Here is a 107,494-nt window from a genome sequence, read left to right as displayed (position 1 = left end):
ATGGTATCACCTCAATACCATTTTACCAATAAATTGACTTTTCAGCAAGAGTATTTATAGTATTTTATAACTTAACTTCAACTATTAGTTCCCTCCTCCAAGACCAATAAACGGATAATCACACGAGTTCCCCCTTCTGCCTGAGGCTTGATCGTAACACCACAAGTCGCATCTCCATTAAGTTTAGCACGCAGATGTACGTTATAGAGTCCCACATGCTGATCATCATGACCTTCAAGATATTGTTGAGCTTTGGCAAGATCCATTCCTGCACCATTATCTGCAATCTCAAATTCCATGTATTTTCCTTTCAAGCGGCTCGAAACACAGATTCTTCCTTTTTCTGTCACGCTCCCCAGCCCATGCTTCACGGCATTTTCCAACACAGGTTCCAAAATCAGTTTGGGCAGATACTTGTCTGCCAAATCCGGTTCCAATAAAAATTCGACTTGAATCCGGTCACCAAACCGCTTTTCCTGTATCGTCATATACGACTGTAAAATCTCAAACTCTTCCCGAACCGTGATAAACGCCGACTTCCCCAAAATCTTACGCAGCAACCGTCCCAATGATACCGCTAAAAGTGCCACCGTCTTCGTATCGCCAGCTTTGGCACTCCATTTGATCAGATCCAGTGTATTATAGATGAAATGCGGCTTGACCTGTTCCTGCAGTCCTTTAATCTGTGCAATGCGCAAGGTTTCTTCTTTTTGCTTTGCCTCTCGCAGCAGACGACGGATATGGTAAACCATTTTATTAAAAGTTGCCGCCAGAGCACCAATTTCATCCCTTCTTCGAATCGGGATTCGCACGTCTAAATTATTTTGCCGAACACATTCCATCCCCGTAACTAAATCCCCCATAGGTTTCCATAAGTCACGTGTCAACTTATACGAGAGCAGAATAATAATAACCAATACGACCAAATCAAAAATTGCAATAGTACGTCGCAATGCATAAAAGCCACTTCTATCCGTGATTTCTTTTTGCATCACGCCAATATGGTATTTGGGTTCGTGAAAATAATAAAGCTTTTTATCCGGATTGTCGGGGTCCCTGACAATTCCACTAGTCGAAGAAAAAGATCCGCTGCCGGTAATCCCGGATACCACACCCTCTTTACTGCTTCCCAGAGTATCATAAAAAACATAATGATACTGATCCGTCAGAATAATATCCTGCGAAGAATAGTTATTCAAGATATCCCATATGGCCCGGCGTTCAATATCAATAATGACATAACCGATAATCTGTTGATCTTTGCGTACAGCCCTGCACACGGTCAAAACGACATTCCGAAAATCAGGATCCTGCTTTGGTACCGATATCAGTACGGCATCCTTGGACCGTGCAGCTTTTGCAAATACGCCCCAGCCACTATTCTGAGGCAGTTTATAGCTATGCGGTATGTCCGATGTAGAAAGGGCTACCTGTCCATTCCCAGATAAAACGTATAGCGTAGCCTGCTCATGATTGCCCCGCATCAATAAGAACATCTGCGCATATGCTTCGCGTACATTATCAGAGGATTGTTCCAGGACATGTTCAATAACCACAGATTCAGATAACGTATCTACCAGCTTAACATATCCATCGACAGAGCTTGAAACCTGCTCAGCGACACTATGAATATTTTGATATGCCTCCTGTGCCTCCGTTCTATCAATATTTTGATAAACAATCAGCAAAACACCTGCAGATAGTACCAGAACAGGTAAAAAACCGACGAGAAACATATAGGACAGGAGACGCAGCCGATAACTCATTTTCCATTTATGGAGCATCCTGCTTACCTCCTGTCCCCAATTCCCGCTTACCACTATGGTATCATTTTATCACAGGTAAGCCTTGTTGGTAATATTTAGAATATTTTATAAGGAAATCTTACCTCCTGACAAGCGCTTGCAAAGCCAAAGAGAGCAAATCGTGGCAACTGTAAGGACTGTAGCCAGAGCCGCTGCTGTACCAAAATGAGCCTTGCTCGTAACCTCGTTGAAAATGGCTACCGATATTGTCTGCGTTGCGCCAGTATAGAGAATCATCGAAGAACTCAATTCATTCATCGTCGCAATCCAGCTCAAGATGGCTCCCGATATGACTCCCGGCAGCATCAGCCGCGCCGTAATCTTAAAGAATGTCTTAAACGGCGGCACGCCCAGACTAATGGATGCTTCTTCTACGCTTGATTCAATCTGATACAGTATGCCAATGCTGGAACGCAGCGTAAATGGCATCTTGCGAATCACATACGAGAGGATCATGATGCCAGCCGTTCCGGTCAATAACAAAGGCTTGGAGTTGAAAGCTGAAACGAGCATGATACCAAGTACGGCACCTGGTACAACGTAGGGGAACATGACCAGCATATCAATTAAATTAACGACACGAGAGCTTTTCCGCACAATCAAATAAGCCAACAGCATGGCACAAAAGATCATGATGGAAATCGCGATAATGGAGAACATGAACGAGTTAGAAATTGCCAGAGACATTTTAGAAAAGGCTTCGCGGTAGCTGTCCAAGCCAACACCAGGTAAAAAGACAGGACCGCTTGTCTTGACAAAGGAGGTGGCCACTACCGTGATCTGCGGCAAAACCCCCAAGAAGGCAACCAGGTAGACGCCTGCCGTAACGACCATACGAGAAATCGGTGGCAGAGATTTTACTTTAGGCGGCCGCAGGTTGCTCATGGTATAATTGCGCCCTGCAATTGCCTTTTTTTGCAGCAGCAGCACCAGCATCGCAAAAGCAATCACCACGACGCTCAATACGTTGGCAAAAGCCGTATTTCCACCCAGTTCACTCATGTATTCATCGTAAATACATACCGGCAATACGCGAAACCCTTCACCAATCAAAGCAGGAGTACCAAAATCTGCCAAAGAAGTCATGAACACCATCAAAGCAGCGGATAAAATCGTCGGCATAATCAAGGGAAATGTTATCGTACGCAATTTCTTCCAGCCTCCAACGCCGAGGCTTTCCGCTGCTTCCTCCAAAGAAGCATCCATGCTTCTCAGGGCTCCTGACACATAAAGATACACATAGGGAAATAGTTTTAACGTGAAAACCAATAAGATGCCCACAAATCCATAGATGGACGGCATGGAAAAACCAAAGTGCGACTGCATGAATTTCGTTATGAAGCCGGCTCGACCCAGGAGTACGACCCAGGAGTAGGCGCCAATAAAAGGTGGCGACATCATGGCCAGGATACAAAGATTATCAATCAAGGGTTTTCCCGTAATGTGATAGCGCGACGTGAAATACGCCATAGGAATGCCGATTATACAGGCCAGTACCGTTGCACTCAACGATACAATGAAGCTGTTGAACAAAGTCTGAAGATAGTAGTCGCTATGGAAAAATGTTACATAGTTGGCAAAAGAGATCTCGCCTGTTTCTGTAACAACAGAATGAATCACCAGGACCGAAAATGGATAGATGATGAACAGCAGGATCAGGCACAAAGAAGCAACGGTAATAATGGTCCAACAGTTGAAACGATCGTAAAGAGACATCGTATGCCAATTTTTCATGACAACAGCACCTCCCCGCTCGCATCATAGATATTCATATGTTGGGCAGACAAACGTAAGCCCACTTTATCGCCAGCATGATAGACCTCATCCGAATGGATGTTATAGGCATTGACTTTGACGTGTGTTCCATCCGCAATCGCAATCTCATATTCGTACCGTGTGCCGAGGAAAACCGCGCGTACAATCTCCCCTGGAATACCTTCACCATGTCCGCGTAACAGGACAATCTGTTCCGGACGTACAGAAATCTGTACATCGCCTTCGTATGGCGTTTTTGGCGAAAAATCATACATAGCCTGATCCAGGATTGCCAACTGTCCTTCCTTCACCGTACCATGAATAAAATTCGATGTACCGATGAAATTGGCAACAAAAGTATTGGCAGGATGTTTATAAATATCTTCCGGATTGCCAACCTGCATGATCGTGCCACTGTTGATTACCGCAATACGGTCGGAAATAGCCAGTGCTTCTTCCTGGTCATGCGTGACATAAATCGTCGTGATGCCCAGAGTCTGCTGGATATTCCGTATCACAGAACGCATCTCCAAGCGTAATTTTGCGTCCAAGTTAGAAAGAGGCTCATCCATCAGCATGACATCCGGTTCAATCACGATAGCACGTGCCAAAGCCACGCGCTGCTGCTGGCCGCCGGATAACTGCGATGGCATGCGGTCTGCCAGGTTTTCGATCTTCATCATGGCCAAACCTGCCCGCACCTTTTTGTCTAATTCTTCGCCTTTAAAATTGCGCGCCTTCAAACCATACGCAATATTGTCAGCTACACTCATATGAGGAAATACGGCATAATTCTGAAAGACCATGCCAATATTGCGGAGATAGGAGGGAACATCATTGATGACGCGATCATCAAACGATATGGTGCCGCCGTCAATCGGATTAAAGCCGGCAATCATGCGCAAAAGCGTTGTCTTACCACAGCCGGACGGCCCCAGCAGCGTGAAGAATTCTCCATTCTTTATAGAGAGCGTTATATGGTTAACGGCTAAAAAATCGCCGTATTCCTTGACTACATCTTGAATATGTACAGCAAAACTCATTGGATTTTCCCCCTTTTTCATGATTTAAAAAGGAGGGTGGTCATCCACCCTCCTCCACCTGTTTACTTTTACTGTGTTACAGCTTTGCGCCAGAGGCCTAAGAACGTATCTTTGTATTCAACAGCATGCTTCGTATCAAATGGCACATAATTGATTTCCGAAATCGGCTTCAAATCCGATGGGGCTGGAATATCGGTACGCGTCGAACGACGCTGATACTGAGCAAAACGTTCATGAACTTTTTTACTCATAGCAAAATCGATGAATTTCTTTGCATTCTCCATGTGTTTTGCACCTTTGATGATGCCAATGCCGCCCGTGCTGATTGCCGTTCCTTCTGATGGATAGACAATCTTCATATGCGATCCATTGACGATATATTTCATAACCGCTTCTTCAAATGTCGCGGTCAACGCATACTCGCCATCCGAAAGGGATTTAATTTGTGCAGCCGAGCCACTTGCGATCTTGCCATCCAGATTTTTAACCAGTTGATTGACAATAGCCGGATCACCGCCCAGTTTATCCATCATGGTTAAGAGGACCGCATACGTGGAGCTTGATTTTGCCGGATCAGCAATGGCAATTTTGCCTTTCCATTTTGGATCCAGTAAATCCTTCCAGCCCGTCGGTGCTTCTCCCGGATTGACTAAATCTGTATTGTACGCTATGACATAGGGATCCATGGTAATGTTGTAGAACGAATTGTCTGCAACAACAAACTGCGGATTGATATTTGCCTTCTCGGGGGATTCATATGGTTCCAGATACGGCGAAAGCGCCAGATAAGAATCACCAGAGCCGCCCCACATGACATCGCCGAGCGGATTGTCTTTCTCCGCTTTCACACGTGCCATCAATTCACCAGAGCCACCTGAAACAAGCTGTACCTCGATACCGGTTTCTTCCTGGAATTCCTTGACAATCGGTGCTGTCCAATCATCCGTATTGCAGTTGTAGACGACCAGCACGTTTCCATCGTCCTTGGCGTTTGAACTGCTGGAAGAATTGCTTTCGCCACCACACCCTGTCAAAAGCATGCTGCCCGCCAGAGTCGCCGCGGTCAAGAACATGGTTATTTTCCCGAATTTCATATTTTCTCCTCCTTTGTCTTTTGATTTGTTACTTTAATTTTATGATTTTTCTCAATTCAAAACAATGCGTTGATTCTGGACTTTGGTAGGGCAATTCTGCAAAAAAATTGACCATCTGACGAGTTGACGTCAAATGGTCGTTTTGCTGATTCTCACGAAAGAGTTATACCATCATAGATGGAAGTTGAAGGTCTTGGCCCAATAGCTCTTGACGGGTTCGTCGTAGTCGTTGCGGGCCGGTGTGTAGCGGTAAGTCATGATGGCCGACGTGGCGGCGGCATCGAGCTCCGGCGTGCCGGAGGAAACCGTGATTTCGGGGTTGCTGACGCTGCCGTCTTCATTGATGACGTACTTGACCGTCACGCTGCCCGAGACGTTGCGGGCACGCAGGCTTTCCGGATACGACGGCGCCGAGCCGCCGAGCTCCTGCGCACGCATCTTGACGTGCTTGGCTTTGCCCGGGTCATGCGGTGCGGGGCCCTGCTGGCCGCTGCAGCCATGGCCGTCCGGCTTGCCCTGCGCATCCCCATGGGGATTCTTGCCCGCAGCCTTGGCATCGCCGGCGGGTTTATCCGCATGCTTCTCCTTGTCCGGCTTTTTTTCATCCGGCTTTTCCTTCTGATCCTGTTCCACCGCCGGCGCCGGGACATCGGGATTGACGACGATGGGATCCACAGCCGGCGTTTCCGCGGGCTCAGATGCCGCATCGTCAGCCGCTGCTTCCTCGGCGGACGAGTCATCTTCATCCGTCATGTTCTCGTAGATCTCGACATCGACGGGACGGCTCTCGCTCGAAACGGCCTGGAAAAGGCCGGTGGCGGCGACCAACAGCAGAAGGATGACATGAACGCCCACGGAGGAACACCAGCCGATCAGCCGGTCTTTATCTTCTGTGGTCTTCATGATTTTCCTCCCACCGAATCGGCAGCCAGGCCGAAGCGGCTGATACCAGCTGCGCGGAAATGATCCAGAAGCTCGACAACCTTGCCGTAATCGATGCCTTCATCGGCGCGCACGACAATCGCGAAATGCGAGTTCTGGCGGTTCTCTTCCTTGGCACTCTTGATGAGCGCCGCTTCTTCAATGGGCTTATCCTCAAGGTACAACGTTCCATCCTTCTTCATTGTGACGAGGTACGTCACGTTCATCTGGGTCTGGGCGTGCTGTGCCTGCGGCATGTTGACATCAACCGTCTTGAGGTTGACCATGTAGAGCGTGCTGATCATGAAAAATACGAGCAGGAAGAACATGATATCGATCATCGGGATGATCATGACTTCCGGCTTGGCAAAGCTCCGTCTGTCTCTGAGTCGCATCAGGCCGCCTCCTCACTTGCCCCGGCCGTCGCTTCGACCAGCGAGAAGCACTGCTCCATATCCGTGACGATGTTCTCGACGCGCTGCGTGAAGTAAGCGTGAACAGCCAGCGAGAAAATCGCAACACAGAGGCCCATGGCCGTAGCGATCAGGGCCTCGCCGACGCCGCCCGTGATGGCCGTGGCCTGACCGGACTCCAGATTGAAGACCGAGAACGAGGTAATCATGCCGCTGATCGTGCCGAGCAGGCCCAAAAGCGGTGCCATCGTGACGATGACGCTAAGGTAGTACAGGCGGTTGCGGAGCTTTGCGAGAGCGATGCCGGACTGGATTTCCATGTAGGCGGCAGGGTTCACGGCTGCTTCCGGCTTCTTTGTGATGACGGTGAAGAGGATGTCCGCCAGGGCTCCGCGGGAATCATCGGCCAGCTTGCGCGCCTTCTGCCAGTTGCCGTTGGAAAGTGCCAGATAGAAGTCACGGGCAAAGCCGCGGCCGGAATCCATGCGGCGGAAATACAGTGCACGCTCCACGCCGATCGAGACGACGAAAATCGAGCAGAGCAGAAGGATGTACATGACGATGCCGCCCTTCTGGAAAAATTCAAAACCGGTTGCGAGAAGTTCCATAATGTTTTTTCCTCCTGTGTTCACGTATATTCACGAATAGAGATATGCTTGTCATCGGTCTGCTGCGGCCCCATGCCCCAGCCAGTTCACGAGGTCCTCGATGGCCAGTTCCTTGGCGATGAGGCCATGCGCATTCCAGACGACGGAATTGACTTCGAGCAGATGGCCCTTGCGCACGGCGGGCAGTGTCTGCCAGAGCGGGTCCTCACGCAAAGCAGCATAGCGCTTCGCGGCAGCCTCCTGATTGCCCGCCGCACCCGCGCCGTACCCGCTGGAAAGCACGAGATAATCGGCGTCGAGGTCCGGCAGGGACTCCATGGAAAGCACCATGTTGTTCTTGTTTGCATCGAGCGCCACGACCATGTCCGGCGGGCGCAGATTCAACAGCTCGTACATGAAGCGGTTGGTTGCATTGGCCGAGTAGGGATAAAGACGGATTTCCTTCTGCAGGACGCGCAGCAGTGCCACCGTCTGATTGCCGATTTGCTGCTTGATGGCCAGACGGGCCTGCCTGACCGTGGCATAGTACGAGAGCAGGCGGCTCTCGCCGAGCTCCGGCCGGCCCACGGCTTCTGCCATGGCCAGCTCCGTCACTTCCTCATCCTGCAGGTCAAGCGGCGCCACCGGCGCAATTTTCGAGAGTGCCAGATACGTATTCTTGTCATAGCTGTCACGAAGCAGGATGAGGTCCGGATGGACGTCCTGGACCTCTTCAAGGTTGACCGTGCGCGTATCCGGGTTGATATGGATATTCGCAAGGTCCATATCCTTCATGAAGGGATAGAGATACGACGTAGATACGACATGCGCGGCGACGATGGGCAGATGCATGGAAACGGCTGTATCCTCCAGCCCTACCACGGCAATGCGCTGCGGGTGATCCGGCAGCATGGTCTGCCCGTATTTATGCATCAGGATCTTATGGCCGTCCTCCTCCGTGAATTTCTTGCGCGCTTTTTTCTGTATGGATTGGAAACGGGCCGTAAGTTCCGCGTCAATCGCTTCGGGCGTATCCTCGCGCGGCACGGCAGGGTCAAAGAGCGCCGTGCTTTTCTTGGGTGCTGCCTGTTGTGCGCCGCAGCCTGCCAGGCAAACGGCGGACAACAGCACAAAAAGCACGAGAAGAATGGCGTACGGCCGCTTACGCATGCTGTGGCTCCTTTCTCTCCCGCTGCACGTAGGGAATGCAATACGGGCTGCCGGAGCGCGGATCGCGCAGGATTTCCGCATCGATGCCAAAGACCGTGCGCAGCATATCCTGCGTGAAGATTTCCGCCGGCGCTCCTTCGTAAAGCAGCTGCCCCTTCTTCATCGCCAGCAGATGGTCGGCAAAGCGGGCAGCCTCGTTGAGTTCGTGAATGACCATGACGATGGTCTTGCCGTACGCCTGGTTGAGGTGGCGCACGAGCGTCAGCACGTCGAGCTGATGTGCCACATCGAGGAAACTCGTCGGTTCGTCAAGGAACAGGATTTCCGTATCCTGCGCAATGGTCATGGCGATCCAGGCACGCTGACGCTGGCCGCCCGACAGGGCTTCCACGGGACGGTCGGCAAATTCCATCATGTCGGTTTCCGCAAGTGCCCACTCCACCATCTCGCGGTCCTTCTTCGTCGTGCGGGCAAAAAAGCGCGGGCGGTACGGTGCCCGTCCATAATTGACGAGCTCGCGTACCGTTAGCCCGGAAGGGGCCGTCGGGTTCTGCGGCAGGATGGCGAGTTTCCGCGCGAGCGTGCGGCTGTCTTCATCGTGAATGGGCCTGCCATCCAGGAGGACCTCGCCGCCCAGTGCCGGCTGGATGCGGCAGATCGTCTTGAGAAGAGTCGATTTGCCGCAGCCGTTGGCACCGATCAGTGCTGTCACGCGGTGAGCCTGGATCTTGAGATTCATCCGTTCAATGATGACGGCATTCTCATAACCGGCCCTGAGATTATGGGCTTCAAGCTCCATGTATCTGTAACCTTCCTTTCTGAGGCTGTCTGAGCGTTTGCGGCTGCATCAGCCTCTGCTGCGCGCCAAGATATAGAGGAAATACGGCGCGCCGATCAGCGAAACGATGAGGCCCACGAGCATCTCGTCCGGTGCGATCACGACGCGCGCGACGCCATCGGACAGGACGAGCAGGATGCCGCCCAAAAGTGCCGTCACCGGCAGGAAGCGCCGATGCATGACACCCACAAGGCGACGGGCGATATGCGGGCAGATGAGCCCGATGAAGCCGATGCTGCCGGCTACAGCCACACAGGCGGCAGCGAGCACCACGGCCGCCATCAGGTAGAGAAAACGCGCCCGGTTGATGGGAATACCGAGGCCGATGACCGTTTCTTCCTTGAGCGACAGGATGTCGAGCGTCTCATGGCTGGCAAAGAAGAATGCGAGGAAAAGGCAGACAATCACCAGGAGCACCGTGACCTGACTCCAGCTGTTGCCGAAGATGCTGCCGATCAGCCACGTATTGACCTGATGGAATTTCGTCAAATCCAGGCCGACGAGGCAGAGGATCTGCAGGGCGTGGAGCCCGGCGGTCACGGCAATGCCGTTGAGCACCAGCGTGTACGTCGAGGTCATATGCCCGCTGCGGTACGTCAGGCGGTAAATGGTCAGTGCCGCCAGCGCGCCGCCGATTACCGCGGCCAGCGGCTGCTCCCAGATTTCAAGGCCCTTGGCTGCATCCGTCATGTAGATGAGCAGCATGACCATGAGCCCGGCGCCGGCATTGACGCCCAAAAGGCTCGGGCTCGCGAGCTCATTCTTGGAGACGGTCTGGAAGATGGCGCCGGAAATGGCCAGCCCCATGCCGATGAGCACGGCCAGCAGGGAGCGCACCATGCGGAAATCGTAAACCGTCAGCATCTCCTGCGGCGTGCCTCCAAAAATCAGGATGGAAGCCAGCTGTTCCTTTGACAGATAGTGATACCCCAAAGAAAGATGCCAGAAGAACAGTACCGCCAGGAATAGGACCAGCACGGTGAGCAGTGCGGGATAACGCAGGGTGGATTTCATCCGCGGCGCACCTCCTTCCGGTTGGCCAGGTACAGGAAAAACGGCACGCCGACGACAGCTGTCACGGCACCGGGCGGCGTCTCAAACGGAGGCGCCACCATGCGTGCCAGGATATCGGCAATCATGACGAGATTGGCGCCGAGCACAGCTGAAAACGGAATGACCAGACGGTAATCGATGCCCACCAGCCGCCGCACGATATGTGGGACGACGAGGCCGACAAAACCGACGGGACCGGCCACCGCTACGGCGGAACCGGCCAGCAGCAGCACGGAAAGTCCCGCGAGCACGCGGATGCGCGGGATCCTGCCGCCGAGGCCGATGGCCATTTCCTCACCGAAGGACAAAAGCGTGATGGAGCGCGAGATCGAGAGCGCCGTCAAAAGACCAACAGCGGTCCAGGGCAGGACGGAAAGGATTGCCGGCAGCTTGATGCCGGAGATACCGCCTGCTGTCCAATAACTGAGTTCCTGCGCCACATCGAAGTAGACGACGAGCACTTGCGTGACCGCGAGAAAGACGGCGCTGACGGCCGTACCAGACAGGGCGATGAAGACAGGCGATACCTTGCCCTGGCGAGCGGAGGCCAGAAGCAGGATGAGGGCCGTCGCCAGCGCCGCACCGGCAAACGCGCAGAGGATTGTGGCCTGGAACGATGCCAGCGGCCAGGCGATCATCGCCACGGCCAGCCCGAAGCTCGCCCCCGCATTGATGCCCAGGACGGACGGGCTTGCCAGCGGATTGTTGGTGACGCCCTGCATCAGGGCGCCTGCCACCGCAAAGCTCACACCGCAGACGATGGCTGCCAGCAGGCGCGGAAAGCGCAGCGTGCGCACGATGAGCCCCTGCACATCCGAGGGATCGGCCGCCGTAAAAGCATACAGAATATCCCGCAGCGGGATATCCTGTATGCCGATCGTCAGGAAAAAGAGAGAAAGTCCGAGGAAGAGAACAACCGAACAGACCGCAAAGAGTGCACAATATCTCGTTGAAATCAGTCTCGCTTGCAAGATATACCCCTTCCCATTCAGAAATCGGCACTCAGCGACAGCATGAACGTCCTCGACTTGCCGAGGAAGACGCCGTCATTGATGAGTGCACGCCAGTAATTGCGGTTCGTGATGTTGTAGACATCACCGCGCAGCGTCATGGGGATGTGGCCGGCCTTGAATTTGTAGCGGGCACCCATGTCCCAGGTAGCCCATGGCGAAACGCGGAAGCTGTTGCTCTCGTTCGTATAGGCATCGCTGTTGTACGTGAGATTCGTCGTGAGCGTCAGACCCGGCACTGACGGGATGTCCTGCTCGAGACCGAATACGGCATTCCAGCGCGAGGTTGCGGCCACGCGGTTGCCGTCGTACTGGCCGTCCTGCGTATTGCGGTATTTCGCATCGAGGAACATGATGCCACCCATGATGCGCGTGCCCTGATGCGGCTCACCGTAGACATTCCACTCAATGCCGCGATGACGGATCTCGCCGCTCGGGGAGTAATAACCGGCACCGTCACTGATCAGCGTCGGCGACTGGATATCGAAACCGGCGAGTGTCGTTGCCCATTTGCCGAAGTCGTATTTGACGCCGACCTCATACTGCTTCGTCTTGAACGGTGCAAAGGCTTCGCCGTAGTTCTTGGCCGTCGTATCCGAGACGACGGAATCACCGGCATCGAGGCCCTGCATGTAGTTGGCATAGAGCGAGACATTCTTGCGCGGCTTGTAGACGGCGGCAAAGGCCGGCGTAAAGACGGATTCATCGTAATGCGTTTTGACGGCACCGGTCTTCGTATTGTACGTATCGACCTTGACATTCTGCTCGCGGGCACCCATGATGAGCTGCCATTTCTCGTTCGGCGATGAGATGATATCGGAGATGGCCATGCCCGTGAAGGTATTCTCATCATTTTTCGGCTCAGACCAGGAATACGGGTTTTCCGGCGTCTGGAAATCAATGTTCCAGAGGTTCGTCTTGAGTGACGACCCCACCTTGCGGTTATTCATGTAGCGGGTGTAGTGGATGCGGTTGGCCGAGAGCGTCAGCTCATGCTTCCAGTCACCCGTAAAGACTTTGCCGCGCACGCCGACTTCGCCGGAATCCGCTTTGTTGGCCTGATTGTTGTAATTGTACTGCATCGTAGCATTGCCCAGGGCATCCGACAGCTTGAAATTGTTGTAGAAGTACTCCATCTTCGTATTGCGCAGGCCATACGAGAAATACGCCGTCCAATCCTTGTTCAGGTCGTATTCACTGTGGATCATGCCGTAATTTTCATGGATGGAGCGATAGCCGCCATCCGCGCCGAATTTCGTATCGCGCGGCACGCGGAACATGTTGTTCATCGTCTTGAGGGCACCGGCACCGATCGTCAGCTGATACTGCTGATCGGAAACCTTGTTGTAGACCGAGCCGAAATCGAAGCTCGTGCGCCAGCGGTCCGTCTTGTAATCGGTGCCAATCGTGATGGATGAAGTGCGATTGTGCTCGTCGAGGGAAGATTCACCATTGCGGTTGAGGATGTTGATGCGCAGGCCAGCCTTGCCATCGTCCGTGCGGCGGCCGATATCGAGGTGCTGCGTAAAGATCGTGCCGTCGCCGAATGAGAGAGTCAGGCGCGTCAGCGGTTCCTGATCTGCTCGCTTCGTGACGTAGTTGACCGTGCCGCCCAGCGAGCCGTTCGGTGCGATACCGGCCAGAAGGACACTCGGTCCCTTGAGCACATCGACGCGCTCGACGCCTTCGATGCCGCCGTAGAAGCGCGGCGCCACACCGTAAAGACCATTGAGCTGGACATCCTGCTGCTGCGCCTTGAAGCCGCGGATATTCCAGGCGCTCGAAACGCCCGACAGCGTCTGATTGCTGATGGATGGATCATTGGCGATGAGGTCTGCCACCTGCGTGACTTGTTTGTTCTCAATGGTCTGCTCCGTATACCCCGTGATGCTGAACGGCGCATCAAGTGCCGGCTTATCCCCCAGGATGCCAAGGTCAACATTCTTGGCCACCTGACCGCCTGCATAGGCATTCTCAGTCGGCTGCTCCGGTTCTGCTACCGGTTCCACACAAGGTGCTTCGGGAGCTGCCTTCTCTTCCACCGCTGGCGCCGGTTCGGCATCCTTGGCGGCATAGATATCAACCGCACCAGAATCATAGACTGCTTCATCGGCCGCTAAAGCAGAATGCATCGAAAACGGTGCAAACAGACAGCCGCCTACTACGGCCAACGCGATTTGACGTTGGATGAATCTCTTTTTCATAATGTGTCTTTCCCTCTCTTTTTCACAATTGATACTCATTACCATCCATTTTCTTTTCTACCATATTATCAAAACAGAAACTCATTATCAACTGTCAAAGCAAAATATAATGCAAATTTTATGTTATAATCATCTTCTTAATTATAATTAATATTTATGTATTCATATGAAATACCACATCAGTGCCATCATTCTCTCTTATATATTGACGTATGTAAATGTATTATCTATAATGAAAACAAGAGATCGATGAAGGAAAGGAAGATACAACATGATATCATCCGCACAACGCGTAAAGGTATTCAAAGCCCTGGGCGATACCAACCGTCTGCATATCCTGCAGCTGTTGCAGCAGGGGGAGCAATGTGCCTGTGTCCTGCTTGAGAATCTCAATCTCTCCCAGCCCACGCTCTCCCATCACATGAAGATTCTCTGTGATGCCAGTCTGGTCCGGAGCCGCAAGGACGGCAAATGGGTCTATTATACGCTGCAGGCCGATACCATAAAGGAAATTTCCAGCTGGCTCTCAGAGCTGCAGCACGTATCGGCAACTGTCCCCGGAAAAAACTGCCGCTGCCAGGACTGAGCTCCTGGTTTTATCCCTTTTTAATTCATATATTTCAATCTGTCTATTTATAAGGAGTCTTTTGCCATGCGTTCGCAAAACAGCAGTCCCATCAATTTCTTCCAGCGGTACCTGACAGTCTGGGTACTGCTCTGCATGCTTGCCGGTGTCGCCATCGGCCATTTCCTGCCGGCCATTCCCGCCGCCCTCGGGAAGATGGAGATTGACGGCATTTCCATCCCCATCGCCATCCTGATCTGGCTGATGATCTACCCCATGATGATCAAGGTCGATTTTGAGAGCATCCGTGCGGTCGGCCGGGCACCGAAGGGGCTCTTCGTCACCTGGATTGCCAACTGGCTCATCAAGCCATTCACGATGTATGCACTCGCGTATGCGTTCTTCTTCGTCCTGTTCCGTCCGCTCCTGCCCGCAGATCTTGCGACCTCCTATCTGGCAGGAGCCGTCCTTTTGGGAGCCGCGCCCTGCACGGCCATGGTCTTTGTCTGGAGCACGCTGACACGCGGCAATCCGGCCTATACGGTTGTCCAGGTCGCCACGAATGACCTCATCATTCTCGTGGCCTTCGTGCCCATCGTCAAATTCCTGCTGGGCGTCTCACATGTCAGCGTCCCGTACGATGTGCTCTTCCTGAGTATCTTCCTGTTCGTCGTCATTCCGCTCGCCGCAGGCGTTGCCACGCGCCTCTTCGTCGTGCGGAAAAAAGGCCTTGCTTATTTCGAACAGGAATTCGTTCATTCCTTTGACGGCATCACGACGGCAGGCCTCCTGCTCACACTCGTCATCATCTTCAGCTCACAAGCCCAAATCATTCTTGAGAATCCGCTGCACATCCTGCTGATTGCCGTGCCACTGATCCTGCAGACGTTCCTGATTTTCGGCCTGACCTACGGCGCCTGCTGTCTGCTGCGCCTGCCCTTTTCCATCGCGGCACCGGCCGGGTTCATCGGTGCGTCGAATTTCTTTGAGCTGGCCGTGGCCGTAGCGATTGCCCTGTTCGGTGTGACAAGTCCCGCTGCACTCGCGACAACCGTCGGCGTGCTCACGGAAGTTCCCGTCATGCTGACGCTCGTGCGACTGGCCAACCTTACCCGGGACCATTTTCCAAGGCCATGAGTAAGGACACGGCATGTTCCCTGCCTCTCCCGCTCCTCCTCTTATGTACAAAAGAGCGGGGACCGCAAGATCTGCGGTCCCCGCTCTTTTTATCGTTAGAGAGAGTTATGAGGGAAAGCTAAAGTAATGGTATTCAAGCCGGCATCAGCCATTGATGGCAATCGTATGGCCTGCGGCGGATTCTTCCGTCTTTTTCGGCATGTGGACACAGAGGACGCCATCCTTGTAATCGGCCTGGCATTTCGTCTCATCGATGTTGTCGATGTAGAAGGAGCGGCTCATGGAACTCGTGCGGCGTTCACGGCGCACATAATTGCCTTTCTCGTCCTTTTTATCTTCATTCTCATCCTGCTTCGTCGCAATGGTGAGGTAGTTGTCTTTATAACTCAAGGAGATGTTCTCTTTCTTGAGGCCCGGCAGCTCAGCCATGAGATCGTAGCTGTCGCCGTTATCCTTGACATCGACCTTGAAATCCGGTGCCTTGAAGTTCGTCAGGAACGGTTCGTCAAAGACATCAAACAGGCGGTCGAAATCATTTTCTTCTCTTGCCAGATCTTTACCGGATACAAATGGAACTAAACCAAACATAATCAAAATCCCCTTTCTGCAAGCTTGCCTGAGCGGCACACCCGAAGCGGTGCTCGCTGCCCGGGAACTTTTTGGAAACATTTTCATCGTGGAGTTCCGGGTTCCTTGCGGTTCCCTTTCCTCTTTACAATTCTTATTATAGCTCAAATGGTCAAAATGTCAATAGGTCAAAATAACAATTCATCAAAAAAAATAGAGGTGCCGCGGCAGCAGGTATTTTGCCTGTTGCCGCAGCACCTCTATGCAATAGAATGCTGCAAGTGATGTTCAGCTTTGCTGGCAGAATTCCAGCTGGCGGCTGCAGAACGTGACAATCTGCAGCCCCAGCGTGTCCACAAGCTCTTCCGCCGTGTGGAAATGGCAGGCGACGGCATCGGCCGTATGGGCATCGGAACCCACCGTCACATAGCGGCCGCCGAGTTCCCGGTAGCGCTGGTAGACGGGCACGAGTTCCTTGAGTGCGCGGCGGCTGCCGAGGCGGCGCGTGTTGAGCTCGAGCACCGTTCCCGTCTCGATGACAGCGCGCAGCACGTCATCGATGTCCTCGCGGAAATCTCCATACGAGATTTCCGGATTATCGTACGGCGCATAGCGCGCGATGTAGTCGATATGCGCGAGCACGTCGACAAAGTCGTGACGGCGAAGATTTTCTGCCATCTGTTCATAATAGCGATGGTAGACCTCCGCCTTCTGACGGCCCGCATAGAATTCCGGGTAGTAGATATCGTCGCCGTCGACGAGATGGATGGCGCCGATGACGAGATCGAACGGCACCTCTTTGGCAAAGGCTGCGCTGCGCTCTCGCGTCTGCTCCCACATGCCGATCTCCACGCCAAGGCGGACGCCCTCGCCCCGCAGCGGCTCATATGCCTGCCAGTAGGCATGCGGATCAAAGGTAAAGTCAAGCTCCCCCGGATAGTCGAGGTCGAGATGCTCCGTGAAGACGATGCCGACGCCGCGCTCCTGCGCGTTCTTCAGAGCATCCTGCGCCCGCATCTCAGAGTCAGCTGAGAAGGCCGTATGGCTGTGACTGTCGAAGATCATGAGCCACCTCAGCCTTTCTGCTCAGCTTCGTAAGCGGCCTGCAGGGCCTTGGCCAGCTGGTCGGGGCAGGATGTCGGACGCGCGCCACAGGTATTGCCCTTGAAGCGTCCGATGACAAAATCGATATCGAGGCCCTCGACGAGCTTCGAGATGCCCTTGAGGTTGCCGTTGCAGCCGCCCTCAAAGGAGACGTGCCTGATGGTCTTGCCATCGAGCTCGACCTGGATGCGGCGGGAGCACGTGCCCTTTGTCTGATACGTGTAAATCATGTGTATCGCTGCCTTTCTTTCCATCAGAGAATATCAGGGATGCGACGGGAATCAGTGCTGATCCTCATCATTGGCGATTGCTGGGACACGGGCCAGGATATAGGCCATGCAGATGCTCAGGCAGATGAGAGCCGTCACAAGGCCAAGCCAGCCGTTTGCCGTAAAGCCGTCCACGAGGTAGCCGAGGAAACAGCAGGATGCCACCACTGCGACATAAGGAATCTGCGTGCTGACGTGGTCGATATGGTGGCACTGTGCACCCGCAGAAGCCAGGATGGTCGTATCGGAAATCGGCGAAGCATGGTCGCCGCCGACAGCGCCCGAAAGGATGGCGGCAACGCAGACGACGAGCATGTTGGGGTCATTCGTGCCGAGCACGGCGATGGCAATCGGGATGAGGATGCCAAACGTCCCCCACGAGGTTCCCGTCGCGAAGGCCAGGCCGATGGCCACGAGGAAGAAAATCGGCGGCAGGAACAGGATGATCGAGGCATGCGCGCTGACGACGGCGCCGACAAAGCCGCCGAGGTCGAGGTATTCCTTGCTGCAGATGCCCGAAAGCGTCCAGGCCAGGCAGAGGATGAAGATGGCCGGCGTCATGGCCTTGAAGCCCCAGCCGAAGCTGTCACAGAACGCATTGAACGTGACGATGCGGCGCGGCAGATACAAAAAGCCCGTGAAGACGAAGGCGATGAAGGAGCCGAGCACAAGGGATTTCGAGGAATCGCAGTTCGCAAAGGCCTCTGCGACGCTCTTGCCCTCATAGATGCCGCCCGTGTAGAGCATGCCGAAGATGCAGGCGGCAATGAGGACGAGCAATGGCAGCAGCAGATCGATCATCTTGCCATGCCCCTGATCCTCATGCTTGATCTGGGATTCATCGGTATCCTGATATTCCTTCGGAATCTCAAAATGCTTCTTGTTGGCGAGGATACTCTTGCCCATGGCTGCGAAATCGCGCCCCGTCCAGATGATGAAGACCATGAAGAGGATCGTGAGCCAGGCATAGAGATTGAAGGGAATCGTGTGCAGGAAGAGCGCGAAGCCGTCGATGGTCGTATCTTCCGGCAGGGAGGAGCCGACGGCGGCTGCCCAGCTCGAGACGGGAGCGATGATGCAGACCGGTGCGGCCGTCGCATCGATGATGTACGCGAGCTTCGTGCGCGCAATCTTGAACTTGTCGGTGACCGGGCGCATGACGGTGCCAACCGTCAGGCAGTTGAAGTAGTCATCGATGAAGATGACGACGCCGAGCAGCGCCGTCAGGAGCAGCGCGCTGCGCGGGCCGTGGATGGTCCTGACGGCCCAGTCACCATACGCCCTGGTTGCGCCCGAGCGCGTGATGGCGGCCACGAGGATGCCGAGGATGACGAGGAAAACGAGGATGTTGACGTTGCTGCCGACTTTATCGGCCATGACCTCAAACATCGTGAGGATTGCTGTGAGGACGTTGCCGCCCGTGAAGAGCAGTGCTCCCGAGAAAATGCCGATGATCAGAGACATGTAGACCTCTTTGGTCCACAGTGCCAAGACGATCGTGATGATTGGCGGGAGGATTGACCAGGCTGTTGCTGCCATTATCATACCTACTTTCTTTGCTTATTCCTAGTGTTACAAAGGTATTCTATAACAAAAGCGTCATACTAGCAAATGTTTTATGCATTTTTCTGCGCGGCAAAGGCATCGGCCAGCTGGCCAAACTCCGCGAGCGTGAGCGTCTCGCCGCGGCGAATCGGGTCAATGCCGGCAGATTCAAGGGCGTCGCGGACCTGCTCCTTCGGGAAGCCGGCGCCGCGCAGGGCATTGGCCAGCGTCTTGCGGCGCTGTCCGAAGGCGGCCTTGACGACGCGGAAGAAGAGCTTTTCATCCTGGACATCTACGGCCGGCTTCCGGCGGACGCGGCACGAGACAACGACGCTCATGACCTCCGGCGCGGGGATGAACGAGCGCGGCGGCACATCGAGCACGATTTCCGGTTCCGTGTAATACTGGACGGCAACCGAGAGTGCCCCATAGATGCGTGAACCCGGTTTGGCGGTCATGCGCTCCGCCACTTCCTTCTGGACCATCGTGACCATGTGCGTGATGGGCAGGCGGCGTTCGAGCAGCGTCATGAGGATCGGCGTCGTGATGTAATACGGCAGGTTGGCCGCGACCTTGAACGGTCCTTCGCCCATGATCTCGGGGATATTGACCTTGAGGATATCGCCCGGCACGATCGTGACGTTGTCGTAGGCCTTGAGCGTTTCCTTGAGCACGGCGGGCAGCTTCTTGTCAAGCTCGACGGCCGTGACCTCGGCCCCGGCCTCCGCAAGGCCCTGCGTCAGCGTGCCGATGCCCGGTCCGATCTCCAGCACCCGGTCGCCCGGCTTGATTTCGGCAGCATCGACGATACCCTGTACAATGCGGGCATCGATGAGGAAGTTCTGGCCGAGCTTCTTGCTCATGCGCAGACCAAAGGCCTTGAGGATGTGCGTCGTTACCTCACGGCTCGCGATCTTGGGCTGCAATACCTTCTCGTCTTCTGCGTTCATCAGATTCCCTCCTGCTTTCCTGCGTGTTCTTCGTCTTCCTGTGCCATCTCGGCGATGGCGCGGTCAAATTCCTCGCGGCTCACGCCGTAATGATTGAGGCGCGTCAGGAACGTCTTGGCATTGGCAAAGCCGAGGCCGAGTTTCTCGCCAAGGCGCGCCCGGCGCGAAGAAGCCTCTGGTGCACCCGAAAGGCCGTGAATGATGAGATCGGCACCTGAGAAGATCTGCTTCGGCTCCCAGTCGAGCGTGCGAACTTTCGCGAGTGCCTTGCGGATGGCCTCCGGCTTCGCCTGCTCGATGCCGATATCGTCATGAGCCGTCGCTTCCTCGACCGGCACGAACGCGTGCTTGGCCTCGGGGAAACGTTTCGACAGGAATTTGCGGATGCGTTCCCCTGCCGAATCCGGGTCCGTCATGATGATGATGCCCCGTTTCTTGTAAGCCTGTTCGATGTTTTTCAAAGCCTGCGGCTTCAAATTGAAGCCTTCCGTGATGATGCAGTCGGCTTCGACTGCCTTGTCGATGGCCACGACATCCATTTTGCCCTCGACCACCAATACTTCTTTAATCATGTCGTTCCTTTCCTGTTCGATGAAATGCAATTTACGCCAATACCGATTGAACAGCCGCATAGACGTCCCGATGGATTGCTTCGATGGCACGCGGCTCGCCGCCTTCGCTGCAGGCCACGCGCGCCCAGCCGTACTGCCGGGCCAGGCTGACATAGGCCGCATGGCAGCGGTGCAGGTAGTCCGTATCGCGTTCATGGATGTCCTTCTCCGTCTGCATCTTGGCCGCACGGGCAGCGATCAGGTGGTCCGCGACAGCAGGGTCCATGTCGAGGAAGACGACCTTGTCCGGCACGGGCAGGCCGAGCTTCGTGAATTCAAAGTCCCAGAGCCAGTCGAGAAACGCCTTGCGCTCGTCCTCATCCGTGAGCTTGATGGCCTGATGGACCATATTCGAGGTCGTGTAGCGGTCAGCCAGGATGATGTCGCCGGCATCGTAAAACGATTTCCATTTCATGCGGAAAGAGGCGTAGCGGTCCACGGCAAAGAAGGTCGACGCGGCATAGGCATTGACATCTTCCGCATGGCCGCCGAAGTCCCCCCGCAGGTACATGCGCACGGGCATGGAGGCATCTGAGGCATAATCGGGGAATTCCACGCGATGGACGCGGTGGCCGTCACGGCGCAGATGCTCGTAGAGCGCTTTGGTCTGCGTAGCCTTGCCCGAGCCGTCTCCGGCTTCAATGATGATGAGTTTTCCCTTATTCATATCCATATCTCTTTTCTTCATCCTGTACATGCGTGGAGTCATCCACCAGAACCTGCAGATGCTGCAGGGAGGCGTCCTGCGGCCCCACGACCTTGAGTCCGAGTTCCTGCATATACCGGATGTAATGCAGGCTCGCCTCGTCGATGTGGTCACCGGGGCAGAGAATGGGGATGCCCGGCGGGTAAAACATGACCTGTTCAGCCGCCACACGTCCTGCGGCCGCCGCAAAGGGCACCGGCTCCTTGCGGGCAAAGAAGGCCAGACGCGGCGAGCAGCCGACGCCAGGCAAAGGCGGCAGCGGCGGCACATCGAATCTGCCCTCTCCGTCTCCTGAGCGGTGATGTGCGGCCAGCTCCTGCAGCGCATGGAGCAGATAAGACGTCTCGCGCTCCGTGTCGGCATAGGAAATGATGAAGAGCACGTTGCGCGCATCGGAGAGTTCACACTGAATCTTGTACGTATGGCGCAGGATGGCTTCGGCCTCGACACCGGTCAGGCCGAGGCCTGTCACCGTGACCGTAACCTTCGTCTCGTCGAGGGCCGAGGCGCCCGGACGCCTGACGTATTCAGGGCCGAAGGACCAGAGACCATCGATCTCATTGATGCCGGCGCGCAGCTGCCGTGCCAGGCGTACGGCACGGCCCACGAGCCTCTCCCCGTCCTCTGCCATCTGCAGCCGCGCGATGTCAAGGGATGCGAGCAGCAGCTGATTGGGGCTCGTGGACTGCAGCAGGCTTGCCGCCTCGCGCAGGCGTTCAAAATGAACGCGCGGCCCCTTGGCGAGCAATATCGAGGTCTGCGTCATGGAGCCCAGCATCTTGTGCGTGCTCTGCGCGACGATATCCGCACCGCAGTCAAGCGCCTGCGGCGGCAATTCCCCGCTGAAACGCAGATGCGGGCCATGGGCCTCGTCAACGAGCAGCAGCATGCCGTGCGCATGGACGAGCTTCGCCAGCACCGAAAGATCAAACGTCACGCCGTAATACGTCGGGTGGACGAGCACGAGAGCCCGCGCTTCCGGATGCGCGTCAATGGCGGCTTTGACTGCGGCCGCAGTCAGCCCCATGGCGATGCCGAGCCGCTCATCGATTTCCGGCTGGATGAAGACCGGCCTGGCCCCCGAGAGGATCAGGCCGCCGATCACCGAACGATGCGCATTGCGCGGCACGAACACCGTGTCGCCGGGACAAAGGCTGCCCATCAGCATGGCATGGATGGCTCCCGTCGTGCCGTTGATCATGAAGTAGGCCTGATCGGCACCGTAAAGCTCAGCTGCGAGTTCCTGTGCCTCGCGAATGCACATGGTCGGCTCATGCAGGTCATCGAGCTCTTCCATCAGCGAGACTTCCTCGCGCAGCCCCTCCGGCGTCACGAGTTTGCGCAGCAGCGCATGCGCGCCGAGTCCCTGCTTATGCCCCGGCGTGTGGAACGCCAGTGCCCCATCCTCTGCGTAGGCACGCATGGCCTCGGCAATCGGGGCGTGATGCGCCCGTTTCTCCTTCCTTTGATCGTTTCCCGGCAATCTGCCATCCATCCTTTCTCTTTTCCACATGCAGATGCGGGTTATCCACCGCTTCTGTTGAAAATGTGCATAAAAATGTGGATAACTGCGCCGCAAACAGCCGAGTTATCCACAGGTCGTACCATTATTTTTTCTGCTGCCGCTTCGTCAAGCGATGAAGCACGATGAGGACAACCACGGATCCTATCAGGATATAGCCATCCCTGGTGCGCACCAGGGATTCCGTCCCTTCCGTCTCCATCTTCGCATATATGGCAGCCAGTACGAGCAAGGCAACCAGGATATTCATGATTGCCTTGGCGTGTCGTTTCCAGAACAAAGAAACCGCTCCCTCGTCATGCATCGCAAAATGCGGAGATTATTTCTTCCCCTTGCGCTCCTTGGCACGCTCCTTCGATGCCTTCTCCTTGGCCTTGACTTTATCGTCAAGCTTCTTCTGCTGCTGATACTTCGCGTAATCGACGCCCATGCTGGCCAGCTTGTGCTTGAACGTCATGACCGGATGGCGCAGGAACATGCGCTTCTGCGTGCTGTTCATGATCTTGAGGAATTCCTGCGTCTGCTTGGCGCCGAAGCACGGACGGTCACAGCGGTCGCAGATGGGCTTCGTGATGCCATAGGGGCAGCGGTTCATCTTCGTCATGACCGTTGCGAGAAGCGCCGTGCACTTCGGGCAGAGCTTGTCGCCCGAGGTGCCATGATGGCTGTGGCAGTAGATGCCGAACGTCTTCTTTATGTTCGCTTTTTCCTTCGGGATATTATTTTTGATCTCTACCGGTTTCTTTTTCGGCAGGAATCGCGAAAAAATGCTCATAGTCAATCACCTTTCACCATGATTCAGATATAGATTAGTACTTTTCTATTTTACGGTTATTCGCGTATAAAAGCAAGAAAACTTTCCTCAGGGCAGATCCCCTGCCATCGCTCACTTGAAAAGCTCCAGCAACTGCTTGCCGATGAGGACCGTCGTCATGATGATGAAGAGCGGCCGCACGTAGCCGGCACCCTTGGACAGCGCAACGCGCGCACCGCACCAGGCCCCGACGATCATCGAGAGGCCCATCGGGATGGCATGCGCAAAGTCCACGATGCCGAAATAACTAAACAGCACGGCCGCCGCGATGTTGCTGGCAAAATTCAGCGCGCGCGCATTGGCCGCCGCACCGAGGAAATCGAAACCGACCATCAGGAAGGCAAACAGCAGGAAGGAACCCGTGCCCGGGCCAAAGAAGCCATCATAGAAGCCAAAAGTAAAGGCGACCACCCCCGAGAGCGCGAGCAGACGCGTGCTCATGCCGCTGTAAGTGGACTCCTTGCCCCAATCCTTCTTGAGCACGCTGTAGATGAGCACGAGGATCAGCATGACGACGACGAGCGGGCGCAGGAATTCCGAAGGGATCTGACGCACGGCCAGCACGCCGACGGCCGAGCCGATCAAAGAGATAGGGAACAGGCGGCGGATGAGCCAGCCGTCGACCTTGCCCGAGCGCACGAAGGTCACGAAGCTTGTGAACGCGCCCATGACGGCCGCAACCTTATTCGTGCCGAGCACCGTAAGCGGCGGCAGGCCCGTCCACATGAGGGCCGGGATGGAAATCAGCCCGCCACCGCCGACAACGGAATCGATGAACGCTGCCATAAAGCCGAAAAATACGAGGAACCCCAAGGTATTGATATCCAATAACTCCATACATAACGCCCTTTCCATGTACTCACGTGTGTATATCGCAAAAACTTTGTTTATTATATCATAGCCAGGGCTTTGCTGTCCTCCCCGTGCGCATGCACTGCGGCTTTTCCCGTACAAAAAAAAACGCTGCGCAGAGCATTTGCTTCGCGCAGCAGTTTTCAAGTCCTGTATGACCGGATCAGTCTTCAAACTCTGTTTTCGTGGCACGCAGACGCGCGATGGCGCGCTGCAGGGCGAGTTCCGCCCGTTCCACATCGATATCCTTCGATTCCGGCGTATGCTGATGGAACGCCTCGATGCGGGCCTTGGCGCGGGCCATGGCCTCCTTGGCGCGGTTGATATCGATATCAATCGGCTGCTCGGCAGCCGTGGCGAGCACCGTGATCTTTTCCGGCGTGACTTCCATGAAGCCGCCGGCCACTGCGATGAGCTGCTCGTCGCGGTCAACGCCGAGGCGCACGCGCATGGCATGCGGCACCAGGCCCGTCACGAGCGGCGCATGGTGCGGCAGGATGCCGAGCTCACCGCCCGTCGAACGGACGATCAGCATGCTGATGTCGTTCGTGTAGACCACTTTATCCGGAGAGACAATCTCTAGCTTGATAGTCGCCATCGATTACTCCTCCTCTTTGATCTTCCGTGCCTTCTCCACTGCCTCATCGATCGTGCCGACCATGTAGAATGCATTCTCCGGCAGGTCATCGTACTTGCCCTCGAGAATCTCCTTGAAGCCGCGTACCGTCTCCTTGAGCGGCACGTACTTGCCCGGCGAACCCGTGAATACCTCTGCAACGAAGAACGGCTGCGAGAGGAAACGCTGAATCTTGCGGGCACGCGATACCGTCAGTTTATCCTCATCGGAAAGCTCTTCCATACCGAGGATGGCGATGATATCCTGGAGTTCCTTGTACTTCTGGAGTACAGCCTGGACGCCGCGGGCAACCTGGTAATGCTCCTCGCCAAGGACCTCTGCATTGAGGATACGGCTCGTGGAATCGAGCGGATCGACGGCCGGATAAATACCGAGCTCTGCAATCTGACGCGAAAGGACCGTCGTGGCATCGAGATGCGTAAACGTACCAGCCGGTGCCGGGTCCGTGAGGTCATCGGCCGGGACATAGACAGCCTGGACCGACGTGATGGAACCATTCTTCGTCGACGTAATGCGCTCCTGCAGAGCACCGATATCCGTGGACAGCGTTGGCTGATAACCGACGGCCGACGGCATGCGGCCGAGAAGTGCCGAAACCTCGGAACCTGCCTGGATGAAACGGAAGATGTTATCGATGAAGAGGAGCACGTCCTGATGCTGGACATCGCGGAAGTACTCTGCCATCGTGAGGCCCGTCAGAGCAACGCGCATACGTGCTCCAGGGGGCTCGTTCATCTGGCCGTAAACGAGAGCCGTCTTGTCGATGACGCCCGACTCCGTCATTTCACCCCAGAGATCGTTGCCCTCACGCGTACGCTCGCCGACGCCGGCGAATACGGAATAACCGCCGTGCTCCGTCGCGATGTTGTGGATGAGCTCCATGATGAGGACCGTCTTGCCGACGCCTGCGCCGCCGAAGAGGCCCGTCTTGCCACCCTTCGAGTACGGGGCGATGAGGTCAACGACCTTGATGCCCGTCTCAAGGATCTGTGCACTCGTCTCCTGCTCGTCGAACTTCGGAGCCGGGCGATGAATCGGCCAGAACTCCTTGTTGCCAACTGGAGCCGGATTGTGGTCAACCGTCTGACCAAGGACGTTGAATACGCGTCCGAGGCATTCCGTGCCGACCGGGACCATGATTGGATGGCCCGTGTCGACAGCTTCCATGCCACGCATCAGACCATCCGTCGAGCTCATGGCGATGCAGCGCGTCACGCTGTCGCCGAGGTGCTGCATGACTTCGACCACGAGGTCAATCTTGACGCTCGTCTCGCCCTTGATGGTGACTGCGTTGAGAATTGCCGGCAGTTCACCTGCCGGGAATTCGATATCTACGACAGGTCCGATGACCTGTACGACTTTACCTTTTGCCAATGGTAAACCTCCTTATATGCCCTTATTTGAGGGCTTCGGCGCCGCCGACAATCTCCGTGATCTCGCGGGTGATGCCAGCCTGACGTACCTTGTTGTAGTGCAGGTTCAGCTTGTCCATGAGGTCTTCTGCATTGTCCGTCGCGTTGCTCATCGCGTTCATGCGCGACGAGAGCTCGCTGGCTGCCGACTGCAAAAGTGCCGCGTAGATAACCGTGAAGAGGTACTGCGGAAGCATGAAGCCGAGCACCGTAGCTGCGTCCGGCTCATAGATGTACTCCGTATGCAGGGTATCTTCTTCCGCAGCCTCCAGCGGTGCAAACGGGAGGATTGCTCCCGACTTCGGCTCGCAGCTGATTGCGGAAACGAATTTCGTATAGATCATCGTCACTTCACGATACTTACCGCTCTTGTAAAGGTCAATGAGCGACATTGCAATCTCATGTGCCTTCTCTGGTGTAGGACGCTCGCTGATGCCGATGTATTCCTGAATGACCTTATAGCCCCGGCTCTTGAAATGACCGACGCCTTTGCGGCCGACAATGACGAACTCCGTATCGTCTTCCTTCTCGATGAGGGCTTCCGCCTCTTTGCAGGCATTCGAAGAATACGCACCTGCGAGGCCCTTGTCCGACGTGATGAGGAAGATGAGCTTCTTGCCGTCTTTATGCGTTTCAAGCAGGGGATGCGAGAAATCCGTACCCGCATTCTTCGCGATGGCATGAACGACTTCGCTGACCTTTTCTGCATAGGGACGATTCGACGTCGCAGCCTCTTTGGCGTGACGCAGACGGCTCGTGGCGACCATGTTCATGGCACTCGTGATCTGCTTGGTACTCTTTACACTCCTGATGCGATGGCGAATATCCTGTAAACTAGCCAAAAAGAATCACCTCGCCTTATGCCATTTTATACGGTACAGTTTCCTTGAACTCCTCGATGGCCTGCTTGAGCTGCGTCTCAAGAGCATCATCCAGCTTCTTCTGCTCGATGATCTTCTGTGCGACTTCCGGATGCTGCGTGTGCATGAAGGCCAGGAAATCCTTCTGGAAATCGACAACCTTCTCCACGGGAATATCCGCAAGATAGCCCTTGACAGCCGTGTAGATGATCATGACCTGATCCTGGACGAGCAGCGGGCTGTACTGAGCCTGCTTCAGCGTCTCGACCATGCGTGCGCCACGGTCGAGCTGTGCCTTCGTCTCCTTGTCGAGGTCCGAGGCGAACTGCGAGAACGCTGCGAGTTCGCGATACTGAGCGAGATCGAGTCGCATCGTACCAGCGACCTGCTTCATAGCCTTGATCTGAGCCGAACCACCGACACGCGATACGGAAAGACCGACGTTGATAGCCGGACGGATACCGGAATAGAATGCATCCGTCTCGAGCATGATCTGACCATCAGTGATGGAGATGACGTTCGTCGGGATATAAGCAGAAAGGTCACCAGCCTGCGTCTCAATGATTGGCAGTGCCGTGATGGAGCCGCCGCCGAGTTCATCGTTGAGCTTGGCTGCGCGCTCGAGCAGACGGGAATGCAAGTAGAATACATCGCCCGGATATGCCTCACGTCCTGGCGGTCTTCTGAGCAGCAGGGACATGGCGCGGTATGCAGCTGCATGTTTCGTGAGGTCATCGTAGATGCAGAGGCAAGCCTTGCCCTGATACATGAAGTGCTCCGCCATGGCAACACCGGCATACGGTGCCAGGTACTGCAGCGGCGAGGAATCAGCAGCCGTTGCCGCGACGACGATCGTGTACTTCATGGCGCCGCGCTCTTCGAGCGTCTTGACGACACGCGCAACCGTCGAGGCCTTCTGGCCGATGGCAACGTAGACGCAGATACAATTCTGGTCATGCTGATTGAGGATCGTATCGATGGCGATTGCCGTCTTACCAATACCACGGTCACCGATGATGAGCTCACGCTGGCCACGGCCGATCGGTACGAGGGCATCGATGGCCTTAATACCCGTCTGCAGAGGCTCCTTGACCGGTTTGCGATCTGCAATGCCCGGTGCCGGATACTCAACCGGACGCGTAGTCTCGGCGTTAATCTTGCCTTTACCATCGATCGGACGGCCGAGTGCATCAACGACGCGGCCGATCATGGCCTCACCGACAGGAACCTGCATGATCTTGCCCGTACGCTTGACCTGCGTGCCCTCTTTGATTTTCGTCTCACCGCCTAAGATAACGGCACCGACGTTGTCCTGCTCAAGGTTCAGGACCAAACCATAAATATCATTGCCGAAATCGAGCAGCTCGCCCGCCATTGCCTTCTCGAGGCCATGGATATGCGCGATGCCGTCACCGATTTCGATAACCGAACCAACATCATCGACATTGAGATCCACATCGTAGTTCTTGATCTGGTCTTTGATGATGGCCGTTATTTCTTCCGGATTCATTTTCATAACTTCGCTGTCACCCCAGTTTCATCACTCGTTAGCCAGTAATTGTTTCTTCAGCGTGGCAAGACGGCCCGCTACACTGCCGTCGATGCGGCGGTCGCCGATCTGGACGACGACGCCGCCGATGAGGGCCTTGTTCTCATGGAGGCGGAGCTCCACTTTCTTGCCCGTCACCTTCTCGAGCTTCTCGGCAATGGCCTTCTGCTGCTTCTTCGTCGCAGCAGAAGCCGTCGTTACATCTGCGATCAGGATGCCTCTGGCCTCATTTGAAAGTGCGCGGTACTCTTCCGTGATGGCCGGCAGCAGGGCAAAGCGATGCTTGTCAACCAATAACAGCAGAAAATGGTACACATTCTGCGAGAGTTCCTGCTTGAAGCATTTCTTCAAGAGGTCCTTCTTCACCTTCGGCTCGACCTGTGGATTGGAGAGGAATTCAATGGCCTGCGGCACGGACTCCAGTCCCTCGCGTGCGGCATCGAGCTCCTTGCCATACTCCACAAGCTTATCCTCTTCCTGTGCAATCTCGAAGATCGCGCGGGAATACTTCCGTGCAAGCTGTATGTTTAGCATGGCAAATCACCAATCTTGTCTTTGTTGAGCTTGTCGACGAATTCCGCAACGAGTGCCTCGTTCTCGGATTTGTCGATATTCTTGGCAATGATCTTACCGGCTGCCGCCATGGACAGCGTAATCATCTCAGCGCGCATCTGCTCGACGGCATGCTCGCGCTCGCGTGCGATCTCAGCCTGGGCAGCCTTGCGCATCTGCTCGATCTCACGCTTCATCTCCTCACGTTTTGCCTCACGTTCTTCACTGGCGCGCTTTTCTGCGTTCATGACGATCGTCTCGGCTTTCGCGTTGGCCTCAGCAAGCTTTGCCTTGTACTCGGCAAGCAGCTTGTCCGCTTCAGCGACGTCGGAATCCGCTTTGTTCAAGCTTTCCTGGATCCTGTCCTGACGAGCCTTGAGCATGCGGATAACCGGTTTATAGGCAAACGCGCGAAGGATTCCCACTAAGATCAAGAAGTTCAAGATCTGAGCGATCAATGTGGCATTGATATCTATCAATTGCTATGCCTCCCTTTTACGTTTTTCATCAAAAAATGGAATTATTTGATGAGCGGGTTAGCATAGAGCATGATCAGGGCTACGACCGTCGCAATGATGGCCATGGACTCGATCAGACCTACGGAAATCAGCGTGTTCGTGAAGAGCTTGCTCTGTGCTTCCGGCTGACGCGTGATACCTTCGATGAAGCGGCTCGTGACGAGACCATCACCAAGACCTGCACCGACTGCTGCCAAGCCCATGCAAACACCTGCACCGACCAGAGCTGCTGCTACCATGATTGCGTTTTCCATGAAAAGATCCTCCTTAAAGTAAAAAGAAAGTGAAAGATTGAATGAATGTTCCTTGAACCATTTTCGACATTACGACTCTTCTTCATCTTCCTTGACGGCATTGGCGAGATACGCCATTGTCAGCATCGTGAAGATGAAGGCCTGGACTCCGCCGATGAAGATACTGAACGCCAGCCAGATAACTGACGGGATCGGCATCCAGATTGGCATCAGCTTGAGCAGGATGATGATCAGGATCTCACCTGCCAAGATATTGCCGAATAGACGGAAAGACAACGTGATCGGCTTTGCGATTTCTTCGATGGCGTTGATGATGACAAAGACTGGCGTTGGTTTAAAGAAATGAGCGATATAATGCCCGCCTTTCATATGTACGCCCAGTACATGTACCATCACGACGACGAGGAGCGCCAGCCCCAAGGTGGTGTTCAAGTCGTTCGTCGGCGAAGACAACGTAGGAACAAGTCCCAGCCAGTTCGACACCAGCAGGAACATGAACAGCGACACGATGAACGGCGCAAGGAAATGACCTCGCTTGCCCATCATCGAGTCGACCTGTGCTTCCAGCCCCGTGACGATGATCTCGACCACATTCTGCCAGCCCGTCGGAACCATCTTGAGATTCCGCGTGGCCAGCCATGCAATCAGGATAACAATCGCCATCGTGAGCCAGGTCATGCACAGGGTTTCCCAGTTGAACGTCAAGCCGGCGCAATGCACTACTTCACGAACACCGATTTCATGCATAACCTATACCTCCCTCCCAGGTAAAACCCGAGTTATTTTTTACCGAGATTCATGTGGATCATCAGGAACAGGGACAGCCCGTAGCAGGTCAAAAAGCCGATTGCCACGACGTTGAAGACGTCGACGGAGATCGCTGCCGCCGCAAACAGGACCAGGAAGAGCAGGAGCATCCGGAGCACCATGCCCCAGAGCATCTGCTGCTTGCCTCCCTGCCGCAGGAATGTCAGGCGCCAGAGGCGCCATGCCTGATTCCAGACAAACACCAGTGCCGTCAGATACCCGAGGAAAAGCGCTGCGATGAGTGTCCCGTCTCCTCTTGCAAAGAGCCCGGCACCAATCACGAGCGTGGCGATTCCCAGAGCCAGTGACAGCCGCTTCACGAATACCGATAAAAGTTGTTTCATATTCCTCCTCTGACAGCGACCCCGCCGTCTTCGATGAATATCACAGGAAAACCGGAGATATCATGAATCTCCATCTTTTTTATTTCGACAAAATCCATCATACTCCTGCTCGATAAAAGTTCTTTGTCATCTGCATTTTGTATCACGATTTATGCCGTAAATAAACAGTGTTTATTATTTGATAAATCAACGGTATTGTTTTCTATTGATTCATCGCATGGACTATTATATGCGATAAAAGAAGATATAGCAAGCCTTTTTTACCAGAAAAGCAAAATCCTTGAACATCCGGACGTCAAACGACGCCATTCCGCTTGAGCTGGCGGAACAGCGTGTAAAAGGCACCAGGAAAACCGATCAGGATACCGGTCAGTTTGCCACCATAACCATCCCCCAGCAGGAAGCGGTCGGCAAGGTCGCCGAGGAACAGGCAGATGCCGACAAAGACCACGAGGTAGATGCCGACGCCGCTCAAGACGGCAAATGCCTTTACCGCCTGATGCAGTCCCGCCCTGAGTCCCTCATGCGAATCCTCATGCTCTTTCGGTTTCTTCTCCGTCATTCCCTCTCCCCCTATCGTTTTATTATCTCTGTAGTCTTTGCAATTCGATGCAAACCGACAAAACAAATAAAAAAGCAAGACGGGATATGCATTTCCTGTCTTGCTTTGACATGCTGGATATGCGTTTAGCGGATGTGGCTCTCAAAGACATCCGGGCGGCCATCGGCCAGTCCGTAATGATACAGGATGGCGTGGATGATGCGGCGGGCTGCCTGGCCGTCGCCATACGGGTTGACCGCTTCGGCCATGCGGCTGTACTCTTCCTTGTCCGTCAGGAGCTTTTTCGCTTCCGCATAGACGCGCTCACGGTCCGTGCCGATGAGCTTGACTGTCCCAGCAAGCACGGCCTCCGGACGTTCCGTCGTATCGCGCAGCACGAGGACCGGCTTGCCGAGTGCCGGTGCTTCTTCCTGCACGCCGCCCGAATCCGTCAGAATCAGATACGCCTTGTTCATGAGGTTCGCGAACGGCTCATAATCGAGCGGATCGATCAAATGGACCTTCTCGAGGCCGCCGAGTTCCGCATTGACGACCTCGCGCACCTTTGGGTTCTTGTGTACGGGGAAGACGATTTCCACATCGTCGAATTCTTCCGTCAGAGCTTTCAGTGCCTTATAGACGTGGCGCATCGGCTCGCCGAGATTCTCACGGCGGTGCGTCGTCACAAGGATCACGCGCTTATGAGCGAAATCCACGTGCTGCAGCAGCTCATCGTCAAAGGAAAAATCATCACGTACCGTGTGATGCAGAGCATCGATGACCGTATTGCCCGTCACGAAGATGGATTCCGGCGCTGCATTCTCTGCCAAGAGGTTCTGCTCCGACGTCTCCGTCGGGGCGAAATTGAGATCGGCAATGCAGCCCGTGAGACGGCGGTTCATCTCCTCCGGGAACGGCGAATACTTGTTGTGCGTGCGCAGACCGGCCTCCACATGGCCGACCGTCGTCTGATGATAGTAGGCGGCCAGAGCACCGGCAAAGGTCGTCGTCGTATCACCGTGCACGAGGACGATATCCGGATTCTCTTCCGTCAGGACCTTATCGAGGCCGCACATGGCCTTCGTCGTGATGTCAAACAAGGTCTGGCCTGCCGCCATGATGTTGAGATCGTGATCCGGCTTGATATGAAAGAGATTCAGCACTTGGTCAAGCATCTCGCGGTGCTGTGCCGTAACGGCCACCACCGGCTCAATCGTATCCGGATGCTTCTGGAGTTCCAGCACGATGGGCGCCATCTTGATGGCTTCCGGCCGCGTGCCGAACACAGTCATGACCTTGATTTTCTTCTTTTCCACTACAAGCCCCTCCTCTTCAATGCTGATGCGCGGAATCATTCATATGGAATATGCCGAGTTTCTTGGCGCCGAACAGGACGACGACAACGACGACACAAACGATGGCTATAGCAATCTGGCTGCTGACCTCCGTCAGGGCCACGGCGCTGAGACCGAGCATCGCGCTGATGACGTACATCAGCAGGACAGCCTGGCGCTGCGAGAAGCCCAGATCGAGCAGGCGATGGTGCAGATGACCCTTATCCGGCTTGAAAATCGGCACGCCACCGCGGTAGCGGCGCACGATGGCAAAGGTCGTATCGAGGATGGGCAGGCCAAGGGCAAGGATCGGGACGATGAGCGCAATCGTCGCTGCACTCTTGACCGCACCGATGACCGAAATGCCCGCGAGCATGAAACCCAGGAACTGACTGCCGGAATCCCCCATGAAAATCTTGGCCGGATTGAAATTGTAATAAAGGAACCCGAAGGCAGCGCCCGCAAGCGCAGCCGTCAGCACGGCCACGAGCATGATGCCCTGCTGCAGGGCCACGAGGAAAATCGTGATGGATGCGATGGTCGATACGCCTGCTGCCAGGCCGTCAAGACCATCAATGAGGTTTACGGTGTTCGTCAGCCCGACCAGCCAGAAGACCGTCGCCGGAATGGCAAGCCACTCGAGATAGAAATAATCGCCGAACGGGTCCGTGATGAAGTCGATGCGAACGTCGAAGGCAATGACAAGCACACAGGCCGCAATGATCTGGCCCAGCAGCTTGACCTTGGCCGGCAGATTCTTGTAATCGTCGATGACACCGACAATCACGATCAGAGTGCCGCTGACCATGAGCCCGATAAGCTCCGTCATCACCTCATGCGTCACTTCCGTGAAGGACAGGACGCTGAGGACAGCGACCATGAACGCAAAATAAATGCCAATGCCGCCTATGCGCGGAATCGGCTTCTTGTGAACCTTTCTCGGATCCGGAGCATCCATGGCTCCCGTTTTCGCTGCAAAACAAATGACCCCTGGCGTCACCAACAGTGCCACACCGGCAGCGATGACAAACGCCAACATATAGTCTGGCATACAAGCGCACTCCTTTTCAAAATCCATAACTGCCCCATTCATGGGACACCATACAGCATATCTATTTTAACGCACCGCCAGAGTAGTGTCAATCACTTCCAGCCCCTGATGATGGTTCTCGAAAATGCCGTCAGGCCTTGTGAAATCAGCACATCGGTCAGTCATGGATCTCATCCGGGCGGCAGGAAACGACGCTGCCGTCTGTCTCGTAATAAACGACCTTCGCGAGCTTGGCATTGCGCAGCATGCGGCGACAGAGCAGGCACGGCTTGCCTGAAGCCAGGCTGCCATCGGCATTGATGCCGACGATGTAGATGGTCGCGCCCTCCATCGCGGCGGAGTCCGCATTGATGATGGCATTCTGTTCCGCATGCACGGCCACACAGAGCTCATAATTCTGTCCCTTCGGCACGTGGAGGCGTTCGCGCTCGCAGATGCCCGTGTCGATGCAGTTGGCCTCACCGCGCGGTGCGCCGTTGTATCCCGTGCTGATGATAATCTTGTCCTTGACGATGATGGCGCCGTAGCGGCGGCGCAGGCAAGTGGCGCGGCGGCCTACGGCTCTGGCAATGTCCAGGAAGTATTCCGTCCAGTCAGGACGATGCTGTTTCTCATTCATGATGGTGTTCCTCCAAATAACGGTGGCCAAGGATGACGGCCACGAAATCATCGACAGGCACTGGCGGCACCTGCATCGTGACGGGCAGCAGGCGTCGCCAGCCATGCGGCGGATTGGCCTGCCAGTAGGCTTTCTTCGCCATGTCCGTCGTGCGGTATTCATCGACGACCTCGATGCGAAGATCCGGCAGGACCTCGCGGATCCTGCTACGTGCGGCTTTGCTCGTCGTGCCGTTCCCTTCCACCAGCACCTCAAAGGAAAAATCGGCCTGTGCCTGCTGCACCTCCGCTTCCAAGCGCTGCGTCTCGATGACGCGCTGCATGAGCACGCGGCCATCCTGCCGCAACACGGCAAAGCCGCATTTGTCGCGGCCGGGGTCGAGCGCCGCAATCGTTCGTTGCTTTACATCCATGCATCCTGCCTCACTTTCCCATAGAAAACGGGCCCGCGCAGAACTGCCTGCTGCGGGCCCGGAACTTTTCTTCATCTGCATGTGCTCCCGCACCCGGCTCAGCGCCTTCAGGGCTGGTCGGGCAGCTGCTCGGCCTTGATATTGAGGCGCAACGGTCCAAGTGCATCCGTATTGCCGCGGGCGTAGGCGGAGAGCACCACCGTGCCGCGGCGGCCGGCCAGATCATTGACGATGTCGTAGAACTGAGCACCATCCATGACACCCACGGATCCGCGGATTGGATCCTGCAGGATTCCCTTGCCGGAAGCCGCGATATTGACCTCCTTGAGGAAGCTCATGACCGTCTGCTCGGCCTCACCGCTGGATCCCTTGAGCTGATAAGCGCGAGCGATGATGAATTCCTTGTCCTGGTAAATGACACTGTTCTTGTAAAGCTGCAGCGAAGCGCGAACCTCTTCACCGCGCACCAGGTTGCCGGCAGCCACCACGCGCACGACCATATCCTGCGGGCTCTTGGCGATGGTCTGGACGGCCGATTCGAATTCCGGCTTGTAGATCCAGACATCCTTGTCCGAGACATCCTGTCCGAGACGCGCCGATACATTGCGGCTTGCGAGCTGTGCGAGCGCCTGCATGTCCGCCTCGACTTCCGCGACCGGACGGTTGCCACGGATGACACCACTGGCGATGACCTCGCCGGCCCGGAAGATGATATCGCCCTCGCGAATCGTTATGAGGCCATTGCGCAGCGCTTCGGTACGCTGCTCAAGCGTCTTGTTGTCCGCCGTCAGTGTCTCATTGCGGCCGGAAAGCTCAGCGTTGCGGCTCGTCAGTGAGTCATTGGCGGAGAGCAGCATATCGTTCTGCTGCCCCAGCTTATCGTTGTCGGCAGCCAGCACATCGTTGCGCTGCATGAGTTCCTGCTTGGCAAGCTCCAGGAGGCGGTTGCCCTCCTGCAGCTGACGCGATTCTTCCTCCAGCGACTTCTGCTGCTCCTGAAGATCCGCAATCTCCTTATGCGACTGCTCCAGCGCTGCATTGGCCGCTTCCTGCTCCTGCTGAGCAGCGGCGAGATCCGCCGACACCTGGTTGAGATTGTTCTGGGTTGTCTGCATGCGCTGATTGAGCTTTTCCATGCCGAACAGAGCCGTGCGCACGTTCTTCGACGTCGCTGCCATGACACCGAACGTCAGCGTCGTAATGCACACGCCGGTAAAAATCGTGACAATGATTGATGTATGACGCGGACGCAGGCCGAAGATGGAAAGTTTTTTCTTGCCTACCTTCGTGCCGAGCCGGTCACCGATAAAAGCGATGGCTCCGCCAGTGATGATCAAGACTACAATGAGAAGGACACCATACATCCTGTTTCTGCCACCTTTCCTGAATGTTTTTCTGCTCCCGCAGCGACAGGCCCCGGATCAGCGGGATGCCCTGCGTATGAGGATAACGCCTGCTATCAGTCCGACAATATTCGGAATCCAGACGGCGATAAGCGGCGCCAGCATGCCGCTGCGCGCCAGGGCATTGCCCATCGTCATCAGCGCGTAATAGAAGAAAATGATGATGACGCTCATCGCAAAGCCGGCCGATGAACTGTTGCGCGTCGGCTGCAGCCCCAGCGGCACGCCGATGAGCGCGAAGATCAGGCTCGCCATCGGCACCGTGATGCGCTGATAGAGCTCTGCCTCAAGCTTGTTCGTATCGACATACTGCGTCTTCATGATGTTGATCTGAGCACGCAGTTCTTTCATCGTGAGTTCTTCCGGATCCTTCTGTTCCCGCACGATCTGCTTCGGATTGGCCTTGATCGGCAGCACCTGCGTATCAAAGCGCATGCTGTGCTCGCTCTGGCCCTCCGAGATGTCATAGAGCATGCCGTTGTGCATGACCCATTTGTCCATGCTGTACTCGGCGTACTCGGCATTCTCCACGTGACGGACCTTGCCCTCTTCGTTGAAATCCTGCATCGTCACGCCCTGCAGCGTCTGTGTATCGCCATCGTAACGGCGCGCGTAGACGAGGCGCTGGATCTTCCCGTTCTCGATATCCTTGAGGATGATGTGTTCCTGGGACTTCATGCCGTTGTTGCCCTGGATCTCATAGTAGAGCACGTTGCGGTAAGCCGTATTGGCCCACGGCACCACGTACTCGTTGAACGCGATGGCGCCGATGCTGACGATGAGGCCCATGAGCACGGCAGGTGCCGCGATGCGGTAAAAACCGATACCACAGGATTTCATGGCCGTGATCTCACTGGAACTCGACAAACGGCCGAACGTCAGCAGCGTGGCGAGCAGCATGGACATCGGGAAAGTCCACATGATAACGGACGGCAGCCCGAAAATGAAGATCTTGACGACGGCCGGCAGCGAAGCGCCGTAGTCGGTGATGTACTTGGCAATCTTGAAGAGCGTACCGGAGCCGATGAATACGGCCGAGAACGCGCAGATGCCGAAGAGGAAAGCCTTGAACACTTCCCTGAATATATACTTGTCTAGGATTCTGATGTGCATGGCTTGTCTCTCCGTTACAACGTGAAATTATCGCCGAGGTAGAATTTCTTTGCTACCGGGCTGTTGGCAATCGTCTGGCTGTCGCCCTCCAGCAGGATCTTGCCGCTGTTGAGGATGTAAGCGCGGTCGACGATCTGCAGCGTCTCGCGGACGTTGTGGTCCGTGATGAGGATGCCCATGCCACGTTCCCGGAGATACTGGATGATTTCCTGAATGTCGGCCACGGCCAGCGGATCGACGCCGGCAAACGGCTCATCGAGCAGGATGAACTGCGGTTCGAGAGCCAGGCAGCGCGCAATCTCCACACGTCGGCGCTCGCCGCCGGAGAGTTCCGTGCCCTTGCGTTCCCGCACATGCGTGATATGAAATTCCTCGAGGAGTTCCTCGAGCTTGTCTTTCTGTTCAGCCCGCGAGAGCTTTGTCGTCTCCAGGATGGCCTTGATATTCTCGTCGACGGTCAGTTTGCGGAAAATCGAGGCTTCCTGCGTCAGATAACTGATGCCCAGAGCTGCACGGTGATACATCGGCTCGTCCGTGATATTGACATCCGACAGGAATACCTCGCCGGACGTCGGACGTTCCAGGCCGACAATCATGTAAAATGTCGTGGTCTTGCCCGCGCCATTCGGCCCCAAAAGGCCGACAATCGCCCCTTTTTCCACGCGCAGAGACACGCGGTCAACCACCGTGCGCTTCTTGAATGTCTTTACCAGGTTTCTTGCCTCGATATGCAAAATCGTGTCCTCCAACATACGCCTTACGCTATTTCCATCACTTTATTGTACCTTAGCTGACCCGTCATCGGCAAGATAAATCGTCATGCGGTTGCTGCGCATTGTGTTATTTTCCTGTACAGCCCAGGCATTGCCCGTGATGACCGCCTTTTTATCTTCCTTGCCGTAGTAATCCATCTGGTCACCGCCGGCTTCCATGCCGCGGGACGGGCTTACCACGTGGGCATTGCCCTGGCCGATGTAATGCTCATCCTTGAGCCAGCCGTAGATGCGGTTTGCCGTGAAGGTATCGTCGCCCTGCGTCATCGTGCCGCCGCGATCGATGACCACGTAGTCATTCTGCTGCGGGAAATAGTCCACCTGCTCACCGGAGAAGCTCTTGTCGCCCTGCGTCGCATGAACATTGCCCGTCGCCATCATGTGCTCCTGGCCATCGGACATCAGGTGATCGCAGGTCATGCGCAGATCATCGCGCACGGCGATGACGTTACCGTCAACCGTGGCGGCCTGCGTCTTGGAATTATACGTGGCATGCGCACCGGCCACCTTCGACGTTCCACGCTTCAGGAGCACGTTGCCAACGGCCACGGCCTCACCGGTATTCATGTCGTATTCCAGCGTATCGGCATCGAGGGATGCCGGGACATCCCCGCTCTCGGCCGCATAGATTGTCCCCATCTGCAGGGAAGTCAAAGCGGCCAGGGCAATGAGCAGCCCTTTCAGTTTACCATTCTTCATTGTTGCGTCTTCTCCCCTTCCAACAGTTTCTCAATATGGGCCTTGCCAGAAATCTTGATTTTCTTGAATCCGTCCGTACTGTCGATGCGATCGCCCCAGGCCCGGATTGTATCATTCGAAACCTTGGCCTGACCGACAGCCGAGAGCATCTGCTGCTCAGCAGTCCACAGGAGCTGGTCGCTCGTCAGCTCAGCACCGTCACTCGTCGTGATGATGACATTGCCGTCGATTTCGATATCCTTGCTCGTATTGTCGTACGAAGCATGGTCTGCCTTGACCTCGGCCGAACGGCCGTCCTGCTGGTAAAAATGCCCGGTGATCCCGGTCATCTCCGCGTTGCGCGTATCGATATCGACATCGATGTGGTCAGCCGTCAGATCCCAGATCTTCACGCCATCCTTCTCTTCGCTGATGGTGTTGTTATCGTACGACATGACCTTCGGGCCGTCATTCTGGTCCTTGTTGACCTGCGGCGTCTCCGGGACTGTCCGCACGGCCCAGACCACGAGGCAGACAAAGAGAAGCAGACCAAGTGCCACAAGGGCTTTTTGTTTCCCATTCATTTCTTGCTTTCCTGCCCCCTTACCGTATGGTGCTTGCCGGTTTTCTGCTGCTCCGGCTTCGTGTTCCAGCGTTTCTGGAACCAGAGCCACTGCGTCGGATTCTCGCGGATGATGTTCTCCACGACTTTCGTCATGCGCGCCGTGAGTTCCAGGAGATCCTTGTCAGTATCCCCTGTATCATGATACCGCATGACCTCGCCGACGACAACCTTGTGCTTGCCATTCGGCTGTCGCAGGATGAAAGCCGGCAGCACCGGCGAGTTGAACTTGCGGGCAAAGACAGCAGGCCCCATCGGCGTCGCGGCAATGCGGCCGAGGAACGGCAGAAACGCACCGCCGGGGCCCGCATCCTGATCGACGAGGAAGCCCAGGATCTTGCCGCTCTTGAGCGCCCGGGCCGCTGCGATAAGCTCGCTCGTGCCGCGCGAGAAAATCTCGACGTGGATCGTCTTGCGCAAATCGTTGAGCGCATACGTGTACTGCATGTTCGGCTGCGGCTTGGCGATGGCCGTGACCGGCAGGCCATTGAGCGTGAAGGCAGCCGAAAGCCATTCCCACGTGCCGATGTGACCCGTTACGATGGCCACGCCATGCCCTTCGGCCAGCGCCGCCTTGAGCCGCTCCAGATGATCGATCTCGATGTACTGCTCAAAGTTCTTTTCATTGAGATGCGGCATATAGAGGATTTCCAGCACGTTGCGCGCGAGATTCACAAAGGATGCGCGCACCAGGAGGCGCGCTTCCTGCTCCGGAATGCCGAGAGCCGGCATCATCTGCGCCACTGCGCGCTCCCGCTCCTTCTTGACGAGGAGATAGTAGAGATTGCCGAGCACATAGCCGATTGCCATCAGCAGCCGGTAAGGCGTATGGCAGGCTACCTTGCTCAAGAACATCACAAGTTTATACTGCATGGATGAAATGCCTCCAATGTCGTTCGCAAATAATATCCCGTATCATCACGGGGCGTTCACTGTGCGAGGCCGTCCGCCTCGTCGAGTGCCTTGAAATCATCGAGGAGCGCCTGCCACTTGCCCTGTGCCTTGAGGATGAACTCGATGAGCTCGCGCACGGCGCCATGCCCGCCCGGGAACCCCGAGACGGCCACGGCAGCCTCCCGCACCTCCGGCACAGCATCGCCCACGGCTGCCGGGAACCCGACCTGGCGCATGATGGCCAGGTCTACGAGGTCATCGCCAAAGTAAGCGATTTCCTCATCGGCAAGGCCCAGCTTTGCCTTCAATTCCCGATAAGCCGCACGCTTGTCGAGATTGCCCTGGAAGACCTCCGTGATGTGGAGTTCCTGTGCGCGGTACAGGAGATGACGCGACTGGCGGCCCGTGATGATTGCCGTCTTGAGGCCCGAACGGTGTGCCATGGTCACGCCGAGGCCGTCGCGGCAGAAAAACGGCTTGAAGAGTTCGCCCTCCGCACCGATATAGATGCCGCCGTCCGTCAGGACGCCATCGACATCAAAGATGATAAGCCGTACCTTTTCGGCGCGGCGAATCGCTTCTGCTGTAAATTCCATATCAGACCACTCCCTGACGCAGGAGGTCGGTCAGATGCACGATACCGACCGGCACGCCCTTCTCATCGATGACTGGCAGGACCGTAACGGGACGAGGCTTGTGCTTCTCCATGACGGAGAGCGCCGCCGCCGCCATCTGCTGCGGTGCAATGGTCAGCGGTTCCTTGAACATGATGTTCTCGACGGCTTCATCTAGGAACTTGTAATCCTTGGCCAGCGCACGGCGAATGATGCCATCGGTGATGAGTCCGACGAACTTGCCGTCGTCATCAATGACGGAAACGGCGCCGAGGCCCTTGTCCGTCATGACGAAAAGCGCATCCTTGGCCGTCTTGCCGCAGTGGATGAGCGGATTCTCTTCACCCGTATGCATGACATTCTCCACCTTGAGCAGCAATCTGCGGCCCAGGGCTCCGCCCGGATGATAGAGTGCAAAATCCTGCTTCGTGAAATTGCGTTCCGACATGAGTGCCATCGCGATGGCATCACCCATGGCGAGCGTTGCCGTCGTGCTGGCCGTCGGCGCGAGGCCGAGCGGGCAGGCTTCGCGCTCGACACTGATGTCGATGAAGTAATCGCAGAACTTGCCGAGCTGGGAGTCGCGGCGGCCGCTCATCGCGATGATCGTCGCACCGATGCGGCGGATGATGGGCAGGATGTTGACGACTTCCGTCGATTCCCCGCTGTTGGAAATCGCGATGACGATATCCTTCTCCGTGACCATGCCGAGGTCGCCGTGGAACGCCTCGGCCGGATGCATGAAGAACGATGGCGTGCCCGTGCTGGCGAGCGTGGCCGCAATCTTGCGGCCCACATGGCCCGATTTGCCCATGCCCGTCACGACGACGCGTGCCGGACAATCCAGGATGCAGCGCACGGCCGCAACGAATTCATCGCCGATGCGGTCCTTGAGTGCCAGCACCGCCTTGCCTTCGATATCGAGAGTCTCAATTGCCTTTTCCTTGATCACGTTTCCCGCTCCTCTCACGCCTGATGATGTACGTATTTGTGAATAGCCAGGGCATCCTTCAGGAGGCCTTCCAGCTTGTCAAGATAAACCATGTTGGCACCATCGGAAAGTGCCTCCTCCGGATTGTCGTGGACCTCGAGGAACAGGGCGTCGACGCCGACACCGACGGCCGCGCGCACGAGGTATTCCACATATTCGCGGTTGCCCGCCGACGTCGTGCCGTTGCCGCCCGGCAGCTGAACACTGTGCGTGCCGTCGAAGACGACCGGATAACCGAAGCTGCGCATGATGGGCAGGCTGCGCATATCGACGACGAGGTTGTGGTAGCCGAAGGACGCGCCGCGCTCCGTGAGCATCATCTGATCGCAGCCGCTCTCATGGAGCTTGTCGACGACATTGCGCATGTCTTCCGGCGCCAGGAACTGGCCTTTCTTGACATTGACGACGCGGCCCGTCTGGGCAGCTGCGTGCAGGAGATCCGTCTGACGGCACAGGAAGGCCGGGATCTGCAGGATGTCGGCGACCTCCGCCGCCGGAGCGGCCTGATACGTCTCATGAATATCCGTCACGACCGGCACGCCGAGCTCATTCTTGATGCCCTGCAGCATCTCCAGGCCCTTCTCGAGGCCCGGACCGCGGAAGCTGTGGAAGGACGAGCGGTTTGCCTTATCAAACGATGCCTTGAAAACGTAATTGATGCCGAGACGCTCGCAGATTTCCTTGATGGTGCGGCCGATCAGCAGGCAGCGGTCCATGCCCTCAAGAACGCAGGGGCCAGCCAAAAGAGCCAGCGGCTCGCCTTCGCCAATCATGAAATTCCCAACTTTGACCTTATTCATATCATTCACCTTCCACTTTCTTTCGCAAGGAACAGCCGGCACCTGAACGGCCGGCCCATCTGTCGTGTTACGCGTTGGCCATCTGACGGAAAATCTCGTTTACCTTCGCGAGATCCTCCTCCGTATCGACGCCGACAAAACGGTAGGGCGTCTTGATGACCTTGATGCGGTAGCCGTTTTCAAGGGCCCGCAGCTGCTCGAGGCTTTCTGCATGCTCAAGCGGTGTTTCCTCCATTTTCGCATAGCGGAGCAGGAAGTCGCGCTTGTAGGCATAGATGCCGATGTGCTTGTACACGGGCGTGCCCGCGTGGCGCGGATACGGCATCAGGGAACGCGAGAAATAAAGGGCATAGCCATTTTTGTCCATGACGACCTTCACGTTATTCGGGTTCTCCTGTTCTTCCTTATCCTGGATTTCCGTGCAGACGGTTGCCATCTGCAGCGCCGCATCCTCCTCAAAGGCTGCGGCCAGCTCATCGATGAGCGACGGCTCAATGAGCGGTTCATCGCCCTGGACGTTGATGATGAGATCGACATCCGGATACTTCTCCGCCACTTCGGCCAGGCGGTCCGTCCCCGTCGGATGGTCCTTACGCGTCATGACAGCCTTCCCGCCATGCTGGCGTACGGCCTCATAAATGCGTTCGTCATCCGTGGCTACGATGGCGGCCGCGATTTTCTCCGCTTCAGACGCGCGGTCATAGACACGGCAGATCATCGGTTTGCCGGCAATATCCTTGAGCGGCTTGCCGGGCAGGCGCGTCGATGCATAACGCGCCGGAATCACACAGAGAACCTTCATGACTCAATCGATCCTTTCTCTTCTTTCTCTCGGCTACCCAATCGTTCAGCCAGCCGCTTGCGCAGCATATCCTTGAACTTCTCCGCCTCCTGCTGGAAGGTAACCTCCACGCAGATGACGTAGACCGGGATGGACCATTTCTCCCGCGCGACATCCGCGGGAATCTTGACGGCATCCTTCTCGGTGATTACGATGGCCTCGACGCCGACATTTTCAGCCTGCTGGAACACATCGGCCATCTCGGACATCGTGTAATCGTGATGATCCGGATAGCGAAGGCTCTCGACAATCACGGCACCGATATCCGAGAGCGTCTGTTCAAACGAAGCAGGGTTGCCGATGGCCGAGACGGCCATGATGCGCTTGCCCTTCATGAGGCTGACGTCAATGCCCTCACCGGCGATATTCACATACCAGTCCGACAGGGGAATGAAGCAGCGCGGCTGATGGATGCTCTCAAAGATCTGCGCCTTCGGATTGTAATGATGGACGGTCTTGCGGATGTAATCGCAGGAACCCTCCGCCGCCTGATCGATCTTCGTCATGAGGCAGACATCGGCGCGGCTGATATGGGAAACCGGCTCGCGCAGCGTGCCGCGCGGCAGGATGTAGCCGTTGCCAAAGACATTGACCGCATCGACGAGCAGGATATCGAGGTCGCGCTCCAGCTGCCAGTGCTGGTAACCGTCGTCGAGGATTGCGACTTCAGCGCCGAAATGCTCCATCGCGTAGCGTCCCGTCTTGGCGCGTTCTGCGCCGATGAGCACGGGGACCTGCGGCAGGTGCTTCGCGAGCATGTACGCTTCATCGCCGGCTTCCGCCGCATCCATGTGCAGGCGGCGGCCATCGGAGACAATGCCGACATCGCCGTGCCACTTGGCGCGGTAGCCGCGGTTGAGGATGACGACGCGGTAGCCCATATCGCGGATATCCCGTGCGAGACGCTGCGCCGTCGGCGTCTTGCCCGTACCGCCGACCGTCACATTGCCCAGGCTGATGACGAAACAGTCGAGATGGTCACGCTTGAACACCCCGTATTTGTATCCGGCCAGCTTGATATTGACGAGCAGCCCGTAAATCAGCGAGAAGATGTAGAGAATCCCCATGATGACATTGGGAAAGAAGCCCTCTACCTTCTTACTATGGACAAGGTCGATGAAATAGGTCTGGAAGTTCGTGATCTTCTGCGTCGATCGGACCCGGTGGAAATTCTCCGCACAGCTCTCGTATGCATCGAGCATCTGATGGAGGAGGATGGCGGATTTGCGCGAGGCGCCCTTGTTCTCGGAGACGATGGCGCGCGTCTCCTCCTCCATGCGATGACGGTGCTCCGGTTCGTCGAAGAGGCGCGTGACCTCCCGGGCCAGTTCGACGCCGTTGTGGACCGTGATGCAGGCATCGCGGTTCTTGAAGAGCGCATACGTATCCTTGAAGTTGAACATGTGGGAACCGACGATGATGGCCTTGCCATGAGCGGCCGGCTCGAGAATGTTGTGGCCGCCATGCGGCACGAGGCTGCCGCCGACATAGACCACATCGCCGATGCTGTAGACGCGTCCAAGCTCGCCGATGGTATCGAGGATCACGATGTCCTCATCATGCGGCTCCTCATGCTGCAGGCGCGTGCGCGTCGTGACCGTGAAGCCGGCCTTGCGGCAGAGATGAACGACTTCCGTCGTGCGCAGGAGTTCACGCGGCGCAATGACGAGGCGCGCATGCGGGTGCGTCTTGCGCACGGCGCAAAATGCCTGCAGCACGGGTTCTTCTTCCCCGCGATGCGTCGATCCGGCCAGGAAGATGCCATCGTTCTGCTCCAGCCCCATGCTGCGGATGATGGCCTGCTTCTCCTCAGGGCTGACATCCGTATACGTCTGATCAAATTTCGTGTTGCCCGTAATCGTCACGAGCTCCGGCGGAGCCCCGAGGCGCTTGATGTATTCCGCATCGATGGGCGACTGCATCGCAAAGAGCTTGACTGTGCCGATCATATCGCGCAGCAGGCTGTGCAGGTGCTTGTACTGCTTGACGCTCTTGTCGCTGATGCGGCCGTTGACCATCATGACCGGCACGTGAATCTTGCGCGCCGTCTTGAGGAAGTTCGGCCAGAGCTCCGTTTCGACCGGCAGGAAGACGCGCGGACGGATGCGCCGCAGCACGTGCCCAGCCAGCCATGGCAGATCGAGCGGGAAATAGATGATGGCGTCGGCATCCTTGATGATGCGGTTGGCCATCTCATAGCCGCTCGTCGTGACCACGGAGACAAGGATCGGGCTCTTCGGGAACTCCTTGTGGAATTCCTTGATGAGCGGGCTGGTCGCAACGATCTCGCCGACAGAAGCGGCATGCACCCAGATGCAGTCCTTCTTCTCAACCTTGTCGAGTGCATGCTCGGGGAAGAAGCCCAGGCTCTGCCGGATGCGTTCGACAAAGCCTTTCTCACGCACCGAGCGGACCATGAACATCGGGATGACGAGCACCACGATGATGACAGCCGCTATATTATAGAGTAGTTGCATATCCTCTTCCCTTTCTACATGGTTTTCTTGCTGAACTGGATATTGTAGAGATAACTGTAAAGGCCGCCGAGCTTCAGGAGCTCTTCATGCGTGCCGTGTTCCTTGATATGGCCGCCGTCGATGACATAGATCTGGTCTGCATTGAAGATGGTCGACAGGCGGTGCGCAATGACGAACGAGGTGCGGCCAACCATGAGCTTGTCGAGCGCAGCCTGAACGATTTTCTCACTTTCCGTATCGAGAGCCGAAGTCGCCTCATCGAGGATCAGAATCTGCGGATTCTTGAGGATGGCGCGGGCAATGGCCATGCGCTGGCGCTGGCCGCCCGAGAGGTTGAGACCGCGTTCGCCGATCTGCGTATCGTAGCCCTGCGGCAGTTCGCGAATGAATACATCGGCATTGGCCGCCCTGGCAGCTGCCTCCACTTCTTCATCCGTGGCATCAAGACGGCCGTAGCGGATATTCTCACGAATCGTCGTGGAGAAGAGCATCGTCTCCTGCGGCACGATGCCGATCTGCTCGCGCAGGGACGATACGGTCACATCGCGGATGTCGTAACCGTCTATGGAAATGGAGCCTGACGTGACCTCATAGAAGCGCGGAATCAGATTGGCAATCGTCGACTTGCCGGCACCGCTGGGGCCGACAAACGCAATCATCTGGCCGGGCTTCACTTCGAGGCTGACATCCGAGAGAGCCGGCACGCCCTTCTTGTACTCGAACGAGACGTGATCAAAGACAACATGTCCCTTGACCTTCGGCAGCGTCTTGGCATCCGGCTTGTCCGTGATCGTCTCCTCGAGATCGATGACGGCAAAGACGCGGTCGACAGCAGCCATGGCGCGCTGCAGGTTGCCGTAGACACGCGAAAGGCGCTTCACCGGATTCGCGAGGTTGACGGCATACGTGAGGAAGGCGACGAGAGAGCCGGCGGTGAGCACGCCGTTGACGACCTCATAACCGCCGAACCAAATGATGACCGTGACCGAGATGGCCGCGAGGAATTCAACGGACGGCGTCAGGAGACTCGTGAGCTGCACGTTCTTCATGGCCGCCTGGAAATTGAGGTCATTCTGGCGGCAGAACCGCTTGATCTCATAGTTCTCGCGCACGAAGGACTTCACGACGCGAATGGAGGAAATGCTTTCCTGCAGCAGGGACGTGATGTCGGCCATGCGTTCCTGGATGACCGTGCCGTTGCGCTTGATCTTGCGCCCGAAGATCTTCATAGCCTGCCCGACCAGCGGGATGACCACCAGCGTCAGGATGGAGAGCTTCCAGTCCAGGATGACCATGAAGACCAGGGAGCCGATGAGGATCGAACCTTCCGTGACCATCTCAATGAGCTGATCGACGAGTGCCGACTGGATGGCCGCGACATCGTTCGTGATGTAGCTCATGACCTCGCCCGTCTGATGACGGTCAAAATACGACATCGGCATGCGCTGGAACTTGCGGAACATGACCTCGCGCACATCGATGATGACCTTCTGGCCGATGAACGACACGAGATACGACTGTCCGTAGAAGAAGATACCGCGCAGCAGGAAGACCACGACGATACCCACGCAGATGATGTTGAGCATCACCATATCCTTGTCCGCCAGCACCTTATCGATCATGTCCTTGATGATCCACGGCAGGTAGAGGTTGGCTGCAGCAGCCATGATGATGCAGATGATGGCCAGGACCAGCTGCCTGACATAGGGCCGCATGTATTGGAGCAGCCTTTTGTAATTCTTCATGTTATTCTCCTGAATTCCTTGTTCTTCGTGCAGCAGCCAGAATCTTTGCCGCTACCCGGCCGGCCGCTCCCGGCGGGCCGAGGCGCTCACAGGCCTTCCTGAGCTCTTCTGCCGTTTGCTCCCGCCTGGCTGTGCCGCGGTAAAGCTGCGCGAGCTCTGCGGCAATGCGCTGCGGCGTGACCTCATCCTGCAGGAGTTCCGGCTGGATGGTCTTGTCGAGCAGGATGTTCGGCAGCGTGAAGTGCTTCACGTGCACGAGTGCCCTGCCAATGAGGTAGTTGAGCGGTGCCAGCCGGTAAAGCGAAACGCAGGGCAGTCCCATCAGCGCCGCTTCCATGACCACCGTGCCGGAAGCCGCGGCCGCCACATCGCCAAGGCCCATCAGGGCGTAGCGGTTCTCATGGGTCAGCACGACTGACACGCCGCTCTGCTTGACCTGAGTGCGGATCAGGCCTTCATACTCCGCGGCCGCCACGGGCAGGAAGAAGCGTGTCTGCGGCTTTTCCCGCTTCAGGATGGCCGCTGCCTGCAGCATGGGAGGCAGCAGCATCTCGATCTCCTGGCGGCGGCTGCCGGGCATCAGGAGCACGACATGGTCCTCGGGGTGAATCCCGAAAAACGCCCGCGCTTCTTCCTCGGGAAGCTCCGGTTTGACCGTATCGACGAGCGGATTGCCCACGAAGGATATCCTGGCGCCGGCTGCCTCATAAACGGGCAGCTCATGCGGGAAAATGGCCACGAATTCATCGGCGAGAGCCGCGCAAGTCCTGGCGCGTCCCTTGCGCCACGCCCAGGCGGATGGCGGGATGTAGGAAAACACGGGGATGCCGAGCTTCTTGGCCCGCTTGGCGAGGCGCCAGTTGAAATCCGGATAATCGATGAGGACCAAGAGATCCGGCCGCTCCTGCTCCATATAAGCCGTCAGGTCGTCGAGCAGCTTCAGGATACGGCGCAGATTCTTGATGACTTCCCACACGCCCATGACATTGTAATCGGCAAAATTGCAGAACAGATGGACGCCGGCCTCTGCCATGCGGCTGCCGCCAAGCCCCATGAGCACCGCTTCCGGTTCCTGTTCATGGATGGCGCGCGCCAGGCGTGCACCGTGCAGATCGCCGGATACTTCTCCGGCTGACATCATGATTTTCATAGGCTCCTCGTTCACTTCCCCATCCTGGTCTGGCATCCCGCAAATCAAATGACGCGAAAACGCCGAAAGAGACGCGTGGATACCATGGCCTGGTTCCGCCGCGCCTCAAAAAATCCCGCCTCAGAGGGCTGCAATCGTTATGTTGTTTGCCTCAGCCAATGCGACCATCTCTTCGCGCTCGACGAGCAGCGTCTTATCGGCTTCGATTGCCAGGGCCGCAGCTCCGACCTCGGCCATGGCCTTGATGGTCGCAAGGCCCACCGTCGGCACATCGAAGCGGTCATCCTGCTGCGGCTTCGCAACCTTGGCCACGACAGCGCCGCCGCGTGCCAGCTGACCGCCGCGGCGGATGCAGGCGTCCGTTCCCTCGATGGCCTCAAGCGCCATGACAGCCATGTTCTTGACGACTGCCGTCTGGCCGACATCCAGGCGGCCAATCTCCTTGGCCATGCGGAAACCGAACTCCATGTCCTTGCGTTCCTCCGGCGTTGGCTCACGCTTGGTGATGACGCCGCGATGCGGCATGAGCCGGCGAATCAGGGCCGTCTGGTCGAAGGCTTCCATGCCCGCCTTGGCAAGCTCCCGCACGAACATCATCATGATGGTATCGTCCTTGCGGTCCGGCAGCTCCATGATGAGCTTCAGCATGCGGGCATCCGGCTGGACCTTGCCCGAGAACAGCAGCTCCTTCGTGACCTTGCCGATCATCGTGACCTTGCGGACCTGTTTTTCCTTGAGGTAGTTCAGCACGGCATCGAGATGTGCAATGCTGATTTCCTGGCAGTCCGCCGTGCAGGTCTTGAGTTCTGCATCCGTTTCCGGCAGCAGTGCTACCGCGTAGACTTCATAGCCCAGGAGCTTCGCCGCCTTGGCACATTCAACCGGCAATCTGCCGGCTCCGGCCAGCAGTCCAATCTTTTCCATAATGATCCCCCGAATCCCTGTGATTCACGGCCTTGCGGCCCTTTTATTCTGCTTCGCGGCGCTCGCGGCAAATGCCGCGCTCGGCATTGCGCAGGAAACGCAGGAAATGCTCGACCTCCTCGCAGGAATCCACTTCCTGCTCGATGACGGCAATTGCCTGCTGCAGGCTGAGCCCCGACCGGTAAAGCAGCTTATATGCCTTCTTGATGTTGCGACGCGACTCGAGCGGGATGCCCGCACGCGAGATTCCCACCGCATTGAGACCCACGACCTTGGCCGGGCGTCCATCGACAATCGTGTACGGCACGACATCCTGGGTGAGCTTCGACATGCCGCCGACCATGGCATTGCGGCCGATCTTGACGAACTGATGCACGCCGGCCATGCCGCCGATGACCGCACGGTCCTCGACAATGGCGTGGCCTGCAAGGCTGGCCAGATTCGACATGATGACATGGTTGCCGACCACGCAGTTGTGCGCGACATGCGTGAGTGCCATCAGCAGGCAGTCACTGCCGACACGCGTCTCCTCGCCCTCGCCCGTGGCGCGGTGAATCGTTGCCCCCTCACGGATGGTCGTGCGGTCGCCGATGAACGTATAGCTCTTCTCCCCTTTGAACTTGAGGTCCTGCGGCTCCTCGCCGATGGAAGCCCCCTGGAAGATACGGCAGTCCCTGCCGATCTGCGTCCAGCCTTGGATGACGACATGAGGGCCAATCTTCGTACCCTCGCCGATCTCAACATTTTCGCCGATGACCGAGTAGGGCCCGATCTCGACATTCTTCGCAATGCGCGCACCCGGCGCGATTACAGCAGTTTCATGTATATATGCGATGACCTTATTGTCCGTATTCATCTGCTCCAACTCCTTAACCTTCCTCTTATGCCGGCAAAGAGCCGGCCAGCTTTGCTCTGTCCTTTTCTATATACTCCTGAATACACTTCAGATTTTTGTATCTCATATGACAGCAAATCCGGGCGTTTTACGAGTTGAACAAAGACTGTCTGCGTTTATGCGAGTAACACAGGCGAAAATCAAAGCTTTTCTGGTTTTTTCAAGGCGAACTTAAAATCTGCCGAAGCAGCGAGTTCACCGTCCACATAACCGTCGCAGTGAAGCAGACCGAAATCACCGCGCACGCGAACGAGCTTCGCCTTCGTGACCAGCTGGTCGCCGGGAACGACCTGGCGCTTGAATTTCACATGCTCCATACCGCCGAACAGGGCAATCTTGCCGCGATGCTCCTCAGGGTAAAGCATGGCAACGCCGCCGACCTGTGCCATGGCCTCGAGAATCAGCACGCCCGGCATGATCGGATGATCCGGGAAATGGCCGAGGAACTGCGGCTCATTCATCGTGATGTTCTTGATGCCCGTAGCAGACTGGAACGGCTCAATTTCCGTGATGCGGTCGACCAGCAGCATGGGTGGACGATGGGGCAGGATCTTCTTGATTTCGTTAATGTCTAATACCATGACGTTATCCCTCTTCCTCAAATCTATACTGTAGTTGGATTTCTTTATTTTGCCAGATGAGCAGCGGCGATTTTCTTGGCCAGCTGCGTATTCAGAGCATGGCCTGATGCAGCGGCGATGACATGTCCGCGGATGATGCCCGCCAGTCTCAAATCACCGATGACATCCAGGATCTTGTGACGCACGAGCTCATCCTCAAAGTGGAGCGGATTGAGCCAGCCGTCATCATTGTAGACGATGACGCTCTCCAACGTGCCGCCGAGCCCGAGGCCCATTTCGCGCAGCTGCGCGATTTCCTTTTCATACGCAATGGTGCGTGCCGGAGCGATTTCCTTATGATACGTCTCCTCATCGATGTGGAAATCCTCGTACTGGACACCGATTAGCTTGTGCGGATTGAGTGACGTGAAGCTCACGCGGAAACCATCGTATGGGACGACCATGACAAAACGGCCCGTTGCCTCATCATCGATGCGGTATACCTTGTCGATGATGACCTCGCGGCGCTCTGCCTCCAGCTCCCGGACGCCGGCTTTCGCCATGAGTTCAAAGAAGACGAGCGAGGCGCCATCTGCGACCGGAGGTTCCTCAGAATCCAGCTCAACAAAAGCGTTATCGATACGATGCGCATGAAAGGCACTCATCAGATGCTCGATGGTGAACACGCGCAAGCCATTCTCTTCCACCGTCGTAGCCCGCAGCGTCGAGGTGACATTTTCCGCCTTGGCGTGAATCATCGGCTGCCCCGGAAGATCCGTGCGCACAAAGACGATGCCGGTATCGGCCGGCGCAGGCTTAAGAACTGCATGGACCTCACGGCCGGAATGCAGCCCGATGCCCGTATAGGAAACCGCTGTCTCCAATGTTGTCTGCTTCTGCAAAATCATACCCCCTGCCGTAATATGCCTCCCTATATTGTACAAAACAATTGCCCGCGATGCAAGCTGCGATTAATCATCCCGCATGGACTTCCAGCGGTCATGGAGCCAGAACCATTCCTCCGGGTACTTGCGGACGTGTTCCTCGATGTCCTTCGTGAGAATCTGCGTCGTCCGGCGGATGTCTTCGCGCTTATCCTTCGTCTTCTCCACGAAGACAGGGTCGCCAACGATGAGCGTGTGGAATCCGTGCTCGTCGCGATGCATGAAGGCGGGGAAGATTGGCACGCCCTGGAAGCGGGCCATCGAGGCTGCACCCGGCACGCAGTTGGTCGGTCGGCCGAAGAAATCGAGGATGATGCCGTTGTGGCGGCTCGTGTCCTGATCCATGATGAGGCCGATGGCCCAGCCCTTGCGCAGCATGTCGAACATCTCGCGCACGCCGGATTTATACGTGATATGCATGCCGATGAGCGTGCGATACTCATTGATGAAGCGGTCCGCTGCCCCCGACCGCTGCTTCATCGCAACGCCCACGAGCGGGATGCCCGCCTGCGCAAAGGCGCCGCCCATGAGCTCCCAGTTGCCGCTGTGCGCCGCAGCGATGATGCAGCCTTTGCCGAGGGCCAGGCCCTTCTGCAGCTTGTCGAGTCCTTCGATGCGTACATAGTCGTCAATATGGCGGCGAATGACGGGGAAGCGCAGGACCTCCATGAGCATGGGACCGAAGCGCACGGCGCTGGCCTTTGCGAGGCGCGCGGCCTCCTCGTCACTGACTCCGAGACACATCTTGATCTGACTGCGCGCGAGCTCCTTGCGGCGTTTCGGCACGAAGATCCAGGCAAAATTCCCGAGCCCGCGTCCAATCACCTCGCAGACGCCACGCGGCAGGATGCAGCAGATCTTGCTGATCGCTTTCAACAAATAATAAGAAAACATCGTCTACGCCCTCCTGGAGTTTCTCGATAAAAGAAAGCCTTCCCGAAAAGGAAGGCCTGCTTTGCTTCGTTTTTATTTCGTCTCGTATTTTGCCAGCTTCTTCTCGAGCTGCTTGACCTTCTTGTAAATCTCCGGCAGATGCTTCATGGAAGCCTGCATGCGCAGCCACTCCGTATGGCTCTGGACGGGGAAGCCTGCACAGAAAACGCCTTCCGGCATGTCGCCGATAATGCCCGAACGCGCAGCATAGACGGAATTGGCCCCGATCTTGATGTGGCCGACCGTGCCGACCTGCCCGCCAAACGTGACGTTGTGGCCGACTGTTGTCGAACCCGAGATGCCCGTCTGCGCGACGATCAGGCAGTTCGGGCCAATCTTGCAGTTGTGGCCGATGTGAACGAGATTGTCGATTTTCGTGCCGTGGCCGATGACCGTAGAACCCATCGCCGCGCGGTCGATGCCATCGTGTGCGCCGATTTCGACATCATCCTCGAGGACGACATTGCCCACCTGCGGCACCTTCGTGTGAATGCCGTCCTTCGTCGTAAAGCCGAAGCCGTCCGAACCGATGACAGCCGAAGGATGGATGACGCAGCGCTTGCCGACGTGGCAGTGCTCGCGCACCGTGGCGCTGGGGTAAATGACCGTGTCTTCCCCAATCTCAGTATACTGGCCAATGTACGTATGCGGATAGAGTGTCACGCGGTCGCCGATGACGGCATGGTCATCCACGACGGCAAACGGCATGATGACGACATCCTTTCCGATCTTGACGTCTTTGCCGATGTGTGCCTGCTCGCTGACTCCCTGCGGGAACTTCAGCTTCGGCGTGAAGAGCTCAAGGAGCTTCGCAAAGGCAGCCCTGGGTTCCTCCACGTAAAGTGCCGTCTTCGGGAAATTCTCGATGCCTTCCGGCAGCATAACAGCCGCTGCACCGCACTCCTTCGCCGCTTCGATATGCGGCTCGACCGCAAACGTCAGATCATGGGCACCAGCGCCCTCGATATTATCGAGCCCGCTGATGACAATGCTGGCATCTCCGACAATATGGCCGCCGACATACTCCGCGATTTCCTGCAATGTCTTTTTCATATCCGATCCCCATCCTTACTGCAGCTTGGCAATGACATCATCCGTCACGTCCGTGCAGCCATAGATGGCTGTCGGCTGCGACTTCTCACTGTCGATGACGGCATCGAGTTTCTTCTGCTTGGCAATATCCTGCAGAGCTCCGTTGATCTTCTGCTGGAGCTGCATCTGGTACGACTGATTCAGGCTCATCATCTTGCGCTGAGCTTCCTGCTGGGCCTTCTGTGCGTCTTCCTGACTCATGTCCGGATTATCCTGCAGGGACTTCTCCGCTTCCTCACGGGCTTCATTAATCTTCTGATTGCCCTCATCCACCAGGGATTTGACCTGCGGTGCTTCCTGCATGACACGCGAACCGTCGATATAACCGATCTTAGCCTGTCCGCAGCCGCTCATGAGGAGCGTGGCAGCAAATGCTGCCGCCAGCAGTCCCAGGGATTTCTTTCGTAATTTCATTTTATGACTCGCTTCTTTCTCTATATAATGTCAATATCTGATACAAAGGATCGTCATGATTCCTCAGAAGAAATGGTGCCTATCTCTGTGACGAGCTCGTCTGTCACATCCTCGGTATCCGTACCGATGACGGGATAGAACCGCTGCATATCGGGATCTGGCGTGCCGCCCAGGGGCAGCGCATACTCAAGATTCTCCGCCGGCGTTGCCAGGATCAGCGTGAAATGATGCAGGATGGCGATCTTGGCTGCCTTGCCGGCAATATCGTTGCGGATATGCGTGTCGAGCGCCTCGATCTGCTGCTGGAGCTCCGAAAGCTGCTGCTTGATGGCCTCGCGCTGCTGAAGATTCAGCGACACGTCCATCTGCTGCTGCATGGCCTCCGTATTGCGCGCCTGCACTTCAGACTGCTTGGCCATGGCGCCGGACTGCCGCTCAGCCATGGAGTCCTTCGCCTTCTGTTTCCATTCGGCAAGCTTCGGCCCCATCACCGACTGCACATACGCGGCGACCTGCTTGTTCCACTGGCGCTCAAGCTCCGCCTGACGCATGCCGCGCTCCTGCTGCAGGTTCGCGCGTTCCTGTTCCCATTCCGCCTTTTCCTGGTCAAGCGCCTCCTGCTTCGTCCAGGGATGATGCATGGCCTTCTGGTTGTCGATCTTCAGATTGAGGTTGAAGATGGCAAGGCGGTAATCCTCATCAATGGCCTTCCGGCGGCTTTCGTATTCCTCCTGATGTGCTTCCCGATACGCCTTCTCGACGGCTTTTGCCTCGCGCTCCAGCTCCGTCCTGCCGCCGATGACCGCCTGTGCATTCTTCTGCCAGACAGAATCATCAAACGGCTTGGAGTCGGTCTGCGGCGGCTGCACCGTCACCGGCGGCAAAGCAGCCGTATCCTTGAGGGAAAGGGACAGGCGCTGGTACTGAGCGCGCAAATCCTTGAGCTTCTCATAATCCGGATGCGCTTCCATGGCCTTCTGCATGTCGACAAGGCCGACGGTCGCGGCAGCCGTCTGTGTGGCAGCCGGTTTGCCCGGCATCAGGGCCCGCAGGCCCCAGGCGCCGAGGAACACGAGAGCAAGGGCGACTGCCACTCCCAGGATGATTTCCCTGCGCTTTTTCTGCCAAAGGCCAGGCTGTTTTCCCCCGGCGTTCTCCGGCTTGTCCTGCTCTTCCACGGGCCGTGTCCTCCTTCACTGTGATACCGGTGACAACTCGTCCTTACAAGTAGTACCGAGCGCAATAAATGGCTCGGTACTCAACGACTGATATGACCCGCAGGGATTATTTGCTGAGCTTATTGATGACATCCTGAGTGATATCCTGGCCGCCATATACGACCGTGCTCTTCTCCAGGACAACCGAGAGGCCCTTTGCTTCGGCTACGCTCTTGACAGAATCCTCAATGCTCTTCTGGATCGGCTCCATGAGCTCCTGGTTCTTCTGCTGGAGGCGCTGCTGCGTCTGCTGATAGTAGTCGTTCTTTTCCTGATCGCTCATGTTTGCGGATTTCTCCTCAAACTCCTTCTGAGCATCCTGAACGGCTTTCTGCATCTCTGCATTGGCGCTCTGGAGCTGCGGATGCTGCTGGGCAATCTGACGGTAATCCACGACACCGACGTTGGAGCTTGCCGCGCTGGCGATGCCAGAGCCGGACTGCGTCAGGGCCAGGGCCACGACCGAACCGATAAAGACGAGTGCAATGAGTACACTGATGATCTTGACCTGTTTCTTCTGTAACTTAACCATTTTCTCTTCTCCTTTTTGTGATTCCACAGAAACACGTTTATTATAACAAACTTCGCATAGGTCTACAAGCATGCGGTTTGACCCGTCAGAAATTTCCTATGAGACGGAACCAGCCCTGATCGGCATCGCGCACATACTCGAGATTGAGGAAATCATGTACCTTGAATGAGAGGCCGGCCTCACCGAGCTTATCGGCAAACCGGTATTCATAGCGCAGACCCCAGCGCGGCGCGAGCTGCTGGAAGGCACCAAGCACGGGGCGCTTGCGGCGCATATCGTAGCGCAGCTGCGCTTCCGTTCCCACGCCGATGCGATAGCCGTAGCCGGCTTCCCAGCCCCAGTTGACATTCTGCGGCATGAAATCAAACTGCAGAAATACTTCGTCGCGCGGACCGATCACGCGCCCCGCATGCAGGCGGAAGCGCAGATTGTCCTGCTGATCGTGATGATCGTCATCCTTGCGGTCGATATCCAGCCAGCCCGTCAGCCGCAGGCGGTAACGGTCCGTATCGGAACGGCTCATCACCTGCATGCGCTCCGCCGGCTCAATGCTCACGCGGCTCTTCATGTGCAGGGCCTTGAAATCCGGCTGGCTGTCAAGTCCTTTGGCCAGGGAATCCGAGAAAGCCTCCCGATGGCGCGCCACAAAGGCAACAGGCACGCCGACCAGCTGGTCGACATGCTCCTGCATGAGCTGGCGGTGATTGAGCAGCGTGAGGTTCGGGATGGTATCCGAACGCATCGACAGGTCTATCGTTCGCACGACGGGCAACCGCGGATAAACGGTCAGATGCACATGCGCCGTATCCCCCGTGGTATCAACCTCGAAGTCACCGCGGAATTCCGGCAGATGCTCGGCCAGGAAATCATTGAGATGATGCTTGAGCACACCGTTTGTCCAGTCCGTCGCCGCCACGGGCAGCCCGTAAAGCGCATCGGAAAACACGCCATCCACATCGGCAAGATCCTGCCGCACGAGCTCTTCTACGGCTGGCGGCATGCCTTCGACTGCCGTATCCACCTCGATGGTGCGGATGACATCCGACCAGGGCAAAAGATGCGCCGTCACCCGCACGTTCTCGCCGGGCTCGATGTCGACGCCCCGCACGGTGTAGCCGACGAGGACCTTGTCGAACACCTGGCGGATCACTTCCGCCTGGGTCCCGCTGTCTGCCGCCACGTCTGCCACGGGACGTCCCAGGAGCAGCTGCTCCGCGATGACGCGGACGCTTGTCTCCATGCGCTGCTGCACGAGCGGCGGCACGCCGGAATCGGCCTCAACGACCGTCGTCACCGCATCGACGCGTGCAGAAGCCTGCGCCCGGACCGGCAGGAAGCACAGGCATGCCAGCAGCAAGCAAAGCCAACGCACCGGCATGGTTGATCCCCTCTTTCCTTCAAGCCCTGGCGCAGGCAGATGGTACCCGGCAGTCAGCATCAGAACGAGCTGCCAACCGTGAAGTGCACGCGGCCGCCATCCTCGCCCCAGCCGTAATCAAAGCGCAGCGGTCCAATCGGTGTCGTCAGCGAGAGGCCCACGCCGATGCTGCCGTGCAGATCATCCGGCGTCAGGCCGCTGTCCCAGGCATTGCCCCAATCCGTAAACAGTGCGCCCTGTACTTTCTTCATGAGTGGGAAGCGGTATTCCACCGTTCCGAGGAACATGTGGTCACCGCGGAACTGATCTTCGCGGTAACCGCGCAGCGAGCTCTGGCCACCGACGCGGTACTGGTTGAACTCGGAAATCTCGCCGTTGCCGTAGCCGTAGCTGGCGCGCAGGGCGAATACCTGCGCATGACCGGCGCGGATGTAATGCTGTCCTTCAACCGTATACTTCTGGAACGTGAAGTCGCCGCCCAGGCCGGCAAACTCGCCGGAAAGGCTCATGCGGCTGCCGCTCATCGGATTGTAAACGTTGTCGCGCGTATCCGTGACATTCTGGAACGTGACGCTGCGCGTCAGGCCGAAGTTATTGGCACGCCAGTCTGCATATTCCGGCCTGCTGCGGTCAATACCGTCGTCAGAATGACGCTTGTAGGAATCCGTGCGGTTGCGCAGCGTCAGGTAATTCGTCGAATACTCGCTGATTGGGCGGCCGAACGTCAGCTCACCGCCGGAATACTTGCGCATGTACGACTCGGTGAGATCGCCGTCCGTGTTGTAATCATCATATTCATACGTGCGGTTGTAGAGACGCAGCGTGCCGACCGTCTCTTTTTTGTCGAGCCACGGGCGGCGGTAGGAGAACGTGTAGCCCTGGGCATCCGTGTCATCGCCGCTCTTCTCATACGTCAGGCTGACAGCGTCGCCCGTGCCGCGGAAGTTCGTATCACCAATGGAGACCATGCCGAGCACGCCATCCTCACTGGAATAGCCGGCGCCGATACCGAAGGAGCCCGTGCGCTTCTCCGTGACATCGAGCTCCATGACGACGGCATTGGGCTCGACACCCGGATTCATCTTGATGTTGACATCCTCGAAGAAACCGAGGTTGTAGACGCGCTGCATGCTGCGGCGGGCCAGCTTGGAGTTGAACGGTTCACCCGGCTTCTGACGCATCTCGCGCAGGATGACGCGCTCCTTCGTCTTCGTATTGCCCTTGACTTTATAACCCTCGAGGACACCTTCGTTGATCTTCAGTGTCAGGATGCCCTCCTTGTTGATGTTCATATCCGTGATTTTGGCGAGGATATAGCCGTCGCGGCGGTACTGCTCCTGCAGAGCCATGACATTCGCATTGAGCTCACGGCTGTTGAGGATGGCCCCCTGCTTCACCGTGATCAGCGGGTAGAGCGTCTCATTGCTCTCAACCGTATTGCCTTCAATCTTGATGCCCTTGAGCACCGGGTTCTCGAGTACATGGTAGGTGATGACCACGCCTTCCGGCACCTGCTCAAACGTCGGGTAAAGATCGTAGAAATATCCGGTATTGTAAATCTTCTCCCGGTCTGCATCGAGCCCCTTGCTCGTGAACATATCCCCGGCCTTCATGGAAATCGCGGCCTTGGCCGTGCCCTCCGTCAGAGACGACGTGCCGTCAAAGACCACATCGACAACGGTCTGACCTTCGTACTGCTTCATGAGCTTGCTGACGGCATCTTCCTGCGGACGGGATTTCCCCCAGTCCACGATGCGGTCGTCGACGCTGCCTGCATCATTCCCTGCCGCTTTCGCCGCTTCCGCCGATGCTGCCCCGTCAGATGCCGCAGCAGCCGTGGCGGCCGGCGCAGAGGAGCCGGCAGGCGCAGCCGCCGTCTCAGCAGCAGCCGGCTCCGCAGAAGAAGCTGCAGGCGCAGCAGCAGCCGCAGTGCTTTCTGCCGATGCAGCCTGCACAGCTGCGGCAGAACTATCCGCTCCGCTCTCTGCAGCCCACGAAGTACCGGGAACTGCGGAGAAACTCATGGCCAGAGCGACGGCATAGGCAAGAGATCTATAGTTCTGTTTCTTCAAAGGTCAAACCTCCTAAATCTTTCTTTCATCGGTGCAGGCTCATTGGCGCAGGGCCTTGCCTGCTGTCTGCATCAACTTCTGCATATTATCATTGGGAACGGCTGGGGCCTTGCTTGGGGCCTTGCCCGGAGCCTGCTGCTCCTGCGCGGCAGGCAGTGCCGCAGGGCCTGGCACAGGCGCAGCCGGCTGATGCGCAGCTGCCTCAGAAGACGCATAAACGGGGGGCTGTGACACAGGTTCCGAAGAAACCGCATCATCCGCAGCCGCCATTGGCGAATCTTCCGCTGCTTGCGGCAAGGCTGCCGCAGGCGTCTCAGGAGTACTGGGCGCATTCTCCACAGCCAGTGCAGGCGGCCTGCCTGGCTGAACAAGCTGAAGTCCCAGCCAGCCGCCGCCAGCGATCAGGAACGCCGCTGCGGCCGGCAGAAGACGCCGCCCCCATCGTCGCAGGGGACCGGCTCCAGCTCCCTGCCGGGCCTGCGCGAGCTCCGCCTTGGCCAGCATGACTTTCAGCTCGCCCCGGACCTCGTTATCCTCTGCCAGCGAATGCTCCGCCTTGCCCAGCCAGTCCCTGGCAGCACGGATATGATGCCGCTGCCTTTGGTTCTGGTCTTTCATGGCACACCCTCCTGTCCTTTCATCATATCTGCGATAGATATAATATCTGCCGGACGTTCAAAATCCTGACAGCCCGAATCCGGCAATGACAGGGAATACAGCGCTATTACGCATGTTTTTCTTGCAGAATCAATGCTTTCTTACTATTTTGCTTTAATTTACCAGTATTGCATGAAACGCGACAGCATGCCGCGCACGCGGCGAATGCCGCTTTTCTGCAGCCGGTAGATATGAGAAGAGCTGACCTGCAGGCTGTCCGCCATCTGTGCCGCGTCTTCGCTGCGCAGATACATTCCCTCCAAAACGGCCCGTTCCTTGGCCGGCAGGCGTTCCATGGCCTGATGCAGGCGGCCGGAAAGCTCGTGGCTTTCCGCCTGCTCCGAAACGGACGCCGCCGTATCGACGAGATTCTCCTTGAGATTGCCGCTGGCATCCTCCAGGGTCTCCTCCATGCAGGCGATGTCCACGCGACCTTCCCGCCGCAGGAAATCCAGCATCCGCCCGCGTATCCGGTGTACGGCGAACAGGCTGAACGCCACACCGCGCGTATGGTCATAGCGCTCCACAGCTTCGATGAGCCCCACCGTCCCCTCCTGGATGACATCCATGATGCAGGTGAGGTGCGAGAATGGCATGGCCTGCTTGAAGACCAGCGGCTGATAAGATTCAATGAGACGCTGCCTTGCCGCTGTATCGTTTTCTTCCTTGAAGGCCTGCCAAAGCGCCCGTTCTTCTTCCGGTTCCAGCAGCTGAACCCGGTTCAACTCTTTCATGTACTGATCCAGACGCATCGTCTCACCTCCTCTGCCATTATCATTTCATCATCAGAAACGGATGCGTGCCTCCACGCCCACGATGTAATCATCGGACTCCCGGTCGAGCGTGAGCCCGAGTCGGTCGTTCATATCGTATTGGACACCAAAGCGGTGCATGTCGTTGCCGCCAATCTGCTGGACGTATTTGAGCATCACCTTATCGGAAATGTACTTGCCCATCTCGACATGGTAGACATCGAGATCCTTGTTCGATTCCTCATCGTGATGATCAAAATCCGAGCCACTGCCGCGCGCAATCGTGAAGCGGTCAAGCCAAAGCATGTTGCGCATGGCATCCTCAACCTCGGACAAGAAGCTCATCTGCAGGCCCACAATCAGGAGATCGCCGGCATCGAGATTGGCATCACCGTTCTTGTATGCGTCGCGCAGCGTGAGCATGCGGATGATTTCCGTCTGGCTCATCTCCGGCGACGACGTGAGCTTCAGCGTCATATTGTCGAGCGGACCGCTGAGTGCCAAATATACCTTGGCCTGCGTCAGGCGAGTATCGGCCAGGAAAACAATACTCGGCAGGAACGAATCCACCTGATTGAAGTAGGCCGCGCCCTCTCTTACATTGAAAGCCGTCTTGAGATAGCTGACGGTACCGCCGCGCTTGACGGAAATCGTGCCCGACGATTTCGGGTGAGCGGTCGAGCCGCCGAAATGAACTTTGCCCGTCAGATACATATCGTAAAGATACGAGCTGTAGGCATGTACCTTATCCCCGACATTGATGTCAAGGTCCAGCATCACTTCCGGCAGAGAGCTGTCTCCTTCCGGCAGTGACGGCACGGAAATCGTGCAGTTGCCGAGATTGACGGCGCCGGCGATTTTCGGCATCTCCCTGCCAAAGAACTTGTCATTGCTCACCGTCAGCGAAGCGTTGAGCGGTCCGCGGAAGAATTCACATTCGATGTCCAGGTCCTTGGCATCCAGCGTGAAATTGTACTTGGAGGGTTTGAGCCCTGCCATTTCCAGCGTACCCTGGACATCATAGGTACCTTCGCCCATTTTACCAGAAAAGTTTCGCACTGTCATGCTATTCCCGTTAAAATCAAGCTCCATCGCCATATCCGTTATGGGCTTTTCAAGCGGCTTAAGCTTCATGGCGCCGGACGGCACCGCCACGCTGCCGTTGATGAGCGGGTGTGCCACCGTGCCTGTGATCTCAAGGCCGCCCTTGGTGGCGCCGAGCGCCCAATCCACCTGATCTGAGACAAACGGCAGCAGCGAAAGGTCCGCCTGATCGAGCCGCACGTCGAGCTTGATCTGCTCGTAATCATCGCTCGGGTCATCGCCCGTCGACGTCAGAGCCCGCAGCGGCACGATGCCATGCGCACTGGCTTCGTAATCCTTTTGGTTGATGGTCTTCTTGACACTGGCATTCTCGACATTGACCAGGCCATTCTTCAGGTGGAACACGCCGGAGAGCGAATCGAAGACCGAGCCTTCAAAGCCGCCGTTGCGGCCGACAATCGTGACATCGGCCGACGGATTGCCCGTCGTGCCGCCAAAGGAGGCATCGATATCGGCTGTGCCGTGCACATCGCGCTGCAGCCCAGCCGACTTCGTGAACATGCCGAGCGCCAGATTGCGTGCCGTAAAGGTAGCCGCAATGGGCCCGCCGATCGTCACGGAGCCGTCGGCCGAGAAGCTTCCTTCCGTGCCCTGACTGCCCGAGAGCTCGTCGATGTAGATGACCGAGTCCAGCAGATGCAGGTTGAGCGCCACATCGTGGATATCGTAGCCGGCCACCTGTCCCTCCGGCATCGTGCCAACCACGGTAAGGCTGGGATTGTCATACGTGCCGCCAACATCAATATCGCTTGTCAAGCGCCCCGTCACGATATCATTCTTGAGATTCAGCACGGCCGAAATGGCGTTGATATCGCCATTTTCCACCTTGACATGGCCGCTGGCGTCATGCGAAGCCATATCAACGGACATGACCAGCGCATACTGGCCCTCGTTCTGCTGAAAGCCGAACTGATCGACGCTCAGGACGCTGTCGCGGTAACGCATCATGCCATGTACGCTCTTGAGCTCCTGCCCATTGAGCGTGATGGAAGGCGCATCGAGCATGCCGTAGAATTCCGGCGCGGAAAGATTGCCGCGAATCTTGCCCGAGAACGTCCCTTTGCCGCTGACCGGATACGGAAACTTGTGCGCAAAGCGTTCCATGTCGATTTCATGGACACTCGCATCGAGTTCGAGATTCATCTCGCGGTCAACGGTGCCGTTGAGGTCCATATCGACCATCGGGGAGAAAATATGGAAGTCCTGCAGCCGCGTATAGCCGTCCTTCATGAAGTAATCGCCGTCCATACCAGAGAGCAGGACGCCATTGTAGCTGCCGCGGTAAAAATGGATGTAACCGACGGCATTGGGATGATCGAGCGTTCCCGTGAAATGAATGGTGTTGTCGACATTACCCGTGATGGGCTGGTCCGGGAAGGCCAGCGCAGCAATGTCTTCCATGCGAGCGCCGACCGTATCGACGCGCAGATCAATGCGGCGTTCGCCCGCCAGGCCGACGGTACCGTCGACATACCAGGTCTGTTTGCCATCCTTGACCAGCGAGAAATCCTTGATGGCCACGCCATCCAGGCTGCCCGCCGCTTCAAAGCGCAGGTCATCGTAAGGCTGCTTGAAGAGCGTCCCGTGCGTCGCCGTGAACTTGAGATCCACCTGCGGGTCCGTCATGTTGCCATGAACGGTGCCTTCGAAATCGCCGAGACCGGACAAATCAAGCTGTGGTTCCAGTTTGCTCGCGAGCGAGAGATCGACATGCCCGCCGTAGAAGGCCAGATCCAGGCGCTCGCCGCCCATGACCGTGCCCTCGATGCCAAGCGTTGTACGGTTTGGCAGGTTCAGGCTGGCATAATCAATCGTCACATCCTGCCCCTGCACATAGAACGACGCGTTGAGATTTTCAATTGGCAGGGCCTTGTACGCCCCCGCCTGCAGCGAAGCACTGCCATAGACCTGGAGAGACGAGCCATCCGTCCCCACACCGGCCGCGCCGATATCGAAAGAAACGCGCCCCTGCAGGTCTGACAGCTGCGGCACATAAGCGGCGGCCTGCTGCACATCGGCATTGCTGGCCTGCAGATGCGCCGTATACGAAAGATCATCCGCGGACAATTCCATTTCACCCTGGATTGTACCGCCAAACGCGGCGGCAAAGAGATTCCGCACATAGATCCGGCTATCCTCGTAACGGATATGCGCCGCAGCATTCTGGAACGGGATATCCTGAACTTTGCCCTGTGCGACCTTGAAATCGCCGTCGACGACAGGATTCTTGGCCGTACCTGTCACATGTGCCGTAAAAGCAGCCGCGCCCTCATACGGGATGTTGCGGAGCACCTGTGCAGGGTCAAAGCCATCCGAAGAAACCGTGAGGTCAAGATACGGGGAATCCGTATCGAGGCGCACGCTGCCGTGAACGCGCGCACTCTGCCCGTTCGCCCGGGCATCCGCCAGCACCAGCACCTCCGTATCGTTGAAGCTCGTAAAGCCGTGAATATCTTCAACCTCCGTATCCTTCACGCGCACGGCAACGTCCTTGTACTCGGCCTGACCCGTGAAGGAAAGCTGGCTGCCCATCTTCTGCCCCGAGATCTTCGCCTTGACGATGGTGCCTCCCTCGATGGAGAGTTCCGATGGCAGCAGGCCATCCGGCAGCAGCGGCAGGACCTGAGCGATATCCAAGCCTTCCGTCTCCGCCTGCAGAATCTGATTCTCCTTGCGGTATGACCCCGATGCCTTTACAGGCGCACCAAAACTTTCGCCATTCACCTGGAACTGCAGGACCGGATATGCCGAAAAATCCAGTGTACCGGAAAGTTGGCTGACCGTTGCCGTCTTCCCCTGCATCGAAGCCGTTACCTCACTGTCCTCAAGGCGTACCAGGCCATAGAACGAGCCGCTGGTCGAGGATTTCGTCTGGATGTCCTCGACATTCCACGTACCGTCCTCACGCTGCCGCAGATTGCCCTGAACACCGGAAAGCGTGACTTCTTTCACCGCATGTGAAGGGTCCTGAAACGCAGAAAACAGACGGAAGTCCACGCGGGCTTTATCCGCCCGCGCGATGCATTCCGCCTGTTTATCGTAAATAGCCAGGTCCTGTATTTCAATTTCATGGTTGGAGACAACGGTCACGGAACCGATTTCTACAGGGACGCCCAGGGAATCGCTGGCAGCAGACGAGGCCGTCTGCTCCACCTTCTGCATGAAGGCATCCGTCTGCACGTAATAATAAATCCCGCCCAGTACCAGCATCAGTACACCCAGGAGTGCACCGATACCTATCCCGATGGTTTTCCGTTTCATGATAGCTGCTCCTTAATATGGTCAATCGTTCCGCGATGAAACGAAGCGATCACTTGGCCATATCTGCAGCGACCGTTTCGCTGGAAACCGGCTCTGCCGAACTGCCGGCATTGTCAACAGCCTGCTGTACCGTCGTATCCGGTGCTGCTGCCTGTGCCTGTTCTGCCTGCTTCGCTTCTTCTGCTGCCTGTTTCGTCTGCTGCTCAAGCTGAGCCATCTCAAAGACGGCGTTCTCATTCAGCGCAGCATCCTTGCGTGCCTGCAGAGCCGCCTTGCCCGTCTCCTCGGCTGCCGTGTACTTCACGACATCGAGGTCAACCGGGATGCCCATGGCCTTGTCAAGGGATGCCTTGCTCGTGTTGTAGTTATAGAGGGCCGTGTAGTAATTCGTGCGGGCCGTCGTGAGTTTTTCCTCGGCATCCATGACGTCGAGGTTCGTGCCGACACCGGCGCTGTAGCGGACCTGCGCAATCTTGTAATCTTCCTCTGCCTGCGTGACAGCGACGGACGTCGTCTGAATGTTCTTCTCTGCAGCCTGCAGCCCCAGGTAAGCCGTGCGCACATCGAGGCGGATCTGGTCATCCGTCTGGGCCGAGGCCTCCTGTGCCTTCAGCAGGGCCATATTGGCCGAATTGACGCTGGCCTGAGTTATACCATTATCAAAGATATCCCACGAGGCATTGACTCCGGCCGACCAGCTGTCGCTGCTCGTGTGATCATTGTCAAATGGCTTCTCACCACCAATGGCTTTGCTGACAGCTGCGTTGACAGTTGGCTGGTATCCGGCCTTGGCCGTCTGCACAGCAGCCTCTGCCCTCTTTACCGCATAGCGCGCTGCCGCGCCGTCTGCGCGGTTCTGCAGGGCATAGGCCGTGCAGTCATCCTGGCTCAGATCGTACTTCGTGTACTTGAGCTGATCGCGGATATCGAGCACCGTATCCGTTGGCAGGCCGATGACGTTGTTGAGCGTCGAGACGGCAATGTCGTAATTGTTCTGCGCCGTCACGAGCGACTGCTGGGCATTGGCCAGCTGCACCTGCGAGGCCAGCACATCGGATTTCGCCACGGTGCCCACACGGTACTGCGCGTTGACATTGTCGAGGTGTTCCTGGAGCGTCATCACGGCATCCTGCTGGACATCGATGAGATTGCGGCACTGCAGGATCTGATAGTAATCTGACGTTGCCTGCAGGCGGATGGCCTGTTTCGTTTCCTCGAGCGTCAGGTCTGCCGCGTTGAGGCCGTAGCGGGCCTGATTGATCTGTCCTCTGACCGCTGCATTGTAAAGCGGCATTCCCACTTGTGCCGTGTTATTCCATGCATAATCATAGGCAGGGCCCAAGCCAGCTGCATGTGCAGTATGTGCACTATCCAGAGAATCACCACCGATGCGGTTTGCCGATGTCGTCCACGTCAGCGTCGGGCCCATCGTGCGGCGAGCCGACGAAAGGCTCCACTTTGCCGTATCGACATCCGTCAGCGCCTGGCGGATTGTGCGGTTGTTCTCCAGTGCCATCTGCACGCTGTCGTGCAGGTCGAGCTGCACCGTATCAGCGGCCATGACCGTACCCATGGCCATCATGGTCATGAGGCCGGTCGTGATGAGAGTCGTCAGTTTTTTATAGAAGCAGTTTTTTTTGTTCAAGGTCAATTCCTCCTCAAAGAAATGTAACATCTCTTTCTTAAAGCTTCATTTGAAGATGCAATCGAACAATCGTATCCATCAAAACGTCTGGCGAATCCCCAGATAAGCCGCCCGTTTGTCGCTGTCGTTGACATCATTCCACTGGCCCATGAGCCAGGTTCCTGCATCATTGAGCTCGTACTGAGCTCTGAGTCTCAGGGAAGGGTCGTTGAAATCATAGGTGTCCGCCGAGAATTGGAAGCGCTTGCCCATATAGGCGTCGACCCCCACCCCGGGATCACCGTTGATGACGCCGCCGCGCACGCCGAAATGCTCGCTCCTGCGGCCAACCTGCAGGTTCCCGTGATTGCCTTCCCCGATATCATCTACCCCGAGACTCAGGTAATTCCCTGTCTCCGGGCCAATTTCCACATTGAAGTTCGTCTGCCAGTCATCCTTTGCGCCGCTGTAAAGGACATCCGCAGCAGGCTTTACCTTGATGTTTTCGAGTTTGCCCATCATATCTCCTGCCTTATCGGACATCTTTCGCGCATTTTGGACCGTGGCCTTGAGATCCTCCGCCGTCTGCGGGTCACCAGCCACCGAATCGAGATTTTCCGCAATGTGCGCGATGCGGTCACTGGCGTCCTTGATGTTCGTGAGCGTCAGCCGCAGATTCTCAGCTGTCTGCGGATCTGCCCCGACAGAAGCCAGATTGGTCATCATGGCTTCGACCTGACGCATCGTGCGGTCCATGCTGGCCGTCGCCATATTGAGGTTCGTCAGCATCTGGCCGATATTGCCCTGATTATTCACCATGGTCTGCTCCATGGCGGCCACGAGGCCATCGAGATGCGCCGTCATCTCACGGATGTTCACGGCCATCTGCAGGAAATTCTGCTGGAAGTCCGGATTGCCCATGACCTGATTCATCGAATCGAGCAAAGCCTGCACCTGGTCAAGGACGCCGCCGGCCTTCTCCATCAGGGAATCCAGTCCCTCTTCCTCCTGGCCGATCAGGTAATCGCCGTCGCCGAGGTAGATTCCCTGGTCTTTGGCGGGCAGGATGTTGACGAATTTATCGCCCATGACGCCCGAGGAACCGACGGTTACCTGAGAGCCCTTCGGGATCTTGGCATTGCCCTGGATTTCCATCGTGACGGTAACGCCGCCGCCTTCATTGCGGATGCTCTTGACCTTGCCCACGGGCACGCCAGAGAGCCGTACAACGGACTGCGGCTCCACGCCGATGACCTGCTTGAAGCCGGCATAAAGCGTGTAGCCCTTCTCTCCCGAGAAGGAAACACCGCTCAAGAGCGCTGCCACCGCTGCAAAGAGCAGGATGCCAATCACCGTAAATGCACCGACCTTTGCCTCTGTCGTCATGAACTCTTATCCCCCTTTACTCACTTGACGGTGCGCAGCGTATGGAAGAACGCCTGCACCCGTGCATCCTGTATCTTCTTGAACCGCTCAACCGTGTCAACGGCGACCAGCTCTCCTTCATAAATCATGGCAATGCGGTCCGATATGCGGCAGGCACTGGCCATGTCGTGCGTGACCACGACACTCGTGACCGAGAGCGCCTGCTGCGTGTTCACGATAAGTTCATCGATCTTTTCGGTCATGAGCGGGTCAAGGCCGGAGCTCGGCTCATCGTAAAAGATGACGGATGGCTCAACCGCTATGGCGCGGGCCAGTCCCACGCGTTTCTTCATGCCGCCTGAAAGCTCATTCGGCATCATGTCCTCGACACCGTCCAGGCCGACGAGATGGAGCTTGTCCTTCACAATGGCCTGGATGTCCGCGTCGCTGAGCTTCGTGTGCTCGCGCAGGCCGAAGGCGACGTTTTCCCCGACGGTCATCGAATCGAACAGAGCCGAATACTGGAAGACCATGCCCATATGAAGGCGGACCTTGTTGAGTTCCTCCTCATCCATCGGCACGATATCCACGCCATTGACGAGGATCTTGCCGCTCGTCGGCTTGATGAGGCCGATGAGCAGCCGCAGCAGCGTGCTCTTGCCGGAGCCGGAGCCGCCGATGATGGCCAGCGTCTCCCCGTGCTCGATGGTCAGATTGATATGCTTCAGAGCGTCTTTGTCATCAAAACGCTTGCATACGTCAACGAGTTCAATCATAAGCTGCCCCCGATCAATACAGGAAGAATGTCAGCACGGCATTGAGGATGAAGATGACGATGATCGAGGAGACGACCGTCTTCGTCGTCGCCCGGCCCACACCTTCTGCCCCATCCGGGCAGTGCAGGCCATAGTAGCAGCCCAGCACGGCAATGACATTGCCGAAGAACACCGCTTTGATGACGCCGCCTGTCAGATCGAACAATTCCACGAAAACATGGATGGAATTCATGTAGGCATACGAGCTGATGCCCTCATAGTAGACGGCAATGAGCCAGCCGCCGAACACGCCGATGACATCGCCAAAGACGGTCAGGAGCGGCACGACAATCATGCAGGCCAGCATGCGCGGCACGAGCAGATAATCGATGGGGCTCACGGCCATGACACGCAGCGCATCAATCTGTTCCGTGACCTTCATCGTCGAGATTTCCGCCGTGATGGCGGCTCCCACACGGCCGGCGCAGACGACAGCCACGAGGACCGGGCCGAGCTCGCGGCCGATGGCGATGGATATGATGCCGCCCACCGTCCCCTGTGCGCCAAAGCGAATGAGGACATCGGCCGTCTGCAGCGTAAAGACGACACCCGTAAAGAGCAGCGTGAGGCTCACGATCAGCAGGGAATCCACGCCCAGATGCGACATCTGGTTCAGGATATGGCGCATGCGCGGCTTGTGGCGCAGCGCCCGCATCGTCTCGCCGTAAAGCATGACAATCGTGCCGATTTCCCCAAGCCTGCGAAGAACAAATGAGCCGATTGCCTCCAGTATCTTCAGCAGCATCTCCTGCCCCCTTTTCTCTTCTCTCCCATAATCATGATTTTAACAAGCAAAAAACAATTAGTAAAGATAAGTTTACTATTTTTAGACGGAAATTTCAACTTCTTTTCCATGCCGGAAAGCCTTATAATAGTAGAAAACACGGTAAAAGGAGAATCATATGACCAAAAAAGTATACGCCGTGCGCGTGGGCCGCACGACCGGTGTCTTCAACAGCTGGGCCGATTGCAAAAAGCAGGTGGACGGCTTCCCCGCCGCCCGCTACAAGAGCTTTACAGACCTCGCTGAAGCGCTGCGATGGCTGAACGGCAGCGATGCCCCGCGCCGCGCGCCGGCAGCCTCGGCAGGGACGGCCGCCAGAAAGAGGTGGAGCACGGATGTTCCGTCGTCAGCCAGCAAAGCAGGCGGGCGGCCGGACAGCGAGCAGGACTTCGTCATCTATACGGATGGCTCCTGCCTGCGCAACCCGGACGGTCCCGGCGGCTGGGCCGCTGTCATCCGCGACGTGCACACCGGGAAGATAACGGAACTCGCTGGCGGAGATCCACGCACGACCAACAACCGCATGGAACTTTCGGCAGCCATCGCCGCTCTCACCTTCCCTCAGAAGTCCGCAAAAATCGCCCTCTACACGGACAGCCAATACCTCAAGAACGGGTTTACGCGCCATTGGCTCACAGCCTGGAAAAAACGCGGCTGGAAGAAGGCCGATGGGCAGCCCGTCCTCAACCAGGATCTCTGGAAACAGCTCGACGCACTCTACGCCAGCCACGATGTGACCTTCCACTGGGTCAAGGGGCATGTCGGCGTCGAACTCAACGAGCGCTGCGACCAGCTTGCCAAGCGCGAAGCAATGCGCTTCGCGCGCTGAAATCTGCCGTCATCAGCCCTGCCAGCGCGCAAAGAGGTCTGTCTCTACCCCCAGCTGGTCGCATATCTTGCCGACGAGCATGTCGACGAGTTCCCCGATGCTCTGCGGGCGATGGTAGAAGCCCGGACAGGCTGGGATGATGCGCGCGCCGGCCTGCGCAAGCTTCAGGAGATTCTCGAGATGAATGGCATGCATCGGTGTTTCGCGCGGCACGAGCAGGAGCGGACGTCCTTCCTTGAGCGCGACGTCGGCCGCCCGGGTCAGCAGGTTGTCCGTAATGCCATGAGCCACACAGCCTGCCGTGTGCATGGAGCAAGGCAGGACGACCATGGCCTGCATGCGGAACGAGCCGCTGGCAATCGCGGCACCGACATCGTGATTGTCGTAAAGCACGTCAACCCGCCTGCTGAACGCGTCACGGCTCACCTGGCATTCATAGTCCAGGACCTGCCAGCCGCTGTCCGTCACAACAGCATGGATCTCATGCCCCGCTTCCCGGAGCACGTCAATGAGGCGCAGCGCATAGATGCTGCCGCTTGCCCCGGTGATGCCAACTACAATCTTCATGGAAATCCCCCTTAAAAAAAGCCTCCCCGCAAACGCTGGGAGGCTTTTCTATACCATTATTCCGGCTTTCTGATGACTTCTACACCGCCCATGTACGGTACAAGGACCTTCGGTACAACGACGGAGCCGTCCTCCTGCTGATAATTCTCCAGGATGGCAGCCACCGTGCGGCCAACGGCCAGGCCCGAGCCATTGAGCGTATGGACGAATTCCGGCTTGCTCTTGGCATCGCGGCGGAACTTGATGTTGGCGCGGCGTGCCTGATAATCCGTGCAGTTCGAACACGAGGAAATTTCACGGTACTTGTTCTGCGCCGGGAACCAGACCTCAAGGTCATACGTCGTCGCCGACGTGAAGCTCATATCGCCCGTGCAGAGCTTGACCACGTGGTACGGCAGCTCCAGGAGGCGCAGGACATCTTCTGCCGCATCGACCATCGTATCGAGTTCATGCCAGCTCGTTTCCGGCTTGACGAATTTGATAAGCTCGACCTTGTTGAACTGATGCTGGCGTATAAGACCGCGCGTATCACGGCCGGCGCTGCCCGCCTCCGCGCGGAAGCAGGCCGTGTAGCAGCTGTAGTACTCCGGCAGCTTATTGCCGTCGAGGATCTCGTCGCGATGATAATTCGTCGTCGGTACCTCAGCCGTCGGCACGAGGTAATAGTCAAGGCCTTCGAGCTTGAACATGTCATCAGCAAACTTCGGCAGCTGGCCCGTGCCCGTCATGCTGTCCTTGTTGGCGATGTACGGTGCGAGCATCTCCGTATAGCCGTGCTTATTGGCATGGAGATCCATCATGAAGTTGATGCAGGCGCGCTCGAGGCGGGCGCCGAGGCCCTTGTAGAACGTGAAGCGCGCGCCCGTGACCTTGGCGGCGCGGTCAGCGTCGAGGATGTCGAGCTCCGTGCCGAGATCCCAATGTGCCTTCGGCTCGAAATCGAACTTCGTCGGCTCGCCCCATTTGCGCACTTCCGGATTTTCCGTATCATCCTTGCCGATCGGCACATCCTCGCGCGGCATGTTCGGGATGTGAAGCATGATGTCGCGCAGCTGCGCCTCCACGCTCTTGAGCTCCTTGTCGAGCGCCGAAATCTTCTCGCCGACGGCGCGCATTTCGCGGATCTTGTCCTCAGCATCTTCCTTATTCTTCTTCATGACGCTGATTTCTTTCGATACCGCATTGCGCTGCCCCTTCAGAGCTTCCGATTCCTGCAGGAGCTCCCGGCGCTTCTTGTCAAGGCCCTCAAAGTCATCAAGGTTCAGGGGATTGCAACGATTCTTGAGCATCTGGCGAACCTCATCGAGATGTTCGCGGACAAATTTGATATCTAACAATTCACTCACACTCCATATTCCAGCGCAACGCGCAGATCCCCGCAAGGATCTTTGGTTCACAATTCTTCTAAAATATCATTATATCAGCTTTGTCATACCGTGACAACCGAGCTGCACGCCCCAATGCAGCCTCCATGCATAAAAAGAGCAGGGATGCCGAAAGCACTCCTGCCAATATGCGTATGGTAACATATGACCTTAATTCGCTGCGGCCGTGCGGACCGGCAGATGTGAGAGGACCTTGGCGCCTGCAGCTGCGACGGCGCATTCCGCCAGGACCTCCGTGGCGTCGATGAAATTCCCTTCGAGATGATACATCGAGACGGCCACCGGCACCTCCGTGCAGCCGAGCACGAAAGCCTCGCAGCCAGCGGCTGCCATGTCTGACAGAGCCTTGCGTACATCCGTCGTGTCAAAATCCGGATTCCCGGCTTTGACGCCGTCGTAGATCATGCGGTGAACGGCCTCCTCCTGTGCACCGGCCGGCTGGACGACTTCCACGCCGGCGCGTTCAAGTGCGCGCTGATAGATGCCGGAATGACAGGTCCCAGCCGAAGCCAGCAGGCCGACTTTACGATAGCCCTGCTCCGCGCAGAATCTGGCCGTCTCTTCAATCATGTTGATGACCGGCACCTTGAGATACGGCATCATGAGCGGCAGGAAGTAATGCGCCGTGTTGCAACCCATGATCAGGAAGTCTGCCCCCTGCTCCGCCAGACGATTGGCCGATTTCATCAGTTCCGGGACCGGGCTCTCACCTTTGCCCATGATGGCAGCCGTGCGGTCGGGGATGTTCGTGTTGTTGTCGACGAGAATGGGAATATGATCCTGATCCTCGCGCGCATCCGTCGCCAGGATGACCTTCTTCATGAGGTCTACCGTTGCCATGGGGCCCATACCGCCAATAATGCCAATCGTCTTCATGATGAACACTCCTTTATGCCTTCAGCCGGCTCCTGCAGCCGGCATCCCTTGCTCTGTTCTTGTTATCATCTTATCATTCTGATATTATATAAACAAATACATATAATAATATAATATCTATCGATTTATTTTATGGTATAAAGAAAGGAATATTCATATGCAGGGAATGGATTACGTCTACGCCGTCTGGCAGGAAAAGAGTTTTTCAGGTGCCGCGCGCAAGCTCTTCGTGTCGCAGCCGGCACTCTCCGCCTCCGTGCGCAAGGTCGAGAAAGAACTCGGGCTGCCCATCTTTGACCGCAGCACGAGCCCTCTGCAGCTGACCGACGCCGGGCGGGCCTATATCGAAGCAGCGGAGAGCATCTTCCGCATCAAGAAAGATCTCAAAAGCTACTGTGACGACCTCGCAGGACTTGAGAGCGGCACCCTTTCGCTCGGCGGCACGAATTTTTTCGCCTCCTGCTTCCTGCCGCCCATGATTGAGGCCTTCAGCAGCCGCCATCCGCATATCGCACTTGCCGTCACGGAATCCGACTCAGCTGACCTCTTCAACAAGCTCGCCACAGAGGAACTCGACATCATCGTCGACAGCGGCGTTTACGATGAATCGCTCTACGAGACCATTCCCTTTTACCAGGATCACCTGCTGCTGTCCGTGCCGGCCTTCCTGCCCATCAATCGGGAATTTTCCCCGTATCTGCTGACGCAGCAGGACATCATGCTCGGCCGCCACCTTCGTTCCGATGTACCGGCCGTACCGCTCGCAGCTTTCCAGGATACAGACTTCCTGATTCTCGGAAAAGGCAATGACATGTTCCGCCGTTCGCGCAGGCTGTTCCAGAACAACGGCATGACGCCGCACATCCGCCTCTACCTCAACCAGCTCATGACGGCTTATCACATGGCCCGGCAGGGACTCGGCGCCACCTTCCTGACGGATACGCTCGTGCGGCTTTCCGCGCCCAACGAAGCACTCGTCTACTACAAGCTCGATGACCCGAATGCCCAGCGTCAGATCTTCCTCGCCCTGCAGCGCAAGGGCTACCGCACCAAGGCCATGCAGGGCTTCATCCAGAGCAGCCTGAACCTCTATCGAGATGCATCCGCCTGACGCACTGCCGCCCGCGCAGGCTATGCAAAAACGCTGCTGCACCAGACAAGCGTCTGGCACAGCAGCGTTTTTTACAGATGATATCGGAAATGGAATCAAAGCAGATGCGCGAGCAGCTCCTCCCCGCTCTGCTCGCAAAGATAAGCGGGCGCGATGTCAAGCACCGTGCGGCAGCCCGTCTGACCTTCTTCGGCCAGGCGGTAAGCAGCCCGGGCATAGGCGACGAGGACGCTCGTCGTGAACTCCGGATTGGAGTCGAGCTTCAGCGAGAACTCGATGATGTGGTTATGCTCCTTCTCATGGCCCGTGTGTCCCGAACGGATGACGAAGCCGCCGTGTGCAAGGCCGCTGTGATTCTTCTTGAGCTCTTCCTCACTGATGAAATGTACCGTCGTGTCGTACTCATCAAAGTAGTTCGGCATCGTCTTGATGGCGTTTTCCACATAAGCTGCATCGGCACCCTCTTCGAGGACCACAAAGCATTCGCGCGTGTGCTTCTGACGCGTCGTGAGTTCCGGATTCGAGCCGGAGCGCACAGCCGCAAGAGCACTCTCAACGGGGACCGTGTACTGCTTGGCATCCTTGACGCCCTTGATGCGGCGGATGGCATCACTGTGCCCCTGGCTGACGCCTTTGCCCCAGAACGTATAATCCTTGCCATCCGGCAGAATCGCATTGCTGTAGACACGTGCCAGAGAGAACAGGCCCGGATCCCAGCCCACCGAGATGATCCCCAGATGGCCGCTTTCCTTGGCCGCCTTATCCACGTCAGCGAAATGCTCCGGGATGCGCGCATGCGTATCAAAGCTGTCAATGACATTGAAATACTTCACGTATTCCGGCGTCTGCTTCGGCAGATCCGTCGCACTGCCGCCGCAGAGAATCATGACGTCGATCTTGTCCTGCCAGGCTGCAACATCCTTGACGCTGACAACCGGTACATCCTGCGACCAGATCTTGACCGATGCCGGATCGCGGCGCGTAAAGACCGCCACAAGCTCCATATCCTCATGCTCCCGCACGGCGCACTCCACGCCGCGGCCCAGATTGCCATATCCCAGAATACCAATGCGAATACTCATGAAAAAGCCCTCCTATGCCGATTTATTATCACAATACCATTATACTATGCTAAAAACCTATAATCAATAATACAAAACTTATGTTTGTATTATCTGAAAATTTATTATTGACAAAACAGCTAAAAAATGATATCCTTGGCACAGATACAAGGAATGTTACTGCAAAGCAGGCATAACCGCGATCGAGACGGGCTTCGTCCGCCGATCTTGTTATGCCTGCTTTTTATTATGTCTGAAAACTGGAGGTACACATCATGAACTGGCACAATCTATTCAAGAAAAAGACTCCGGCCCTGCGGCCGCAAATCCTCAAGGACAATGTCCTTTACGTCCCCGCTCAAGGGACATACCTGCCACTCGATCAGGTATCCGACCCTGCCTTTGCCAGCAAGAGCATGGGCGATGGTTTTGCCATCATGCCGGAAGGCAAAATTCTCTATGCACCGGTCAGCGGCGAAGTGGCCGGAACATTCCCGACCGGACACGCCCTCACACTCAAGAGCGAGAACGGACTGGAAATCCTGATTCATGTCGGCATTGATACGGTCGAGCTCAACGGACGGGGCTTCGAGCCCATCGCACAGCAAGGCCAGCAAATTACAGCCGGTGATCCGCTCCTGCGCTTTGATCTGGCAGCCATCCGGAAAGCCGGTTACGATCCCACCATCATGGTCATCGTCATGAATCCCCGGGACGTTCACCTGACACCACTGGCAGAAGGCAGCGTCCAGGCGCTTGACGAGGCAATGCAGTTTTGATTATGGAAGGGAAGGATGCCATTGTGAAAATTGAACGAATCTACAACAACAATGTCATCTTGGCTCATGACGACAAGAACGAAGAAATCATCGCGATTGGACGGGGCCTGGCATTCGGTCGTCACGTCGGCGATACCATCGAAAAAGACCGCATTGAAAAGCTCTTCATCTTACGGGACAAATCCATCCAGTCCAAGCTGCAGACAATCCTCAACGATATCCCCTCCGTCTACCTGGAAATCGTGGAAGAACTCATACAAGACATTCATGCAACGTCAAATCTAAAGCTCAATGAAAGCATTTATCTGACGCTGACCGATCACATCAGCGTTTCCCTCGAACGGGAAAAGCAGGGCATCATCTGCCACAATCCTCTGCTGCCGGAAATCAAGCAATTCTACCCGCAGGAATATCGGCTGGCCCGTCTAGCGGTAGGTATCATTCGGCGTTATCTGCAGATGACGATATCCGAGGACGAAGTTGGTTTCATCACGCTCCACATCGTCAACGCCAGCGTCAATCAGCAAATGATGGTAACGGTAAAAGCAACGCGCATGGTCCGGGATATACTCGCCATCATCCGACAGTCCTTTCCGGATAAGGTCACGGCCAATCCGATGCTTTATCAGCGCCTGGTCCGTCATCTGCAAATTTTTACAAGGACCATACTTACAGTTGAAAAGGTGGAAGACAACAGCAACTATTTTTATAAGCTTGGCAAAGCACAATACAACGACGCCTATCGCTGCGTAAAAGCAATTAACCATTACGTAGAGGAAAAGACCGGCAAAACCATTACAGATGGTGAGCAAGGCTATCTCCTGCTCCATATCATCAATTTGATTTATTCCTGAAAGCAAAATCCCTGCATCATGTCACTCAAAAAGGAGGAAATTTCATGGATGCAAAAATGATTGATCAAATCGTCGATGCCGTCGGCGGAACCGACAATATCTGTTCCGTCGTCCACTGCGCTACCCGTCTGCGCTTCTCGCTGCGCGACGAAAAAAAAGCCGATGACGCCAAAGCACAAAGCATTCCTGGTGTCCTGTCCCTGGTAAAGAAAGGCGGTCAGTATCAGCTGGTCATCGGCAATGATGTGGATCTCGTTTACGATGCTCTGATTCAGAAATATCCGCAACTGCAAAAAGACCAGGCAGCAAAGCCAGCCACGCCTGCCAAGAAAAAAGGCATCGTCAATGCCGTCCTCGGCGCCATCACTGGTTCCATCGCCCCGGTCGTCCCCTTGCTGGCCGGCTGCGGCATGGGCAAGGTCCTGCTGCTCGTTCTCGTCATGAGCGGACTGCTCACCAAAACATCCTCTTCCTACATCCTGCTCAATATGATTTTCGATACAGGATTTTACTTCATGCCAGCTTTCATCGGGTTCTCCGCAGCCAAGATGTTTGGCTGCAATGCCTTCATGGGCGGCTTTATCGGCCTGGCCATGGTTCACCCGACCTGGACGGGGCTCGTGGCCAAGGGTAACCCCATTGATTTCTTAGGTGTACCTGTCCTACTGGCCAAATATTCTTCTACTTTAATCCCGGTCCTGTTATCCGTCTGGATCATGTCTTACATCGAAAAAGGCGTCAAGAAAATCGTACCGGGTATGGTTAAGGTCTTCCTCGAGCCCATGCTCATCGCCCTCATCAGCGTACCGCTGGCCCTCGTCTGCATTGGTCCGCTCGGCAATCTCCTCTCCCAGGCCATTGCCGATGGCAGCATGTTCATCTACGGAGCCCTTGGCGCTGTTGCACTGGCCATCCTGGCGGCTCTCTACCCCTGGCTCGTTTCCGTCGGACTGCACAAGGCCCTGAGTCCGATCAGCATTATGCTCGTTGCCCAGCAGGGTTTTGACCCCGTCATCCGCGTGGTCGCACTCTGTTCCAACATGTCTCAGGCGGCAGCCGCCCTGGCCGTTGCCTGGAAGACGAAGAACAAGACCCTGAAATCCCTGGCCTTCTCTTCCAGTATGACCGCTTATCTCGGCGGTATCACAGAGCCTGCCATGTACGGTGTCAACCTCAAGCTCAAACGTCCGATGTACGGCTGCATGATTGGCAGCGGCATCGCCGCACTCTTCGCCGGTTTTGTGAAGCTCAAGGCATTCATCTATGTCACGCCAGGGCTCCTGAGCATGGCTATGTGGATTGGTGAAGATGAAAACTTTATCCTGCAGGCGCTCATCACCCTCGTGATTGCCTCCGTCGCCACGTTCATTGCCACCATCATAATCGGCTTCGAAGATCCTGAAGAGAACGAGGAGGAACAGGCATGAAAGCATTCATATTCGATATGGACGGAGTCCTCATTGACAGCGAACCGCTGCACATTGAAGTAAAACTTGAGACATTCCGTCATTTCGGCATACCGTTCCCTCCGGAAAAACTGCCATCTTTTGCCGGCCGCACGAGCAAGGATCTCTTTACCAAGGCGTTGCTTGCGCATCCCCAGGAAGGACTCACTTGGCAGGAGCTCGCCTCCTTTAAGCACCAGCGCTATATCGACCGGCTTATACACGATCCTTCCATTCAGCCCATTGCCGGGGTAACTGCGCTTTTACGGTGCTTACGCGACAAGAAGTTCCGCATTGGACTGGCCTCCTCATCCGGCCGCAATATCATCGAGATGGTACTGAACCGCTTTGGCATCCGGTCCTACTTCGACACCATCGTCAGCGGTGCGGAACTGCCGCACAGCAAGCCATGTCCCGATATCTACCTGAAGGCTGCTGAAGGGCTGGGCATACCGCCATGTGACTGTACAGTCGTGGAAGATGCCACAGCCGGCATCGCTGCGGCCAAGGCTGCGGGTATGACCTGCATCGCCTTCCACAACCCTCATTCCGGCGAGCAGGACCTCAGTCAGGCTGACCGCATCGTCGAGCATTTCTCAGAGATTCTTGTTTAACTTCGCTCCCTGTCCCCTTCATATAGCAAAAAGCACGCCACACGGCGTGCTTTTTGCATGCATAATTGTGCAGGATATGAATCCATTATAAATCGTCGACGAGTGCCGTGCTCTTGGCGTACGCCGTGCTGCGGCCCTCGATGAAGTCCGTCTTGACGAAATTAGGGTCGGCGTACTGGCTGACCCAGCGCATGGAGGAAGGTTCCTGCTCATATCCCTCGTAAAGCGTGCCGAGGCCGATGCTCTTGGCGCGCAGGTTGCCGAGGTAGCGGACATAGTCCTCGATCATCCGGCAGCTGAGCCCTTCGACCTCGTCACCGATTGCGTACATACCCCAGGCGATTTCCTGGCGCACGCCCTCCCGGATCATCGCGCGCATCATTTCCTCATGTTCCGTCGAAAAGAGTTCGGGCTCCTCCTCACGCAGAGCCAGCAGGATATTGCGGAAAAGCCACAGATGCGTGTTTTCGTCGCGGTTGATGTAGCGGATCTCCTGTACGGACCCCGGCATGCGCCCCATGCGCCCGAGGTTGTAGAAAAACATGAAGCCCGAATAAAAGTAAATGCCCTCGAGGATGTAGTTTGCGACCAGCACGCGCAGGAAATTCCGGCGCGAACGGTCCTGCTGGAACTCATTGTAGAGATTGCCGATGAAGGTATTGCGCGTGAGCAGATGCTCGTCATCCTTCCACTGGAAAATAATGGCCCGGCGCTCATCGGGGCTGGCGATGGAATCGAGCATATAGCTGTAGCTCTGCGAATGGACGCATTCCTGGAAGGACTGGATGGAGAGACAGAGATTGACTTCATTCGCCGTGATATAAGCCGAGACATTCGGCAGGTTGGCACTCTGGACTGAATCGAGGAAGACGAGGAACGAAAGGATCTTGTCGTAAGCCCGGCGTTCTGCCGGCGGCAGCTGGCGGTAATCCTTGACATCCTGCCCGAGATTGATTTCCTCAGGAATCCAGAAATTGTTCATGGCCTGACGGTACCAGTCCGCCGTCCACGTATACCTGAGCTCATTGAAATCGTTCATATTCGTCGTGTTGCCGCCGATCAGCCGGCGGTGCGTCACGTCGATATCGCCGCCCGGATTGAACAACGGGCGTTTCTGCAATTCATCCATACTGCTTTTCCTTTCCTGACAGACACTGACAGATGCAAAATCGTGCTGCTTTTCCTGCAAGGCCCTGCATCGCGTTACGAAGAACAGCTCTCACAGGACTCCACCTCGAGGGCCTTGCTGCGCACATAATAAATGGTCTTGACGCCTTCCTCGAACGCCTCCAGGTAGAGGCGGAGGACCTGGCGGAAGGTATAGTCGTTCGTGATGTAGAGATTGACGCTCTGAGCCTGGTCGATATGGCGCTGGCGCACGCCTGCCGCCCGGATTGACCAATTCTGGTCAATGGTATGCGCGCTCTTGTAATACCAGTACGTCGCCTTGCCGAGATCCGGTGCGATGCGCGGCAGGATCGTGCCCTTCTTCTCCTCCAGGAAAAACCGGTGCATGATGGGGTCGATGCCTGCCGTCGTACCGACGAGAATGGAGGTCGAGCTCGTCGGTGCCACGGCCAGGAGATACGCATTGCGCATGCCCTGCGCGGCGACGCGATGCCTGAGCTCCTGCCAGCGCGGCGACGTGTAGCCCCGCTTCTCGAAATAGCGGCCCGTCTGCCAGTCACTGCCGGGAAACAGCCGGTAACTGCCCTTTTCCCTGGCGAGATCACTGCTGGCCTCAATCGCTGCAAAATTAATCTGCTCAAACACCTTGTCGACAAAATCGAGATGTTCCTGGCTCTCCCAGCGGATCCTGTGACGTGCCAGCATGTGATGATAGCCCGACACGCCCAGGCCGATGCTGCGGTATCTGGCATTCGTCAGAGCCGCGTACGGCAAAGGTGCCTCATTGAGGTCAATGACATTGTCGAGTGCCCGCACAGCCGTGCGCACAACGTTCTTCACGGCCTGCTCATCCGTAACATCGATGCGGCCAAGATTCAGGCTTGCGAGGTTGCAGACCACGAAATCACCGGGGCGCGTCGTGACCTGCACGACCGTATCGCCCTCTTCCGTCTTTATGTCGGTGCGGACCGTCTCCACCGGCGACATGTTCTGCGCGATTTCCGTGCAGAGATTCGAGCAGTAAATGATGCCTGCATGCGGATTTGGGTTCAGGCGGTTGACCGTATCGCGGTTAAACGCGAAGGGCGTTCCTGTCTCCACCGCTGAGCGCAGGATCAGGCGGATGATTTCCTTGATGGAAATCGTGCGCTTTGCAATGCGCGGCTCTTCCACGCAGGCCCGGTAACGCCGTTCCCACTCCTCACCCCAGGAATCCTCGAGCGCATAGCCCATGACCGTCTCGATCTCATGCGGATCCATGAGATGCCACGACGCATCGAGGTTCTCCCTGGCCGTGTGCCAGAACAGATCGGGGTAACAGACAGCCGGGAAGATATCGTGCGCCTTCATGCGGTCATCGCCGTTATTCGTGCGCAGCTGCAGGAATTCCGGCAGATCCTTGTGCCAGGCATCGAGATAGACGGCACAAGCGCCCTGACGCACGCCGAGCTGGTCGACAGCTACAGCCGTATCGTTGACGAGTTTGATCCAGCGGATGACGCCGCCTGCAGCTCCTTCAAAGCCGCGGATGGCCGAGCCTGTCGCCCGGACCTTGCCGAAGTAAAGCCCCATGCCGCCGCCCCACTTGCTGACCTTGGCAAACGAATCCAGACTGCGGTAAATCCCCTCAAGAGAATCCGGCACCGTATCGACAAAGCAGCTCGACAGCTGATGATACGGCTTGCGCGCATTGGCCAGGGTCGGCGTGGCCATCGTGACCTGTTGCAGGCTCAGCATGTCGTAAAAATCCCGGACCCACTCGAGCCGCACGGCCTTGTCCTCCTGCATGGCCAGATGCAGGGCAATGCCAAGATACATCTCCTGCGGTGACTCGAGCGCCGTGCCCTGATGGTCATGGATGACGTAACGCGAAAGCAGGAGATCGAGTCCCGCGTACGTGTAAAGCGCATTGCGCCCGGCATCGAGGAATTCCGCCGCCTGCTGCAGCTCCGCCTGCGTATAATGCTCCAGGATATAGCTGCCGTAAAGCCCCTCCGCTTCCAGATGGCAAAGCTTGCCGTAGAAATCCCGTATTCCCCGGCGCGCCTCTTCCTGCGAGAGCTTCCAGGCAGCCCCGTGTGCCAGCAGGCGCGCGGCAATGAAGTCCCAGCAGGGAGACTCCGGCCGCACCATCTCGACGGCTGCACGCACGAGCGCGCGCAACGCATCGTTCGCCGTCATCCGCGTTTTATGGAAGGATGCGAACTTCTCGAGAAAAGCCGGATACTCGGCAGCTGCCTCCGGAAAGTCCTGCTCAATCCCTGCCAGGCAGCCGACCATATCCGGGATGTGAAGTTCTTCCAGCAATCGCTGGAAAGCGGGTGTTGTGACGATACAATCCATGGTACTCTCCTAAACCAGATGTTGTGTTTATTGTTAAAATAATTATCTTTTAACACTATATATTGATTGCTACCCCAGTATAACAAAGCAAAGCCGCCTCTGTCAACGCACATCAGGAGAGGCCGGTCGTCATGAAAAAACGCTGCAAAAAATCGTTCCGGACGTTCAAGAAAGTCTTGCATTTCGCCGCGATTCTTTTATAATAAAGGAAACGCAAGAAGTGTAAGAAAGGATTATCGCAATGATCACGAAAGAACTCATCGCCCGCATCAACGAGCTTTCCCGCAAGCAGCGGTCCACGGGTCTGAATGACGCGGAACGGTCGGAACAGAAAATGCTGCGTGAGACGTATCTCGCCAGCATCCGCGAACAGGTTCAGAATATGCTGGGTCAGATTGAGATTGTCGATGCTCCGCTCGAAGAGCCGCCGGTCACGCACATCAACGAGATTGCGTTCTCCCTGCGCAGCAGCCATAAGCTTCACTGATTCAAGCCGGAAAAAGGTGCCATCGTTTCAAACCAGGCGAAACGATGGCACCTTTTTATTATTCCGTCAGATACGGTCAAGCTTTTTCATTCTGCATGCGCCTGCTGATGGCAGAAATATTCATACGTGCGGCGCAGGCCTTCCTGCAGTCCGACGCGCGGCTCCCAGCCAAGCGAACGGCGTGCACGGCCGTTTGCCAGCAGCGACTTGTAGATATCGCCGGGGCGTGCCGCCTGATACGTCGGGCAGATCGTTCTGCCTGCCACTTTGCCCAGGATCTCTACGAGCTCATTGAGGCTTGTCTCGCTCTGTGTCGAGAGGTTATACGTGTGGTTGACATGCTCGGTCGTAAGCGCGGCGTGGATTCCCGCCGCCACATCGCCGGCGTAGATGAAGTCGCGCGTCTGCTGACCATCGCCGTAAATCGTGAGGCCCTTGCCTTCTGCAAGGCGCTTGGCAAAGATGCTGATGACACCGCCTTCGCCGCCGTCACCCTGACGCTCCCCGTAGACGTTGGCAAAGCGCAGGACAACGTAGCCGAGCCCGAATGCCTGCTGGTAGAGATGCAGATAATGTTCCACCGTCACCTTGGACAAACCGTAAAAGGACATCGGTGCCAGCGGCTCCGACTCCACGATGGGCAGGCGGTCTTCCGCCACATCGCCGTAACTGGCCGCCGTCGATGCAAAGATCACACGCTGCACGCCATGGCGCCGAGCCTGCTCCAGGACATGGATGGAGCCGATGACATTCTCCTCTCCATCGAGCGAGGGATTCTCCATTGAGATATGGACAGTGGTCTGGCCAGCCAGATGAACGACGGCATCAAAATGACCGGCGTCAAAGACCGTCGCAAGTTCCGGGCTGTTGACATCCATCTCGATGACCTTCGTCGCCGCCGGCAGATTTGCAAGGAGGCCCGTGCTGAAATTATCGAGCACCGTCAACTGCTCACCGACCGCCTGCAGGGTCCTCACGAGATGAGAGCCGATGAAGCCCGCACCGCCTGTCACTAAGATATTCACAATAAAGCCCTCTTTTCTATCAATATATGTCTCTTCTTTTAATCTTTTAATCTTTATGAAAACGATATCCTGCCCCGCGCACCGTTTCGATATAGCAGGGACGAGCAGGATCCTCTTCAATCTTCTCTCGGATCCGGTTGATGTGGACGGCGACCGTGGCACTGTCGCCCAGCGCATCGACGCCCCAGATGCGTTCAAACAAATGCTCCCGCGAAAAAACGATGCCGGGATTTTCCATGAAGAACTGCAGGAGCTCGAATTCCCGATTCGTCAGATGGACCTCCTGCTGCCGGCAGAATACGCGGCGGGAACCGGGCTCCAGGACGAGGTCCCCGCATGTAAGCTGCTTCGTGTCATGCCGGCTGTGCCCCTTGAGCTGCTCGTAACGTGCGAGATGCGCCTTGGCCCTCGCCACGAGCTCGCCGGGGCTGAAGGGCTTCGTCATATAGTCGTCCGCGCCGAGCCCAAAGCCGCGGATCTTGTCGATATCCGTCTGGCGCGCCGAGACGATGATGACAGGGATGTCGAGCTTGGTGCGGATGCGGCGGCAAAGGTTGAAGCCGTCGATATGCGGCAGCATGAGATCCAGGATCACGAGATCAAAACCGCCGTTCAAGGCAGCATCCTGACCCTTGATGCCATCTTCCTCGATGATCACCTCAAAATCAGATGCCTCCAGATAGTCCCGTTCCAATTCCGCAATCTCGCGGTCGTCCTCCACGATCAGAATCTTTTTCATGTTCACTCACACCTTTCCCTCTTGCTGCCGTGCGCTCTTTGCTTTTTTCGGCAGCCAAATACAGATGCAGAGCCCCTGCGGCAGGGACGGGCACGCCCAGATGCGGCCGCCCATCGCTTCAACAATCCGTGCCGTAACGGCAAGCCCGAGCCCGCTGCCCTTGGCGACGCCTGCCCTGGCCTTATCCGTGCGGTAAAATGACTCAAAGATCCGGCCGAGGTCCTCCTTGGCGACGCCGCGTCCGCGATCCTCGCCCTCGAGAAGATAGCCGCCGTCCTTTGCCTGCAGACGCAGGATCAGGCTGCCAGCACTGTCACTTTTATATTTTATCGCATTGCTGAGCAGGTTGTCGAGGACACGTTGGAACTGGATGCGGTCAAGCCGCACGACAGCCGTGTCTGCCCCGAGTTCATTCTCGAACGTCAGTGAGAAATCCTGATCGCGCAGCGTCTCGGCCTGCAGTGAAACATACTGCCGCAAGAGCGGTACCAGCGCCGCATTTTCCCATTGGAACGCAGCCTTGCCGAGTTCCAGCTTTGAGAGCAGGAAGAGCTCATGCACCATATTCTCCATGCTCTGGCTCGTATGGTAAACGAGCTCGAGATAGTGCCTCTGCTTTTCCGGCGTATTGGCAATGCCGTCGAGGATACCGCCCGTATAGCCCTGGATCTTGGTCAGCGGTGTCGCCAGGTCGTGGGCGATGCCCGCAAAGAGCTCCTGCCGATTCTTCTCATACTGCTCGCGCAGCTTGCGGCCGGCCTGCAGCTGACGGCGCATCTCCTCAAAGACGACGGCCGTCTCGCCGAGCTCGTCGGTGCCATGACTCTGTATCGGCGTGTCGTAATCCCCCTGACCGATGCGACGGGCAGACCGCTGCAAATCCTCAAGCGGCTGGACGATATCACGTGACATCCGCCGAACGAGGAACGACCCGACAAAAATAATGATGCCCACGGCCAGCAGCAGGATGCCCCAGCCCAGGACCTGCCATACAAGCCCCATATGCGGCGGAAAATACCCCGCACCAATATGGAAGGGAACGGGTCCCATCGCCACGGCCACGGATTTCTTGTCCCCGGAAATGTAACGGTAGACCAGTCCTGCATCATCCCAGCGCATCACATTGCCATCGCCCGGTGCTGCCTGATACGATGCCGCGATCAGCTCCTGTGCGCTGCCAGGGTCCGTCTCATAGTCCAGTTCGCCATCGCGGATGACAGCGATACGGATGCCCAGGTCTTCCATGGACTGCATGTGGCGGTCAAGAATCTCATGCTCACCACCAGCCACATTGGAAAAAAGATGACTGACCCCCATGAGGACAGGGACCGTATCGCCTGCCTCCGGCCAGAGAATCTCGATTTCGCGCTCCCGGAAATTACCGGTCGCACGCAGCCCATGAAAGATGCAGCTGCCAATACCGACCAGCAGCATGACGGGGATGAGGACCATGATGGCATTATTGAATAGCAGCCGGTGGCGCACGGAGAGATCACGCAATCTCATACGATTCATCCTTTCAAAATACCTGATGCATCAGGAATCCTGCAGCTTGTTTGTCTGGGTTCCCAACAGATACTGTTCTAAGATTCCATAGGATATATCGTTTTTCCTGCCAGGCAGCTCGACATGTCCATCATACGATACATCGGGCTTCAGACGATAGACCACATAATCATAACTGCTGCCGACTTCCTGCCAGGCCCCCGGGACCTTCGTGCCAAGTTCCTTCGCATGTTCCCAGTCGGTCACGAGCAGCGTGTCCTTTTGCAGGTCCATATCCTCGACGGCTGCAAACGGCATGATGTTCGTCGCCGTCCAGCTCATCTTGTGCGGACGCACTTCCTCGATATCGGCCTCCGTCTGCATCAGGCGGGCCGGGCGCAAATCACTGTAGTACGCGATGGAAACCGGGTAGCGGATACCGTAAGTCACGACGACCGTGTCCGGCTGGCTCTGCTGCTGCAAGATTGCTGCGACGCCCTGTCCCGAATTCTTCTGCAGCGCAAACGGCAGGATGGTAAACACGGAAATGAGATAGATCACGCCCATGCCCTTGGCCAGGCGCCAGAACATCGTCTCATGTGCGAGGAAGTAGTGGCCCATGAGGATGGCCAGCGGCATCATATACGGGAACGTATACGTCATGTATTTCGACGCCATGCATTCAAATGCGACGAAGACAGCCAGTGCCCAGACCACGAGGAAGCGCTCGCGCTCGCCCGTCGGCAGATGCAGTTCCCGCTTGAACAGACGCTTGAAGAACGCCGGCAGTACGGCCAGCGACCACGGCAGGAAGCCCGCCAGGAACACCAGCAGATAATAATACCAGACGTTGTTGCGTGGATGCTCCGACACCGTCGCGCGCAGGACATTGTGCACGCCGAGGAAGGTATCGAGAAAATCACTGCCATGCAGCAGGTACATGGGCGCATACCAGAGACTGACGACGCCGAGGAAGAGCACGAAGCCGCCGAGCATGTGGATGTTCAGCAGCATCGGCAGGCAGCGCTGCCAGAGCAGGAACAGCAGGATGACGAGGCCCGGCAGCGCCAGGCCGATCGGGCCTTTGTCAAGAACGGCAATGCCTGCGGCCGCAAAGGCCAGATAATAATATTTTGCCTTGCCGCTTTCATAGCCGGCATAAAAGCTCATGAGCGTTGCGCTGACCGTCACCCAAAGCGTCATATCCGTGATGACCGCATGCCCAAGGTACCAGTATTCAACCGATGTCCCGAGCAGCACCGCCGACATCAGTCCGACGCGGCGGCTGTACAGCTTCGTCGCAAAGGCATACGTCATGATGAGGCCGATCACGGCAAAGACCGCCGGAAAGAAGCGGGCCGCAAAATCCGTCATGCCAAATACCTGGAAAGCTGCAATAAGCTGCAGATAGAACAAGATGGGTTTATCGTACCAGTAATTGCCAAAAATCCGCGGCGACAGATAATCACCGGCCTGGATCATCTCCTTGGCCGTTTCCACATAGTTGGACTCCACCGGGTCCGTTATTGGCAAGGCCCAGTTCCCCAGCATATAGAGCACGAGACCAAAAATCAGCAGCCCTGCAATATCATTTCTCTTCACGCCTGCTTCACCTCTCACTAAGCAATAATGTCTTAACTAAAGCAAAGTATAAAAGCTGCCTTTAAACAGGCGTTAAACAAAACATAATGAAAAAGAAAAACCGCTCTATCCTGCCACACACAGGATAGAGCGGTTTGAACAAGGTATGTGTTTAATAGGCCACGCGGAAGCCGACATTCCACTGCCATGGCGTCGTGACATCGCCGTTCGTGCTCTTCTCGACATCGAGATAGAAATGGCTGTCCTTGCCGAAATTCAAGTTCGTGCCAAGGCCGAACTCCCACCAGCTGCCGCCAAGGTCACGCGTAAACGGCGTGTTGACCGAACCGTACGTCATATTGGAATCGGCATCCCCCTGGAACTCATGGAGATAGGATGCCCGTGCATAAATATTCCCTGCCTTGATATCCTGGCCAGCGGAGAAACCCAGGCGTCCCACGAGACTGTCCAGGCTGTCCTGATGAAGATGAACGCCGCGATTGCTCGTCACATCCGCTGACGTCACATGACCATACGTCAATTCAGCCTGAGGCTCAATCCAGAAATTGCCGCTCTGCTGATAGCGCTTGCCGTATTCTGCACTGAGGCTGAAGCCGTTCGTATCATAGCTGCCGTTGCCGGCACCCGTCACCGTGCTGAATTCGTTCTTCATATGAGCAAAACGGCCGATGAGGTCGATAAAGCTGCCATCATTCTGCAGCTGGCTGCCATAAATGGCAAAGCCCGTGTGCTTATTGGTGCCATTGCCGCCGGAGAACGAACTCTGTCCGTCCGTATACGTCAGGGCGCCGCCTACGGTCCAGGTTGGTGATACCTTCGTGTCCCAGCCAAGCTGATAATAATTGTACTGGTTCTTGACGTTCTGCTCGCCATACTTCATTTCGCCGCGCGCCATGCGGAACCAAGTACCTTCCTTGCCCTTGCTGTCACGCAGTTCCCCCAGGCGCTTGTTCATATCGTTGTTTTCCTGGCGCCAGGTCATCAAAGAAATTGCCGCCATGTTGCTGATGGCACTGTTGCCCGTATTGATGGCCTGATGGCCCGTCACGGTACCGTCGGCATTGATCGTGCCATTGTACGCGCCCGCGATGAGGCCTTCATCCGTCGTTACCTGCGTCGCCAAAGATTTTTGCGTATCTTCACTGGTAACGACGTTGGCCAGCTTCTGCGCCACTGAAGCATCTGCCGCAATCGCATCGGCCAGGTTGCCGCTGCCTTTTACGGTCAGGGATTTCACTGCCTTCTGCGCACCGGAAGCGAGTTTTAACTGGCTGTCCAGGCTGTCCGTCGTCACCACGCCGCCGTTACTCGTCAGGCTGTCCAGGACATCAACCTCATGTGCGTCCCCGGACAGATTGACCTGGCCGCCGTTCGTCAGCGTCAGCTGATTGACAAAGCTGTTCTTGGTCGTGTTCCATACGGCGCCATTACTGGCGGTGAGCTTCATATCCTTCACCGTAATCTTGTTTTCCGGAGGATTGCCTGTTTTGATGATATTGCCGTTCAGGTAAGATTCTGCATTCGTCAAATTGATATCGACAGTGGAGTCAATGCTCGTACCAGAAGTTGGGGCATCATAGTTAAAAGAAATATCGCCATTGAGCTTGACCGTTCCCGTTCCTTCGGGATTGATGGTTACCGTGGAATGGCCGCGCGTGCTGATGGCCGTCGGTGCATTGATCGTAAGGTTGTTGTGAATCGTTACCGTTGAGCCGGAGTAACTGACTAAACCAATAGCCGGATTTTCATCATCTTTCAGCGTGCTGGCATCCACATCAGTAGATGCATTGATGATGGTATTTTTCGTATTGATATCGATAACAGAAGCAGGATTATTCGAATTGCTCTGTGCCTGAGCGCCAATAGCCCATTTTGTCCCGTGAACGTTAATCGTCAAGGTATCGCCATTAACTACTACCTTAGAGGGAGTACCTGGATTCGTTTTTTATAATCACCATCTTCAAATGCCATAATGCCATAAGCATTTTCACCGGTAGAATTTATTGTAACGGATTTGGTATTCGCATCACCCAATTGAATAGTGCCTCCATTATAGGCAAAGACATTGTATACGGTTCCACCATTCCGCGTATCTGCAAGTTTAATGCTCTGATTGTCAGCCCCCGTCGCTATAATCTTGCCCGTAGCGTCTGCCCGTACAGATGACAAGGTATCGCTGACAGAAACATCGCTTAAGTCAGCTGACTTGGTTGCAGCATTCTCATAAACCGTATCCGATGCAAATACAGGCTGACTCATCCCGATGGTAAGCGCCAGTAAAACAGCAGTTGTCAGATTTCCCCGATTGAACGTTTTCATGTCCATATCCTCCCACTACTTTTAAAAATTTATTAACATACCATTAAGATGAATTATAGCACATATGTCCCCCTTACAAGACGTTCAATTTTTCAGCAGGTATAGAAAAAGCCCGCCTTCTCCTGCTGTTCCTGGCAGGACAAGGCGGGCTTCCATCATAAAATTTCGTTTATCAATAGTGCGGATGGAGACGAACATATTCCATAGATATGAAAACAAAGCTGGTCCAAGGTGGCTCAGTTCTTCGTTCGCACACGGCTCATTTTTTCATTGACATTCACAGGTATGACCAACAATACGTTTATAAAGGGCAAAAACGCTTATATGGTCTTCTCATAGAGTAGCCCCTTTCTTAGACGGATGCACAAAGGTGATTACGTTTCATCCTGCAGCGCATCATATCCTCTTTCCCCAGTGCGGATCTTGACGACGTCATCGATTTTGTTGATGAAGATCTTGCCATCGCCGAACTTCCCGGTATGAAGCACCTTTGTCGCAGTCTCCACGACTTTTTCTGGTGGAATCTTCGAAACGACGACTTCGACTTCAAGCTTTGGCAGGAGGTTCGAAGAAATCTCCGGATTGTGGAACTCGTGCGCATGCCCTTTTTCATGTCCATAGCCGAGAACGCGGCGCACCGTCATACCAGTGATGCCGATTCCCTCTAGGGCGACCTTCAATCCTTCAAAGCGATTTTCACTGGTGATGATGCGGACAGACGTTAATATCGTTTCGTTAACCATAATAAATTCTCCTTTTATTTTATCCAAATACGTACTAGCTTTTGAGGACATCTTAACACGTCTTTGTTTTACTTTTTTCAGGAAAGTGCTGACCGCTTGATTGCGGCTTTACCCTCTTCACCCGTGCGAACACGGATCACATTGTCTATGCCTGAAATCAGAATCTTTCCGTCCCCAATATGACCGGTATAAAGCTCGACTTTCACAGCATCAACAATCGCCGTGACCTGCTCTTTTTCACAGATTACCAGCAGAAGTACTTTTGGCAGGAGACGGATCTCCTTATTTTCCTCCGGTTCATACTCAAATGTCCCTTTCTGGATTCCAGAACCGAGTGCTTGAAATATCGTGACGCCGCCGACTCCAAGCTTTTCCAGGCAGTTGACGACAGCGGTACTCTTGTTTTGTGCGGCAATGATTTCAATACGGACTAACTCAGATGACATGATCGATAACTCCTTTGTACTAAAACAGGCAGCTTTCAAACAAAAACCGCATACGATGCCAGATACATGCACGCTCGTGCATGTCCGATATCGTATGCGGCACCATTGTCGCAAAACAGCCTTTACAGATTTTTTGATTGTCACGATAAATAAACTGCATATTTCCTATTATCGACTTTTACATTTTACCATCATGACGTCATAACGTCTATTTCTTTTCTTCTGAAACGGCCTATTTCCAGCATGTATACAGAATATTTCATTCGCCCTTCTCAGCACCGTTTGCTTTCAGGAATTCTCCTGCCAATGCGCGGATAAATTGCTCTTGGTCATGAAGGCTGAAACAGGTGATGCCAAATGGATGATCGTGGTCTTCGCTGTTTTCCGGAATTGCGATTGCTGCGAGGTCAAGAAGATTACAGTGGTTCGTATAAAGACCCATCTGACTGTTCGTCTCGACGGGATTTTCCCGCACCTCATCCCGCGTAAACGAACCACCAGCAGTCGGGAGCACTAGGACGGCGTTCTCAAGCAGCTGATTTGCCTGCTTGCGGTAAATACTCAACTGATGGAAGTCCTTGAAAAGCCTTGCAGCGCTCAACTCTTCGCGCCCACCGCTCTTGAGGATATTCTTTGTAACGGGAAAGATATCCTCCTCGTGAGCCGTGACGAATTCGCCGAGATCTGCCCAACGCTCTGCCACATAGGCACCATCGTAAAGAAGGCTTGCAGCCTTTGAGAAGAAGCTGGTATCGATGCACTCGATTTTGCTTCCAGATTGCTCTAAAAGACGGAGTGCATGCATCCACTTTATCTGGTAGTTCTCGGCCCAAGGTCCGTAGAATGTCGGCATATCCTTTGGGAGCAGAATCTTTGCCGGCAGACGTTTCACCTTGAGCGGAAGGTCTCTTGACCAAACACAGACCGGATCGACGGCACGCGCTACCTGGTCGACGATTTCTACCTCCTCAAGCGAGTGTGCAAAAACCGTCACGCAGTCGAGACTCTGACAGGCTGGCACGACGCCGGCACTGGACCACGCACCGATTGGTGGTTTGTAGCCGATAAGGGTATTCAGCATCGCCGGCACACGCCCTGAACCTGCTGTATCGGTACCAAGAGAGAACGCTGCCTGCCCGAGTGCGACGCTGACAGCACTGCCGGAACTCGAACCGCCGCTGATGCATTCCGGTTGCCAGGCGTTCTGCACCTCGCCATACGGACTGCGTGTCCCAACAAGGCCCGTTGCAAACTGATCGAGATTCGTCTTGCCGAGTGGGATTGCACCGGCTTTGATCAGTCGATCGACAACGAACGCGCTTTTCCCCGGCGTATAGGAATACGAAGGGCAGGCGGCGGTCGTAGGGATTCCCTCAAGGTCGATATTATCCTTGATTGCAAATGGGATTCCCCACAGCGGATATTTCGAAAAATCCATCGGCGGGAGCTTTCTGAGGTATATCGTAATCCATTTTTCTTCTGGCGGCGTAATCCAGATTGGGTTGTCTTTATGCGCCTCTACGCGGGAAAGGATGGCAGAAAGGACATCTTCCGGCGTAAAGGCCTTGTGCTCGTACCCTGCTTTTAACGCAGGGATTGTCAGTATTTCTGGTACATTGTTCTTCATCAGATACCTCCTCCAGTGCGTAGAGATCATCTCATCCTGCCTCATAAGCAGCGAGGAGATCGCCTGCATTGACTGGACTGCCGGAATCAACGAAGATGCGGGACACCACGCCATCTTCTGACGCCGTAATTGGAATCTCCATCTTCATGCTTTCGAGCACAAAGAGCGTATCTCCTTTGGTGATTTTTTGGCCTTCCTTTACCTCTACCTTCCAGACACTGCCTGGGACATTGGCGGGGATGCCGTCTTCGCTGTCCTTGAGCTCGACTTCATTATGCACCGACTCTGGGACATCGGATACGAAGGTATCAAGCCCCTGCTCGTGCCACCTCTGACGCTCTGCTTCAAAAGCTGCCTCTTGATGCGCTTTGAATGCCTTCGCGCTATCCTCGATTGATGTGAGATATTCCTTGTACTTGCCGAGACTGAACGTCGTCTCTTCGACACGGATATCGTACTTGCCGCGCAAAAAGTCTTCGCGATACTGTAAGATTTCATCCGCGGAGCATGGGAAAAAGCGAATCTGATCGAAAAAATCAAGGAGCCATGGCTTGCCCTCTGAGAAGTACTTCGTCGTCTGCAGCGAATTCCACATCTGGATAGTACGGCCGACAAACTGATAGCCGCCAGGCCCCTCCATACCATAGACGCAGAGGTATGCACCACCGATGCCAACGGCATTTTCTGGCGTCCATGGACGTGCCGGGTTGTACTTCGTCGTGACAAGGCGCTGGCGCGGGTCGACTGGTGTCGCGACCGGTGCACCGAGATAGACATCGCCGAGACCAAGTACGAGATAATCTGCCTGGAAGACGATATCCCGGACGTCGTCAATACTCGCAAGGCCATTGATGCGGCGAATGAACTCAGGATTGCTGGGACACCATGGCGCATCAGGACGCGTGGTCTCCTGGTAGCGCTTTGCAGCAAGTTGTGTCTGCGGATCATCCCAGGAAAGCGGGAGATAGACAATGCGCGACGGGACTTCGATATCGTCGATATCACCGAGTCTCAAGAGGAGCTTTTCGACTTTTTCTGCCATCTTGCGTGCCGTGATTCTACTACAGTCAAAATGCACTTGAAGGGAGCGAATGCCTGGCGTCATGTCGATGATTGGAAGATTTTCTGTCTTCAGCGTCTCCATCAAAATATGGACGCGAAAGCGGAGAGCGATATCAAGCTCCATCTTGCCAATCTCGACGAGGATGTTTTCCTCACCATCGAGACGGATGTCATATGGAAGATCATCGGCCATGCCTTGTGCGAGGATTGCATCTATCGCATTGACCTTTACCGGCGCTGGCAGCGTGACGGCAGTATAGTCAAAAGCAATATTTTTCTCCTGCGCCTCGCGAAGCTCTGCTGCCTGCGCCTCATTTAGCAGCTGAAAATGGACCTTGTCACCTGGATGAAGCTGGCCCATCTTCCAGAGTTCGGCCTTAGCAAGTGTCACCGGACAGACGAAGCCACCAAGACTCGGTCCGTCCGGGCCGAGCAGGATGGACTGATCGCCGGTGAGATCGAGTGTGCCAATGGCATAGGCATTATCGTGTATGTTCGACGGATGAAGTCCCGCCTCGCCGCCATCCTCTCGTGACCACTCTGGCACTGGTCCATTCAGACGGACACCGGTGCGGGCGCTGTCGAAATTTACGGTGTATTCAGCACTCGTGAGGGTGGTCAGATAAGAAGCGGCGAGATATTCCTCCGTTGGCTGCGGACCGGGTAGTACACCAAGCGTCCAATGGTTTGTGATCTTTGGTGCATACTCCTCAGGGAAGGAGTCAATCGAGCCTGTCAGACATTTGTCGGTAAGATTCAAGACATCACCTGTGCGAAGCGCGCGGCCATTATGCCCGCCGAACTTTCCATCGACAAATGTCGACGTGCTGTCCATGACCTTCGGTATATCGAGGCCGCCCGCGACGAGGAGATATGTACGCATGCCCTGTTTTGCCGTGCCGAGCTTCAGCACACTGCCTGGCGATGCATTCGTTGCCTGATAAAGCGGCACGCTATCTCCGTCGAGCGTAGCATGCATCTCAGCGCCCGTCAGGCAGAACGTCGTCGTCGTACGGAAGCGATAGCTGCCGCCGCGCATCGTCATCTCGATGCCGGCCGCATTCTCATCATTTCCGAGAAGTCTGTTCCCGAGTCGAAAACTGTAAGCATCCATCGCACCGCATGGCGGCACACCGACTGTCCAGAAGCCGAGCATTCCTTTGGCATCCTGCACCGTGCTCTGAATACCGCCGTCGAGTACCTCGAGTGCATGCTCCTCCGGATGGAAGGTATCAAGCATCTTTGTAAAGAGCTTCCCTTCCTGATATGATTTCTCCTGAAAGAGTGAGGAAAGATATTCAAGATTCGTCGTAACGCCGTAAAGCTTCGTCGCCTTTATGACACGTTGCATCTCTTTCACGGCTGCCTCACGCGTAGGCTCATGAACAATAATCTTCGCAAGCATCGGATCGTAAAGCGATGAAATCGTGATATGCGGCTTCACCCAAGTCTCGACACGCGCCTTCGGGTCGAAGCGGCAGTCGTCGAGGCGTCCGCTGCTCGGACGGAAATCATTGCTGCAGTCCTCGGCATAAACACGGATCTCGATTGCATGGCCATTCGGTTTGCCTATTTTACTCGCTAAATCTCGGAGCTCTCCAGCTGCCTCGCGGACCATCCACTCAACAAGGTCGACGCCCATGACTTCCTCTGTGATGCCATGCTCGACCTGCAGACGCGTATTGACCTCAAGGAAATAAAAACCTTCGCTCTCTTCATCATAGAGGAACTCTACTGTTCCGGCATTCCGATAAGAAGCTGCATGCGCAAGGTTCACTGCTGCCTGATACATCTTCTGGCGCACATTGTCACTGAGATTCGGCGCAGGCGATTCTTCCACGACCTTCTGGTTGCGGCGCTGCACGGAGCAATCACGCTCGCCGATTGCAACGGCCTCGCCTTCTGCATTGCCGAAAATCTGGACTTCGACGTGACGCGCGCGGCGGACATATTTTTCAAGGAATACACCACTGTCCTTGAAGTTCACGGCAGCAAGATGCTTTACCGCATCGTAGTCACGACGCAAGTCTTCTTCGTTTTCACAAATACGGATACCGATACCACCGCCACCTGCCGTGCTTTTCAGCATGACCGGATAGCCAATCCGCTTTGCTTCCTTCACGGCCTCTTCAAGGCCGCTTAAAAGACCTGTGCCCGGCAGGAGTGGGACATTCGCGGACTCTGCCAGGGCACGCGCCGAATGTTTCAGACCAAAGCGCTGGATTTCCTCTGCCGTCGGCCCGATGAAGCGGATGCCGGCATCTTCGCAGGCTTTTGCAAAGTCGGTATTCTCGCTGAGAAATCCATAGCCAGGATGAATAGCTTCAGCATGCGTCTCCTTTGCAATCTTCAAGATTTTCTCCGCATCGAGATACGTCTCCTTGACCGTGCCATCACCAAGCGAAACGGCCTCATCGGCCTCGCTGACATGCAGACTATCACGGTCAGCCGTCGCATAGATGGCGACAGACTTCACGCCCATCTTCCGGAGTGTGCGCTCAATGCGCGTTGCAATAGCACCGCGATTTGCAATCAGAACTTTGGTAAACATTCAGACGCCCTCCTTCTCATTCATCCCAAATCAGCAGTCTTACTGGTGTCGGGTTGTAGGCATTGCACGGATTGTTAAGCTGCGGACAGTTGCTGATCAAGATGACGACATCCTCAAGAGCCTTCATCTCGACATATTTGCCCGGCGATGATACACCATCATCGAACTTCAGCCCGCCGGCCTCGGTGACCGGTACATTCATGAAAAAATTGATATTCGGGGCAAGATCGCGTTTCTTGATCCCGAAGCACTCATTTTCTGCAAGCTGCAACATGAAGTCATCGCGGCAACTCTGCATGTAGCGTTTATCACGTGAGTAGCGTACCGTGTTGCTCTGCGACGAACACGCCCCCCCTAGGGTATCATGACGTCCCGTCAAATCCGCTGTGATCTCGAGTAGCGGCTTTCCCGACTCTGCGCGAAGGATACTGCCCGTTGTCAGGTAGATATTCTTCTGCGCCGTAATCGTCGTGATAGCCCCGTAGTGATCCTCGACATTGTGCGCATCGTAAAACGTAGTATCGACTGCTTGATTGCCCTCGATGTCGACGATGCGGAATGACTGCCCCTTCTTCAGCTCATGAATCCAGCCAAGCCCAGCACCAATGCTCTCATCATAGATGGCATCTTCTACTTTTAAGTCGCTTTCTTTTTCAATGAGTCCGTACATGTTGCTCCTCCTTTATCTTTCCGTTCGTTATTTCAACCCCATCAGATTGAGGTAATCCCAGGTATTTTCAAAGGCACGATAGTTTTCCTGACGATGCTGTACGCAGGGATCCATCAGATCTGCCGGTGGAGCCTCGAACACATCGAGCTCAATTGGTACTGATGGATACGTTTCTGTCGGATCAAGCGGATTCGGCGTATTCGACACAATCAAGAGGACATCCATCTCCGTGCGAAGTGTTACCGTCGCATCCTTGGGACACCATTCGGTATCATAGTGCATACTGCCATCATCCTTGACAAATACTTTTGAAAAGAGGTTAACACACGGAACGAGGTCGCGTGTCGAAAGACCATTGCGCACGAGCTCAACTTTGAAGTTCTCATCACCAGCGCGATAATAGTCGTTACGGTTTTCCTGATAGCTCGTCTTGCCGTATTTCTCATCTGTCATCATGCGTGTCGTCCAACCAGAGATGGAGTCGTGCCAACCGAGACTGTCCTGCGTGATACTTGCAAGCACGCGGCCATTATCGCTCATCAGAACATTTCCCGCCGTAAGATGCGCAGTAAACTGTGCTTTCAGCGTATCCGGCATATTGTAGCGCTCTGTCAGATCATGCAGGTTATATAAAAGGAGCGAGACATTTGCATTCGGGCCAAGTGCCTTGAAATGAAGGTAGCGGTTACGCCCAATTGGACTAGACCATTTTTCACCAGGATGAAAGGTTTTGGAAAAAATCTTCTGCATAATAAAAGGCCTCCCTTTCGGATTATCAGGCTGGATCAGAATCAAAAGCCGTCGGGCTTTTTCCTTCTGTCACATTTCATACCTAGACTATAATCCGTTTAGGAGACCCTTTCTATGGTCCGAAAAGGGGATTTAAATCGCTTCCTTTGCCGCAAAAGTAGCACCTTCTTCTACTTTCGTACACCTGCCCTGCATCAAAAGATGCAAGAGCTGCATGCGGCTGTTGACTTTTGTCTTACTGAAAAGATTGTAGATGTGCTTCTTGATTGTCGAGAGACTGACGACAAGTATCTGGCAGATTTCCTGGTTTGAGAGTCCTTCCGCCATCAAAGCGAGTACCTCTTCCTCTCGGCCCGTCAGATGATAGGCTTTTGCGAAAGAAGCGACACGTTCCCTGAAATCCTGCTCTCTTGATGGTGCCATCGCACGAATCAGCATATTTTCAATATGTTTCCGAAGAACAGAGAGAACCTCGATATTCTGCTGCGTAAAATTGCCGAGCTGTGCTCTCCGGAAAAGGCTGAAAGCTGCAATTTTCTTTCCTCCATGCTGAATCATCAGTCCGCATCCATAGGGGATATCCGCCTGCTTCAAGAAGCTCTGATAAAACTCCGTCTTCTGCCGAATACTGTTGTCGATGATGTCCGTATCCCGATAAACCGTTGTCTCCTGTGCCATATCGCCGACATAACGCATGTAGTCCTTTTCATAATAAGTATGCAGGTATTGTCGGATTTCCTCGTTTGACATTCCGAAGAAGACACTATTTTCCCGGTCAACCTTTTCCTCTTCATCAAGCAGCAGAAGAAATCCTTTTGTATATGGAATCAGTATGCGGATAATGCGCATCAGCTTGTTTGTCAGTTGCGCAAGATTTTCCTGTGCATAAAGTTCCAGCAAAACATTGTTGACTGTCAGCCACTCAGATTCCTTCAGCATTGTAAATCCCTCCTGATAAGAAGTTGCTTCCATACAAAAATAATAAAGCCGCACAGGAGACGTCTGCAGCATATCACTGCACCCATCCCTATGCGGCACCATTGCCAGACGCTTTCGCGCCAGATTTTGTTCTATTCCATTGTGGAAGAAACATATTTCTGTTATATGAAGATATAATAGCACCATCTACTACGAAAGTCTACCTTTTTTGAAACACTTCATCCAATCTTCTTTTCCTATCTTCTTTCGACTGAGAACAAGGTGTACTTTAGTAGCAGAAAAGTATGCTTTGGTAGCAGTATATCGCATCTTTTTCCCCATTGTGAAAAAGGAGACAATGTGGAATAATCACTTCATAACGAAGCAGGAGATTTACTCCTGCCACAATCCATTAGTGGAGGAGGAAACGCGCATGCAAAACAAAATCAGCCTGTTTGGCGCAGTGTCAACCGGTATCGGGATGATTATCGCGACAAGCTGCTTTATCCCGCTCGCTTCAGGGGCGAGCACAGTCGGTATCACGTTCATCATTGCTCTAATCCTTGTGTGCATGGTGAATATGATGGCCGCAGGTTCCATCGCCGAGCTGAATGCCCTGATGCCAAACCTTACCGGCGGTCTCGCCCAGTACACGCTCGTCGGCCTTGGCCCATTCGTGACAATCGTCGTCATGGTCGGTGGCTACATCATCAGCAACGTCTTTGCGGCACCTGCCGAGGGTGCAATGTTTGCAAACGTCATGGCAAACTTTATCGGCGGCGATATTCCGACCTCGGTCTACAGCGTCGCGCTGACAATCGTGCTGATTTTCATCAACCTGCGCGGTATGACGATGTCGGCTCTTGTACAGACTGTCATCGCATCCTTCATGGTTATCTCTCTCTTTCTGCTTGGCCTGATTGGCGCCCTGGGACTTGGTACTGGTATCGAGGTCAATCAGCCGTCTGTCCTATCCTTTTCTCCGGGTGATATCTTCCCGCTGATGACGACCGCATTCTGGCTCTTCATCGGTTCCGAGTTCATCGTACCCTTGGGAAAGGATATGAAGAACCCAAAGCGCAATGTCCCTCGCGCGATGATCATTTCCCTCGCAATCATGGGCATCATCCAATGTGTCATGGTTCTCGGCTTCTCCCACTATACCCCTTGGGCTGCCGTCGGCGCAGACGACTCCCCGCACCTTCTCTACGCGACAGCGCTCCTCGGTGAACCGGGTCGCTGGTGGATGATCGTCGCTGCCCTTTTTGCCGCCGTCAGCACGCAGAACTCAATCATTTGCTCCGTCGCAGAAATCTGCTGTGGCATGGCAAAAATCCGTCTCTTGCCTGCCATCTTTCAGAAAAAGAACAAATACGGCGCACCATACCTCATCATCTGGCTGCTTGGCATCGCGACAATCCTGATTGAGACGACCGATATCAGCAGTGGTGAAGCGATTACATTCCTGATTCTTTGCTCGTCCCTCTTCTGGATGGTCACCTATATCATCTGCCACGTCAATGTCATCATTCTCCGCAAGAAAATGGCACAGGCACCGCGCAGCTTCAAGATGCCACTCTTCCCACTTTTCCAGGCAATCGGCATCATTGCGACGATATATATGATCTACTATATTTCGACTGACCCCGATGAGCGGATGCTGATCTTCAAGCTCACATTTGCCCTCTTCCTCGCTATCGGCATCTGGGCACTTTATTGGGTCCACTATCACCTGCATCTTCCAATCTTTCACCACATACCACTTCCCCAGGTCATGGCAATGGAAAATCCAGCCTATTACCTGACGCGCCATCCGGAAGAACTCCACCCGAATAAATAATCCATGAAAACAAAAAACAGTAGTTTTCCCTATAATACCACGGCTGCCCGTTCAAGGTCAGACTGTTTCCGCATTACCTTGTTCCATTCTTCGGCACGGACGGGGCCTGGAATCGCAGCCTAGGCCATCTGAAAGGAAATCCTGCCCTGCCCCATCCCATGGCCTCACCTATGGGATGTAGATTTTATTGACTTCAATAGGATTGTTGCACCATAATCATAATAGGGGTATACCTACCAGAAGTGCCAGCCGCTCACCCCATGAATGCTATTCCATTTTATCACGCTGAAAGGACGAAACGCGACCATGACCGACTTCGACTACACGTCTCTTGACCGATTCAAGGCCGATATGTCCTGCATCGCCAGCACACTGCCGCCTGACGTGCTCGACAACTACAACCGCGACTTCGACATAACGTATGCCCACGACTCCACCCAGATTGAAGGCAATACGCTTTCCCTTGTGGAAACGAAGGTGCTGCTCGATGACGGCATTTCCATTGGCGGCAAGAAGCTCCGTGAGGTGTACGAGGTCACGAACCACGACCGCGCCTTTACCTACGTTCGCCAGCTTATCCGAGAAGCCCGCCCGCTGGATGAAGAACTCGTGAAGGACATCCACGAAATCCTGATGCAGAACATCATACCAGGCGGCATCTACCGTCCCCATGCCGTGCGCATCATCGGCGCGTCGCATCGTCCGCCCGAACCATACGACATGCTTCAACAAATCAGGTTCTTCTTTGCGGACATGCCAATCAACAGAAAGAACATGCATCCCGTAGAGTTTGCCGCATGGACGCACGCTGAGTTTGTGCGCATCCACCCGTTCGCGGACGGCAACGGCAGGACATCCCGCATAATCATGAACTACCAGCTCATGGCGGGCGGCTTCCTGCCCATCTCCATCAAAGCCGAGAACCAGGTGCCCTACTACATCGCTCTCGACCAATACGCCACAAAACGAAACCTTGTGCCCTTCCTGACACAAGTCTACGGCCACGAGAACGCAACCCTGCGAGACTTTATCGCCAGATATGAGGAAAGTGCTATACACGATTGGCGATCAAATACGCCACGGCATAGAAAATAGCCCGTCCTATCCTGCTGATTACAACAGCAAAAAAAGACGGGCTTCCATCATAAAATTTCGTTTATCAATAGTGCGGATGGAGACGAACATACTCGACAGGACGGCTCCAGTCAACGCTGACATCCGTGGCTTCCCAGAGGCGGGTCAGGGCCGTCTGCAGGCTCTTGACATCAGCCTGCGGGTCAATCGTCTCGTGCGTGAAATCCATCAGTGTCTCATGCGGGATGTTGATCTGATGCGTCTTGCCAAGGTAATCCTCCACGCGCTTCCTGCCTTCCTCATTGGCCAAATGAACCGTCGCTTTTTTTTGATCGGCGTCGTAATCAATCCAGCCGAGATCCTTCTGATAGCTGATTGCCACGCTGTACGTAATTGCCATTTTTATTTCTCCTTTTACGCGTGCCATGAGCACGATTTTTTATCGGTTATCGAACGCTAAAAACCTGTTTCCGTCCTATAATTATAAAGGATTTCGCTGTTTTCTACAACCTGCCTTGCCGTCCGATTTGTCAAGTCTTGCACCTGTATATTTTTTATGATATTATACATACAAAGAAGGATAAGCCTGGGGTGTGCGTGAGCTTTATTAGTGTCTAACCTACATTTTTCCTAGGGAACCTGATTTGATTCCGACGTATGTTCGCCTCGGCGAATGCAGAAACCGGACTTAAGGTACCCACCTGCTATTCGCAGGTTTTAGGCATTTAAAGCGAACGGCACTCTGGACCCCTGCTTTGAAGAGGGATTGCTACAGGATTGCGGCAGTCCCTCTTCGCGTATCAGAAAGCGGGCATAAAAGCAACTCGAGGGAATTGCTTTTGTGCCCGCTTTTTTCAGCCGCGGAACAGTTCGCGAATCTCTTCTTCGGTAAGCTTTGACAAGAAATTCTCGCCAGGCCGTATCATCTGGTCGATCAGGGATTTCTTGCGCTGCTGCAGCTGGTAGATTTTTTCTTCTACCGTGTCTTTCATGATGAGCTTGACCACCTGCACATTGCGTTTCTGTCCGAGGCGGTAGGCGCGGTCCGTTGCCTGGTCCTCGACGGCCGGATTCCACCAGGGGTCGAAATGGACCACCATGTCGGCGCCAGTGAGATTGAGTCCTGTTCCGCCTGCCTTGAGCGAAATGAGGAAGAGCGGCGTGCTGCCATCATTGAATTTCTTGACGAGATTCATGCGCTCCAGAGCCGGCGTCGCTCCGTCCAGATAGAGGAAAGCCAGGCCGAGCTGGCGCAGGCGCGCGGCGATATGGGAAAGCATGGTCGTGAACTGCGAGAAAATCAGCAGGCGATGGCCGCTAGCCACAGCGTCGGCCACGAGCTCCTCGAGAAGATCCAGCTTGCCCGAGCCGCCGTCGTAGTTCTCGATGAAGAGCGACGGGTCACAGGCAATCTGGCGCAGGCGCGTGAGGATGGCGAGGATGCGGATGCGATTGTCACCGCTGTTCATATCACCAAGCTCAGCAGCAAAGGTTTTCTGGCTTTTCATGAAGTAAGCACGATAGACCTTCGCCTGCTTCGGCGTCATCTCGCCGGCAATCTGCCGCTCCACTTTATCGGGCAGCTCGCGCAGGACATCCTTCTTCATGCGGCGCAGGATGAAGGGCATGACGCGGCGCCGAAGTTCCTGCATCGCCGTCTTATCCTCCGAGCGGACAATCGGCACTTCAAAATGCTGCTTGAAGCGCGCGTGACTGAAGAGATAGCCGGGCATCAGGAAGTCGAAAATCGACCAGAGCTCCGTCAGCGTATTCTCAATGGGTGTGCCAGTCAGCGCAAAGCAGCTGCCCATCGAGAGCTTCTTGACGGCGCGTGCGCTCTGCGTGGCAGGGTTCTTGATGTGCTGGGCTTCGTCCAGGAAGACGTAGCGGAATTTCTTCTGTCCGTACAGTGCGATATCGCGCTTGATCATATTGTACGTCGTGACGAGGACGTCGCTCTGCATCGCGCGTTCCAGCTGGACCGTGCGCTCTGCCTTCGTGCCGGTCACGGCGCAGGCCGAAAGAGACGGTGCAAAGTGATGGATTTCCTCAAGCCAGTTGTAGAGCAGTGACGTCGGCACCACAACCAGCGAAGGCGGCTGCGACGCATCCTTGCGCGCCAGCAGGAACGCGATGACCTGCAGTGTCTTGCCGAGGCCCATATCATCCGCAAGGATGCCGCCAAGGCCATAAGATGCCAGCGTGGAAAGCCACTCAAAGCCTGTGACCTGATAATCGCGCAGGACGTCGCGCAGGGATTCCGGTACATCAAAATCGCCGTCCTGCGGGTTGCGGATATTGCGCACGATTTCGCGGAAACGCCGGCTGCGCACGAGCTGCAGACTCTCATCCTCCCTGGCCAGCGTATCGAGGTACATGGCCTCTGATAGCGGCAATTCCACCTTGCTGCCGTCCTGCGGATGTTTTTTGTCAAGTCCCGTATTCTCGACAAAATCCGCCAGCGACTGCAGCTGCTGTTCCCCCAGCATCACGAAGCTCCTGTCCTTCATGCGATGATAGCGCTTCTTCTGACGATAGGACGCCAAGATAGACAGGAGTTCCTCGAAATCGAGTCCCTTCATGTTGAAGGTCACTTCGAGCAGATTCGCATCATTGACACTGACGCCGGCCGAGATCTTGGGCAGAGGACGAACGGGGCGTTTTTGGAAGAGTTCGGCGTAAAAGACTTCCACCCAATCGGGCAGGGCCGGCAGTCCTTCGGTGAGGAAGGCATAGCTTTGCTCCTCCTCTTCCTGCACCAGCCGGTCGCCCTGCTGATGAAAGCCAAAGGCTGCGAGCTGCTGCAAGAGACGCTGTTCCTCCTGCTCATTGCGCACGAGGATACGGCCGCCCGCCTGCGGAGGCATCTGCTCCAGGATTGGATTGAAGCGCACGTCATCGTAGCAGAACAACAGCCGTATGGCCAGCCCTTCGCCTTCGTAATCGATGTAAAGCTCCGCCGTCAGCGGCGTCAGGCAGTAGCGTTCCTGGAAAACCGGATCGACATGGAGTTCGATGACATGGTCGAGCTGCGGCATGACCTCGCCAAAGAACCGCGATACGTCGGCCGCGTCGAGATGAATGAGGCTCCGGGACCAGAAGGCCTGCAGCAGGGGCTTGATGAGACGGGAAAAAGCCGGACTTTCCCGATAAATGCGGCCATCCTGGTAAAGAAAGCGGCAATCGTTGTCAAGGGGCACCATATCACCCGTCTCCAGCCGGATACTGCCGCCATCATCCTGTGCCATGACGTCCAGCGAAATCTCCGGGTCCCCAGCGGACAGGCAGACATCGATGGCGTCGCTGCCGCAGATATGAAGTTCAAATCGTTCCTCTCCCACGAGCTCGAGAAACGACTGCAGTGCACTGGCTGACAGATAAAATTTCTTATGCTCAAAGTACTGGCTGCGATGGAAGGTATTGAGATAAGCCCGCTCCGCTATCCCCTGTGCCAGGCTCTGCTCATCACGCCGGGCCTGCATCATCAGGCGCCAGATTCCCTCTGAAATACGGTCTGCCCATCGCAGGCCGTCAGTCTGGATTGTCGTATGGCGTCCGAGTTCCCATTCCTGGCCGTTTTCCACGGCCTTCACGAAGCCGAATACGTCACGCAGGATGTACAGTCGGTCCGTGCCAAGCCGGAATTCGAGCCAGCACGTCATGTCCCCGGCCCGGCCGTCCGCGAAGAGGCGCGGCACGAGATAGACGGGGTCCTGAGCAGCAGCATAGGTACCATGCCTGCCCGCAAACATCTCGAGGAGCTGACGGCCGGCACCATCCGTGCTGCGCGGGCGTTGTTTCACGTCTGCCTTCGGGCGCATCTCTCCGTTTCCCGAGGGAACCGGCAGGCTGTCACCGGCATGCGCCGCAGCATAATCCCGCTGGAAACATTCGATATCCTTGAGTACCGCCACGACGTGCTTACAGACGCCCATATAGCGCATGGCAGCCGGGCAGGTGCAGTGGTACTGCTCGACTTCGCTCAGATCCTTTGTCAGGACAATATGTACTTCATAGTCATGGCTGCCGGCTACCACAGCAGAAAAGCGGCATCCCTTATGGTCCGTTTGCACGAGTTCACGGACACGCCCCTGCCTGAAGTAACGCATGCCGCGTTCATAGGCCGCATCCGTCGCAATGGAACGGATCTGGATATCACTGAGCAATCGTTCTCCCTCTCTTTCCTGTTTTACCCATCCTGCCGGGTCCCGTAAGAGGAACGGGCCGTCATTGGGGAATACGCTTTTTTCTCAAGGCTCTCTATGCTAAGATTAACAGCAGTTTACAGCTTTTTGAAGCACAATAAAATCGCATA

The 107,494-nt window shown here is 55.8% G+C and carries 100 protein-coding genes and 1 other RNA gene; 12 read left to right on the top strand and 89 right to left on the bottom strand.

Annotated elements, in window-relative coordinates; all coding sequences use genetic code 11:
- Nucleotides 1-77 precede the first annotated feature (77 nt).
- The 12 genes from DWX75_RS03730 to DWX75_RS03675 form a co-directional block, all read right to left on the bottom strand.
- Complete coding sequence (locus DWX75_RS03730) at nt 78-1,784, bottom strand: sensor histidine kinase (RefSeq protein ID WP_118014993.1); 1,707 nt, start codon at nt 1,782-1,784, stop codon at nt 78-80.
- An 87-nt stretch (nt 1,785-1,871) separates the two neighbouring features.
- Entirely contained in the window at nt 1,872-3,539 is a 1,668-nt protein-coding gene (locus DWX75_RS03725) for an iron ABC transporter permease (protein WP_118014992.1), read from the bottom strand.
- Nucleotides 3,536-4,603 carry an ABC transporter ATP-binding protein gene (locus DWX75_RS03720; RefSeq protein WP_118015006.1) on the bottom strand — a complete coding sequence of 356 codons (1,068 nt, stop codon included), beginning with the start codon at nt 4,601-4,603 and terminating at the stop codon, nt 3,536-3,538. The genes DWX75_RS03725 and DWX75_RS03720 overlap by 4 nt, the downstream gene beginning before the upstream one ends.
- A gap of 68 nt (nt 4,604-4,671) precedes the next feature.
- Nucleotides 4,672-5,697, bottom strand: a complete 1,026-nt coding sequence (locus tag DWX75_RS03715; protein WP_233519460.1) for an ABC transporter substrate-binding protein — start codon at nt 5,695-5,697, stop codon at nt 4,672-4,674.
- A gap of 171 nt (nt 5,698-5,868) precedes the next feature.
- The gene (locus DWX75_RS03710; protein WP_118014991.1) at nt 5,869-6,600 is read right to left on the bottom strand and encodes an energy transducer TonB; all 732 of its coding nucleotides are present in this window, start codon (nt 6,598-6,600) and stop codon (nt 5,869-5,871) included.
- Nucleotides 6,597-7,013: a biopolymer transporter ExbD gene (locus tag DWX75_RS03705; protein ID WP_118014990.1), complete on the bottom strand. Its 417-nt coding sequence runs from the start codon at nt 7,011-7,013 to the stop codon at nt 6,597-6,599. The genes DWX75_RS03710 and DWX75_RS03705 overlap by 4 nt, the downstream gene beginning before the upstream one ends.
- Complete coding sequence (locus DWX75_RS03700; RefSeq protein WP_118014989.1) at nt 7,013-7,639, bottom strand: MotA/TolQ/ExbB proton channel family protein; 627 nt, start codon at nt 7,637-7,639, stop codon at nt 7,013-7,015. Before DWX75_RS03700 ends, DWX75_RS03705 begins: the two co-directional genes overlap by 1 nt.
- Nucleotides 7,640-7,690: 51 nt before the next feature.
- Nucleotides 7,691-8,788 carry an ABC transporter substrate-binding protein gene (locus tag DWX75_RS03695; RefSeq protein ID WP_118014988.1) on the bottom strand — a complete coding sequence of 366 codons (1,098 nt, stop codon included), beginning with the start codon at nt 8,786-8,788 and terminating at the stop codon, nt 7,691-7,693.
- Nucleotides 8,781-9,587, bottom strand: a complete 807-nt coding sequence (locus DWX75_RS03690; RefSeq protein ID WP_118014987.1) for an ABC transporter ATP-binding protein — start codon at nt 9,585-9,587, stop codon at nt 8,781-8,783. The genes DWX75_RS03695 and DWX75_RS03690 overlap by 8 nt, the downstream gene beginning before the upstream one ends.
- Before the next feature lie 48 nt (nt 9,588-9,635).
- Nucleotides 9,636-10,640 (bottom strand): iron ABC transporter permease, encoded by a 1,005-nt coding sequence (locus tag DWX75_RS03685; protein WP_118014986.1) that lies wholly within the window; start codon nt 10,638-10,640, stop codon nt 9,636-9,638.
- On the bottom strand, nt 10,637-11,650 hold the full coding sequence (locus DWX75_RS03680; protein WP_233519459.1) for an iron ABC transporter permease: 1,014 nt from the start codon (nt 11,648-11,650) through the stop codon (nt 10,637-10,639). Before DWX75_RS03680 ends, DWX75_RS03685 begins: the two co-directional genes overlap by 4 nt.
- Nucleotides 11,651-11,667: 17 nt before the next feature.
- The gene (locus tag DWX75_RS03675; protein WP_118014985.1) at nt 11,668-13,893 is read right to left on the bottom strand and encodes a TonB-dependent siderophore receptor; all 2,226 of its coding nucleotides are present in this window, start codon (nt 13,891-13,893) and stop codon (nt 11,668-11,670) included.
- A 271-nt stretch (nt 13,894-14,164) separates the two neighbouring features.
- Between DWX75_RS03675 and DWX75_RS03670 the strand changes: the two genes are divergently transcribed.
- Together DWX75_RS03670 and arsB are read left to right on the top strand one after the other, a co-directional pair.
- Complete coding sequence (locus tag DWX75_RS03670; RefSeq protein WP_118014984.1) at nt 14,165-14,479, top strand: helix-turn-helix transcriptional regulator; 315 nt, start codon at nt 14,165-14,167, stop codon at nt 14,477-14,479.
- 66 nt (nt 14,480-14,545) lie between these two features.
- A complete protein-coding gene (gene arsB, locus DWX75_RS03665; protein WP_118014983.1) occupies nt 14,546-15,595 on the top strand; it encodes an ACR3 family arsenite efflux transporter in 1,050 nt (349 codons plus the stop codon).
- Between the two features lie 144 nt (nt 15,596-15,739).
- Here the strand turns inward: arsB and DWX75_RS03660 are convergent, their stop codons facing one another.
- The 56 genes from DWX75_RS03660 to DWX75_RS03385 form a co-directional block, all read right to left on the bottom strand.
- A complete protein-coding gene (locus tag DWX75_RS03660; RefSeq protein WP_118014982.1) occupies nt 15,740-16,183 on the bottom strand; it encodes an Hsp20/alpha crystallin family protein in 444 nt (147 codons plus the stop codon).
- Between the two features lie 267 nt (nt 16,184-16,450).
- Complete coding sequence (locus tag DWX75_RS03655) at nt 16,451-17,227, bottom strand: histidinol-phosphatase HisJ family protein (protein ID WP_118014981.1); 777 nt, start codon at nt 17,225-17,227, stop codon at nt 16,451-16,453.
- A gap of 8 nt (nt 17,228-17,235) precedes the next feature.
- On the bottom strand, nt 17,236-17,496 hold the full coding sequence (locus DWX75_RS03650; protein ID WP_118014980.1) for a TIGR03905 family TSCPD domain-containing protein: 261 nt from the start codon (nt 17,494-17,496) through the stop codon (nt 17,236-17,238).
- A 51-nt stretch (nt 17,497-17,547) separates the two neighbouring features.
- A complete protein-coding gene (locus tag DWX75_RS03645) occupies nt 17,548-19,074 on the bottom strand; it encodes a Na+/H+ antiporter NhaC family protein (protein WP_118014979.1) in 1,527 nt (508 codons plus the stop codon).
- A 77-nt stretch (nt 19,075-19,151) separates the two neighbouring features.
- Nucleotides 19,152-20,030 (bottom strand): 16S rRNA (adenine(1518)-N(6)/adenine(1519)-N(6))-dimethyltransferase RsmA, encoded by an 879-nt coding sequence (gene rsmA, locus DWX75_RS03640; protein ID WP_118014978.1) that lies wholly within the window; start codon nt 20,028-20,030, stop codon nt 19,152-19,154.
- A complete protein-coding gene (rnmV, locus tag DWX75_RS03635; RefSeq protein WP_118014977.1) occupies nt 20,030-20,602 on the bottom strand; it encodes a ribonuclease M5 in 573 nt (190 codons plus the stop codon). Before rnmV ends, rsmA begins: the two co-directional genes overlap by 1 nt.
- A 31-nt stretch (nt 20,603-20,633) precedes the next feature.
- Complete coding sequence (locus tag DWX75_RS03630) at nt 20,634-21,308, bottom strand: thymidylate kinase (RefSeq protein WP_118015003.1); 675 nt, start codon at nt 21,306-21,308, stop codon at nt 20,634-20,636.
- On the bottom strand, nt 21,301-22,842 hold the full coding sequence (locus DWX75_RS03625; protein ID WP_118014976.1) for an aminotransferase class I/II-fold pyridoxal phosphate-dependent enzyme: 1,542 nt from the start codon (nt 22,840-22,842) through the stop codon (nt 21,301-21,303). Before DWX75_RS03625 ends, DWX75_RS03630 begins: the two co-directional genes overlap by 8 nt.
- Before the next feature lie 112 nt (nt 22,843-22,954).
- Nucleotides 22,955-23,149 (bottom strand): hypothetical protein, encoded by a 195-nt coding sequence (locus tag DWX75_RS03620; RefSeq protein WP_147671519.1) that lies wholly within the window; start codon nt 23,147-23,149, stop codon nt 22,955-22,957.
- A 39-nt stretch (nt 23,150-23,188) separates the two neighbouring features.
- The gene (locus DWX75_RS03615; protein ID WP_118014974.1) at nt 23,189-23,644 is read right to left on the bottom strand and encodes a nitrous oxide-stimulated promoter family protein; all 456 of its coding nucleotides are present in this window, start codon (nt 23,642-23,644) and stop codon (nt 23,189-23,191) included.
- A gap of 111 nt (nt 23,645-23,755) precedes the next feature.
- A complete protein-coding gene (locus DWX75_RS03610) occupies nt 23,756-24,520 on the bottom strand; it encodes a TSUP family transporter (protein WP_118014973.1) in 765 nt (254 codons plus the stop codon).
- Between the two features lie 178 nt (nt 24,521-24,698).
- Nucleotides 24,699-25,133, bottom strand: coding sequence for a F0F1 ATP synthase subunit epsilon (locus DWX75_RS03605; protein WP_118014972.1), 435 nt, complete (start codon nt 25,131-25,133; stop codon nt 24,699-24,701).
- Nucleotides 25,134-25,136: 3 nt separating this feature from the next.
- Complete coding sequence (gene atpD / locus DWX75_RS03600; protein WP_118014971.1) at nt 25,137-26,546, bottom strand: F0F1 ATP synthase subunit beta; 1,410 nt, start codon at nt 26,544-26,546, stop codon at nt 25,137-25,139.
- Between the two features lie 22 nt (nt 26,547-26,568).
- Nucleotides 26,569-27,426: an ATP synthase F1 subunit gamma gene (atpG, locus tag DWX75_RS03595; RefSeq protein ID WP_118014970.1), complete on the bottom strand. Its 858-nt coding sequence runs from the start codon at nt 27,424-27,426 to the stop codon at nt 26,569-26,571.
- Between the two features lie 16 nt (nt 27,427-27,442).
- A complete protein-coding gene (atpA, locus tag DWX75_RS03590) occupies nt 27,443-28,960 on the bottom strand; it encodes a F0F1 ATP synthase subunit alpha (RefSeq protein ID WP_118014969.1) in 1,518 nt (505 codons plus the stop codon).
- 24 nt (nt 28,961-28,984) lie between these two features.
- Nucleotides 28,985-29,527 carry an ATP synthase F1 subunit delta gene (gene atpH / locus DWX75_RS03585; protein WP_118014968.1) on the bottom strand — a complete coding sequence of 181 codons (543 nt, stop codon included), beginning with the start codon at nt 29,525-29,527 and terminating at the stop codon, nt 28,985-28,987.
- Entirely contained in the window at nt 29,521-30,024 is a 504-nt protein-coding gene (gene atpF / locus DWX75_RS03580; protein ID WP_118014967.1) for a F0F1 ATP synthase subunit B, read from the bottom strand. Before atpF ends, atpH begins: the two co-directional genes overlap by 7 nt.
- 41 nt (nt 30,025-30,065) lie before the next feature.
- A complete protein-coding gene (gene atpE / locus DWX75_RS03575) occupies nt 30,066-30,317 on the bottom strand; it encodes a F0F1 ATP synthase subunit C (protein ID WP_118014966.1) in 252 nt (83 codons plus the stop codon).
- A 69-nt stretch (nt 30,318-30,386) separates the two neighbouring features.
- Complete coding sequence (atpB, locus tag DWX75_RS03570) at nt 30,387-31,064, bottom strand: F0F1 ATP synthase subunit A (RefSeq protein ID WP_118014965.1); 678 nt, start codon at nt 31,062-31,064, stop codon at nt 30,387-30,389.
- A gap of 32 nt (nt 31,065-31,096) precedes the next feature.
- On the bottom strand, nt 31,097-31,468 hold the full coding sequence (locus DWX75_RS03565) for a hypothetical protein (protein ID WP_118014964.1): 372 nt from the start codon (nt 31,466-31,468) through the stop codon (nt 31,097-31,099).
- A 295-nt stretch (nt 31,469-31,763) separates the two neighbouring features.
- Complete coding sequence (locus DWX75_RS03560; protein ID WP_118014963.1) at nt 31,764-32,030, bottom strand: AtpZ/AtpI family protein; 267 nt, start codon at nt 32,028-32,030, stop codon at nt 31,764-31,766.
- 125 nt (nt 32,031-32,155) lie between these two features.
- A complete protein-coding gene (gene wecB, locus DWX75_RS03555) occupies nt 32,156-33,301 on the bottom strand; it encodes a non-hydrolyzing UDP-N-acetylglucosamine 2-epimerase (RefSeq protein ID WP_233519462.1) in 1,146 nt (381 codons plus the stop codon).
- Between the two features lie 40 nt (nt 33,302-33,341).
- Nucleotides 33,342-34,394, bottom strand: coding sequence for an MraY family glycosyltransferase (locus DWX75_RS03550; RefSeq protein WP_118014961.1), 1,053 nt, complete (start codon nt 34,392-34,394; stop codon nt 33,342-33,344).
- Between the two features lie 157 nt (nt 34,395-34,551).
- Nucleotides 34,552-35,013 (bottom strand): dCMP deaminase family protein, encoded by a 462-nt coding sequence (locus tag DWX75_RS03545; protein ID WP_118014960.1) that lies wholly within the window; start codon nt 35,011-35,013, stop codon nt 34,552-34,554.
- Nucleotides 35,006-35,425, bottom strand: a complete 420-nt coding sequence (locus DWX75_RS03540) for a pre-16S rRNA-processing nuclease YqgF (protein WP_118014959.1) — start codon at nt 35,423-35,425, stop codon at nt 35,006-35,008. Before DWX75_RS03540 ends, DWX75_RS03545 begins: the two co-directional genes overlap by 8 nt.
- 107 nt (nt 35,426-35,532) lie before the next feature.
- Entirely contained in the window at nt 35,533-36,789 is a 1,257-nt protein-coding gene (locus DWX75_RS03535; protein ID WP_118014958.1) for a DUF3084 domain-containing protein, read from the bottom strand.
- Between the two features lie 57 nt (nt 36,790-36,846).
- Nucleotides 36,847-37,941, bottom strand: a complete 1,095-nt coding sequence (locus tag DWX75_RS03530; protein ID WP_118014957.1) for an LptF/LptG family permease — start codon at nt 37,939-37,941, stop codon at nt 36,847-36,849.
- A 14-nt stretch (nt 37,942-37,955) separates the two neighbouring features.
- Entirely contained in the window at nt 37,956-38,675 is a 720-nt protein-coding gene (lptB, locus tag DWX75_RS03525; protein WP_118014956.1) for an LPS export ABC transporter ATP-binding protein, read from the bottom strand.
- A 42-nt stretch (nt 38,676-38,717) separates the two neighbouring features.
- Entirely contained in the window at nt 38,718-39,413 is a 696-nt protein-coding gene (locus DWX75_RS03520; RefSeq protein WP_118014955.1) for an LptA/OstA family protein, read from the bottom strand.
- Entirely contained in the window at nt 39,410-39,976 is a 567-nt protein-coding gene (lptC, locus tag DWX75_RS03515) for an LPS export ABC transporter periplasmic protein LptC (protein WP_118014954.1), read from the bottom strand. Before lptC ends, DWX75_RS03520 begins: the two co-directional genes overlap by 4 nt.
- On the bottom strand, nt 39,973-40,887 hold the full coding sequence (locus DWX75_RS03510; protein ID WP_118014953.1) for a lysophospholipid acyltransferase family protein: 915 nt from the start codon (nt 40,885-40,887) through the stop codon (nt 39,973-39,975). Before DWX75_RS03510 ends, lptC begins: the two co-directional genes overlap by 4 nt.
- Before the next feature lie 56 nt (nt 40,888-40,943).
- Nucleotides 40,944-41,504, bottom strand: coding sequence for an HAD family hydrolase (locus DWX75_RS03505; RefSeq protein WP_118014952.1), 561 nt, complete (start codon nt 41,502-41,504; stop codon nt 40,944-40,946).
- A gap of 1 nt (nt 41,505) precedes the next feature.
- Nucleotides 41,506-42,474 carry an SIS domain-containing protein gene (locus tag DWX75_RS03500; RefSeq protein WP_233519458.1) on the bottom strand — a complete coding sequence of 323 codons (969 nt, stop codon included), beginning with the start codon at nt 42,472-42,474 and terminating at the stop codon, nt 41,506-41,508.
- A gap of 14 nt (nt 42,475-42,488) precedes the next feature.
- A complete protein-coding gene (gene kdsA, locus DWX75_RS03495; RefSeq protein WP_118014950.1) occupies nt 42,489-43,313 on the bottom strand; it encodes a 3-deoxy-8-phosphooctulonate synthase in 825 nt (274 codons plus the stop codon).
- A gap of 67 nt (nt 43,314-43,380) precedes the next feature.
- Nucleotides 43,381-44,115 carry a 3-deoxy-manno-octulosonate cytidylyltransferase gene (gene kdsB / locus DWX75_RS03490; RefSeq protein ID WP_118014949.1) on the bottom strand — a complete coding sequence of 245 codons (735 nt, stop codon included), beginning with the start codon at nt 44,113-44,115 and terminating at the stop codon, nt 43,381-43,383.
- Entirely contained in the window at nt 44,112-46,631 is a 2,520-nt protein-coding gene (lpxK, locus tag DWX75_RS03485; protein ID WP_118014948.1) for a tetraacyldisaccharide 4'-kinase, read from the bottom strand. Before lpxK ends, kdsB begins: the two co-directional genes overlap by 4 nt.
- Nucleotides 46,632-46,645: 14 nt before the next feature.
- A complete protein-coding gene (gene msbA / locus DWX75_RS03480) occupies nt 46,646-48,376 on the bottom strand; it encodes a lipid A export permease/ATP-binding protein MsbA (protein ID WP_118014947.1) in 1,731 nt (576 codons plus the stop codon).
- A gap of 1 nt (nt 48,377) precedes the next feature.
- A complete protein-coding gene (lpxB, locus tag DWX75_RS03475) occupies nt 48,378-49,526 on the bottom strand; it encodes a lipid-A-disaccharide synthase (RefSeq protein ID WP_118014946.1) in 1,149 nt (382 codons plus the stop codon).
- A 120-nt stretch (nt 49,527-49,646) separates the two neighbouring features.
- The gene (locus tag DWX75_RS03470; protein ID WP_118014945.1) at nt 49,647-50,450 is read right to left on the bottom strand and encodes an LpxI family protein; all 804 of its coding nucleotides are present in this window, start codon (nt 50,448-50,450) and stop codon (nt 49,647-49,649) included.
- A gap of 43 nt (nt 50,451-50,493) precedes the next feature.
- Complete coding sequence (lpxA, locus tag DWX75_RS03465) at nt 50,494-51,306, bottom strand: acyl-ACP--UDP-N-acetylglucosamine O-acyltransferase (protein ID WP_118015002.1); 813 nt, start codon at nt 51,304-51,306, stop codon at nt 50,494-50,496.
- Between the two features lie 179 nt (nt 51,307-51,485).
- The gene (fabZ, locus tag DWX75_RS03460; RefSeq protein ID WP_118014944.1) at nt 51,486-51,926 is read right to left on the bottom strand and encodes a 3-hydroxyacyl-ACP dehydratase FabZ; all 441 of its coding nucleotides are present in this window, start codon (nt 51,924-51,926) and stop codon (nt 51,486-51,488) included.
- Nucleotides 51,927-51,970: 44 nt separating this feature from the next.
- On the bottom strand, nt 51,971-52,813 hold the full coding sequence (gene lpxC / locus DWX75_RS03455; RefSeq protein ID WP_369974328.1) for a UDP-3-O-acyl-N-acetylglucosamine deacetylase: 843 nt from the start codon (nt 52,811-52,813) through the stop codon (nt 51,971-51,973).
- 63 nt (nt 52,814-52,876) lie between these two features.
- The gene (locus tag DWX75_RS03450) at nt 52,877-53,743 is read right to left on the bottom strand and encodes a lysophospholipid acyltransferase family protein (protein WP_118014942.1); all 867 of its coding nucleotides are present in this window, start codon (nt 53,741-53,743) and stop codon (nt 52,877-52,879) included.
- Between the two features lie 72 nt (nt 53,744-53,815).
- The gene (gene lpxD, locus DWX75_RS03445; RefSeq protein ID WP_118014941.1) at nt 53,816-54,835 is read right to left on the bottom strand and encodes a UDP-3-O-(3-hydroxymyristoyl)glucosamine N-acyltransferase; all 1,020 of its coding nucleotides are present in this window, start codon (nt 54,833-54,835) and stop codon (nt 53,816-53,818) included.
- A 15-nt stretch (nt 54,836-54,850) separates the two neighbouring features.
- Nucleotides 54,851-55,288 (bottom strand): OmpH family outer membrane protein, encoded by a 438-nt coding sequence (locus DWX75_RS03440; protein ID WP_118014940.1) that lies wholly within the window; start codon nt 55,286-55,288, stop codon nt 54,851-54,853.
- 53 nt (nt 55,289-55,341) lie between these two features.
- Nucleotides 55,342-56,466, bottom strand: a complete 1,125-nt coding sequence (locus tag DWX75_RS03435; protein ID WP_118014939.1) for a hypothetical protein — start codon at nt 56,464-56,466, stop codon at nt 55,342-55,344.
- Between the two features lie 106 nt (nt 56,467-56,572).
- Nucleotides 56,573-57,037: an OmpH family outer membrane protein gene (locus DWX75_RS03430; RefSeq protein ID WP_118014938.1), complete on the bottom strand. Its 465-nt coding sequence runs from the start codon at nt 57,035-57,037 to the stop codon at nt 56,573-56,575.
- Nucleotides 57,038-57,122: 85 nt separating this feature from the next.
- Nucleotides 57,123-58,415, bottom strand: a complete 1,293-nt coding sequence (locus tag DWX75_RS03425; protein ID WP_199497511.1) for an acylphosphatase — start codon at nt 58,413-58,415, stop codon at nt 57,123-57,125.
- A 59-nt stretch (nt 58,416-58,474) separates the two neighbouring features.
- Nucleotides 58,475-60,487 carry an outer membrane protein assembly factor gene (locus DWX75_RS03420; RefSeq protein ID WP_369974327.1) on the bottom strand — a complete coding sequence of 671 codons (2,013 nt, stop codon included), beginning with the start codon at nt 60,485-60,487 and terminating at the stop codon, nt 58,475-58,477.
- Nucleotides 60,488-60,526: 39 nt separating this feature from the next.
- Nucleotides 60,527-61,105: a hypothetical protein gene (locus DWX75_RS03415; RefSeq protein ID WP_118014936.1), complete on the bottom strand. Its 579-nt coding sequence runs from the start codon at nt 61,103-61,105 to the stop codon at nt 60,527-60,529.
- Nucleotides 61,106-61,263: 158 nt separating this feature from the next.
- Nucleotides 61,264-61,896, bottom strand: coding sequence for a sigma-70 family RNA polymerase sigma factor (locus tag DWX75_RS03410; protein ID WP_118014935.1), 633 nt, complete (start codon nt 61,894-61,896; stop codon nt 61,264-61,266).
- A gap of 33 nt (nt 61,897-61,929) precedes the next feature.
- The gene (locus DWX75_RS03405) at nt 61,930-66,261 is read right to left on the bottom strand and encodes a translocation/assembly module TamB domain-containing protein (RefSeq protein ID WP_118014934.1); all 4,332 of its coding nucleotides are present in this window, start codon (nt 66,259-66,261) and stop codon (nt 61,930-61,932) included.
- 49 nt (nt 66,262-66,310) lie between these two features.
- On the bottom strand, nt 66,311-67,906 hold the full coding sequence (locus tag DWX75_RS03400; RefSeq protein ID WP_369974326.1) for a TolC family protein: 1,596 nt from the start codon (nt 67,904-67,906) through the stop codon (nt 66,311-66,313).
- A 78-nt stretch (nt 67,907-67,984) separates the two neighbouring features.
- Nucleotides 67,985-69,271, bottom strand: coding sequence for an MlaD family protein (locus DWX75_RS03395; protein ID WP_118014933.1), 1,287 nt, complete (start codon nt 69,269-69,271; stop codon nt 67,985-67,987).
- A gap of 20 nt (nt 69,272-69,291) precedes the next feature.
- On the bottom strand, nt 69,292-70,026 hold the full coding sequence (locus DWX75_RS03390; protein WP_118014932.1) for an ABC transporter ATP-binding protein: 735 nt from the start codon (nt 70,024-70,026) through the stop codon (nt 69,292-69,294).
- Nucleotides 70,027-70,039: 13 nt separating this feature from the next.
- Entirely contained in the window at nt 70,040-70,807 is a 768-nt protein-coding gene (locus tag DWX75_RS03385) for an ABC transporter permease (protein WP_118014999.1), read from the bottom strand.
- A gap of 160 nt (nt 70,808-70,967) precedes the next feature.
- Between DWX75_RS03385 and rnhA the strand changes: the two genes are divergently transcribed.
- Nucleotides 70,968-71,678: a ribonuclease HI gene (rnhA, locus tag DWX75_RS03380; RefSeq protein WP_118014931.1), complete on the top strand. Its 711-nt coding sequence runs from the start codon at nt 70,968-70,970 to the stop codon at nt 71,676-71,678.
- A gap of 12 nt (nt 71,679-71,690) precedes the next feature.
- On the opposite strand, the gene DWX75_RS03375 is transcribed toward rnhA, so the two are convergent.
- From DWX75_RS03375 to DWX75_RS03365, 3 genes are all read right to left on the bottom strand, one after another.
- Nucleotides 71,691-72,245 (bottom strand): UbiX family flavin prenyltransferase, encoded by a 555-nt coding sequence (locus tag DWX75_RS03375; protein WP_118014930.1) that lies wholly within the window; start codon nt 72,243-72,245, stop codon nt 71,691-71,693.
- A gap of 56 nt (nt 72,246-72,301) precedes the next feature.
- On the bottom strand, nt 72,302-73,582 hold the full coding sequence (gene serS / locus DWX75_RS03370; protein ID WP_118014929.1) for a serine--tRNA ligase: 1,281 nt from the start codon (nt 73,580-73,582) through the stop codon (nt 72,302-72,304).
- A gap of 198 nt (nt 73,583-73,780) precedes the next feature.
- Nucleotides 73,781-74,506 (bottom strand): aspartate/glutamate racemase family protein, encoded by a 726-nt coding sequence (locus tag DWX75_RS03365; protein ID WP_233519457.1) that lies wholly within the window; start codon nt 74,504-74,506, stop codon nt 73,781-73,783.
- Nucleotides 74,507-74,663: 157 nt separating this feature from the next.
- Here DWX75_RS03365 and DWX75_RS03360 point away from each other — a divergent pair, with 157 nt between their 5' ends.
- Entirely contained in the window at nt 74,664-75,617 is a 954-nt protein-coding gene (locus tag DWX75_RS03360; RefSeq protein ID WP_118014927.1) for a LysR family transcriptional regulator, read from the top strand.
- 95 nt (nt 75,618-75,712) lie between these two features.
- Here DWX75_RS03360 and DWX75_RS03355 read toward each other — a convergent pair whose 3' ends face one another.
- Nucleotides 75,713-76,699, bottom strand: a complete 987-nt coding sequence (locus DWX75_RS03355; protein ID WP_118014926.1) for a diaminopimelate dehydrogenase — start codon at nt 76,697-76,699, stop codon at nt 75,713-75,715.
- Nucleotides 76,700-76,953: 254 nt separating this feature from the next.
- Between DWX75_RS03355 and DWX75_RS03350 the strand changes: the two genes are divergently transcribed.
- From DWX75_RS03350 to DWX75_RS03335, 4 genes are read left to right on the top strand one after another with little or no spacing between them, the layout of a single operon-like run.
- Nucleotides 76,954-77,457 carry a PTS glucose transporter subunit IIA gene (locus tag DWX75_RS03350; protein ID WP_118014925.1) on the top strand — a complete coding sequence of 168 codons (504 nt, stop codon included), beginning with the start codon at nt 76,954-76,956 and terminating at the stop codon, nt 77,455-77,457.
- A 2-nt stretch (nt 77,458-77,459) separates the two neighbouring features.
- Nucleotides 77,460-78,311, top strand: a complete 852-nt coding sequence (locus tag DWX75_RS03345; protein WP_233519461.1) for a PRD domain-containing protein — start codon at nt 77,460-77,462, stop codon at nt 78,309-78,311.
- Between the two features lie 44 nt (nt 78,312-78,355).
- The gene (locus DWX75_RS03340; protein ID WP_118014924.1) at nt 78,356-79,738 is read left to right on the top strand and encodes a PTS transporter subunit EIIC; all 1,383 of its coding nucleotides are present in this window, start codon (nt 78,356-78,358) and stop codon (nt 79,736-79,738) included.
- Entirely contained in the window at nt 79,735-80,370 is a 636-nt protein-coding gene (locus DWX75_RS03335; protein ID WP_118014923.1) for an HAD family phosphatase, read from the top strand. The genes DWX75_RS03340 and DWX75_RS03335 overlap by 4 nt, the downstream gene beginning before the upstream one ends.
- Nucleotides 80,371-80,455: 85 nt before the next feature.
- On the opposite strand, the gene DWX75_RS03330 is transcribed toward DWX75_RS03335, so the two are convergent.
- Nucleotides 80,456-81,499, bottom strand: coding sequence for a ribonucleotide-diphosphate reductase subunit beta (locus DWX75_RS03330; RefSeq protein ID WP_118014922.1), 1,044 nt, complete (start codon nt 81,497-81,499; stop codon nt 80,456-80,458).
- A 74-nt stretch (nt 81,500-81,573) separates the two neighbouring features.
- A complete protein-coding gene (locus tag DWX75_RS03325) occupies nt 81,574-83,841 on the bottom strand; it encodes a ribonucleoside-diphosphate reductase subunit alpha (RefSeq protein WP_118014921.1) in 2,268 nt (755 codons plus the stop codon).
- Nucleotides 83,842-84,082: 241 nt separating this feature from the next.
- Between DWX75_RS03325 and DWX75_RS03320 the strand changes: the two genes are divergently transcribed.
- Entirely contained in the window at nt 84,083-84,328 is a 246-nt protein-coding gene (locus DWX75_RS03320) for a DUF896 domain-containing protein (RefSeq protein ID WP_118014920.1), read from the top strand.
- 86 nt (nt 84,329-84,414) lie between these two features.
- Here the strand turns inward: DWX75_RS03320 and DWX75_RS03315 are convergent, their stop codons facing one another.
- The 13 genes from DWX75_RS03315 to DWX75_RS03255 form a co-directional block, all read right to left on the bottom strand.
- Nucleotides 84,415-85,353, bottom strand: a complete 939-nt coding sequence (locus DWX75_RS03315; RefSeq protein ID WP_118014919.1) for an NAD-dependent epimerase/dehydratase family protein — start codon at nt 85,351-85,353, stop codon at nt 84,415-84,417.
- A gap of 46 nt (nt 85,354-85,399) precedes the next feature.
- Nucleotides 85,400-86,092, bottom strand: coding sequence for a response regulator transcription factor (locus tag DWX75_RS03310; protein WP_118014997.1), 693 nt, complete (start codon nt 86,090-86,092; stop codon nt 85,400-85,402).
- Nucleotides 86,093-86,098: 6 nt separating this feature from the next.
- Complete coding sequence (locus DWX75_RS03305; protein WP_158558756.1) at nt 86,099-87,598, bottom strand: HAMP domain-containing sensor histidine kinase; 1,500 nt, start codon at nt 87,596-87,598, stop codon at nt 86,099-86,101.
- 30 nt (nt 87,599-87,628) lie between these two features.
- Nucleotides 87,629-89,179 carry a glycosyltransferase family 39 protein gene (locus DWX75_RS03300; RefSeq protein WP_233519456.1) on the bottom strand — a complete coding sequence of 517 codons (1,551 nt, stop codon included), beginning with the start codon at nt 89,177-89,179 and terminating at the stop codon, nt 87,629-87,631.
- 151 nt (nt 89,180-89,330) lie between these two features.
- Complete coding sequence (locus DWX75_RS03295) at nt 89,331-91,076, bottom strand: autotransporter outer membrane beta-barrel domain-containing protein (protein ID WP_118014917.1); 1,746 nt, start codon at nt 91,074-91,076, stop codon at nt 89,331-89,333.
- A 17-nt stretch (nt 91,077-91,093) separates the two neighbouring features.
- On the bottom strand, nt 91,094-91,498 hold the full coding sequence (locus tag DWX75_RS03290) for a hypothetical protein (RefSeq protein ID WP_118014916.1): 405 nt from the start codon (nt 91,496-91,498) through the stop codon (nt 91,094-91,096).
- A 374-nt stretch (nt 91,499-91,872) separates the two neighbouring features.
- On the bottom strand, nt 91,873-92,241 hold the full coding sequence (locus tag DWX75_RS03285; protein WP_118014915.1) for a P-II family nitrogen regulator: 369 nt from the start codon (nt 92,239-92,241) through the stop codon (nt 91,873-91,875).
- 77 nt (nt 92,242-92,318) lie between these two features.
- The gene (locus tag DWX75_RS03280; RefSeq protein WP_118014914.1) at nt 92,319-92,687 is read right to left on the bottom strand and encodes a P-II family nitrogen regulator; all 369 of its coding nucleotides are present in this window, start codon (nt 92,685-92,687) and stop codon (nt 92,319-92,321) included.
- Nucleotides 92,688-92,946: 259 nt separating this feature from the next.
- Nucleotides 92,947-94,314, bottom strand: a complete 1,368-nt coding sequence (locus DWX75_RS03275) for an allophanate hydrolase (RefSeq protein ID WP_118014913.1) — start codon at nt 94,312-94,314, stop codon at nt 92,947-92,949.
- Between the two features lie 31 nt (nt 94,315-94,345).
- Nucleotides 94,346-97,927, bottom strand: coding sequence for an urea carboxylase (gene uca / locus DWX75_RS03270; RefSeq protein ID WP_118014912.1), 3,582 nt, complete (start codon nt 97,925-97,927; stop codon nt 94,346-94,348).
- A 16-nt stretch (nt 97,928-97,943) separates the two neighbouring features.
- The gene (locus tag DWX75_RS03265) at nt 97,944-98,597 is read right to left on the bottom strand and encodes an urea amidolyase associated protein UAAP2 (protein ID WP_118014911.1); all 654 of its coding nucleotides are present in this window, start codon (nt 98,595-98,597) and stop codon (nt 97,944-97,946) included.
- A gap of 27 nt (nt 98,598-98,624) precedes the next feature.
- The gene (locus DWX75_RS03260; RefSeq protein WP_118014910.1) at nt 98,625-99,347 is read right to left on the bottom strand and encodes an urea amidolyase associated protein UAAP1; all 723 of its coding nucleotides are present in this window, start codon (nt 99,345-99,347) and stop codon (nt 98,625-98,627) included.
- 132 nt (nt 99,348-99,479) lie between these two features.
- Complete coding sequence (locus DWX75_RS03255) at nt 99,480-100,286, bottom strand: response regulator transcription factor (RefSeq protein ID WP_158558755.1); 807 nt, start codon at nt 100,284-100,286, stop codon at nt 99,480-99,482.
- Between the two features lie 412 nt (nt 100,287-100,698).
- Between DWX75_RS03255 and DWX75_RS03250 the strand changes: the two genes are divergently transcribed.
- Both DWX75_RS03250 and DWX75_RS03245 read left to right on the top strand, forming a co-directional pair.
- Nucleotides 100,699-102,105, top strand: coding sequence for an APC family permease (locus DWX75_RS03250; protein ID WP_233519455.1), 1,407 nt, complete (start codon nt 100,699-100,701; stop codon nt 102,103-102,105).
- A 306-nt stretch (nt 102,106-102,411) separates the two neighbouring features.
- Complete coding sequence (locus DWX75_RS03245) at nt 102,412-103,200, top strand: Fic family protein (protein ID WP_199497509.1); 789 nt, start codon at nt 102,412-102,414, stop codon at nt 103,198-103,200.
- 64 nt (nt 103,201-103,264) lie between these two features.
- Here the strand turns inward: DWX75_RS03245 and DWX75_RS03240 are convergent, their stop codons facing one another.
- Nucleotides 103,265-103,579 (bottom strand): hypothetical protein, encoded by a 315-nt coding sequence (locus DWX75_RS03240; RefSeq protein WP_118014907.1) that lies wholly within the window; start codon nt 103,577-103,579, stop codon nt 103,265-103,267.
- Between the two features lie 180 nt (nt 103,580-103,759).
- Between DWX75_RS03240 and ssrS the strand changes: the two genes are divergently transcribed.
- Nucleotides 103,760-103,932: non-coding RNA, 6S RNA (ssrS, locus tag DWX75_RS03235), on the top strand.
- Between the two features lie 101 nt (nt 103,933-104,033).
- Here ssrS and DWX75_RS03230 read toward each other — a convergent pair.
- A complete protein-coding gene (locus tag DWX75_RS03230) occupies nt 104,034-107,345 on the bottom strand; it encodes a DEAD/DEAH box helicase (RefSeq protein ID WP_199497508.1) in 3,312 nt (1,103 codons plus the stop codon).
- Between the last annotated feature and the right edge of the window lie 149 nt (nt 107,346-107,494).

Source organism: Mitsuokella sp. AF21-1AC (genome assembly GCF_003458855.1).
Classification (GTDB): Bacteria; Bacillota; Negativicutes; order Selenomonadales; family Selenomonadaceae; genus Mitsuokella.
The sequence above is the reverse complement of the archived record's forward strand: the minus strand, read 5'-3'. Positions and strand labels throughout refer to the sequence as shown.

Bases quoted from the DNA above. Each gene is read 5' to 3' on its own strand.
- wecB (WP_233519462.1), bottom strand. From the start codon at position 33,301: ATGACTGTGTTCGGCACGCGGCCGGAAGCCATCAAGATGGCGCCCATC.
- DWX75_RS03335 (WP_118014923.1), top strand. From the start codon at position 79,735: ATGAAAGCATTCATATTCGATATGGACGGAGTCCTCATTGACAGCGAA.
- DWX75_RS03410 (WP_118014935.1), bottom strand. From the start codon at position 61,896: ATGCGTCTGGATCAGTACATGAAAGAGTTGAACCGGGTTCAGCTGCTG.
- arsB (WP_118014983.1), top strand. From the start codon at position 14,546: ATGCGTTCGCAAAACAGCAGTCCCATCAATTTCTTCCAGCGGTACCTG.
- DWX75_RS03375 (WP_118014930.1), bottom strand. From the start codon at position 72,245: ATGAAGATTGTAGTTGGCATCACCGGGGCAAGCGGCAGCATCTATGCG.
- DWX75_RS03715 (WP_233519460.1), bottom strand. From the start codon at position 5,697: ATGAAATTCGGGAAAATAACCATGTTCTTGACCGCGGCGACTCTGGCG.
- atpE (WP_118014966.1), bottom strand. From the start codon at position 30,317: ATGGAAAACGCAATCATGGTAGCAGCAGCTCTGGTCGGTGCAGGTGTT.
- msbA (WP_118014947.1), bottom strand. From the start codon at position 48,376: ATGAAGAATTACAAAAGGCTGCTCCAATACATGCGGCCCTATGTCAGG.
- DWX75_RS03690 (WP_118014987.1), bottom strand. From the start codon at position 9,587: ATGGAGCTTGAAGCCCATAATCTCAGGGCCGGTTATGAGAATGCCGTC.
- DWX75_RS03505 (WP_118014952.1), bottom strand. From the start codon at position 41,504: ATGGAATTTACAGCAGAAGCGATTCGCCGCGCCGAAAAGGTACGGCTT.
- DWX75_RS03415 (WP_118014936.1), bottom strand. From the start codon at position 61,105: ATGAAAGACCAGAACCAAAGGCAGCGGCATCATATCCGTGCTGCCAGG.
- DWX75_RS03290 (WP_118014916.1), bottom strand. From the start codon at position 91,498: ATGAAAACGTTCAATCGGGGAAATCTGACAACTGCTGTTTTACTGGCG.
- rnhA (WP_118014931.1), top strand. From the start codon at position 70,968: ATGACCAAAAAAGTATACGCCGTGCGCGTGGGCCGCACGACCGGTGTC.
- DWX75_RS03425 (WP_199497511.1), bottom strand. From the start codon at position 58,415: ATGCCGGTGCGTTGGCTTTGCTTGCTGCTGGCATGCCTGTGCTTCCTG.
- DWX75_RS03305 (WP_158558756.1), bottom strand. From the start codon at position 87,598: ATGAGATTGCGTGATCTCTCCGTGCGCCACCGGCTGCTATTCAATAAT.
- DWX75_RS03645 (WP_118014979.1), bottom strand. From the start codon at position 19,074: ATGGCAGCAACAGCCTGGTCAATCCTCCCGCCAATCATCACGATCGTC.
- DWX75_RS03390 (WP_118014932.1), bottom strand. From the start codon at position 70,026: ATGATTGAACTCGTTGACGTATGCAAGCGTTTTGATGACAAAGACGCT.
- DWX75_RS03530 (WP_118014957.1), bottom strand. From the start codon at position 37,941: ATGCACATCAGAATCCTAGACAAGTATATATTCAGGGAAGTGTTCAAG.
- DWX75_RS03360 (WP_118014927.1), top strand. From the start codon at position 74,664: ATGCAGGGAATGGATTACGTCTACGCCGTCTGGCAGGAAAAGAGTTTT.
- DWX75_RS03705 (WP_118014990.1), bottom strand. From the start codon at position 7,013: ATGCGACTCAGAGACAGACGGAGCTTTGCCAAGCCGGAAGTCATGATC.
- DWX75_RS03340 (WP_118014924.1), top strand. From the start codon at position 78,356: ATGGATGCAAAAATGATTGATCAAATCGTCGATGCCGTCGGCGGAACC.
- lpxA (WP_118015002.1), bottom strand. From the start codon at position 51,306: ATGAATACGGACAATAAGGTCATCGCATATATACATGAAACTGCTGTA.
- DWX75_RS03275 (WP_118014913.1), bottom strand. From the start codon at position 94,314: ATGAAGAACAATGTACCAGAAATACTGACAATCCCTGCGTTAAAAGCA.
- DWX75_RS03710 (WP_118014991.1), bottom strand. From the start codon at position 6,600: ATGAAGACCACAGAAGATAAAGACCGGCTGATCGGCTGGTGTTCCTCC.
- DWX75_RS03245 (WP_199497509.1), top strand. From the start codon at position 102,412: ATGACCGACTTCGACTACACGTCTCTTGACCGATTCAAGGCCGATATG.
- lpxB (WP_118014946.1), bottom strand. From the start codon at position 49,526: ATGAAAATCATGATGTCAGCCGGAGAAGTATCCGGCGATCTGCACGGT.
- DWX75_RS03285 (WP_118014915.1), bottom strand. From the start codon at position 92,241: ATGGTTAACGAAACGATATTAACGTCTGTCCGCATCATCACCAGTGAA.
- DWX75_RS03655 (WP_118014981.1), bottom strand. From the start codon at position 17,227: ATGATCTTCGACAGTCACAGCCATACGGCCTTCTCAGCTGACTCTGAG.
- DWX75_RS03265 (WP_118014911.1), bottom strand. From the start codon at position 98,597: ATGTACGGACTCATTGAAAAAGAAAGCGACTTAAAAGTAGAAGATGCC.
- DWX75_RS03675 (WP_118014985.1), bottom strand. From the start codon at position 13,893: ATGAAAAAGAGATTCATCCAACGTCAAATCGCGTTGGCCGTAGTAGGC.
- kdsA (WP_118014950.1), bottom strand. From the start codon at position 43,313: ATGAATAAGGTCAAAGTTGGGAATTTCATGATTGGCGAAGGCGAGCCG.
- DWX75_RS03630 (WP_118015003.1), bottom strand. From the start codon at position 21,308: ATGAATAAGGGAAAACTCATCATCATTGAAGCCGGAGACGGCTCGGGC.
- DWX75_RS03550 (WP_118014961.1), bottom strand. From the start codon at position 34,394: ATGCCAGACTATATGTTGGCGTTTGTCATCGCTGCCGGTGTGGCACTG.
- DWX75_RS03440 (WP_118014940.1), bottom strand. From the start codon at position 55,288: ATGAAATTACGAAAGAAATCCCTGGGACTGCTGGCGGCAGCATTTGCT.
- DWX75_RS03625 (WP_118014976.1), bottom strand. From the start codon at position 22,842: ATGGATGGCAGATTGCCGGGAAACGATCAAAGGAAGGAGAAACGGGCG.
- lpxK (WP_118014948.1), bottom strand. From the start codon at position 46,631: ATGCAACTACTCTATAATATAGCGGCTGTCATCATCGTGGTGCTCGTC.
- DWX75_RS03670 (WP_118014984.1), top strand. From the start codon at position 14,165: ATGATATCATCCGCACAACGCGTAAAGGTATTCAAAGCCCTGGGCGAT.
- DWX75_RS03325 (WP_118014921.1), bottom strand. From the start codon at position 83,841: ATGGATTGTATCGTCACAACACCCGCTTTCCAGCGATTGCTGGAAGAA.
- DWX75_RS03355 (WP_118014926.1), bottom strand. From the start codon at position 76,699: ATGAGTATTCGCATTGGTATTCTGGGATATGGCAATCTGGGCCGCGGC.
- DWX75_RS03405 (WP_118014934.1), bottom strand. From the start codon at position 66,261: ATGAAACGGAAAACCATCGGGATAGGTATCGGTGCACTCCTGGGTGTA.
- DWX75_RS03610 (WP_118014973.1), bottom strand. From the start codon at position 24,520: ATGGAGTTATTGGATATCAATACCTTGGGGTTCCTCGTATTTTTCGGC.
- DWX75_RS03255 (WP_158558755.1), bottom strand. From the start codon at position 100,286: ATGCTGAAGGAATCTGAGTGGCTGACAGTCAACAATGTTTTGCTGGAA.
- uca (WP_118014912.1), bottom strand. From the start codon at position 97,927: ATGTTTACCAAAGTTCTGATTGCAAATCGCGGTGCTATTGCAACGCGC.
- atpH (WP_118014968.1), bottom strand. From the start codon at position 29,527: ATGCTAAACATACAGCTTGCACGGAAGTATTCCCGCGCGATCTTCGAG.
- DWX75_RS03660 (WP_118014982.1), bottom strand. From the start codon at position 16,183: ATGTTTGGTTTAGTTCCATTTGTATCCGGTAAAGATCTGGCAAGAGAA.
- DWX75_RS03395 (WP_118014933.1), bottom strand. From the start codon at position 69,271: ATGACGACAGAGGCAAAGGTCGGTGCATTTACGGTGATTGGCATCCTG.
- DWX75_RS03545 (WP_118014960.1), bottom strand. From the start codon at position 35,013: ATGAATGAGAAACAGCATCGTCCTGACTGGACGGAATACTTCCTGGAC.
- lptC (WP_118014954.1), bottom strand. From the start codon at position 39,976: ATGAATGGGAAACAAAAAGCCCTTGTGGCACTTGGTCTGCTTCTCTTT.
- DWX75_RS03320 (WP_118014920.1), top strand. From the start codon at position 84,083: ATGATCACGAAAGAACTCATCGCCCGCATCAACGAGCTTTCCCGCAAG.
- DWX75_RS03535 (WP_118014958.1), bottom strand. From the start codon at position 36,789: ATGTATGGTGTCCTTCTCATTGTAGTCTTGATCATCACTGGCGGAGCC.
- DWX75_RS03605 (WP_118014972.1), bottom strand. From the start codon at position 25,133: ATGGCGACTATCAAGCTAGAGATTGTCTCTCCGGATAAAGTGGTCTAC.
- DWX75_RS03280 (WP_118014914.1), bottom strand. From the start codon at position 92,687: ATGTCATCTGAGTTAGTCCGTATTGAAATCATTGCCGCACAAAACAAG.
- rnmV (WP_118014977.1), bottom strand. From the start codon at position 20,602: ATGATTAAAGAAGTATTGGTGGTCGAGGGCAAAATGGATGTCGTGGCC.
- DWX75_RS03540 (WP_118014959.1), bottom strand. From the start codon at position 35,425: ATGGATGTAAAGCAACGAACGATTGCGGCGCTCGACCCCGGCCGCGAC.
- DWX75_RS03730 (WP_118014993.1), bottom strand. From the start codon at position 1,784: ATGCTCCATAAATGGAAAATGAGTTATCGGCTGCGTCTCCTGTCCTAT.
- rsmA (WP_118014978.1), bottom strand. From the start codon at position 20,030: ATGAACGCAGAAGACGAGAAGGTATTGCAGCCCAAGATCGCGAGCCGT.
- DWX75_RS03330 (WP_118014922.1), bottom strand. From the start codon at position 81,499: ATGGATGAATTGCAGAAACGCCCGTTGTTCAATCCGGGCGGCGATATC.
- DWX75_RS03250 (WP_233519455.1), top strand. From the start codon at position 100,699: ATGCAAAACAAAATCAGCCTGTTTGGCGCAGTGTCAACCGGTATCGGG.
- DWX75_RS03720 (WP_118015006.1), bottom strand. From the start codon at position 4,603: ATGAGTTTTGCTGTACATATTCAAGATGTAGTCAAGGAATACGGCGAT.
- DWX75_RS03520 (WP_118014955.1), bottom strand. From the start codon at position 39,413: ATGAAGAATGGTAAACTGAAAGGGCTGCTCATTGCCCTGGCCGCTTTG.
- DWX75_RS03695 (WP_118014988.1), bottom strand. From the start codon at position 8,788: ATGCGTAAGCGGCCGTACGCCATTCTTCTCGTGCTTTTTGTGCTGTTG.
- DWX75_RS03685 (WP_118014986.1), bottom strand. From the start codon at position 10,640: ATGAAATCCACCCTGCGTTATCCCGCACTGCTCACCGTGCTGGTCCTA.
- atpA (WP_118014969.1), bottom strand. From the start codon at position 28,960: ATGAAAATGAATCCGGAAGAAATAACGGCCATCATCAAAGACCAGATC.
- DWX75_RS03260 (WP_118014910.1), bottom strand. From the start codon at position 99,347: ATGCAGAAGATTTTTTCCAAAACCTTTCATCCTGGTGAAAAATGGTCT.
- DWX75_RS03650 (WP_118014980.1), bottom strand. From the start codon at position 17,496: ATGATTTACACGTATCAGACAAAGGGCACGTGCTCCCGCCGCATCCAG.
- DWX75_RS03510 (WP_118014953.1), bottom strand. From the start codon at position 40,887: ATGCAGTATAAACTTGTGATGTTCTTGAGCAAGGTAGCCTGCCATACG.
- DWX75_RS03700 (WP_118014989.1), bottom strand. From the start codon at position 7,639: ATGGAACTTCTCGCAACCGGTTTTGAATTTTTCCAGAAGGGCGGCATC.
- fabZ (WP_118014944.1), bottom strand. From the start codon at position 51,926: ATGGTATTAGACATTAACGAAATCAAGAAGATCCTGCCCCATCGTCCA.
- DWX75_RS03430 (WP_118014938.1), bottom strand. From the start codon at position 57,037: ATGGTTAAGTTACAGAAGAAACAGGTCAAGATCATCAGTGTACTCATT.
- DWX75_RS03345 (WP_233519461.1), top strand. From the start codon at position 77,460: ATGGAAGGGAAGGATGCCATTGTGAAAATTGAACGAATCTACAACAAC.
- DWX75_RS03450 (WP_118014942.1), bottom strand. From the start codon at position 53,743: ATGTTTTCTTATTATTTGTTGAAAGCGATCAGCAAGATCTGCTGCATC.
- kdsB (WP_118014949.1), bottom strand. From the start codon at position 44,115: ATGAAGGTTCTCTGTGTGATTCCGGCGCGTTATGCATCGACGCGCCTG.
- DWX75_RS03470 (WP_118014945.1), bottom strand. From the start codon at position 50,450: ATGGAAAAGATTGGACTGCTGGCCGGAGCCGGCAGATTGCCGGTTGAA.
- lpxD (WP_118014941.1), bottom strand. From the start codon at position 54,835: ATGAAAAAGACATTGCAGGAAATCGCGGAGTATGTCGGCGGCCATATT.
- lpxC (WP_369974328.1), bottom strand. From the start codon at position 52,813: ATGATTTTGCAGAAGCAGACAACATTGGAGACAGCGGTTTCCTATACG.
- DWX75_RS03615 (WP_118014974.1), bottom strand. From the start codon at position 23,644: ATGAGCATTTTTTCGCGATTCCTGCCGAAAAAGAAACCGGTAGAGATC.
- DWX75_RS03365 (WP_233519457.1), bottom strand. From the start codon at position 74,506: ATGAAGACGATTGGCATTATTGGCGGTATGGGCCCCATGGCAACGGTA.
- DWX75_RS03565 (WP_118014964.1), bottom strand. From the start codon at position 31,468: ATGAAACAACTTTTATCGGTATTCGTGAAGCGGCTGTCACTGGCTCTG.
- DWX75_RS03310 (WP_118014997.1), bottom strand. From the start codon at position 86,092: ATGAAAAAGATTCTGATCGTGGAGGACGACCGCGAGATTGCGGAATTG.
- DWX75_RS03240 (WP_118014907.1), bottom strand. From the start codon at position 103,579: ATGGCAATTACGTACAGCGTGGCAATCAGCTATCAGAAGGATCTCGGC.
- DWX75_RS03725 (WP_118014992.1), bottom strand. From the start codon at position 3,539: ATGAAAAATTGGCATACGATGTCTCTTTACGATCGTTTCAACTGTTGG.
- atpB (WP_118014965.1), bottom strand. From the start codon at position 31,064: ATGCATGAAATCGGTGTTCGTGAAGTAGTGCATTGCGCCGGCTTGACG.
- DWX75_RS03350 (WP_118014925.1), top strand. From the start codon at position 76,954: ATGAACTGGCACAATCTATTCAAGAAAAAGACTCCGGCCCTGCGGCCG.
- DWX75_RS03560 (WP_118014963.1), bottom strand. From the start codon at position 32,030: ATGACGGAGAAGAAACCGAAAGAGCATGAGGATTCGCATGAGGGACTC.